Annotated in this window: 107 protein-coding genes (1 of these 107 running past the window's edge); 44 read left to right on the top strand and 63 right to left on the bottom strand. The window is 49.7% G+C overall.

Annotated features, from left to right (window positions below):
• Positions 1 to 578: 578 nt before the first annotated feature.
• From AAC007_RS06480 to AAC007_RS06495, 4 genes are all read right to left on the bottom strand, one after another.
• Entirely contained in the window at positions 579 to 1232 is a 654-nt protein-coding gene (locus tag AAC007_RS06480) for an FHA domain-containing protein (protein ID WP_339675391.1), read from the bottom strand.
• Between the two features lie 126 nt (positions 1233 to 1358).
• The gene (locus AAC007_RS06485; RefSeq protein WP_339675393.1) at positions 1359 to 2177 is read right to left on the bottom strand and encodes a Stp1/IreP family PP2C-type Ser/Thr phosphatase; all 819 of its coding nucleotides are present in this window, start codon (positions 2175 to 2177) and stop codon (positions 1359 to 1361) included.
• A gap of 143 nt (positions 2178 to 2320) precedes the next feature.
• Positions 2321 to 2488, bottom strand: a complete 168-nt coding sequence (locus AAC007_RS06490; RefSeq protein WP_339675395.1) for a hypothetical protein — start codon at positions 2486 to 2488, stop codon at positions 2321 to 2323.
• Positions 2489 to 2495: 7 nt separating this feature from the next.
• Complete coding sequence (locus AAC007_RS06495; RefSeq protein ID WP_339675397.1) at positions 2496 to 3803, bottom strand: sigma 54-interacting transcriptional regulator; 1308 nt, start codon at positions 3801 to 3803, stop codon at positions 2496 to 2498.
• A 251-nt stretch (positions 3804 to 4054) separates the two neighbouring features.
• Here AAC007_RS06495 and AAC007_RS06500 point away from each other — a divergent pair, with 251 nt between their 5' ends.
• The 6 genes from AAC007_RS06500 (at position 4055) to AAC007_RS06525 (ending at position 11967) form a co-directional block, all read left to right on the top strand.
• Positions 4055 to 5407, top strand: a complete 1353-nt coding sequence (locus AAC007_RS06500) for a cytochrome ubiquinol oxidase subunit I (RefSeq protein ID WP_339675398.1) — start codon at positions 4055 to 4057, stop codon at positions 5405 to 5407.
• 3 nt (positions 5408 to 5410) lie between these two features.
• On the top strand, positions 5411 to 6403 hold the full coding sequence (locus AAC007_RS06505; RefSeq protein ID WP_295873516.1) for a cytochrome d ubiquinol oxidase subunit II: 993 nt from the start codon (positions 5411 to 5413) through the stop codon (positions 6401 to 6403).
• A gap of 46 nt (positions 6404 to 6449) precedes the next feature.
• Entirely contained in the window at positions 6450 to 7316 is an 867-nt protein-coding gene (locus AAC007_RS06510) for an MBL fold metallo-hydrolase (RefSeq protein WP_295873825.1), read from the top strand.
• A gap of 30 nt (positions 7317 to 7346) precedes the next feature.
• The gene (locus tag AAC007_RS06515; RefSeq protein WP_339675404.1) at positions 7347 to 9011 is read left to right on the top strand and encodes a TIGR01244 family sulfur transferase; all 1665 of its coding nucleotides are present in this window, start codon (positions 7347 to 7349) and stop codon (positions 9009 to 9011) included.
• Positions 9012 to 9022: 11 nt separating this feature from the next.
• Positions 9023 to 10783 carry a sulfate permease gene (gene sulP / locus AAC007_RS06520; protein ID WP_339675407.1) on the top strand — a complete coding sequence of 587 codons (1761 nt, stop codon included), beginning with the start codon at positions 9023 to 9025 and terminating at the stop codon, positions 10781 to 10783.
• Between the two features lie 95 nt (positions 10784 to 10878).
• Positions 10879 to 11967, top strand: coding sequence for a CNNM domain-containing protein (locus AAC007_RS06525; protein WP_339675409.1), 1089 nt, complete (start codon positions 10879 to 10881; stop codon positions 11965 to 11967).
• 8 nt (positions 11968 to 11975) lie between these two features.
• Here AAC007_RS06525 and AAC007_RS06530 read toward each other — a convergent pair whose 3' ends face one another.
• The 8 genes from AAC007_RS06530 to AAC007_RS06565 all read right to left on the bottom strand — a co-directional run bounded on the left by AAC007_RS06530 (position 11976) and on the right by AAC007_RS06565 (position 22520).
• Positions 11976 to 12557 carry a hypothetical protein gene (locus AAC007_RS06530; protein ID WP_296435799.1) on the bottom strand — a complete coding sequence of 194 codons (582 nt, stop codon included), beginning with the start codon at positions 12555 to 12557 and terminating at the stop codon, positions 11976 to 11978.
• A 90-nt stretch (positions 12558 to 12647) separates the two neighbouring features.
• The gene (locus AAC007_RS06535; RefSeq protein ID WP_339675412.1) at positions 12648 to 16007 is read right to left on the bottom strand and encodes a UvrD-helicase domain-containing protein; all 3360 of its coding nucleotides are present in this window, start codon (positions 16005 to 16007) and stop codon (positions 12648 to 12650) included.
• Positions 16004 to 18673: a PD-(D/E)XK nuclease family protein gene (locus AAC007_RS06540; RefSeq protein WP_339675414.1), complete on the bottom strand. Its 2670-nt coding sequence runs from the start codon at positions 18671 to 18673 to the stop codon at positions 16004 to 16006. The genes AAC007_RS06535 and AAC007_RS06540 overlap by 4 nt, the downstream gene beginning before the upstream one ends.
• Positions 18674 to 18722: 49 nt before the next feature.
• Positions 18723 to 18977 carry a DUF2164 domain-containing protein gene (locus AAC007_RS06545; protein ID WP_219043395.1) on the bottom strand — a complete coding sequence of 85 codons (255 nt, stop codon included), beginning with the start codon at positions 18975 to 18977 and terminating at the stop codon, positions 18723 to 18725.
• 17 nt (positions 18978 to 18994) lie between these two features.
• Positions 18995 to 20233, bottom strand: coding sequence for a TIGR03862 family flavoprotein (locus AAC007_RS06550; RefSeq protein WP_339675415.1), 1239 nt, complete (start codon positions 20231 to 20233; stop codon positions 18995 to 18997).
• Positions 20234 to 20326: 93 nt separating this feature from the next.
• On the bottom strand, positions 20327 to 21172 hold the full coding sequence (locus AAC007_RS06555) for a MipA/OmpV family protein (protein ID WP_339675417.1): 846 nt from the start codon (positions 21170 to 21172) through the stop codon (positions 20327 to 20329).
• A gap of 127 nt (positions 21173 to 21299) precedes the next feature.
• A complete protein-coding gene (locus AAC007_RS06560) occupies positions 21300 to 21731 on the bottom strand; it encodes a thioesterase family protein (RefSeq protein WP_295873501.1) in 432 nt (143 codons plus the stop codon).
• A gap of 72 nt (positions 21732 to 21803) precedes the next feature.
• Complete coding sequence (locus AAC007_RS06565; RefSeq protein WP_339675421.1) at positions 21804 to 22520, bottom strand: Crp/Fnr family transcriptional regulator; 717 nt, start codon at positions 22518 to 22520, stop codon at positions 21804 to 21806.
• A 117-nt stretch (positions 22521 to 22637) separates the two neighbouring features.
• Here AAC007_RS06565 and AAC007_RS06570 point away from each other — a divergent pair, with 117 nt between their 5' ends.
• Positions 22638 to 23474, top strand: coding sequence for a sterol desaturase family protein (locus AAC007_RS06570; RefSeq protein WP_339675423.1), 837 nt, complete (start codon positions 22638 to 22640; stop codon positions 23472 to 23474).
• Positions 23475 to 23507: 33 nt separating this feature from the next.
• Here AAC007_RS06570 and AAC007_RS06575 read toward each other — a convergent pair whose 3' ends face one another.
• The 3 genes from AAC007_RS06575 to AAC007_RS06585 form a co-directional block, all read right to left on the bottom strand.
• Positions 23508 to 24917 carry a PepSY domain-containing protein gene (locus AAC007_RS06575; protein ID WP_339675426.1) on the bottom strand — a complete coding sequence of 470 codons (1410 nt, stop codon included), beginning with the start codon at positions 24915 to 24917 and terminating at the stop codon, positions 23508 to 23510.
• 184 nt (positions 24918 to 25101) lie between these two features.
• Entirely contained in the window at positions 25102 to 25338 is a 237-nt protein-coding gene (locus tag AAC007_RS06580; protein ID WP_339675428.1) for a hypothetical protein, read from the bottom strand.
• Positions 25322 to 25738, bottom strand: coding sequence for a GFA family protein (locus AAC007_RS06585; RefSeq protein ID WP_339675430.1), 417 nt, complete (start codon positions 25736 to 25738; stop codon positions 25322 to 25324). The genes AAC007_RS06580 and AAC007_RS06585 overlap by 17 nt, the downstream gene beginning before the upstream one ends.
• Positions 25739 to 26013: 275 nt before the next feature.
• On the opposite strand from AAC007_RS06585, the gene AAC007_RS06590 reads away from it, so the two are divergent.
• Positions 26014 to 29838 (top strand): CHASE domain-containing protein, encoded by a 3825-nt coding sequence (locus AAC007_RS06590; RefSeq protein WP_339675432.1) that lies wholly within the window; start codon positions 26014 to 26016, stop codon positions 29836 to 29838.
• A 41-nt stretch (positions 29839 to 29879) separates the two neighbouring features.
• Here the strand turns inward: AAC007_RS06590 and AAC007_RS06595 are convergent, their stop codons facing one another.
• The 7 genes from AAC007_RS06595 to AAC007_RS06625 form a co-directional block, all read right to left on the bottom strand.
• Complete coding sequence (locus tag AAC007_RS06595; protein WP_339675435.1) at positions 29880 to 30860, bottom strand: diguanylate cyclase; 981 nt, start codon at positions 30858 to 30860, stop codon at positions 29880 to 29882.
• A 270-nt stretch (positions 30861 to 31130) separates the two neighbouring features.
• Positions 31131 to 31934, bottom strand: coding sequence for an ethanolamine ammonia-lyase subunit EutC (gene eutC / locus AAC007_RS06600; RefSeq protein ID WP_339675436.1), 804 nt, complete (start codon positions 31932 to 31934; stop codon positions 31131 to 31133).
• Complete coding sequence (locus tag AAC007_RS06605; RefSeq protein ID WP_339675437.1) at positions 31931 to 33325, bottom strand: ethanolamine ammonia-lyase subunit EutB; 1395 nt, start codon at positions 33323 to 33325, stop codon at positions 31931 to 31933. The genes eutC and AAC007_RS06605 overlap by 4 nt, the downstream gene beginning before the upstream one ends.
• Before the next feature lie 79 nt (positions 33326 to 33404).
• A complete protein-coding gene (locus AAC007_RS06610; protein WP_339675439.1) occupies positions 33405 to 33953 on the bottom strand; it encodes a DUF1428 domain-containing protein in 549 nt (182 codons plus the stop codon).
• On the bottom strand, positions 33910 to 34032 hold the full coding sequence (locus AAC007_RS06615) for a DUF1428 family protein (protein WP_339675440.1): 123 nt from the start codon (positions 34030 to 34032) through the stop codon (positions 33910 to 33912). The genes AAC007_RS06610 and AAC007_RS06615 overlap by 44 nt, the downstream gene beginning before the upstream one ends.
• 19 nt (positions 34033 to 34051) lie before the next feature.
• Positions 34052 to 34483 carry a VOC family protein gene (locus AAC007_RS06620; RefSeq protein WP_296436663.1) on the bottom strand — a complete coding sequence of 144 codons (432 nt, stop codon included), beginning with the start codon at positions 34481 to 34483 and terminating at the stop codon, positions 34052 to 34054.
• 26 nt (positions 34484 to 34509) lie between these two features.
• Positions 34510 to 34938, bottom strand: a complete 429-nt coding sequence (locus AAC007_RS06625; RefSeq protein WP_296436664.1) for a YciI family protein — start codon at positions 34936 to 34938, stop codon at positions 34510 to 34512.
• A gap of 163 nt (positions 34939 to 35101) precedes the next feature.
• Between AAC007_RS06625 and AAC007_RS06630 the strand changes: the two genes are divergently transcribed.
• Entirely contained in the window at positions 35102 to 36043 is a 942-nt protein-coding gene (locus AAC007_RS06630) for an acyltransferase (protein ID WP_339675443.1), read from the top strand.
• Here AAC007_RS06630 and AAC007_RS06635 read toward each other — a convergent pair.
• Both AAC007_RS06635 and AAC007_RS06640 read right to left on the bottom strand, forming a co-directional pair.
• The gene (locus tag AAC007_RS06635; protein WP_219043378.1) at positions 36040 to 36375 is read right to left on the bottom strand and encodes a YciI family protein; all 336 of its coding nucleotides are present in this window, start codon (positions 36373 to 36375) and stop codon (positions 36040 to 36042) included. The genes AAC007_RS06630 and AAC007_RS06635 overlap by 4 nt on opposite strands.
• A gap of 74 nt (positions 36376 to 36449) precedes the next feature.
• Positions 36450 to 37718 (bottom strand): RNA polymerase sigma factor, encoded by a 1269-nt coding sequence (locus tag AAC007_RS06640; protein WP_339675446.1) that lies wholly within the window; start codon positions 37716 to 37718, stop codon positions 36450 to 36452.
• 831 nt (positions 37719 to 38549) lie between these two features.
• Between AAC007_RS06640 and AAC007_RS06645 the strand changes: the two genes are divergently transcribed.
• Entirely contained in the window at positions 38550 to 39326 is a 777-nt protein-coding gene (locus AAC007_RS06645; protein WP_339675448.1) for a sulfite exporter TauE/SafE family protein, read from the top strand.
• A gap of 3 nt (positions 39327 to 39329) precedes the next feature.
• On the opposite strand, the gene AAC007_RS06650 is transcribed toward AAC007_RS06645, so the two are convergent.
• The 4 genes from AAC007_RS06650 to AAC007_RS06665 all read right to left on the bottom strand — a co-directional run bounded on the left by AAC007_RS06650 (position 39330) and on the right by AAC007_RS06665 (position 44321).
• Entirely contained in the window at positions 39330 to 39806 is a 477-nt protein-coding gene (locus tag AAC007_RS06650) for a DUF3465 domain-containing protein (protein ID WP_339675449.1), read from the bottom strand.
• A 66-nt stretch (positions 39807 to 39872) separates the two neighbouring features.
• Positions 39873 to 40883 carry a TIGR03617 family F420-dependent LLM class oxidoreductase gene (locus tag AAC007_RS06655; RefSeq protein ID WP_339675451.1) on the bottom strand — a complete coding sequence of 337 codons (1011 nt, stop codon included), beginning with the start codon at positions 40881 to 40883 and terminating at the stop codon, positions 39873 to 39875.
• 27 nt (positions 40884 to 40910) lie between these two features.
• Positions 40911 to 41900, bottom strand: coding sequence for a hypothetical protein (locus AAC007_RS06660; protein ID WP_339675453.1), 990 nt, complete (start codon positions 41898 to 41900; stop codon positions 40911 to 40913).
• Positions 41901 to 41915: 15 nt separating this feature from the next.
• The gene (locus AAC007_RS06665; protein ID WP_339675456.1) at positions 41916 to 44321 is read right to left on the bottom strand and encodes a PEP/pyruvate-binding domain-containing protein; all 2406 of its coding nucleotides are present in this window, start codon (positions 44319 to 44321) and stop codon (positions 41916 to 41918) included.
• Between the two features lie 246 nt (positions 44322 to 44567).
• Between AAC007_RS06665 and AAC007_RS06670 the strand changes: the two genes are divergently transcribed.
• Complete coding sequence (locus tag AAC007_RS06670; RefSeq protein ID WP_296436673.1) at positions 44568 to 45146, top strand: TetR family transcriptional regulator; 579 nt, start codon at positions 44568 to 44570, stop codon at positions 45144 to 45146.
• A 23-nt stretch (positions 45147 to 45169) separates the two neighbouring features.
• On the opposite strand, the gene AAC007_RS06675 is transcribed toward AAC007_RS06670, so the two are convergent.
• From AAC007_RS06675 to ectA, 6 genes are all read right to left on the bottom strand, one after another.
• Positions 45170 to 46588: a sodium/proline symporter gene (locus tag AAC007_RS06675; RefSeq protein ID WP_296436674.1), complete on the bottom strand. Its 1419-nt coding sequence runs from the start codon at positions 46586 to 46588 to the stop codon at positions 45170 to 45172.
• 44 nt (positions 46589 to 46632) lie between these two features.
• Positions 46633 to 47526 carry a hypothetical protein gene (locus tag AAC007_RS06680; protein WP_339675459.1) on the bottom strand — a complete coding sequence of 298 codons (894 nt, stop codon included), beginning with the start codon at positions 47524 to 47526 and terminating at the stop codon, positions 46633 to 46635.
• Entirely contained in the window at positions 47514 to 48950 is a 1437-nt protein-coding gene (locus AAC007_RS06685; RefSeq protein ID WP_295873463.1) for an aspartate kinase, read from the bottom strand. Before AAC007_RS06685 ends, AAC007_RS06680 begins: the two co-directional genes overlap by 13 nt.
• A gap of 192 nt (positions 48951 to 49142) precedes the next feature.
• On the bottom strand, positions 49143 to 49526 hold the full coding sequence (locus AAC007_RS06690; protein ID WP_219043367.1) for an ectoine synthase: 384 nt from the start codon (positions 49524 to 49526) through the stop codon (positions 49143 to 49145).
• A gap of 128 nt (positions 49527 to 49654) precedes the next feature.
• A complete protein-coding gene (gene ectB, locus AAC007_RS06695) occupies positions 49655 to 50929 on the bottom strand; it encodes a diaminobutyrate--2-oxoglutarate transaminase (protein WP_295873460.1) in 1275 nt (424 codons plus the stop codon).
• A 62-nt stretch (positions 50930 to 50991) separates the two neighbouring features.
• Positions 50992 to 51519, bottom strand: a complete 528-nt coding sequence (gene ectA / locus AAC007_RS06700; RefSeq protein ID WP_295873458.1) for a diaminobutyrate acetyltransferase — start codon at positions 51517 to 51519, stop codon at positions 50992 to 50994.
• 249 nt (positions 51520 to 51768) lie between these two features.
• On the opposite strand from ectA, the gene AAC007_RS06705 reads away from it, so the two are divergent.
• The 7 genes from AAC007_RS06705 to AAC007_RS06735 all read left to right on the top strand — a co-directional run bounded on the left by AAC007_RS06705 (position 51769) and on the right by AAC007_RS06735 (position 58727).
• The gene (locus AAC007_RS06705) at positions 51769 to 52287 is read left to right on the top strand and encodes a MarR family transcriptional regulator (RefSeq protein WP_339675464.1); all 519 of its coding nucleotides are present in this window, start codon (positions 51769 to 51771) and stop codon (positions 52285 to 52287) included.
• Positions 52288 to 52630: 343 nt separating this feature from the next.
• Positions 52631 to 53029 carry a c-type cytochrome gene (locus tag AAC007_RS06710; protein ID WP_339675466.1) on the top strand — a complete coding sequence of 133 codons (399 nt, stop codon included), beginning with the start codon at positions 52631 to 52633 and terminating at the stop codon, positions 53027 to 53029.
• Positions 53030 to 53146: 117 nt separating this feature from the next.
• Entirely contained in the window at positions 53147 to 54097 is a 951-nt protein-coding gene (locus AAC007_RS06715) for a DUF523 and DUF1722 domain-containing protein (protein WP_339675468.1), read from the top strand.
• A gap of 3 nt (positions 54098 to 54100) precedes the next feature.
• Positions 54101 to 55480 carry a deoxyribodipyrimidine photo-lyase gene (gene phrB, locus AAC007_RS06720; RefSeq protein WP_339675470.1) on the top strand — a complete coding sequence of 460 codons (1380 nt, stop codon included), beginning with the start codon at positions 54101 to 54103 and terminating at the stop codon, positions 55478 to 55480.
• Between the two features lie 115 nt (positions 55481 to 55595).
• Positions 55596 to 56153: a RimK/LysX family protein gene (locus tag AAC007_RS06725; RefSeq protein WP_295873449.1), complete on the top strand. Its 558-nt coding sequence runs from the start codon at positions 55596 to 55598 to the stop codon at positions 56151 to 56153.
• Positions 56150 to 57682 carry an inactive transglutaminase family protein gene (locus AAC007_RS06730; protein WP_295873448.1) on the top strand — a complete coding sequence of 511 codons (1533 nt, stop codon included), beginning with the start codon at positions 56150 to 56152 and terminating at the stop codon, positions 57680 to 57682. Before AAC007_RS06725 ends, AAC007_RS06730 begins: the two co-directional genes overlap by 4 nt.
• 1 nt (position 57683) lies before the next feature.
• The gene (locus tag AAC007_RS06735) at positions 57684 to 58727 is read left to right on the top strand and encodes an alpha-L-glutamate ligase-like protein (protein ID WP_295873445.1); all 1044 of its coding nucleotides are present in this window, start codon (positions 57684 to 57686) and stop codon (positions 58725 to 58727) included.
• A 113-nt stretch (positions 58728 to 58840) separates the two neighbouring features.
• On the opposite strand, the gene AAC007_RS06740 is transcribed toward AAC007_RS06735, so the two are convergent.
• The 3 genes from AAC007_RS06740 to AAC007_RS06750 all read right to left on the bottom strand — a co-directional run bounded on the left by AAC007_RS06740 (position 58841) and on the right by AAC007_RS06750 (position 60731).
• Positions 58841 to 59545: a thiol:disulfide interchange protein DsbA/DsbL gene (locus AAC007_RS06740; RefSeq protein ID WP_295873443.1), complete on the bottom strand. Its 705-nt coding sequence runs from the start codon at positions 59543 to 59545 to the stop codon at positions 58841 to 58843.
• A 214-nt stretch (positions 59546 to 59759) separates the two neighbouring features.
• Positions 59760 to 60386, bottom strand: a complete 627-nt coding sequence (locus tag AAC007_RS06745; protein WP_295873441.1) for a cytochrome c4 — start codon at positions 60384 to 60386, stop codon at positions 59760 to 59762.
• A 42-nt stretch (positions 60387 to 60428) separates the two neighbouring features.
• The gene (locus tag AAC007_RS06750; protein ID WP_295873439.1) at positions 60429 to 60731 is read right to left on the bottom strand and encodes a c-type cytochrome; all 303 of its coding nucleotides are present in this window, start codon (positions 60729 to 60731) and stop codon (positions 60429 to 60431) included.
• A 177-nt stretch (positions 60732 to 60908) separates the two neighbouring features.
• On the opposite strand from AAC007_RS06750, the gene yihA reads away from it, so the two are divergent.
• Complete coding sequence (gene yihA / locus AAC007_RS06755; RefSeq protein ID WP_296436681.1) at positions 60909 to 61577, top strand: ribosome biogenesis GTP-binding protein YihA/YsxC; 669 nt, start codon at positions 60909 to 60911, stop codon at positions 61575 to 61577.
• A 162-nt stretch (positions 61578 to 61739) separates the two neighbouring features.
• Here yihA and polA read toward each other — a convergent pair whose 3' ends face one another.
• Positions 61740 to 64499: a DNA polymerase I gene (polA, locus tag AAC007_RS06760; RefSeq protein WP_339675476.1), complete on the bottom strand. Its 2760-nt coding sequence runs from the start codon at positions 64497 to 64499 to the stop codon at positions 61740 to 61742.
• A gap of 260 nt (positions 64500 to 64759) precedes the next feature.
• Between polA and AAC007_RS06765 the strand changes: the two genes are divergently transcribed.
• A complete protein-coding gene (locus AAC007_RS06765; RefSeq protein WP_295873434.1) occupies positions 64760 to 65026 on the top strand; it encodes a hypothetical protein in 267 nt (88 codons plus the stop codon).
• 33 nt (positions 65027 to 65059) lie between these two features.
• Here AAC007_RS06765 and AAC007_RS06770 read toward each other — a convergent pair whose 3' ends face one another.
• Positions 65060 to 65911, bottom strand: a complete 852-nt coding sequence (locus AAC007_RS06770; RefSeq protein WP_295873432.1) for a zinc ABC transporter substrate-binding protein — start codon at positions 65909 to 65911, stop codon at positions 65060 to 65062.
• Between the two features lie 74 nt (positions 65912 to 65985).
• Between AAC007_RS06770 and AAC007_RS06775 the strand changes: the two genes are divergently transcribed.
• From AAC007_RS06775 to AAC007_RS06785, 3 genes are read left to right on the top strand one after another with little or no spacing between them, the layout of a single operon-like run.
• The gene (locus AAC007_RS06775; protein WP_339675480.1) at positions 65986 to 66471 is read left to right on the top strand and encodes a Fur family transcriptional regulator; all 486 of its coding nucleotides are present in this window, start codon (positions 65986 to 65988) and stop codon (positions 66469 to 66471) included.
• Positions 66467 to 67219 (top strand): zinc ABC transporter ATP-binding protein ZnuC, encoded by a 753-nt coding sequence (gene znuC, locus AAC007_RS06780; RefSeq protein ID WP_339675646.1) that lies wholly within the window; start codon positions 66467 to 66469, stop codon positions 67217 to 67219. The genes AAC007_RS06775 and znuC overlap by 5 nt, the downstream gene beginning before the upstream one ends.
• Positions 67212 to 68003, top strand: a complete 792-nt coding sequence (locus tag AAC007_RS06785; protein WP_296436684.1) for a metal ABC transporter permease — start codon at positions 67212 to 67214, stop codon at positions 68001 to 68003. The genes znuC and AAC007_RS06785 overlap by 8 nt, the downstream gene beginning before the upstream one ends.
• A gap of 26 nt (positions 68004 to 68029) precedes the next feature.
• Here AAC007_RS06785 and AAC007_RS06790 read toward each other — a convergent pair whose 3' ends face one another.
• The 5 genes from AAC007_RS06790 to AAC007_RS06810 are packed head-to-tail and all read right to left on the bottom strand — an operon-like array spanning position 68030 to position 72055.
• Positions 68030 to 68698, bottom strand: coding sequence for an SCO family protein (locus tag AAC007_RS06790; protein WP_295873424.1), 669 nt, complete (start codon positions 68696 to 68698; stop codon positions 68030 to 68032).
• Positions 68698 to 69609, bottom strand: coding sequence for a heme o synthase (gene cyoE / locus AAC007_RS06795; protein ID WP_295873423.1), 912 nt, complete (start codon positions 69607 to 69609; stop codon positions 68698 to 68700). The genes AAC007_RS06790 and cyoE overlap by 1 nt, the downstream gene beginning before the upstream one ends.
• Positions 69606 to 70655 carry a COX15/CtaA family protein gene (locus AAC007_RS06800; protein WP_339675484.1) on the bottom strand — a complete coding sequence of 350 codons (1050 nt, stop codon included), beginning with the start codon at positions 70653 to 70655 and terminating at the stop codon, positions 69606 to 69608. The genes cyoE and AAC007_RS06800 overlap by 4 nt, the downstream gene beginning before the upstream one ends.
• Positions 70656 to 70691: 36 nt before the next feature.
• Positions 70692 to 71312: a hypothetical protein gene (locus tag AAC007_RS06805; protein WP_296436685.1), complete on the bottom strand. Its 621-nt coding sequence runs from the start codon at positions 71310 to 71312 to the stop codon at positions 70692 to 70694.
• Complete coding sequence (locus AAC007_RS06810; RefSeq protein ID WP_295873419.1) at positions 71309 to 72055, bottom strand: SURF1 family protein; 747 nt, start codon at positions 72053 to 72055, stop codon at positions 71309 to 71311. The genes AAC007_RS06805 and AAC007_RS06810 overlap by 4 nt, the downstream gene beginning before the upstream one ends.
• 53 nt (positions 72056 to 72108) lie before the next feature.
• Between AAC007_RS06810 and AAC007_RS06815 the strand changes: the two genes are divergently transcribed.
• Entirely contained in the window at positions 72109 to 72360 is a 252-nt protein-coding gene (locus tag AAC007_RS06815) for a DUF2909 domain-containing protein (RefSeq protein WP_295873418.1), read from the top strand.
• Positions 72361 to 72450: 90 nt separating this feature from the next.
• On the opposite strand, the gene AAC007_RS06820 is transcribed toward AAC007_RS06815, so the two are convergent.
• Genes AAC007_RS06820 through coxB form a run of 4 tightly spaced genes read right to left on the bottom strand, consistent with a single transcriptional unit; the run spans position 72451 to position 76786 of the window.
• Entirely contained in the window at positions 72451 to 73431 is a 981-nt protein-coding gene (locus AAC007_RS06820) for a cytochrome c oxidase subunit 3 (RefSeq protein ID WP_295873415.1), read from the bottom strand.
• Positions 73432 to 73471: 40 nt separating this feature from the next.
• A complete protein-coding gene (locus AAC007_RS06825; RefSeq protein ID WP_219043342.1) occupies positions 73472 to 74044 on the bottom strand; it encodes a cytochrome c oxidase assembly protein in 573 nt (190 codons plus the stop codon).
• A gap of 12 nt (positions 74045 to 74056) precedes the next feature.
• On the bottom strand, positions 74057 to 75616 hold the full coding sequence (ctaD, locus tag AAC007_RS06830; protein WP_219043341.1) for a cytochrome c oxidase subunit I: 1560 nt from the start codon (positions 75614 to 75616) through the stop codon (positions 74057 to 74059).
• A gap of 12 nt (positions 75617 to 75628) precedes the next feature.
• Positions 75629 to 76786: a cytochrome c oxidase subunit II gene (coxB, locus tag AAC007_RS06835; protein WP_295873410.1), complete on the bottom strand. Its 1158-nt coding sequence runs from the start codon at positions 76784 to 76786 to the stop codon at positions 75629 to 75631.
• Between the two features lie 447 nt (positions 76787 to 77233).
• Here coxB and AAC007_RS06840 point away from each other — a divergent pair, with 447 nt between their 5' ends.
• Both AAC007_RS06840 and AAC007_RS06845 read left to right on the top strand, forming a co-directional pair.
• Entirely contained in the window at positions 77234 to 78571 is a 1338-nt protein-coding gene (locus AAC007_RS06840; RefSeq protein WP_339675490.1) for an MATE family efflux transporter, read from the top strand.
• 169 nt (positions 78572 to 78740) lie between these two features.
• Positions 78741 to 79070 (top strand): hypothetical protein, encoded by a 330-nt coding sequence (locus AAC007_RS06845; RefSeq protein WP_295873406.1) that lies wholly within the window; start codon positions 78741 to 78743, stop codon positions 79068 to 79070.
• 1 nt (position 79071) lies between these two features.
• Here AAC007_RS06845 and AAC007_RS06850 read toward each other — a convergent pair whose 3' ends face one another.
• Positions 79072 to 79629: a DinB family protein gene (locus AAC007_RS06850; RefSeq protein ID WP_296435135.1), complete on the bottom strand. Its 558-nt coding sequence runs from the start codon at positions 79627 to 79629 to the stop codon at positions 79072 to 79074.
• A 65-nt stretch (positions 79630 to 79694) separates the two neighbouring features.
• Positions 79695 to 80591: a LysR family transcriptional regulator gene (locus AAC007_RS06855; RefSeq protein ID WP_295873401.1), complete on the bottom strand. Its 897-nt coding sequence runs from the start codon at positions 80589 to 80591 to the stop codon at positions 79695 to 79697.
• A gap of 116 nt (positions 80592 to 80707) precedes the next feature.
• Between AAC007_RS06855 and AAC007_RS06860 the strand changes: the two genes are divergently transcribed.
• The 6 genes from AAC007_RS06860 (at position 80708) to AAC007_RS06885 (ending at position 86133) form a co-directional block, all read left to right on the top strand.
• The gene (locus tag AAC007_RS06860; protein WP_339675492.1) at positions 80708 to 81310 is read left to right on the top strand and encodes an NAD(P)H-dependent oxidoreductase; all 603 of its coding nucleotides are present in this window, start codon (positions 80708 to 80710) and stop codon (positions 81308 to 81310) included.
• Positions 81311 to 81340: 30 nt separating this feature from the next.
• Complete coding sequence (locus AAC007_RS06865; RefSeq protein ID WP_339675495.1) at positions 81341 to 82207, top strand: pirin family protein; 867 nt, start codon at positions 81341 to 81343, stop codon at positions 82205 to 82207.
• Positions 82208 to 82427: 220 nt separating this feature from the next.
• Entirely contained in the window at positions 82428 to 82853 is a 426-nt protein-coding gene (locus AAC007_RS06870; RefSeq protein WP_296435132.1) for a CBS domain-containing protein, read from the top strand.
• A 55-nt stretch (positions 82854 to 82908) separates the two neighbouring features.
• Positions 82909 to 83769, top strand: a complete 861-nt coding sequence (locus AAC007_RS06875; RefSeq protein ID WP_339675497.1) for an alpha/beta hydrolase — start codon at positions 82909 to 82911, stop codon at positions 83767 to 83769.
• A gap of 16 nt (positions 83770 to 83785) precedes the next feature.
• A complete protein-coding gene (locus AAC007_RS06880) occupies positions 83786 to 84502 on the top strand; it encodes a divalent cation transporter (protein ID WP_339675498.1) in 717 nt (238 codons plus the stop codon).
• A gap of 413 nt (positions 84503 to 84915) precedes the next feature.
• Complete coding sequence (locus AAC007_RS06885; RefSeq protein WP_339675499.1) at positions 84916 to 86133, top strand: saccharopine dehydrogenase NADP-binding domain-containing protein; 1218 nt, start codon at positions 84916 to 84918, stop codon at positions 86131 to 86133.
• A gap of 77 nt (positions 86134 to 86210) precedes the next feature.
• Here the strand turns inward: AAC007_RS06885 and AAC007_RS06890 are convergent, their stop codons facing one another.
• From AAC007_RS06890 to AAC007_RS06900, 3 genes are all read right to left on the bottom strand, one after another.
• Positions 86211 to 86591, bottom strand: a complete 381-nt coding sequence (locus AAC007_RS06890) for an STAS/SEC14 domain-containing protein (protein WP_296435127.1) — start codon at positions 86589 to 86591, stop codon at positions 86211 to 86213.
• An 87-nt stretch (positions 86592 to 86678) separates the two neighbouring features.
• Positions 86679 to 86966 (bottom strand): YheV family putative zinc ribbon protein, encoded by a 288-nt coding sequence (locus tag AAC007_RS06895; protein ID WP_219043329.1) that lies wholly within the window; start codon positions 86964 to 86966, stop codon positions 86679 to 86681.
• Between the two features lie 2 nt (positions 86967 to 86968).
• Positions 86969 to 89002 carry a M3 family metallopeptidase gene (locus tag AAC007_RS06900; RefSeq protein ID WP_339675502.1) on the bottom strand — a complete coding sequence of 678 codons (2034 nt, stop codon included), beginning with the start codon at positions 89000 to 89002 and terminating at the stop codon, positions 86969 to 86971.
• 150 nt (positions 89003 to 89152) lie between these two features.
• Here AAC007_RS06900 and AAC007_RS06905 point away from each other — a divergent pair, with 150 nt between their 5' ends.
• Complete coding sequence (locus AAC007_RS06905) at positions 89153 to 89710, top strand: gamma carbonic anhydrase family protein (protein WP_339675505.1); 558 nt, start codon at positions 89153 to 89155, stop codon at positions 89708 to 89710.
• Positions 89711 to 89721: 11 nt separating this feature from the next.
• On the opposite strand, the gene AAC007_RS06910 is transcribed toward AAC007_RS06905, so the two are convergent.
• From AAC007_RS06910 to AAC007_RS06935, 6 genes are all read right to left on the bottom strand, one after another.
• Entirely contained in the window at positions 89722 to 90690 is a 969-nt protein-coding gene (locus AAC007_RS06910) for a calcium/sodium antiporter (protein WP_339675508.1), read from the bottom strand.
• Positions 90691 to 90724: 34 nt separating this feature from the next.
• Complete coding sequence (gene aroE, locus AAC007_RS06915; RefSeq protein ID WP_295873375.1) at positions 90725 to 91558, bottom strand: shikimate dehydrogenase; 834 nt, start codon at positions 91556 to 91558, stop codon at positions 90725 to 90727.
• 21 nt (positions 91559 to 91579) lie between these two features.
• Positions 91580 to 92482 (bottom strand): oxygen-dependent coproporphyrinogen oxidase, encoded by a 903-nt coding sequence (gene hemF / locus AAC007_RS06920; protein WP_339675511.1) that lies wholly within the window; start codon positions 92480 to 92482, stop codon positions 91580 to 91582.
• A gap of 39 nt (positions 92483 to 92521) precedes the next feature.
• Entirely contained in the window at positions 92522 to 93088 is a 567-nt protein-coding gene (locus AAC007_RS06925) for a Sua5/YciO/YrdC/YwlC family protein (RefSeq protein ID WP_339675513.1), read from the bottom strand.
• Between the two features lie 163 nt (positions 93089 to 93251).
• Positions 93252 to 94337 carry a DNA-processing protein DprA gene (gene dprA, locus AAC007_RS06930; protein WP_339675514.1) on the bottom strand — a complete coding sequence of 362 codons (1086 nt, stop codon included), beginning with the start codon at positions 94335 to 94337 and terminating at the stop codon, positions 93252 to 93254.
• Between the two features lie 54 nt (positions 94338 to 94391).
• Complete coding sequence (locus AAC007_RS06935) at positions 94392 to 95417, bottom strand: LysM domain-containing protein (RefSeq protein ID WP_339675516.1); 1026 nt, start codon at positions 95415 to 95417, stop codon at positions 94392 to 94394.
• 187 nt (positions 95418 to 95604) lie between these two features.
• On the opposite strand from AAC007_RS06935, the gene def reads away from it, so the two are divergent.
• The 7 genes from def to AAC007_RS06970 all read left to right on the top strand — a co-directional run bounded on the left by def (position 95605) and on the right by AAC007_RS06970 (position 103932).
• Entirely contained in the window at positions 95605 to 96114 is a 510-nt protein-coding gene (gene def, locus AAC007_RS06940) for a peptide deformylase (RefSeq protein ID WP_219043320.1), read from the top strand.
• Positions 96111 to 97097 (top strand): methionyl-tRNA formyltransferase, encoded by a 987-nt coding sequence (gene fmt / locus AAC007_RS06945; RefSeq protein ID WP_339675519.1) that lies wholly within the window; start codon positions 96111 to 96113, stop codon positions 97095 to 97097. The genes def and fmt overlap by 4 nt, the downstream gene beginning before the upstream one ends.
• Entirely contained in the window at positions 97094 to 98389 is a 1296-nt protein-coding gene (gene rsmB / locus AAC007_RS06950) for a 16S rRNA (cytosine(967)-C(5))-methyltransferase RsmB (protein WP_339675520.1), read from the top strand. The genes fmt and rsmB overlap by 4 nt, the downstream gene beginning before the upstream one ends.
• A 144-nt stretch (positions 98390 to 98533) precedes the next feature.
• A complete protein-coding gene (gene trkA, locus AAC007_RS06955; RefSeq protein ID WP_295873358.1) occupies positions 98534 to 99907 on the top strand; it encodes a Trk system potassium transporter TrkA in 1374 nt (457 codons plus the stop codon).
• 37 nt (positions 99908 to 99944) lie between these two features.
• The gene (locus AAC007_RS06960; protein WP_295873357.1) at positions 99945 to 101393 is read left to right on the top strand and encodes a TrkH family potassium uptake protein; all 1449 of its coding nucleotides are present in this window, start codon (positions 99945 to 99947) and stop codon (positions 101391 to 101393) included.
• 2 nt (positions 101394 to 101395) lie between these two features.
• Positions 101396 to 102004 (top strand): methyltransferase domain-containing protein, encoded by a 609-nt coding sequence (locus tag AAC007_RS06965; RefSeq protein WP_339675524.1) that lies wholly within the window; start codon positions 101396 to 101398, stop codon positions 102002 to 102004.
• A gap of 47 nt (positions 102005 to 102051) precedes the next feature.
• The gene (locus tag AAC007_RS06970) at positions 102052 to 103932 is read left to right on the top strand and encodes a bifunctional diguanylate cyclase/phosphodiesterase (RefSeq protein WP_339675525.1); all 1881 of its coding nucleotides are present in this window, start codon (positions 102052 to 102054) and stop codon (positions 103930 to 103932) included.
• Here the strand turns inward: AAC007_RS06970 and AAC007_RS06975 are convergent, their stop codons facing one another.
• Positions 103933 to 106710, bottom strand: a complete 2778-nt coding sequence (locus tag AAC007_RS06975; RefSeq protein ID WP_339675526.1) for a hypothetical protein — start codon at positions 106708 to 106710, stop codon at positions 103933 to 103935.
• 157 nt (positions 106711 to 106867) lie between these two features.
• Between AAC007_RS06975 and AAC007_RS06980 the strand changes: the two genes are divergently transcribed.
• Positions 106868 to 107155, top strand: coding sequence for a YebG family protein (locus AAC007_RS06980; RefSeq protein WP_295873351.1), 288 nt, complete (start codon positions 106868 to 106870; stop codon positions 107153 to 107155).
• A 30-nt stretch (positions 107156 to 107185) separates the two neighbouring features.
• On the opposite strand, the gene djlA is transcribed toward AAC007_RS06980, so the two are convergent.
• Positions 107186 to 107968 (bottom strand): co-chaperone DjlA, encoded by a 783-nt coding sequence (djlA, locus tag AAC007_RS06985; protein WP_295873349.1) that lies wholly within the window; start codon positions 107966 to 107968, stop codon positions 107186 to 107188.
• A gap of 137 nt (positions 107969 to 108105) precedes the next feature.
• On the opposite strand from djlA, the gene glyQ reads away from it, so the two are divergent.
• The 3 genes from glyQ (at position 108106) to AAC007_RS07000 (ending at position 111949) form a co-directional block, all read left to right on the top strand.
• Positions 108106 to 109044 (top strand): glycine--tRNA ligase subunit alpha, encoded by a 939-nt coding sequence (gene glyQ, locus AAC007_RS06990; RefSeq protein WP_296435108.1) that lies wholly within the window; start codon positions 108106 to 108108, stop codon positions 109042 to 109044.
• Positions 109044 to 111131 carry a glycine--tRNA ligase subunit beta gene (gene glyS / locus AAC007_RS06995; RefSeq protein WP_339675529.1) on the top strand — a complete coding sequence of 696 codons (2088 nt, stop codon included), beginning with the start codon at positions 109044 to 109046 and terminating at the stop codon, positions 111129 to 111131. Before glyQ ends, glyS begins: the two co-directional genes overlap by 1 nt.
• A 92-nt stretch (positions 111132 to 111223) precedes the next feature.
• Positions 111224 to 111949: a lysophospholipid acyltransferase family protein gene (locus tag AAC007_RS07000; protein ID WP_296435106.1), complete on the top strand. Its 726-nt coding sequence runs from the start codon at positions 111224 to 111226 to the stop codon at positions 111947 to 111949.
• 97 nt (positions 111950 to 112046) lie between these two features.
• Here AAC007_RS07000 and gyrB read toward each other — a convergent pair whose 3' ends face one another.
• Positions 112047 to 114464: a DNA topoisomerase (ATP-hydrolyzing) subunit B gene (gene gyrB / locus AAC007_RS07005; RefSeq protein ID WP_296435105.1), complete on the bottom strand. Its 2418-nt coding sequence runs from the start codon at positions 114462 to 114464 to the stop codon at positions 112047 to 112049.
• A gap of 137 nt (positions 114465 to 114601) precedes the next feature.
• Positions 114602 to 115343: the 3' portion of a DNA replication/repair protein RecF gene (gene recF, locus AAC007_RS07010; protein WP_339675531.1), read on the bottom strand. 377 nt of this gene lie beyond the right edge of the window; the window shows 742 of its 1119 coding nt (coding positions 378-1119); its start codon lies off the right edge, out of view; its stop codon occupies positions 114602 to 114604.

The following is a 115343-nucleotide window of genomic DNA, read 5'->3' on the forward strand; positions in this document are numbered from 1 at the left end:
TGGTAGAGCATCCCACCCCACCATGTTGGGTTTCGTTCCTCAACCCAACCTACGAGCTGAAAATGACGTGTGACGCTGTAGGTTGGGCGGAGCGGTAGCGACAAATTTGTATGGAACAAATTTGAGCAGCTCTGCTGGCCGTTAGGCCGAGGCGCGGTGCGCCGAGTCATACCCAACATGGTAGAGCATCCCACCCCACCATGTTGGGTTTCGTTCCTCAACCCAACCTACGAACTGTAAATGACGTGTGACGCTGTAGGTTGGGTGGAGCGGTAGCGACAAATTTGTATGGAACAAATTTGAGCAGCTCTGCTGGCCGTCAGGCCGAGGTGCGGTGCGCCGAGTCATACCCAACATGGTAGAGCATCCCACCCCGCCATGTTGGGTTTGATAAACCCCTTCGGGGCGCCCGAATCGGCGCCCAGCTTAAAAGCTTGTCGTTCCTCAACCCAAGCTACGAACTGCTTTCCCCGATCTGGATAGCGGTGCGATATTGCCAATCCCCCCACCTGCCACAAATGAAAAAGGCACGACGATTACGTCGTGCCTTTTGTAGTTAGGCCCTAGACAAGCGGCGCTTAAACTTCTGGCGGCGCCTCTACCAATACAAACTTTAATTGCGTACCGGCAATTTCAATCACATCGCCAGCGCTGAGTTGGCGAGGTTGTAGACCAATCTCGACACCATTCAACTTCGGCGTCCGGCCATCTACACCTTCAATATGCTCGAGATAATAGTCTTGCTGTCGACGACTAATTGCCGCTACCTGGAAACCCACCTTACCCAATTTGGTTAGCGGCTTATTCAAGGTCATCTCACGACCCGCCGAACCGCCATTCTGTACCTGCAGCTTAGCAATCATCGCTACCGGTGCTGGCTCGGCGCGCTTACTGCTTGGCCGCATCGCAATCGTCTTTTCGACCTCGGCTTCGCCGCCGCCAAAGGATTCGCTGTGAAAGGTAAGTGAATGCTTACCAATTGTGATGTAGTCACCATTGCGAAGCTGGTGGCGAGTGATCGCCGTACCGTTAACTAAGGTTCCGTTGGTACTGCCCAAATCAACTAGAAAGCAATCTTTAAGTACCGTTTCAACGGCGGCATGGCGGCCACTTACCGCCAAATTTTCTATACAAATATCATTGTCGGGGGCACGACCAAGAGAGATTCTCTCCTTATTTAAGGGAAAATCCTCAAGTACTCTACCCTGAAAGCTGAGAACCAGTTTAGCCATAATCCTTATCCGTCTTTGACCTGCGTTCCCTTAATGAGGCACGGCAGCGTATCGATCTAGGGCAACTCTAATTAATTCGGTAATGTCTCAGCGGATTAATCAGAGATGCCCTTGCCTATTAACCCTTTAATCAAACCAGTCTAGCTCTTCCTCTGAAGAGCTTTCCTGCCCAGCGACTACTTTATCTACACACACTACAATAATCGAAATATTATCATTGCCGCCGGAATTATTCGCCATTTTCAATAATTGCTTGGCGGCTGCTTCCGGATCAGCTTGGCAGCTAGCTAAAACATCTGCGATCTCAGCATCCTCAACCATGCCTGTCAGGCCATCGGAGCACAGCAAATACAGGTCACCAGCACGCAAGAGGGATTCCAAAAGATCGACCTCAACAATATCAGCAAGGCCCAAAGCGCGGGTAATCACATTTTTATTGCGGGAGTTTCGCGCGTCTTCTTCGGAATACACTTTGCGATCGATCATTTCTTGAACCAAGGTGTGGTCGGTCGTGAGCTGATCTAAAAAGCCGTCTCTGAATCGATACAGGCGGGAGTCTCCAACATGGGCTACCGCGAGACAGCTGCCGTTAAAACTCGCTGATACCAAGGTGGTGCCCATGCCTTGGCGCTCCGGATTGCGCTGAGCGTCTCCGAAAATGATGGCGTTTGCCGCCTGCACCGCATTTCGCAGGGCGATGGTTTGCCCGGAAAACTCAGATATTTCCGCAACCGAGTCGTCGCCGTCGTGATCCGCTGCTAAAAACTGGGTAAAGCCTTCTATTGCCAAGGCACTGGCCACTTCACCCGCGTTGTGGCCACCCATTCCGTCGGCCACTAATACATACCCTTGATCTTCGGCTACGCATATTGCGTCTTCGTTGTGACTGCGCACCCTGCCAATGTCGGTGACGCCAAAGCTGCGTATTACTGTTTTATCGTCCATTATTTTACGCTTATGCCGAGATGAGACCTGAGTATAGTCACCGGCTTTTAATATGGTCAATGTCGCGGCTCGATATAAACCGAACGCCGGCTAGGACTCAGGAAACCGGAATGACCACGATGACCCATGACCAACGAGTAAACTCAAATCCTATTTAGTCGGTTTAGCACACCACACCCACCGGCATCCGCGCTGCCAGGGGAGAAAAATAAAGCACTAGCCTGCGCATCTATTCGGCCCAAAGCTGGATCGGCCAGCACGGCATCACTAAAATTACCGCTATACCAAATATCGTCGACCGTCGCGCTCATTACCAAGCTACCTTACGACGCCGAACTTTCTGTAGAACGACCGCAGACTAATACCCGCTATATGCGCAGCCCGCGCTTTATCGCCATCGCAAAACGCTAATAGTTCATTCAAATACTGCAACTCTCTAGATTTTAAATCTTGCCACTTGTCTTCGTTCTTATCATTATGCGGACGAACATCTAGCATGCACCGCCCCAGTATTTTCACATCGATAATATTCGAATGCGCAAAAATAATTGCGCGCTCGAGCACATTACGAAGTTCGCGAACATTTCCCGCAAAATAGCATTTTTCTAGTAGTTTGATCGCCGACTCGGTCAGTCGATACATATCTTTTTTGCTGAATTTTTCGAGTATCGATTTTGCAATCAATGCGATGTCGTCGCCACGCTCGCGCAACGGGGGCAAGACAATTGGGAAAGCATTAATTCGATAGTAAAGGTCTTCACGAAATTCGCCACTGGCTACATTGTTAGATAAATTTTTATGAGTGGCGCATATCAAGCGAAAATTTGCGCGTTTAAGCTCGGTGCTACCCACCGCTCGGTAGCTACCCGTTTCAATTAAGCGCAGTAATTTCACCTGCATACCCAAGGGTACATCACCAATTTCGTCCAGAAATAAGGTGCCACCCTCGGCGCTTTCTAATAGTCCGCGCTTATTCGATGTTGCACCGGTAAACGCGCCTTTAACGTGGCCAAACAACTCACTTTCAAACAGGGTTTCCGTCAATCCCGCGCACTCAACGGTGATCATGGGTCTTGTACTGCGACTACTGGCCTCATGAATGGCTTTAGCCGCTAATTCTTTTCCCGTACCTGACTCCCCCATTAGTAGTACCGAAGTATCTCTGCTTGCCACCAAATTAATCATTTCAACCAGGGCGTTAAAAGCCGGACTGCGGCCAACCATATTTTGGGTGCTCAGCTCTGCACTGGCGATATGAACCGGCTTTAGAATTTCGACAAAATACTTCAGTTCGCCGTCTTCACCGTGAATTGGCAGCATTTCTACATCGACATGCTCCTTGCCTCGTGGCGTCGTGTGAACGTGTAGCACTCGCTCCTTGCTGCCAGAGCTTTTGCAGGCAAGTAAGGGACAACTTTCTCCCGCCTGATCACAGGGCACCTGATAGCCATGGGAGACTTGATAGCAGCGCGCCTCCTTGGCGACATCAATTTCACCAAATGTTGAACGGTATAGCTCATTCGTTGCCAGTATTCTGTAATCGGCAGACACCAATATGGCTGGGTAGTCGAAACCATCGAGCATATAGGCAACGTTTTTATCTGAGTCTTTTGCTATGAGCTGCATGGCATTGTCATTTCTGTCATTTATTGTTGTCAATAATGACAATTAAGCGAAGGTTTTACCAGCGCAAACGAGGCAAGGCTCTTCGGATTTATAAAATACTATATACAAACCAATGACTTACTGCACATAGCCACAAGTACTACATGCATGGCATGTGCATTGCTCTATGGTGGTAAGTACCACAGGCGAAGATTGCGACAGCCAGCGGATGAATCGAAAGCAAATGCGCAACTCACATTAGGATGATCAATATGGATTTCGACCCCTTCATTTTGGCCCGCATCCAATTTGCGACCAATATAAGCTTTCATATTTTATTCCCCGCCATCTCCATTGGCCTGGCCTGGGTTCTGTTGTTCTTTCGTTTGCGCTTCACCCAAACCGGCGACCAAGCGTGGGAGTACGCCTACCTGTTTTGGGTAAAGATCTTTGCCCTGACCTTCGCGATGGGGGTGGTATCTGGCATTACCATGAGCTTTCAGTTCGGCACCAACTGGCCAGGCTTTATGGAAAAAGCCGGCAATGTGGCCGGCCCCCTGCTGGGCTACGAAGTGCTCAGCGCGTTTTTCCTAGAAGCCTCATTCCTCGGCATTATGTTATTCGGCAAAGACCGCGTGTCTAACCGCATGCATTTAATCAGCTCATTTCTGGTCGCCTTTGGCACAACCTTGTCGGCATTCTGGATCCTCAGCCTTAACTCGTGGATGCAAACCCCCACTGGCTATTACCTAGAAAACGGAGTGGTAATGGTAGACAGCTGGATGGAGGTGATCTTCAACCCATCGTTTCCCTACCGCTTTTTCCACATGCTTATTGCCTGCCTGCTGACCTCTGCCTTTGTGATTGCAGGTGTGAGCGCTTGGCGGGCGCTGCGCAATGTCGACGGCCCCGCCACTTGGAAGGTAATGAAAACAGGCGTGATGATGGCCGCCGTACTCGCCCCTATTCAAATACTGGTCGGCGACTTTCACGGCTTGAATACCTTGGAGCATCAGCCCGCCAAAATCGCCGCTATGGAAGCGGTGTGGGAAACCGAGAAAGGCGCGCCCTTCACGATTTTTGCACTCCCCGATGAAAACACTCGCAGCAACCGCTACGCGATTGAAGTGCCCTACGCGGCAAGCTTCATTCTTACCCACGACCCCATGGGCGAAGTAAAAGGTCTCAACGAATTTGAAGGCGAGCATCCCCCCGTCGCCATCGTGTTTTGGTCGTTTCGCGTGATGCTGGCGGTAGGCGGCTTGATGCTGCTGGTGTCGTGGTGGGCGGCTTGGCAGCTGCGAAATAACAAAACCCCAACAAAACCGCTGCTATATGCCCTCTCAGCCATGACCTTTTCAGGCTGGGTCGCCGTTTTAGCAGGCTGGTATGTTACCGAGATTGGTCGCCAGCCCTGGATTGTGAGCGGCGTGCTCAAGGTGCAAGACGTGGTAGCAGACCACAGCAGCGCCACCGTCGGCGGCACCTTGATCGGCTATATCTTGCTGTATGGCTTTTTGCTGGCCTCTTATATTGGCGCCCTGCTCAACCTGTCACGCAAACCCGCTGCGTCTCTTAGCCTCACAGCAGTGAGCGCACCCCAAACTACAAACAAGGAGGCCTGAGCAATGGAATATTGGCTACCAATCATTTACATGGGCATCATGGGCCTCGCTCTGCTGATCTACGTCATCCTCGACGGCTACGATCTTGGCGTCGGTCTGCTTGTACCGCTGGCTGACGAAGCGGAAAAGGACATGATGATCGCCTCCATTGGGCCGTTCTGGGACGCCAACGAAACATGGATCGTACTGGGTATTGGCGTGCTACTGATCGCCTTCCCCGTTGCCCACGGCATTATTCTCACCAGCTTATATCTACCCGTGACCCTCATGTTAATGGGTTTAATTCTGCGCGGCGTCGCCTTTGATTTACGGGTAAAGGCGGGCGACCACCGTCGCGGCCTATGGAATAAGGCATTTTTCGGCGGCTCCCTGATTGCATCGGTCGCCCAAGGTTGGATGCTCGGCGCCTACATCACCGGTCTGCAAAGCTCCACCACCAGCCTATTATTCTCCGCCCTCATCGCCATGACCCTACCCGCCCTCTACCTAATCTTAGGCTGCGGCTGGCTACTGATGAAAACCGACGGCGATTTGCGCAATAAAGCCATCGGCTGGGCGCGCATGGCAATCTGGCCAATGGGTTTAGGGCTTTTTATGGTGTCTATCGCCACTCCGATGGTGAGCAGTAGCATTGCCGAGAAATGGTTTACCCTGCCTAACGCCCTGTACTTAATGCCGATCCCAATGGTCTGTGTATTTTGCTATGGCGTCATCGTAATGGCGTTAAACAAACCGACCGTGCTCAACCAAGGCTATAGCTGGCTGATCTTTGCCTGCACCGTCGCTATCTGCTTAATGGCGAGCTTAGGACTGGCCTACAGTATTTTCCCTGACATCGTTATTGGTGGCCTCACAATATGGGAGTCCGCCGCCTCAGTGAAATCGCTGCAATTTACCTTGGTCGGCGTAGTAATCACCCTACCCGTCATTTTGTTTTACACCTTTTTTGTCTATCGAATATTTCATGGCAAAGCGACCGCGCTGTCTTACGAATGAACTTAATAGGATATTTATAATGAACACACTACCTTTTAAAGCCGACATGAGCGTCACACCTGACGTGCTGGCCTTTTTTGACGAACCCACCAACACCTTTACCTACGTGGTAAAAGATCCGGCATCAAATGCGTGTGCGGTGGTCGATTCGGTAATGGAAATTGACTACGCCGCAGGCCGACTCAGCCTGAATGGCGCAGATAAAATAATTGAATATATCCGCAACCACGATCTTGAGCTGCAATGGATTATTGAAACTCATGTCCACGCCGACCACCTGTCTGCCGCGCCCTATATTCAAGAGAAATTGGGCGGCAAAATTGGCATTGGCGCCGAGATCACCACAGTGCAAACCACCTTTGGCAAAATCTTTAACGAGGGCACCGACTTCTGCCGCGACGGCTCCCAGTTCGATCAACTATTTAACGATGGCGACCAATACTTTGTTGGCAAAATGCGCTGCCACGCCCTGCACACCCCCGGCCATACACCGGCGTGTATGACCCACATCATGGGCGACGCGGGTTTTGTAGGCGATACCTTGTTTATGCCCGACGGCGGTAGCGCGCGCGCAGACTTTCCCGGTGGCAACGCCAAAACCTTATACCAGTCCATTCAACGCATTCTGTCCTTACCTGACGATCTTCGTCTCTTCATGTGTCACGACTACATGCCGAATGATCGTGACGTTGAGTACCAGACCACCGTCAAGCAAGAGCGCGAACATAATATTCATGTTCACCAGGGTATTAGCGAAAGTGACTTTGTTGCCATGCGTGAAAAGCGCGACGCAACCCTAGGTATGCCCAGACTGATTTTGCCATCCCTGCAGGTAAATATGCGCGCAGGCCATTTACCCAAGGCCGACACCAATGAGGTGGTCTACCTTAAGCTGCCGCTAAACCTGCTCTAAACCACCCACCCAAATGGTCAGGGAATTACGATGAACATTAAAGAATTAAATGCAAATATAAGCGTTTCCGATCAACTGCTTGCCAGTGATATTAGCGAGCTTGCCATACGGGGAGTTCGGACCATTATCTGCAATCGCCCAGACGGCGAAGGCCCGGATCAGCCGCTATTTTCTGAAATAGCAAAAGCCGCCGAGGAACACAATATTCAATGTCACTACCTACCAGTGGTCACCGGTAAGGTGAGCGATGATGACGCCACCGCCTTTGGCAAATTACTTCAGCAAGACGGTCCTATTCACGCCTACTGCCGCAGCGGTATGCGTTCCACTACCCTGTGGGCGCTGAACCAAGCCAAGCAGCTACCGCTGGCCGATATTGTTGCCACGGCCAAAGAAGCGGGTTACGACATGAGCGGAGTAGCCGCTCGAATTGCTGGCAAAAGCGGCGAAATGCAAGCGCTGAAAAGCTACGATGTGCTTATCGTTGGAGGCGGCGCAGCGGGTATCTCGACGGCTGCCAGCTTGCTAGCCAGAAACAAAGCACTATCAATAGCGATTATAGATCCGGCCGACAAACACTATTACCAACCCGGCTGGACCTTGGTTGGCGCTGGGATATTTACGCCTGAGCAAACCATGCGCGATATGGCATCGCTGATACCCAGAGGCGCCGATTGGATAAAGGCCGCGGTCGCTGCCTTCGACCCGGACAGTAACACCGTTATCCTTGAAGGCTGCCGACTCATTAAATATCAGCGCCTCGTGGTTGCCGCCGGTATAAAACTAAATTGGGCTGGAATCGAAGGTCTCAGCGAAACCCTGGGGCGTAATGGCGTCACCTCTAATTACCGCTATGACCTTGCGCCTTACACATGGGATTTGGTCCGCAACTTAAAAGGGGGGCGCGCCTTATTTACCCAGCCACCCATGCCGATTAAATGTGCGGGGGCGCCACAAAAAGCCATGTATTTGTCTGGCGACTACTGGTTCAAAAATCAAAACATAAAAAATATTAATATCGAATTTTATAACGCTGGCGCCGTGCTTTTTGGCGTGGCCGACTACGTCCCGGCATTGATGGAGTACGTCAAAAAATACCAGACCGAATTAAAATTTAATCACAAACTGGTGCGTATCGACGGCGACAAAAAAACCGCTTACTTTGAAACCACCACAGGCGATGGCAGCACCGAAATTATTAGCCGTGAATTTGATGTGATCCACGTGTGCCCGCCGCAAACGGCGCCCGACTTTATCCGCAACAGCCCACTGGTGGATGAGGCCGGCTGGGTAGATGTAGATCAATATACCCTTCGCCACAAGCGCTATAGCAATATTTGGTCGCTGGGCGACGTAGCCAATACCCCCAATGCCAAAACCGCTGCCGCAGCACGGGTACAAGCACCAATTGTGGCTGCTAATATTATTGCCGACATCAAAGGTGACCACCTCGTCGCGAAATACAATGGCTACGGCTCCTGCCCGCTAACGGTAGAGCGCGGCAAAATTGTATTGGCTGAATTCGGATACGGCGGCACACTTTTACCGAGTTTTCCGAAATGGATCATTGACGGCACCAAACCAACACGCGCGGCGTGGTTTTTAAAAGAAAAACTACTACCGCCCGTTTACTGGCGCGGTATGCTCAAAGGTAAAGAGTGGTTGGTAAACCCAGTAATGAGCGATGAAGCCTAGGAAATATAAACTTGAAAATAAAAACGATTAAATCCTACTTTCCGATTCTAACGTGGGTCGCGGACTATCAACGTGACACCTTGATTAGCGATCTGTTAGCGGCGGTTATCGTCACCATCATGCTCATTCCCCAATCTTTGGCCTATGCGCTGCTAGCGGGACTGCCTCCGGAAATGGGCTTGTATGCGAGTATGCTGCCCTTGCTAGCCTACGCAATTTTTGGCACCAGCCGCACCCTATCCGTCGGCCCCGTCGCGGTGGTGTCACTGATGACGGCCTCTGCGATAAGCCATATCGCGGCTCAGGGCAGCGTCAGCTATATTGAAGCCGCGCTATTATTAGCACTATTTTCCGGCCTATTCCTGCTGGGTATGGGTATCTTTCGTATGGGCTTTTTAGCAAATTTTTTATCCCACCCCGTCATCGCTGGCTTCATAACCGCATCGGGAATAATTATTGCCGTAAGTCAGTTAAAACATATTTTAGGTATAAGTGCATCGGGCGAGAATTTATTTCATTTAATAACGGCATTACTCAGTGAAATTGCAAATACCAATCTCTACACCCTTGCCGTTGGCCTGCCGGTATTGATATTTTTATTTTGGGTAAGAAGCGGTTTAAAGCCGCTGTTAATACGCACCGGGCTGAGCGACAAAGCGGCAGGAATGCTATCTAAAACTGGGCCAGTCATCGGTATTATTGCGACCAGCGCGGTAGCTTACACTTTTGATCTCGGCCAGCATGGCGTTAAGCTTGTTGGCGAAATACCAAGCGGTTTACCGACCTTACAGATACCCAATATCAACCACAGCGCGTGGCGAGAATTAATCGTCTCCGCTATTTTTATTTCAATCATTGGCTTCGTGGAATCTATATCTATTGGCCACACCCTCGCAGCCAAGCGTCGTCAAAAAATTTCACCAAACCAAGAGCTTATTGGCTTGGGCGCGGCCAATGTTACTGCGGCCTTTTCCGGTGGTTACCCTGTTACTGGCGGCTTTGCACGCTCAGTTGTTAACTATGATGCTGGCGCCGTGACCCCCGCCGCCGGCATATTTACCGCTGTCGGCATTGGCATGGCCGCCTTGTTTTTCACCCCTTATCTCGCCTATTTACCCACAGCAACCTTGGCCGCAACCATTATTGTTGCGGTGTTATCGCTGGTCGATTTTTCTATTTTAAAACGCAGCTGGGGCTACGCTCGCAGCGATTTTATAGCGGTACTCACAACCTTATTGGTCACCCTGCTTGCCGGCGTAGAAAGCGGCGTTGCCTGCGGTGTGTTTGCGTCTCTTGCCTTACATTTATATAAAACCTCGACACCACATATGGCGGTCGTGGGCGAAGTTCCCGGTACAGAACACTATCGCAATGTGAATCGCCACAAAGTAATCACCCACAGTGAAATTCTATCTCTGCGAGTTGATGAAAGTTTGTATTTCGCCAACGCCGGATTTATTGAAGATAAAATTTACGAACTTGTTGGAAAAAATCCTGCCATACACCATGTTATTTTAATGTGTACCGCAGTAAATGAAATTGACCTTAGCGCTTTAGACGCACTGGAATCCATCAACCAGCGATTAAGTGACAGTGGAATTAAGCTGCATTTATCTGAAGTAAAGGGGCCGGTAAGTGACATACTTTTAACAACAGATTTTATAAAGCATTTAAGTGGTGAAATTTTTCTATCTCACCACCTTGGCGTTAAAAAAATTCTTGCCCAAAATGCAAAATCGGAAGAGGGTGGCACACCGAACTGGACTATATAGGGAGATGCTCCGCTCGATGCCTATGCGCCAACAGTGCTTGACTTTATGCGCCGGCAATGCGGCAATCATCCCTACACTTTTAAACCGACTCCGCTATGCTCTTACTGCTGATTTATGTTGCCATCGCCTTAGGCGTTTCTTTTTTATGCTCTGTACTAGAAGCTGTCCTACTCAGCGTTACACCGTCGTATATTGCCGCAGAAGAGGAGCGCGGCCATCGCAACGGCAAACTGTGGCGCGTTTATAAAACCGACATAGACCGACCGCTCGCCGCCATTTTAAGTCTCAATACGATCGCCCACACAGTGGGCGCGGCAGGGGCAGGGGCGCAGGCAACAGCGCTGTTTGGCGAGGCCTATTTTGGGCTTATTTCGGCGGTGCTCACCCTATTAATTCTCTTCGTGTCTGAAATCATTCCAAAAACTCTTGGCGCCTTATTCTGGCGTCAATTGTCGCCGCCATGTGCGATTATTTTGCGATTTATCATGTGGGCAATGTCCCCATTGGTGGCAATGGCACAGGTGCTGACGCGCTTAATGTCGCGCGGGGCAGGGGCACACTCTATCAGTCGCGAAGAGTTTGTCGCCTTAGCAGAAGTTGCCGTCAGCGAAGGTATCTTGGACAAGGAAGAATCCTTAGCGGTCGCCAGTTTAATTCGTTTTCGATCGCTGCAAGCACGCGATGTAATGACGCCGCGATTAGTCATTTTTAGCGTCCCAGAAACCGCGAGTGTTAGAGAAGTGGTGGAGGGCAACGACGTCATTCTTTTTTCTAGAATCCCGGTTTACGCCGATGATCCCGACAATATCACCGGCTTCGTCCGCAAAGATGAGCTTATGCTTGCCATGTCCCGCTCCGCAGACGCGCCACTAAGCAGTTTGCGTCGCGAGCTATTCGTTGTTCCCGAAACACTGCCGACACCAGAGCTGCTTAAAAACCTCACCGAAATGCGCCTGCAAATTGCCTTGGTTGTAAATGAATACGGCAGTGTAATGGGCCTGGTGACGATGGAAGATTTAGTGGAAACCATGCTAGGCATGGAAATTGTAGACGAAACCGACACCGCTATTGATATGCAGGCGCTGGCCCGCGAGCTATGGGCGAAGAGGGCGCGCCGCCTTGGTGTATTTGACGATGATAAGATTAGCGCCGCCACCTCGTGGCAGGCGCCCAGAACGAGTTAACGAACTGATTAATAGCTAAAGGTAAGAGGCTCGGTTTCCTGGTTTTTAACCGTGATCGGCAAACGAAAATCACCTGGCATTTTCCTTACCGTGTACTGCTGGCCGCGCGACTTATGCACATAATTGAAGTAGCTATCGTCCAGGCCTTCGATTTTATATGCGTCGTAGTGCTCGGCCACGGTTGGATCGGCTGGTTTCATGCCTTCAACGGTAACCCAGCCACGGAAAATACGAAAATAGATATCGCCAGACACGCCCCAAAAACCAACCTCTGACTGCGAGCGCGCAGTGCCATCGGCCGCCACAAAGCGGAAATCAACACGGTATGTACCATCGGCTGAACGCTCAGTCAGCCATTCTTTTTGGCCACCGTCGGCGGTTTTGCGAATGCCATACCATTTGCCCAGTAACATCTTCCGCGACTCACTAGTCGCCAGCTTTTCTACATCGCTGGGTTCATCTAGCTGCTGGTCTTCTTCAAGCTGCACAGGTTTTTGTAAATTTACAGGTGCAATTACCTTGGTCGTCTTGAATTGCGAGCAGCCCATTAGCAGCATCGATATGAGTGTAAAGCCAAGCAGGTGTTTCATTTACAAAGTTATTCCTAAAATCGGCTCAAACAAGCCAAATATATTATATTGTTTCACGAGCAAGGCACCGCCATACCAAGTCTAGACAACTTAGGCTTCATCCAAAACCAATAAATGCTGGTGGGCGGGAAAATACAAGGCCGTCGCAATCGCGCATTCTACCCCAGTTGCGTACAAAGCTTGCTGATAAATACGCATTTTTGTTTGATATCGCTCAGCTTGCTCTTCGAAAAAGCGCTTTACATTGCCTTTTGCGGTGGCCGTCTTGTAATCGACGATCCAACAGCGGTTCTGATCAATAAAAACCCGATCCAAAATCAAGGTCTGCCACTGCCCACCTATCATGCGGCGAATGGTCTGCTCACTGGCCTGCCACTGATAGCTGGACAGAATCCACTGACCTTTCTCACAATTTAAGGTATTGCTGACCAAGCTCATTACCCGCGCAACACTCTCATCAAGACCGGGCTCAGGATGGCAGTGATGGCGCAGGCGCTGAGTCACACCACGCTGCAAACGATCGTGGTCTGCAACCCATTGGTCGCGGTCATTTCTCCGTCCCAGCCGCTCCATCAGCTCGTGAAACACAATACCCACGGCGCGATCTTCAATATTATCTTCTAATACCGCATTTTCAGTTTGACGCTGGGCGCGCTGCAAGGGCGACTCCGGCGGCATCGGCGGCTGCCAAACCGGCTCGCTTACACGCTGCAAATTCCGCAGACGAGGTGCCATTGGCACCCGCAGCGGCGCAATCGCGTCATCTGTCTCGATAATGTCGCAGCGTTCAAAATCGTCGCCGACACTATCCCACAGGCGATGCAAGACGCTGCCGGACGTTGCCGCCACATCTCCCTTGCTATTCATTTTCGCCTGCCCGAACACATGCAGCTCACTTTTGGCACGGGTGAGAGCCACATAGATTAAGCGGTCAATTTCTTCATCTAAGGCGCGGGCCTGACGCTCGCTCATATAGCTATATAGCTTTTCCGCCGCGGGATCCGCTCCCGAACTTTGCGGCTTGGGTGCAAATATCATGTGGCCGCGAATCCACTGCCAAGCGAGCAGCTCGCGGTCGGCATTGCGACCTGCGGCACCGGTGCCCGGCAAGATCACCACATCAAATTCCAAGCCCTTGGATTTGTGAATGGTCATCAACTCAATATTGCTAGTCGGCGGTGTCGCGTAAAGTCTTTCGAGGGCGCGCTCCAAAGCGCGAATATCCTCTAACAATCCCGCCGGAGCGTATTCGTCAAGCAAGGCCAATACCCGATCAATATCACCCTGCTGATGTGGCTCAATACAAGCTGGACCACCCAGTAAATGCCAGGCACTGCGCAGCGCCCAGCGCAAGTCACGGCTCTGCGGACAAGACTCCAACCAATTAATAGTATCCCGAAGATGGGTGAGTGCTCGCTTACCGTCCTCGCTTATTGGCGCGCAGGTCTCAAAATTCATCAGGGTATCGCGAAGCAAGCCACCGGCCTCGCGCAGCGAGAGAAGATCATCCCAACTCAAGCCCACAAACGGGGCGCGCAGCACCCGCGCCCACGCCACGCTGTCGGCCTCGTGCCACAAGGCGCGGAGCAGACCCATAAAATCCATGACCGCGGGGGTAGTGGTCAAGCTATCAATATCTTGACCAGAAAAGGTTATTCCAGCCGTTTTTAAGGCTGGGACAATATGTTTTAGGTGGCCGCGATTACGAACCAATATCGCTACCGACGAGGTGCTACCCGCAATGCTATCGCGGGTTTGAACCTGCTGTATTAATTCTACAATGTCTTGCGCTTCCGCCTGACCGGCAGTCAATTTGGCTTCTACTTTTTGACCCAGCACCTGCGGGTGAATGACAACCTTGCCGGCATTGTCTCGCTGGGGAAGTGCCGCCTCATAGTATCGGCCGCGGTCGGTGAACAATATTTTAAAGCAATCATTTACCCAATTAACCAGGTCGGGCGACGATCTAAAGTTTGCTTTCAACTGCAAGGGCAGCAAGGTCTTGCCAGCAAAACTACCGCGCTGCTGCAACTCATCAAACAGGCTGACCAAGCTTCCGCGAAACGCATAGATCGACTGTTGCAAATCACCACAGAAAAATACGCTGCGACCGTCGTCCTCTTCCCAGCCTTGGCAGAGTGCTTCTAGCAACTCAATTTGGCTGACTGAGGTGTCCTGCATTTCATCAACTAAAATATGCTGCACGCGATCTTCAATTAACAGGGCATCGCCCACCGCTTCTCCGTGCTCGGCACTGAGCGCAGTAATGGCTCGCTGGGCAATTTCGCCAAAATCGACACCGCCTTTGTGTTCAAAGCTCAGACGCAAATGCGCCAGTAAATAGGCGAGGGCGATTCTAAAATGGCCAACTAATTCGCGGCTGCTGTCAGGAAAATACGGTGGCGGCAAACTGGCTATCGCCGCCAAGGCCTGCGATGCCTCATCAAACAAGCCCTCGTCTTCCAAGCCCTTTAGCCAACTCTTGGCTTCCGCTGTACCCGGCTGGCCCGCTTTCAGTCCCGCGTAATTTAAGGAGCGGGGCTTATACAACTCCCCTTTACCGCTGAGCATGGCGCTGGCTAATTGCTGCACCAAATCAAAATCGGCAATATCCAATTCGCCGGCGCTGCGCAAATCTGCAGCCCAAGCGTGATCTTCGTTCGCCGACGACGACGCCATAAATGCGCTGATCAATTGTTGAATATTTAAGTCTTGCAGCGACGCCCACGCGGGTTCAAATTGCGATGTCACCTCGTCTGCCAAGGCGGCTTCCATCAAGTCGAGATCGCCGCTAATCACGTCTCGCAGCCACTGATCCCGCTTGGACAGTAATGCCGACAACAAGGGCAGCAAGGTTTCTATACGGTTACTTCCGTAGGCCAATAATTTTTGCAGCGCGGTAGCGAGGGCAGGGGGGCAGCTACTTTCGTCTAACTGGCGAAACAAACTCAGAATCGCCTCGCGATACAGCGCGTCGGCGTCGGTAAACGGCACTGCCGCCCCTAAGCCCGACAACAATGGTAAACGCCTAACCAAACTGCCACAAAAACTATCAAAGGTCGTGATGCGCAAGCGCGCACTGTTCTTTAACAAGTGCCAGTGATTCTTCTCATCTTTGGCCAGGACTTTACATACCGCTTCGCGAATATCGTGTTCAAAACCACTGCCGGCGGGCTCTATATCATCGCCATTCGCTGCGCTGACCAGAGCCTTGGTACCGTCTTGCAAAGCCGACATTACCCGCTCTTTTATTTCGCCAGCAGCCTTATTGGTAAACGTAATGGCAACCACTGTCTCTGGTTGCTCAACTGCCAACAGGCAGTGTAAATAGCGCAATAACAGCACGCCGGTTTTACCGGAGCCGGCCGGCGCTCTAACTAAAACTGAGTGGCGCGGATCAACTGCCTGCTGGCGCTGATCTTGATCTGGGGGACGAGGATACTGGCTCATTGCGCATCCTCCTCAATACTTAAATCTCGCAGCAGCGGCAGCAAGAAAGCGCTAAACCCGCGACTGTGATTCTGACTAAAGTCGTGCTCAATATTGCCCGCTAAAATACCCTCTGCCATTTCTTGTAAGGCGCTTGACCACGCCTCTAATTCTGCCTGCCATTTTTCTGCAGTATCGACATCGCTGGCATGAGGCTTTTTGGCTAAAACACTGTTCGCCCAGTTACTGCGCATATGGATTTTTAAATCATCGGGACTTTTAAGCTGCGCCAGCATCACACCGTCTAGCTGCTGTGCTGCATTATTTTGCGCCAAAACATAGATCGGCAACTGTGGCTCCGTTAAATTATCAACACTGAGAGAACGGCCATCGATGGTGCCGGTTTTATAGTCGATAACTAAGCGTTTGTCGCCTATTTGGTCGATGCGATCCATGCGGATTCGCAGCGGAATCCCCATTAATTCGCTTTCCGTTAATTGCTCGGTGGATAGCACCTTAAAATCCTGCAGGCGACGGCGTTCGTTTTTATTCATCCACGCGCACACCAAAGTGATAACACGCTCTTTTTCAATGCTTAACAAAGACTCGCCAAACCGCAGCGCGCTTAACTCAGGATTTTCAAGGGCGCGCTCACAGCTCGCCCTGACTAGTGCCTCTAACTGCAATGTACTGCAGGCGTCCAGTGCCGCTTTGGTTTTTAGGGTTTCCCACACATGCTGCATAGTGTCGTGAATGAGAATACCCTGCACGCGATGATCCAAGCCCTCGGCCGGTACAGGAAATTCTCGCAAGTTTAAGCGGTATTTTAGAAACGCGAAAAAAGGGCTGCTGGCATATTCTTTAAACAAACCTGTGCCGCCGCGCACCGTCGCTCGCTGCTCAGGCTTAATGCCGCGCACCGTATCTATGGCTGGCAGCGCGATATCGCCCCGCGCAACAAATTGACTTTCAGCAAGCCACGTTTCATCTTCATCGTAGCCGGCGAGTAAAGTACAAGGCCCAAGCGGGCTACCCACTTCGTTTTCACGGCAGTGACTTAGGTGCACCTCCGGCCCAGAGCGCAGAAGACTATCCAACAACCGCTGATCGCGTTGCAGACAAAGGCTGGGGTCACTGTCAGGATATTTAGCCTGCTGCTGTAGTTCCAAAGGTAAAAACGCCGAGGGCTCAACGCGACGCGGCAGAGCATTGTCATCCAAGCCCATTATCCACACCGCATCGAAACTCAAACCCAGTGCGTCATCGTATTCCATGATGCGTACCGGACAGGGCCAATCGCGGCTGACAGAAAAACGCTTGGTACTCAAAATATGCTGTAGCCAAGCGAGCGCCGTGTCGTGTTTTATGTCACCTAGCTGCCGGTCTAAGGCGCGGAACACATCCATCGCCTGACTAAAGCCACGCCGACATTGCTGCACGACAACATCGTCATCACTGGCATTGGGCCAGCCCGCCGTGAGCAACAATTGATCAAAAAATCTCACCCAGGCCGACGGTAGTTGACGGGCGGGCATGACATTGAGCATGGCCGCAAGATCATGCAAAAAATCACTGACACTGGGCTCATCCGCTTCCATTCTGCGGGCAAGACCTAGGGCATTGCGCAAAGTGGTTTCTGGGCTGAGATACTCTCGCCAGCGAATGTCTAAGCTCGCTCGAATACTGCGCGACTCCGGCCAGCCGCGCACAAAGCGTGAACGTAAAATTCGGCTGAGCTGCTCAAGCGGTAAGGCCCGCGAACTCAGCGATATTAAGTCCCAGGCAGACATGATCAGCGGATAGGATAGGAGAGTTTCACTGGACTCAAATAGCCAGGGTTCTCGCGCTTCTTTTTCTGCGTTAGGAAATAATCCATCGGCATAAAATTGCCGCTGCAAAACGCTATTCAAGACGCCGCGATAGCGTTTCATATCCGGCACTAATATCGCGAACAGTGCGTCCTGCAATGGCTTTTCTGGTTTAGCCTCTGCGGCAAACTTATCACGCAACCACGCGGCAACCGCCTGGCACTCCTGCTCTATTTGCTGGGCAGCGCTAAATCTCGGCGGAAGCTCGGCAGTAAGAATCTCAGCCAAGGTGGAGACCGAGGTTTTTTCAGCACAGCGATATATAAACGCGTGCACTGCTGGACTGAGATCCAAACCTTCATGCAACACTATGTGGTCCGGCAAATCTAAACCGGACTCATCGAGTAATTCACCTAAATGCGCAGGTAATTGCTGGCCACTCAATGCCGACTGCGTATCCAATTGTTGCTGCATCTGCTGACGCCAGCGATAAAACGCCTGATACTCTGTGGAGAAGCGATAGTAGTCTTCATCGTCGCTGAGCTGGTATTCGGCGTGCAATTGAAAAGCATCTACAAACTGGCGGGTAATTGCCATGCTATTCAGGCAATTTTCTGGATAAAAATCGCTGCTCTCAATGATGTCCCGCGCCAGGGCCAGCAGCTGAATAGGGCGCAGAACTTGTTTAGAAGGGAAGGTGGCATCCCACAATTCCGCTAGCCACTGATCTACTGGCACTACTGTGACAGTTTCGATAAACGCTTGATCGTGACTGCCGCGCAAGCGCGCTATGCGGTCGCGACACTGTCGCGCACTGGCGTCGCTGGGCATGAGTACAACACAGTGGCCGCTGAGACTTAATAGATCTTGTAATGCCATTGCCGCCACGGAATAGTCCCTTATTTAAAGTCTACAAAAAATTCAAAATTCATCTTACAAAATTAGTTGGCTTCTCAATGTCATAAAGTGCATCGCTGATATCCGCCAATTTATCTTCCAGCACCATTTTTGCGTCGTTTAAACCGCGGTTATAAAAGTAGGCCCCCACTTCTTCAGAGAAGAAGTCAGTTAAAAACTCTGCATCGAATTTGCCAATATCCTGATGTAACTCGTCTTCAAAATAGCGCTGTACTTTCGCAATAATGATGTCTTTTTCTTCTTTTGAAAATTCAATAATGGCCATGCCACCTCCGTAAATGTTTAAACCGTTTTGCGAGCGACTGCCGCCTTCGCCGCCCACGCTGCCGTCGCGAAACAAGCTGTCAGTAAATAGCCTCCCGTCGGCGCTTCCCAATCAAGCATTTCACCTACGCAATAGGTATTCGGCATTTGCTTTAACATCAGCTTATCATCTAAGGCCGTAAAGCAAATTCCGCCGTCGGTACTAATCGCCTCGTCTAAGGCACGAGTAGCACCAAAGGTTTGTGGAAGATGTTTGATAAGAGCGGGTAGCGCATCTATATCGGCCATTTGTTCCTTGCTGGTCAAGGCTTTAAACAGTGCCAGCTTGCTACCACTAAGCCCGCACTGCTTTCGCAGCACATTGGCGAGGGAGTCCTTGCTTCTGCGCTTTGCTATCGCCTGCTGTAATTTTTCCAGCGAGCGATCGGGATCGAGATCCCAGTGTATTGTGCATTCGCCTTTCTGTTCTATTGCGTCACGCATGGGGGCGGATACGGCGTAGACAGGACCACCCTCAATACCGTAATCGGCGATAACCGCGTCACCGCGCTGACGCCACTCAGCCCCGTTACGGTCTTTGATGCTAACGGCTATGGACTTTAGCGGGGTGCCACTAAAATTGCTTTTCATATCCGCCGACCAGGGGTATTCAAATCCGCAATTACTGGGTCTAAATTTCACACAGCTTATTCCACGCTCGGCGAACTTGGGTAGCCAGTGCCCATTCGAACCAAGCGCCGCCCAGCTACCGCCGCCGAGGGCGAAAAAAGTGAGCGCTGCGTTTATGGTTAGTATGCTACTTGGCCCTTGAATTAGTAGTTCATCTTGCTGGTTCCAGCCCAGCCAGCGATGCCGGCTGTGGATGCGTACTCTGTTTTCACGCAGACGGCTCAGCCAACGACGTAAAAGGGGAGCGGCCTTTTTCTCGACGGGGAAAACACGCCCCGAGCTGCCAACAAAGGTATCGACCCCTAGATCAGCCGCCCAACTACGTAAGTTGATGGCGTTAAAGGCGTCTAGCGCGGGCTTGAGCACGGCAGCTTTGTGGCCAAAGCGGCCAACAAAGTCATCCCAGCCTTCATTATGGGTAAGATTTAAGCCGCCAATACCGGCCCGCAGGAATTTGCGTCCCACTGTGTGCATCGCGTCGTATAGATCAACAGTTATTCCCGCTTTGCTTAGCTGTTCTGCGACCATCAGCCCTGCAGGACCACCACCGATGACGACGGCAGAAAGATGAATAGCAGAATCGGGCATGGGGCGGCTCAAGAATAGATGAAACGCAGATTGTACCGCAATCTGCTGAGCATTGAGACCGGCTGCGATGCTAGGGTTTAGCCTATGTTTTCGCTACAAGGCGATGTCATCAATACGTGCTGGGCCGACGGTGGATTCTGAGCGCCATAAGATCCGAGATAGAGAAATGCCGAAATATGCGCCACTATTTTTGCGAAATAGGGGGCTATCGTTGAATACCGCGTCTTGTAGATCGTAGTAGCCTAAACTGGCTGTCACCCGCCAATTCTGGTCGAGCTTCAAAGCCGCAAAACCGTTTACACCCAGGCTATTGTAGCCACGTTCCGAGCGATAGACTGGCCTGGTTGCGGTGGCAAATTGCGGTGCCACGCCGTAAAAGTAGTCGTGGTAGGCTTTGCTGCCGTAGCGCAATTGCATGCCCGCGCCAAGAATTAGGCTGTCACCGTAATGCTTGCGCCAGCGTAACTCGGGATTAAATAACCAGCCTTCATAATCGAGAGCGGGAAAATCATCGGCCGCCAACAGTGCGCGCACATTTAGGCGTAGCTGAAGTTTTTGATCGGGAGTGTCGATAAACTTCAATCGCAATGATGGCCCGAGTTCAAGGCTAACGCTCAGGTCGTTCATGCCTTCGCGGGCGCGATTGTCTTCGCTGTTCACCGGTAAACTACCGCCGGCCGAAATATCCAAATCCCAACGCTTGCTTTCGAACAACAGGCCCCGCAAACCTTCGCGTCCGGCCTTTAAGCGAGCGCCGCGATAAATAATATACGGGAAGGGCAATACGTAGCTTTGGCTCTGATCGGCTCCGGGGTAATCCGGCAAATTGACGGCAGCCAATCCCAAGCCCAACTCCCATTTCGGTAGACGCTCAAGCTCGTCCGCACCGACGCCAATTGAAAGTAAACTCAGCAGTAGTATTCTTATCATATTGCGCATAAACATTCCGTTCATCGGCTGAGTAATGCAGTGTTATTTGGCCAGCCAAAAGGGCTAGCCGTAATTTGTAGCATACGAAGCTTAAAAAGAAAGTAGATCAATTGGTCGCAAGATCCGTGACAAAAGCTTAGATTGCGGCCACTTTTTCTTTAAAGCTGGCCGGTACATCACACACGGATTTACTGGCGTAGTCAAAAAATAGCATGGTATTGCGCAGTCGCGCGGTTTCAATATTCTTAGTCAAATTGAACAAGCGAAAAACTAGGTCAAAACTCTTGGCCGTGAAATTGACCGCCGCCACATCAATCCGCAGCCGGTCACCGTAGTCGGTTTCAGAAATGTAGGAGATTTCTGAGTGCGCCATGATGAGACCGGCTTCCTCAAAGGCGGTGGCTTGCTCGTAACCCAAGGCAATAATAAAACGCAGCTGGCCTTCTATCGCAATAGCGGGGATGCGGTCCGCAGCAAGGTGATTAGCCACATTCACGTCGGAATACAACACCACATACTCGGTGCTGAATGGAAGCCTGTCAGGTAATTCTATGGTCTTTCTGGCCAAGGGAACTCGCTTTCAATTGTTGGAGAGGTACTGTAGCAAGCCTGATTTTACCGGGAAATCAGGGCATTCGCATCATTGCGATGTCGAATTTACACGCGACGCGCGGAGCGCAGAAACCGGGCAGCGCTGCTCTACCCAACGCCGCAATTGAGGGTGATCAGTGATCGCTATCTTACCGTAGCCGACCTCGATCAGCCCGGTCGCTTCTAATTTTTTTAGCGCCTTGCCAATCGAAATTCGCGACACGCCAAAATTAAATGCCAGCACTTCCTGATTGCATTGAATTTCTTTCTTATTACTCGCCGACTCAGACATAGATAGCAGGAACTTAGCGACGTGGACGGGTAATGACAGGCGTCGCAAGTCGTCAAGAAACTCCAGCAAACCATGGGTGCGATACACATTGATGGTAAGCAGCGCATGGGACAGACTCGGCTCCGCATTGAATAAGGCCAAAAACGGCTTGCCCTTAATTTGCAGCACCTGGGTTTCGCCGATAGCGCTAATATCATGTGTGCGCGGCAAACCAGCAAACAGTGTGAACTCCCCAAAGCACTGACCACGACCCATCACAGAACTTGTTAGAAACGTGCCCTCCGAACCCTGCAGGCCAATCATCACGCGCCCGTCAAGCACCACCGTAATTCCGGGTTTTTCATCGCCGCGCAAATGAATCATCTGGCCGTCTTGGTAGCGCTCAACTGTCCCAATGGCTTGAAGCTGACGCCATAACTCATCAGAAATCAGATCGATGAGGCTAGGCGATCCGTGTTGAAGTAAATCAATCATTCGCACCCAAATGTATAAAAGTTTGCATTCTAGCTTAGCACTTGCTGCTAATCTGTGCTTGCTCAAATATCACCAATAACGAGAACAGCGATAGCGAGGCTTGCCATGCAACCCGAAATGATGATCACGATAATTTTCCTTGGCTTTGTGCTTTTCGAGACCACACTCACCGGGATTTTGCACAAGCCCAATCAAAAACGCGGCGATGCCACTGTGGAAGCGGTTAGCACCCTGAGTCTTCTTTTTGTGACAAAGCCTCTGGCCTTCGGTGGCGGCATGGCTATTGGAGCACTGCTGATGCCGCAGTACAAAGACATTCTGGTGTCGCAACCCCTGTGGCTGGTACTCGGGCTGTTTTTAGTATTAGACGACTTGAGCCAATATTGGTGGCACCGGCTTTCTCATATGGTGCCCTGGCTGTACAAGCTGCATCGCCCTCACCACAACGCGGAATACATGTCGATTCGTATGGTATATCGCAACAATCTCTTTTATTACCTGCTAATGCCTGGGCTGTGGTTCTCTGGACTATTGGTTTATCTCGGTGGAGGCTGGGTCTACGTCGTTTATGTGGTTGTAAAAATGGCGGTTATTTTCGGAGCTCACTCCGATGTACGCTGGGATAAGAAGCTTTATACGATTCCAGTGATATCGCAATTGATGTGGCTGGTAGAACGCGTTATTTCCACACCCGCTACCCACTCGGCCCACCACGGTAAACACGCGGAAGACGGTGTCACCCACTACAAAGGCAACTACGGCAATCTACTATTTTTCTGGGATGTGCTATTCGGCAGCGCAAAAATAACCCGCCGCTATCCCGACGAAATAGGTGTAGAAAACCTGCCCGACACCACGGTCGCCGAGCAATTATTGTGGCCGCTGTGCCGAACTGGTGAGCAAATTGTCAAAATAGAGACTAAATCAGAGGCCGATGCCACTACCTCGATCTAACAAGAATCGCTTTGGCTGCTGACTACTATGCTATTACCGCCGCCTTGCGCGGCGCAAAAACAAGGTCATTCCGAGTATAAACGTGGCCGCAATGCCAGCCGCAAAGCAGGCTGCAATGATGTCTCGTACGGTGTGCCCAAGGCCATCAATAAAATTCCATTTATGCAGGAAGGCAAAGCTAAATCCTTCGTAGCGATCAGCGTCTCTCACCACGGTGGCCAAGGCGCCACTGCGGGGCTCAACATACACGCTGAGATGATCACTGCGCTCATAATCCACCGCGACAACAGGCAGACGTTTATTCACAAAACCATATTCGTCGTTAAAGGAATCTACCGCGCGTACCGCTTTGACCGGTGCGTTTGTTGGCATATATTGCGCCGCCAAGGCTAGTGCATGTAAGCGCTCACCATCAGCCAAGAGCTCGCCATCAAGTGCATTGCGATACTGTAAACCACCGCCGTACCAAGTTCGAAAATACGCTTCGTCACCAATCGCAACCATGTCTGCCTGCACGATCTCTGGATTCAATGTGGACCAGCCCACATTGATTTGCGCGGCGTCAAAGTACTTCGCCGCTACCATCTCAGGCTGCAGCACAAATTGCTTTTGCCATAAGTGATATAAACCGCTGCCGGTAAAGGTCACCGCCGTTAACGCGACGCTAACACCCAGTACACGATGAAATTTTAGCGTCGGCCGACCTTGTCGCCAGCCGCGACCAGCGCGCCACTGCAGGAAGTATTGCAGTATTCCCGCCAGCGCAATAATACCGCCGCCAACAAGACAAATAGTCATGAGGCTAAGGCGAAGACTGTCGTTTTTGATAAAAATCCACGAATGCACATTGCGAAAAAACACACTGCTTGCAGCCTTGGTGTTGTTTACAATTGTGCCGAGACGATCGCTGGCGGTGTCTACATACACCCGCATTCCATCATCGCGCTCAAACTCAACCCGCCACACCGGCAACAGGCGATTTACAAACACATAATCCTCATCGAACTCTGTTTGTAAGCTCATCGATTTTACGGCGCTATCTTGATCCCCCACATAATGCCGGGCGAGAAACTCCGCGTAATCTCGCTCGGCATACTCAGCCACGACACCGCTGCGGGCGTCTACCCAGATCACGTCCGCCGCCGTTTGTAAGCGGTAGTATGGCCGGCCCTGCCAAGCCAAAAGACGTACAGCACTTAGCGACTGGGTCAAACCCGCGCGCGCTGCAGCGTCGCTAACAGTTAATACACCCGCGCTAGAAAAGGGCTCAAGCTTGTAGACATACGCCGCCGCCGAGGGTTGAATGCGAGAGATAATCGGGTGCGCTAAGCCGCTTAGCCCCCAAGCAATAATGGCGAGCCCGACCACGCCACCGAGACGCGGATGCCAGCATAATAAGAAGCCAATAAGTGAAGAAGGACGACGCGGGGCTTTCTTAGACATATCACATTATCCGATCACAAACGGCAAAAGGCAGCAAAACTCATGGAGAGCAAAAGAGGTGTGGATCAAGGGTCACGCGCAGCTCTGAGTAGAGCGGGGTATATTATCAAGTTTTGAGTATTCAGCAATGCGACATGATGTCGCATCACCCTAGGCCCGCCTCCGATATTTATAAAGCCCACATTTACTTCTGCGACTGCTTTTCCACTTCTAAGCGACGGCGATACTCATCATAAGATTCGCTGTACTCTTCACGACACGATTGACGCTGTGAGGCAACTAACTTCTCGCACTCTTGCAGGCGATTTTGATGACTGGCTTCATAAAGTTGTTTATTGCTACAAGCAGCGACAGCCGCTATCAACAATATGAACACGGCAGGCTGCAGCGTGCGGGCTAAGCAATCAAGGCTGCTTGTCATACTGCGGCACCCCATCGGGAATGTGAAACCAATCCTGTTTTTGACTTACCCAAATATGTGCCTCGGGCTGCAAAATTCGCGTATCGGATAAATTAGCGGCTTTTAACTTAATAACGGCCGGCTGATCAGGATTAAAATGATAAATCCGATTTCCGCAGATTGGACAGAATTTGGCGTAGTTTTTATTGCCACTTTCCGCAAGACGCTCCCACTGCTTGAGCTCGCCCTCAAACACCACCGAATCGGCCGACACTAGCGCGGTAAGGCTAAAGGCGCTGGTTGATAATTTTTGGCACTCCTTGCAGTGGCAGGCCATCACCTTTATGGGTGGCGATAGTAATTGATAACGCACGCTGCCACATTGACACGACCCAAAAATAGGATATTGAACATCTGTCATACGTCCTCCCTTATCACGCGTACTTGTTATACCAAGTTCAAGTGAGCACAGTAGCTCTTCTTGATACAGCCGCAAACATCTGACCTCAGATTTTTCTAGCAATCTTTAATAAAGTAAGTATAGATACCTAAGGGTATCGAGAAAGTCATTGTATGCCTAATATTATAAGTGCTTGTACAATGACATAACTAACCGCTTCCATAAGAATGAAGTTTATACATAAGCTGCCAAAACCAGATGCGAATAAAAGTGGCTAATAAGTCGAGTAAAAACCATTGAATAAAACGCTACATCATATAGTTCGTCACATACCGTCCTGGGGACTATTCGTCAGCGGCCTAGCGATTTCTTCATTCCTCGCCTACGAGCAATCGCAGCATAATAAGCAACGCATTGTCGATGAAGTTGCCCGCTACGCGAAGGCGAGTAAGACCTACGTAGAAGAGCGAGTCGAACTATATCAATACGGCTTGCGTGGTGCGCGGGGAGTGGTGCTAGCCGCAGATATTGATAGAGACAAGTTTACTCGCTATAGCGCAACCCGCGACGTGCCAGACGAGTTTCCTGGTGCGCGAGGATTTGGTTTTATTCGCCGAGTTCCCGCCGATCAAGAGCAGACTTTTTTAGAAGCGGCGCGCGCAGATGGCTGGCCAAATTTTCAGATTAAGCAGCTTTCTACGAACGATGACGATCGTTTTGTCATTCAGTATATTGAGCCTGTCGAAAGAAACCGCGAGGCCGTTGGCCTCGACATCGCATCAGAAACAAATCGCAGAGTTGCCGCTATTGACTCAATGCAATCTGGCGAAGTTCGTCTGACAGGGCCGATAACCCTTGTCCAAGCATCGGGAAAAACCCAACGCTCGTTTCTTATTTTAATGCCAGCCTATGCGTCTTACAGCACGCCGGAAACAGAGGAACAGCGCATAGCAAATCTTGTGGGATGGAGCTACGCACCCCTGCTTATGGATGAAGTACTTGCCGACCTCAGATTAAAAGCGGAATACTTTACATTACAACTTTTTGATATTACCGACGCTGAAAGCCCTACTCGTTTCTTTGAAAGCGAACAGAGCGCCCCTGAGCCCAAATTAACAGACACACGCACCATACGCGTTTTTGGCCGCGTATGGCAGCAAGAGCTATTAGTTAAACCCGCATTTATTGACAGCTTAGCACTCTTCCCTGGATCTAAAGTACTCGGGCTAGGCGCAATTATTTCCTTTCTACTAGCCACCTTACTAGGCGTTTTAAGTGCTCAGCGGCAGATACGGCAGCAAGTTATTGAAGAACAAGAAAAGCTGGCTAAAATCGTAGAGTCATCAGCCGACACCATAATTGGTACCGACTTAAATGGCGTAATTAACAGTTGGAATTTTGGCGCAACAGAAAACTTAGGGTTTAGCCGCAGTGAAGCGATTGGGGCATCGCTCTTTGCATTAGTGAAAGAAAGCGGTGTTCAAAATATGGACACCCAATCCGAGGAGAGCACTGCGGAAAACAGCGCAATAAGCTACGACGCCCTGTGGTACTGCAAAACAGATACACCAATAGATGTTGCCGTTACCCGATCTCCCTTTGTCATTAGTGGTACAAACACCACAGGATATTCTTGGCTTGTTAAAAATATCACCGTCCAAAAGGCGCAGTCAGCAACGATAAATGCGCTGAATATTAAGTTAGACGAACAAGTTAAACGTAGAACCTCAGAGTTAACCGAGCTCAATAGTTTGCTGCAAAATATAATGGACTCCGCTTCGGGGGTAGCCATTATAACTACACATTTAGATGGTGTTATTCGCTTTTTTAATGCCGGTGCAGAAAACCTATTAGGCTATAGCTCGGAGGAGGTTGTAAACAAGGCTTCTATCCAGAGTTTTATTCTAAGAAAGGATCTAGAGTTAAGAAGCAAAGAGCTTGGCATCGACCTACACGATAGTAATGATGATATTCGCGTATTAACTCATCTCGCCACCGAAAAACTCCATGAGCGCAGGGAGTGGCGCTTCCGCAAAAACGGCGATGCCATATTTGTCGGTAATGTCGCTGTTAGTACAATGTTAAACGAAGCAAACAGCCCTTCTGGCTATTTGATCATCGCGACCGATGTCACAAAGGAAAGCCAGCATAGAAGGGATATTGAAGCGTCCAATAGTAAGATTTTGCAAGCCACTACCGTTGCAGAATTAGGGGTGTGGACGTGGACGCTTGAAGACAATTCCCTTGACTGGAATGACAAAATGTTTGCGCTGTATGAATGGCCCACAGCATTAAATCAAAATGGCTTGAATTACGAACATTGGCGTTCACGGGTACATCCTGAAGACGTAGAGGCAGCAGAAAAAAGTTTACACGACGCGATAGCAGAGCTCGGAGAGTATGACCCGATATTCCGTCTATCGCTACCTAGCGGTAACATCCGCTATATTCAAGCGCGAGGTGCTTTAGAAAGAGATGTTGATGGCAGTATTATTAAAGTAGCGGGATTCAATCGCGACATCACATCAGAAGTTGAGCTAGAGCGAAACTTGCGCCAAGCCAAGGAATTAGCGGAATCTGCAAGCTCAGCAAAATCGAGTTTTCTCGCCAATATGAGCCACGATATTAGAACACCGTTAAATGCCGTTCTCGGTATGCTTCAACTACTGCAGCAGTCAGAACTGAATGATCGCCAGAATAACTTTGTCAATCGCGCAGCTACTGCTGCAAATTCACTTCTGCTATTGCTAAACGATATCCTTGATTATTCCAAGATTGAAGCAAACAAAATAGATTTAGCGCCCCGCAATATAGACCTAGATTTACTAATGCAGGAAGTGATTGCAATTATTGCTGGCAGCGGTCGCGAAAAAAATATAGCCGTACTATTCGACATACCCTCTGTATTGCCAGGACTGTTTTTCTGCGACGATTTGCGCCTAAAGCAAGTGCTAATGAATCTTCTTAGCAACGCGATAAAGTTCACCAATGAAGGCCATGTCATACTCCGAGTTAAGGTATGCGACAAATCACTAACGCATAGCACTTTAGAATTTTCAGTTGAAGATTCCGGCATTGGCATTGAAAAGTCGATGCAAGGAAGAATATTTTCTAGTTTTCAACAAGCCGAAGATTCAACCAGTAGACGGTTTGGTGGCAGCGGCTTGGGTCTTTCAATCAGCCAGCGATTAATCAATATGATGGGTGGTGAGATATCTGTTAATAGCCAGCTTGGCCAAGGTAGCGTATTTAAATTTTCTCTCTCATTGCCCTATACCTCGTTCGATAATAAAACTTATACCTCGATGAGTTTATCCGGATATCGAATTTTGCTAGCTCAGAGCAATAGTTTGTATCGTAATAATCTGCAACAGATGCTCGATGACTTTGGCGCTACAGTGGTCACAGTGCACTCGGAAGCCGATTTTATTAATGAACTTGTCGAAATTAAGGAGGGAAATACCTTCTCAGCGGCGATTATTGATGCCGGTATGCTTGAATCAGATACCGTTCAGTACACAATCTCCTTGCTATTGCCAGGCAAAACAGCGCCGCGCTTAATTGCAACTAAACCGCACAAAAGCGGCGAAGTGACTGCGTGGGATTCGGATCATGGTCGCGGACTAATTTGCTTACCCGCTACGCCCAAACAAATTTGCAGCTTGCTGGAGGATATTGACGATAGCAATTTAGCGGAAAAGAAGCTCACACCGGGAGTGAACTCTGTATCTCAACTTAGAGATCTTACTATTTTAGTGGTTGATGACACCGAAATAAATCTAGTAATCGCCACTGAAATGTTAAAACAAAGTGGCGCCACGGTTACCGCAGTAAGCGGAGGAAAAGCGGCAATTAGAAAATTAAATGATGGCTTAGTTCCTGATCTTATTTTGATGGACATGGAAATGCCCGACATAAACGGCTTAGAAACTACACGGATAATTCGCAACATGCCACAGTACGATCGCGTACCGATACTGGCAATGACGGCGAATGTCTTTCCCACTGATATCGACGCCTGTCTTGAAGCTGGGATGAGCGATCATATTGCAAAGCCAATAAATTTTAGAGACGCAATTAGTAAAATTAAGTTTAATATCGCGCGGATATCACGAGCGTAACGATGATAGTTCGTATGAAAATGTCATGCTTAGAATAACAATTAATTTACAGCTTCGTTTGCTCTATCGGCATAACGCCTTTGCTTTTTATTATCGTACATCGCAATATCGGCATCGGTAATTAGCTTGTCGACCGTAGGATGTTTATTTGTATTGAATTCAGCTACGCCGTGACTAAACCGAAGTAAGTACTTCCAGTTTTCACGGATATGCAAGGCCTCAATAGCCGCCTTGAAATTGATCATCGCCAATTCAGCAGCAGCGGCGGAAGCGTCAATTAAAAGCGCAACAAACTGATTTTTCTCTACTCGAGCGACTAATGCTGAATGATCTAGATGGCAGTTCAAATACTCGCTGAACTGATACAGTATTCTATCTGTCTCTTTACTTTCCTTGTCGTCGTTGAGCCCATCTATTTCTATAAATACCATGGATGCTGGAGTCATTCGGCGAGCACAAAGATCTAAGCCCTTTTCAGCCAAAAGTGAAAAGCCATTGCGATTACAGATACTGGTTTTTTCATCCAGTATATTCGACTCTGGCCTTTGTAATTCGCGCTCAACCATTAGCGCTAAATCCCGCAGCGCATGTAAATCCGTCTCTGAAAGAACACGCGGTTTGGTATCGATCAAGCACAAACTTCCCAGCGCTGATCCGCATTCAGCATATATTGGACACCCGGCATAGAAGCGAATATAAGGCGCTCCTCGCACCAAAGGATTATCTGAAAAGCGACTATCAATTAGAGCATCTGGTGTAAGAAGAATTTTACGCGTGAGTATGGTGTGTCCACAAAAGGAAATTGCACGAGACGTCTCTCGGACATCTAGTCCCATAGCAGATTTAAACCACTGGCGATCTTGATCTATTAAACTTACCAAAGCGATTGGGACGTCAAACAACTGACTTGCAAAGCGGGTAATGCGGTCGAAACGCTCCTCCATCGGCGTATCTAAGACATCCAGGGCTCGCAAAGCCGCTATGCGCCTATCTTCACCGTCAGGAGTTCTTGGGGTTTCCACTAATGCACCTCTCACAAGCAATCTCTGGAGACGCATTTCTGCACCCAGTTAATCAAGCAATTTTACAACTTCTCTAGACTTGGCCTTCGCGCTGAAGAGCCACTAATTGGCAATGATAAAATTGCTGAGAACGCGTCAAGAGTGCAGCTATATCTCTGCAAAAGTTCATTGTGAAGGCGAAGTGTCTTAGCGCCCATACGGGCTTGTCCTTATGGTGCGTTTATCCTCAAGTTCCTAACTAATTTATTGCTCTATTTTGAAGCGAATCGATTAGGCACTGGTCTTGAAAAATGGAATGGCAGTAGCAGTCTGGCTGTCTAGTAGCATCGATTCGTCTTTCAAACTAACGCCAGTTTGAGCTTTTTTCATTGCCGTCGCTATTAGGTAAATCCCGGTATCGCAGGCCTGCTGATAACTAAGGCCTCCGTCGCGTATATTTGAAATACAGTTGCGCTGAGCATCTGTGCAAGCTCTCTGCGGCGCATAGGTTATATACATGCCAAGACTGTCTGGCGAACTCAAACCGGGTCGCTCGCCAATCAACATAACAAGTAATTTTGCCTTTATGGCCTCGCCAATATCATCACCCAGAGCGACCCTCGCCTGAGTTGCGATACACAGGGGCGCCAGACTAAAACCTTGAGTAGCTATAGCGGGAAGCAGCAAGGCAAGCAGGGGCAGGGCGTGACGTTGAACCGCCGCCGACGATAGCCCGTCAGCGACAACAACGGCAATATCACTGCCACATTCGCTCTTCAGCGATTGACGTAATTGTTGCCATTGTGCTTCGGGTAGTTGACGCCCCAAGTCTGGCCGCTGCAAATATTGGCCACGGCTCTCCGCCGCACTCGCCACACATAGCGGCGCAGCAGCGCTGGGATAGGCGGCTAAATATGAGTCTATAAATGAATGAATATTAAAAGCGGTATGCACCGCGTCACGGGCGCGAGCGTGATCTAGCTGGAACTTTAAATTCGCGGCAATTGGCAGTGAAACACCGCTTCGGCCCTGGGCGATGCGAGCCGATGTGTAAGCCTGCAAGTCATGCCAACTATCTTTTTTAGTGTCGCTCATGACGCCCCCGGCAGCGCTAATGCTTGGGCAAACCGCGGCGGTAGCGCTGCCCCTGAAAACAAAACACCGCGCTCATCCATAATCTCTGATGTCTGTAACCACTGAAAAAACTCGGGCGCCGGCGGCAAGTTTAGTAGCCGCCTAATATATAAAGCATCGTGAAAAGAGGTTGTTTGGTAATTGAGCATAATGTCGTCGGCACCGGGAATACCCATAATAAAACTGCCGCCCGCCGCCGCGAACTGGGTGAGTAGCATATCCATATCGTCTTGATCGGCTTCAGCGTGGTTGGTATAGCAAATATCGCAGCCCATCGGCAGGCCAAGTAATTTGCCGCAAAAATGATCCTCTAGGCCGGCGCGAATAATTTGCTTACCGTTGTATAAATATTCTGGGCCAATAAAACCGACCACGGTATTTACCAGCAGCGGCGAGAACGCGCGAGCAACCGCATAGGCGCGGACTTCGAGGGTTTGCTGATCAACACCGCAATGGGCATTGGCCGACAGCGCACTACCTTGGCCGGTTTCAAAATACATCACATTATTGCCTACGGTGCCGCGCTGTAATCCGTGAGCGGCAGATTGGGCTTCCGCCAATATCGCCAAGCTCACACCAAAGCTAGTATTCGCCGCCTGGCTGCCTGCAATCGATTGAAAGACCAGATCGACAGGCGCGCCCCGGTTGATTAATTCTAGCGTGGTGGTGACGTGGGTCAGCACGCAAGATTGGGTCGGTATGTCAAAACGTGTAATGACGTCATCTAATAAATGCAAAAGACGCGTGACGGTTTGGGTATTGTCTGAAGCGGGATTAATCCCAATGACTGCATCGCCGCTGGCGTATAACAGGCCATCAACAATACTTGCGGCAATGCCGGCGGCATCATCACTGGGATGATTGGGTTGCAGCCGTGTCGAAAAATGATTGGCCAAGCCAATGGTATTGCGAAATCGGGTAATCACTTCGCATTTTTTGGCGACGAGAATCAGATCTTGCACCCGCATTAATTTGCTCACCGCCGCGACCATTTCCGGCGTTAAGCCTGGCGCTAGGGCGCGCAGTGATTCAGTCGTTGCGACATCCGACAACAGCCAGTCGCGAAAACCACCAACGGTAAGATGGGACACCAGCTGAAAAGCCTGCGCACTGTGGCTATCTATGATGAGTCGAGTGACTTCGTCGTCTTCGTAGGGAATAACAACATCGTTGAGAAAATGGCGCAGAGGTAAATCAGCCAAGGTATATTGCGCCGCTACCCGCTCTTCATTACTAGTAGCGGCGATGCCCGCAAGGCTATCACCGGAGCGTGCGGGTGTAGCCTTGGCGAGCAAGGTTTTTAGATCGGCAAACACATAATGCTGATGACCGAGGTTGACGCTAAACGGCATTGATCACCTTCTGCATAGATAACAAAACAACTTGAAGCTATCAAGCTTTGTCATCTTGTGCAAAAGGAAATACTGTCGGCTACATCGCCACCCGCGTTTTGAAACCGCCGAAGATCATACGCTTGCCATCAAAGGGCATTGCATCTGGTCCCATCATTGCTTCCATGCGCGGGTCTTTCATCACTGCGTCGTTAATACGATCACGGTCTTCCCGCGAGGCATACACAATATAAGAAAACACCACCACTTCACCTTCCTCTAATTTTACGCTTTGCGGAAAGGAGGTGTGCACGCCGGTTTTTACATCGTCCGCCACACATTCAATATACTCCAGGGCACTCGGGAGACTCTGTGCAACTTGGTAATACTCCAGCGGAGTCTTTGGGGCACTCTGGCAAGGCGGCGCCCGAAGATCAAGGCTGGCTGTCCTTGATGAGGGCGGCAACGCTGCCCAGGGCGCCCCAAAGACCCGCCCTTCGGGGATTTGCCTTAGCACACTCAGCTGCGTTGACCTTACTAAAAAGGCAACCAGCCTTCTTACGTAACGCCGCCTTGCCGAGCGAGCTAAGGCAAAACCTGGAGTGTCACCAAGTTGCGCAGAGGCTCCCAAACTCCTTCCAAATTTCACCTGCTTTTCTGGCTATTTCAAAGTAGGCATCAAGGTTTTTCTCTGGCACCGGCAATACAAATCCATCAACGTAATTCATCGCTCTATCTCCTAAGGTGTTATGCGCAATCAGATTCTGCGCCGATGGGCGCGGGTCCATTTACCATCCACGAAATGCCAAACTGATCGACAAAAGCGCCAAAACGCTGTGACCAAAAAGTTTCTGCTATTGGCATCGTAATACTGCCCCCCTCTGACAGCGCCGCAAACACGCGCTCAGCCTCAGCGATCGTGTCGGCCTGAATGGCCACACTCGTACCCGCAGGTCGCTCGTACATTTCTGCGGGGGCGTCGCAGCCCATTAGGGTCAAGCCATTGCCGTTATCAATTTGGGCGTGCATGACATGATGCTGGCTATCTGCGGGAAAGTGCTCAGCGGCAGGCGTTTCCGCCACGGCCATAATTACGGGCTCAAGCCCCAAGCACGCAGCGTAAAATTCAAAGGCCTGCCGACAGTTACCGGCAAAATTCAAATAGGGATTAATTTTCATAGTTAGGGTCCTTAGATTTACTCAAATTATTGTTGCTGTTGCTGCATGGCGTCACGCAAGCGCGTCTCTTGTTGCTGCAGCTCGGGGGTAAATTCTTCACCAAAATCCTCTGCCTCAAATACCGGGCGAATTTCAACATTGCCATGCTCGCCGTCGGTATTGGGAATTCGCTTAGCCCAGGCTATCGCCTCTTCCATCGATGCGACCTGCCACATCCAAAACCCAGCTATCAGCTCCGTGCCTTCCAAGAAGGGGCCGCGCTCTGCGCGGGGTTCACCGTCGCCAAAGTGGACACGAACCCCCGCACTTGTCGGATGTAATCCTTCACCACTCAACATAATACCCGCCGCTACCAACTCTTGATTAAAGGCGCCCATGTCGGTGAGTAATTGCTCACTTGGCATCTCTCCTGCTTCGCTACTTGCGCTCGCTTTCATCAACACAATGCATTTCATAAATCACTCCACATTTAACAATATTCACCTATAGTCGAAGCCCACTGCGTTAATTCGACAGGTGGTGGGAATTATTTTTCTACCTAATTCTATTTATTCCTCACATCTGTCCGGTATCAGGCATGCGGCAAAGTTTTTACTCGCACCCGGTATTGGCATTACAATGGCCAACATCATAAATAGTTACAGACCTGAAACTATGCTGACATTTCTCCCCCAGTGCTTACGCGGCGGCCTGATTCTGCTGCTGATCATTTGTTCCACTTTAATCTTAGTCCCATTTTTATTACTTGCAGCGCTTCTTAAACTGCTTATTCCGCTAACAGCAACTCGGCGCTGGTTCACAATCATCTCCATTGAGATTGCTAATTTATGGGTGGGTTTTAACAATCTGCTGCTTCAAGTTGTAAATAACATTGAATGGGATATCGAAGGGACAGACGGACTCGATCCAAAGGACTGGTATTTCGTCACCTGTAATCACCAGTCGTGGGCGGATATTCTGGTTGCTCAGAAAGCCCTTTTCCGCAAAATTCCCATGCTCAAGTTCTTTCTTAAACAGCAACTTATATGGGTGCCGGTGATTGGTCTGGCGTGGTGGGCGCTGGACTTTCCATTTATGAAACGCTACTCGCCGGCGGAGATAGAGAAAAATCCGGCCTTAAAAGGCAAGGATTTGGAGACGACCCGCAAAGCCTGCGAGAAATTTAAATACACCCCCGTCACGGTGTTTAATTTCATGGAGGGCACGCGCTTTACCCCTGAAAAACAAGCACAACAGGAATCACCTTACCGGTATTTGCTCAAACCCAAGGCTGGCGGTGCCGCCTTTGTACTGGGCGCCATGGGCGAGCAATTGCACACCCTCTTAAATATTACGATTCACTACCCTAGCGACGACCGCAGTTTTTGGCACTTCTTGTCTGGCCAAATAAGCAAAGTGGTAGTTCGCGTAGAAAGGCAAACCATTCCACCGCGCTTTTTAAGCCGTGATTATATGAGCGATCAACAATTTAGGGCCGAGTTTCAGCAGTGGGTGTCGGAGTTGTGGGCGCACAAAGATCAGCTTTTAGGCGAGCTTCACAGCAAAACCGAGCTGGCTTAATCTGGCTGCAACTCACGTATTGGCCGAACTTCAATTGAACCGATACGGGCGGGCGGAATTTTCGCCGCCTTATCCAGCGCCTCGTTAAGGTCGCGGGCTTCCAGTAGATAAAACCCGGCTAGCTGTTCCTTGGTTTCGGCGAAGGGGCCATCGGTATAGGAGACTTTGCCATTGCGAATGCGCAGGGTAGTGGCAGTCTCTACAGGCTGCAGCGCTTCGCCGGCAATGAAATGACCGCTGTCTATGAGCCCCCCAACACAGGACATACACTCAGCATCATTCATTTCCGCCATTTTGGCTTCGTCGCCATAGACTAAACATAAGTACTTCATTTTCTTCACCCTCTAAAAGCTTGCTGTTTATCCTAGTCGATTAGGGAGACCTTAAATCGACACAGGCCGCCAAATTAGCTCGCTAATTTTGCCCGCATCTCGGCGATACGTTTTTCTAAAAACCGAATTTCCGGTAGTTGCTGGGCATAGCCAAGCGCCGTTTCATAGGCCGTCAGAGCAGCCTGATACAGCCCAAGCTGGCGCTGAAAATCGGCCCGTGCGGCATGCAAGAGGTGGTAGTCCGCCAACGCACCGCTATCGTATATCTCATCCACTGCCCGTGCCCCAGCGGCAGCGCCGTCTCTCATGCCGACGGCAACCGCACGGTTCAAGGCAATAACCGGATTGGCATTCACCCTTAACAGCACCTCATACAAACCCACAATCTCGTGCCAATCGGTGGTGTCCGGCGAGCTGGATTCGGCGTGAATCGCCGCTATAGCGGCCTGAATAGAATAGGAGCCATATCGACCATCGCCAAGTGCGCGGCGCACCAAGGCCACCCCCTTTTCGATGAAATCGCGGTTCCAGAGACGGCGATCCTGATCCACCATCAGCACCAATTCACCCTGCGCGTCACTGCGAGCAGCGCGGCGGGACTCCTGCAATAACATGAGTGCGAGCAGCCCCGCTATTTCCGTGTCAGCAGTGCTATCGCTATTTAAATCTAGCACTAACTCCGCCAAGCGAATCGCCTCTGCGGAAAGATCAGCCCGCGTGACATTTTCCCCCGACGACGCCGAATAGCCCTCGTTATACATTAGGTAGAGCACCTGCAGCACCGGGTTAATACGCTCCGGTAGTTCCGCCGCACCGGGTATTTGAAAGGGAATATTCGCGTCGCGAATTTTTGCCTTGGCGCGGACAATACGCTGGGCAATGGTGCTTGGCCGACTGAGAAACGCGCTGGCGATTTCTTCCGTCGTCAGTCCACAGACTTCGCGCAGCGTTAGAGCAACACGACTGTCTTCGGCAAGGGCGGGATGGCAGCAGGTGAAAATAAGGCGCAGACGATCATCTTCGATATCATCATCAGCAAAGGCGACAAAATCGGGGGTGTCCGCCTCCAACTGGTCGGCAAGCTCGTCGATACCGTGCACAAAGCGCGACTGTCGCCGCAGTCCATCAATCGCTTTAAATCGCCCGGTAGACACTAACCAGGCCCGAGGATTTGCGGGTACGCCGTCGCCAGGCCATTGTTTTAAAGCCGCAGTGAATGCATCTTGCAGAGCCTCTTCCGCTAATTGAAAGTCGCCGAGTAAACGTAGGAGTGTCGCCAGTACACGACGCGACTCCTTTCGATACACATCCTCAATTTGCTGATTTAGCAGCGCCGTCGTCATCGCCAAAACCACATCGATCTAGTATTGAATGCAGCCAATATTAACCTAGTGTAGTGTCTTGAATAGACTGCACATATAGATGAGTCGCGTTTTCAGTTCCGGCGCAAGGCCTGTTGCAGTGGGGTGACGCTCCTCACCCTGCGGGAAGCCCGCCAGGCGCCCACCACCGCGTTACGGTCCTTGACAAGAGAGCCCACTATTGCCTGCGGACTGCGCCTTGTGGTGATCGCCAGGAGAGCTTTCTATAAAGCGCATCTATTCAAGATACTACACTAGCTAGTCATGAAAGGCAGCCGCGTATCTTAGCGAACACTCGCGGAAGTCATCGCTTAAATCATGGTTAATAAAGGTTTAGGAAGTAGGTGTTACTGAGTGCAAGTACGAGGCATCAGGTGCGAGGCATTGGCTGCTACGCACCTGTGAGTTTTGGGATATCAATTGAACGGTGAACTTTTTGTAGTACTAGCCTTGTCTTTTTTGGCTAGCTTCTTCTCCTTTTGCGTTAACAAGGGCTTTTTCTTGGTTTCTTTATTACTTTTTTGTTCTTTACTCATAAACTGAACTCCATTCAGTGGGGCGTGGACGCCATATAGACATCTCACCGGCAATACAAAACACCACCACGCTAGTAGTGATGACTGTCAGAGTACGCCCTTTGTTGGTTTTAGCTATAGGCGATGACGATAAACACAAAATATAGTTTGGGGAGCAGCGATCGGCTGCCAAAATTATCCGGATTGCAGCGACAGACCCTAGCAACGGAATGGCTAGCACCTTACAATTTGCACCAGCAATTCCCGCCATGCGTTTACACAATGTCACCGGATACCAATGTCTGACCTTCACCTATATCAGTACCTACTGATCGGCTTGATCTTTGTCTGGAGCGGCTTTGTCCGTTCCGGTCTCGGCTTTGGCGGCGCGGTTCTATCACTGCCCTTTTTACTACTGGTATACAACCAGCCACTGGTCTTTCTACCGCTGATTTCCGTGCAGTTATTATTCTTCTCTTCCATCACGCTGGTCTTGAACAACCGTAAATCAGAGGCCGCCAATCGCGCTCACAAAAGCACCGTCGATTGGCCCTACCTAAGATATATGTTGGCAATCATGATCGTGCCAAAACTACTCGGGGTGTTTGGTTTGATTACCATGCCCGCCGACGTGCTAAGCATGATCATTTTCGTGATCGTGTCGGTGTACGCGGTGACCTACATTTTCAACAAACCCTTTAAGAGTAATAACAAGTTTGTCGACGCCATATTCCTAATGGCCGGTGGCTATATCAGCGGCACCTCATTAATTGGCGCGCCCTTAATTATCGCGGTGGCCGCCCAGCATGTTGCCCGCGAACGACTGCGCGATACCTTGTTTGCACTGTGGTTTATTTTAGTGAGTATAAAGCTGGCGGCATTTATCTATGCCGATGTTAGCCTGCAAATGATTCACCACCTGTGGCTATTACCCTGCGCCGCGATCGGCCACTTTATCGGCCTGCGCTTTCACGCAAAAATGCTGAAAGCAGAAACACCCATCTTCTTTAGGGTATTGGGCATAACGCTGCTATTGATAAGTGCACTGGGGCTTTGGAAGGCACTAGAAGGTTGAGCGCTACTGATAACGTCGACCACGGTGTTCTAACCAGCCGCCGACGTGTCGTGCTGCTGGATCACGGTGTGTCCAATGCAGTACGCCACCCAGCTTATTCCATTCGTACTCACCATAAAATTTAACTTTATCGCCGGCTTGTAAACCTTCGATACGCGGCGCTATATCGATATTATGCGCAACCAATAACGTTTGCCCAGAAGTGAGTTTAAGAATGAACTTCTGATGCCGGCTTCCCTTGGTATCGTCTGCCAAGACCTTAATAACCTGCCCACTACCACTCACTTGAACATCGCTAAGCTGGCGATTAAACGCGTCGGCTAATTGTTGTTCGCCACTAACTTCTTCACTAACACCCTGGAACCTAGACTCTGACGCTACTGGTAAAAAATCCTGAACGTGCTCGCCTAGCTGGGGGTTCCGTAAATAAATTTGATACAGAGCGAGCACCGCCAACGCTGTGTAAATCCATTTTTTCATAACAGCCAAAACTCAGTTCGGTTTAACATTGTGAGTGTATACCGAAAATTGCTAATTCATTGTAAATTACGACGATTTCAGCTCACTTATAATTTTTTTCCACATCTCATCCGGTGCAGCATAAGGGGCGTAAATCGCTAATCTATCTGCGTAAGCGCCATATTTGGCTTTTAGCTTACCAGCGATTTCTTCAGGCTTACCTCTAGTACAAAACGCGTCGACAAATTCATCATTAACGTAGCTACCGAGTTCATCCCATTTACCTTCTTTCGACAGCCGATTCATAATCGGCTGTAAATCACCCAATCCCACAGCGTCCATTGGTGGGATATACGCTGGTGTTGACGCGTAAAAGCCCAGTAAGCCTTTTACACTTTTCTCCGCTGCCAGATATTCGGCTTCGGTTTCGCCGGTAATAATGATGGCGTTCACTTGCAAGGTAAAATCATCAAAACCACGACCCGATTTTTCAAGTCCTCGCCGAACAGCGGGAAGCGCGTGGTTCGCAAGAAACGGCATACTATTGAATGGATGAACAATCAAACCGTCTGCTACTTCGCCCGCCACTTCGGTCATCTTTGGGCCAAGCGCACCTAATAAAATTGGCGGAACACCATAAGGGTTTGGGCCGGGGTTGAACATCGGCGTCATTAAAGTATGGCGATAAAACTTACCCTGAAAATCCAATGTAGACCCATTTTGCCAACAGTCGAAGAACGCTTTCACGGCGAGAATATATTCCCGCATTCTTGCCGCCGCGGGGTTAAATTCCAAACCGAAACGCTTTTCAATATGCGGTTTTATTTGCGAGCCTATGCCAAGGCTAAACTTCCCCTTCGAGAAAGTCTGCAAATCCCAAGCCTGATAGGCAATATGAGATGGGTTGCGCGGGAAGGCTACGGCAATACCCGTGGCAATATCGAGGCTCGGTTCGTGTTCAGAAGCGAGGGCCAGTGGAAAGAAGGGGTCCCAACTTCCCTCCAGGGAATAAACACCGTCGTAGCCTATCGCAGCCAAACGCTTTGCCTCTTCGGCTGCGCCACTCATTTGCGCATAAAAGGGTCCGTCAATTTTCATTTCATTACCTAATTATTTTTTAGTTTTTTAAATTTGGCGATTACATTCCAACCAGCCAATCACCGCGTCTTCACCTTCGATAAAGCAACGCACAAGTGAACGGCGATACTCTGTGCGCTTCGGTGTCGCGAAGGTGTGAGTAATATCAATTTCCATTCCGCTAATTGTTTCTATGCGCCCACTTATTTGTCTTCCGCTATCACAAACTAAACTAAAGCTGCCCTGCACCGCCTTAGTCGGATCAGCCGCATCAAATGCCAAATCGAACTCAACCTTGCTGAGATGCTCCATCTCTTTCTCTGCCGCTTGATAGTAGCCCATTTGAATAGTCGACCAATCGGGTATATTCACTACCGTAGATTGAAGACTGAAATGTTCGCTATTAACCACAAAAAATTGCCACTCCATATCCCAAGGCCGCGGCCCCCAGGAATGATCACGCTCACCGCGCACATCGATAAGGTATTTATCTGCATCAATCGCTAATTGCAGCTCCGCAGCAATTGGCTGCTCATACCGATTAGTACTGAAACCTTCAGCGCTGTGATTTTCTACGGTGCCAGCACCCCGCGAATGTGCGGGACCAAGCGCCTGAAATGCCAGGTTCAGACTCACGGGCAATACCAGTCCCTGTCGGTGGCCCGATACCACGCGGGCAAATCCAGATACCGTTAATTTGCCGGTATTGAGTGCGGCAGTGGCTACGTAATCGAACGCTAGGCCCCACCCGGAATAAGAGAACACCGACTTATCGGTATTTAACTTAAGCTCTGAAAATGGCAGGCGATACTCTTCAATAACCATCCATTCCGAGCCGTTAAATATATACAACCAAAAAAGCACACGCTTCTGAACTGGGTGCCAAGCAATACGGCAGTGACCGGCATTGTGCCCCTCACGATCATACCAATCGAAAAAATAAGATTCATTCCAGTCTTCATGGTCTTCACTAAAGACATGGGGAAACTCATCTTCTAATTTTATGCCAAACTGGCTGAGAGTCTTTTCGTCAATCATAGTCATTTGCTCTTTTCAGAGATTGTTATTAAGAGAATCGAAAGTTTGTAAAATTGTCACCACGCCAGTATCAGCGTCGAGGTGTATCTTGTCGCCGGTCTTAATTTGTTGAGTGGCAACGCGGGTATTAACAACGGCCGGTAATCCGTACTCTCTGGCAATCACTGCACCATGAGATACCGAGCTGCCGACATCGGTCACCAACCCTGCGATTAGACTAAAATACGGCGTCCAGCCAACGTCAGTAATTGGCGCAACAAGTATTTCACCTAGATTTAATCCGGCGGCCTCATCCACACTAAAAGCTACCCGAGCTATTCCCACCACACTGCCTGAGGAAACCGGGCGTCCAGTAATTTTTCCTTCATGGTTCACGTGTATGCGCGGGTCAATAGGGACCGGTTTTCCTACACATATTTCTTCAAATTTCAATTTGTCTTGGAAGTGCAATGCGGTTCGACGTGCTTTTGTTTTACTTTGCCATAAACCCAGATCGACCTTGCCATCGACAAAGTCAATTAATTCTCTATGAGTAAAAAAGAAGACTTGATCCGTATCGCTTAACTTTCCTTCGCTGAATAACTGCTCGCCCAAAGCTCGATAACTGCGCTTAAAGCGATTGGCAATATCCACCAGCAAGGATTTGGTTTTTTCCCGGCGACGAATAGCATTATGCGCTTTTGGCAAAATCCAACGCAGCCCGCGACTTAAATTATTGAGATCAACCTGCTGGGGCTTCATCACTTTTCTCGCACCGCCAAGCTGCCCTTTTACCGAAGCCTGCATGGTGGCAATTAGCGTTTCTGGTGCATCGGCCCAGCTTGCCTCGCGCATGCAAAGCTCGCGGTAACCGCGATGACCATGCCGTTTAAGAAAATCATTAAAGTCTGTGCTAATTTTTGAGTCAGCGCTGTACAAGTAAGTTACTGCATCGGCAGGCGTAGCATTTATAAATTGTTTCGCTTCTTCTTTATTTTCTGCAATTTTCGCAACGATGGCATCAAGCTGCTCTACCAGCACTGCGCTCTCCACATCATTGGCGCCCGCCATTAAACTGGCGGCCTCAGCTTGCTCTACTGCTGTACTCTCTTGCCCCCCGGAAATCATTCCCTGCAATATATTAGATGCAAAACCCGAGGTGGTTGATGATTGCAAATGAACAGCCATCGCCTCCGAATAAAAAGGTAAGGCTTGATCTAAAGCACTAGCGAGCTCGTGACTTGTGCCGGTCACGGGCAAAGAGAAGTGACTTGCCCTTTTTTCAAATTTTTCAATTACACCATCTGCTGTATACAAATATTTTAACATTCGCATGGTGCCCAACAAACGTATCCACCAGTAACTTTTCTTTGGCTCCTTTAACTCCTCGACTACACCGCCACACAAGCTATAGCCCATCGACTTTGCGTCTACGCCTAACACATTTGCCGCCGCGGCGATGGAACCACTCATGTTAAGAAAGAGTTTGCCGTGACTCATTGCGACTTGAGTCCATTCCTCATTCACAGCCGGCCGCCCCGCGTAACTGACATGCATGTGTTGCATGCCGTTTTCAATACAGCGACCTGTCGTTGAAAAGGTTAAGGGGCAACTTGCACCCGGCATCATTTCACCCACGTTGCAGCGGGTAAGCACATCACCAGGTTTTAATGGCGTATCTAATTCATTCAAATCAGAACCAATAGTGGTAATTGGCCGTGCTTGGAGCCAAAACAGTTCTCCTGTTTTATCAATAGCCCACTCTAAATCTAAGGGCGCGCCCGCCTCTTGCACTGCCTTTTTGGCATCACTGAAGAGCGCCGAGCACTGTTGTGGCGACAACATCGGGGGATCACCAAGCAAGTCGGAATGAACAATCTTACCCTCACCATCTAGCTCATAATGATCAGGCGTCGCTTCGCCACTGACCAGGGCCTCCCCTAGACCGGCGACAGCGTCAATAACTTGCCTGTCATGGCGCCCGGATACAGGATCAACCGTAAACATAACGCCGGCAAAGCTGGCGTCGACCATATTCTGAACCACAACATTCATTTGGCTACTTTGAATATGCTTGTCTCGCTGATATGAACTGGCGCGCTGACTAGTCAAGGAATCGACACAGCGATCTATAGCGTCTTTTAATTCGTCTAAACCGCTGACATTAAGGATACTTTCGTACTGACCTGCAAATGAGCTTTCAACGCCATCTTCGCCAAGAGCAGATGAACGTACCGCTACCTGTCCAGCTCCCAGTTGCCGATAGTAATCGGCGAGCTCCGCCGGGTGTTGGCCGCGCTGAGCATTTAAAATCACAAACCCCGCCGGCACCTTAAGGCCCCAGCCCATCAGTTGACTGAGCCCGGCGGCCTTTCCACCAGCGGCGTGAAGGCGCGCTTGATTAACTCCTAACTCTTCTAGGAAATATATTTCTGGCGTCACGCTATGCATTCCATAATTCCGTCTTATTGCTTTTATAGTTATATGAGCGTCTACACCTTTTTATGAGCAAGGTAGACTTTATCAAACAAACTATACGATCATATAGTTTTGGTGTAATGTCAAGCCAAATGCTAAGTTGCGCTAGCGTTAGACCTTATAATCACGCGCCATAAGAGAAGGGTAAATAAATTAGGCCTTATGAATATCAAGAAACTAGCAAGCAAATCGAATCAACGGCGAGAAAATGTGCTTCAAGCTGCCGCCAAGCTTTTTGGGCAAATGGGCTTTGATGGCACCTCATTTTCAATCGTTGCTGAGCACGCAGGAGAGCAAAAGACCTTCGTTCAGTACCATTTTGATAACAAGGAGGTTTTGTGGAAGGAGGCCGTTGCCTATGTGTGGCGTCAGCGAAACAATGCCTTGCCCCGCTATATTGAAGATATCTCTCTGCAAAGAAAAAATTCTGACGATAAATCGGAAATGATTCGGGATTTGTGCCGGCGTATTCTGCAATTTACCTTCGACAATCCGGAGTGGGTAAAAATTATGTTCCAAGAGTCGTCCATGCCCGGCCCGCGACTAGACTGGCTGGTTGAGGAGTTTCTCGGTACTGATTTTATCGAAGGTAGGGCCATGATAGAACTTGCTCAGCACCGAGGCCTATTACCCAAGGTAGACTCCATGGACCTACTCCACATCCTCTCAGGCGCATTAATTTACTTAGTGAATGTAGCGCCTATTACAGAGCGTATTCTCGGTGTTGAACCCAGCAGTACAGAATATATGGAGCACCATATCGATACGCTTATGCGTATTTTAAATTAAGCGAAAACAACAAACGTCATTTTCTAGTGTGCTGGCTCTTTGCTGCTGTTTGTAAATGGTTTAGCCAGCCAATACACCGAGACCCCGGCAACAATCCCCGGTAAGCCTTCGTAAACCATATTGTGCAGATCAAAATAGCGCCATGCTAGGGCGGTGGTAATACCTACGCAGCTCATAGCGATGGCTACTCCCTGACTTGGCCGGCCGCCAAAAATCAGCACGACTAACATAGGAACGAAGGCGCTAGCCAAACCCGACCACGCCATTACCACCATCGCAAATACACTCTGCGCGCTAAGCAGTGCCCAAGCCAAGGCCAAAATACAAACGCCTAAGGTAGAAACTTTAATCAGAAACGGGCGCTCTATATTTTTAGGTACTAGATCGTGGGTGAATGCCGCAGAAGAGCTAAGTATTAGGGAGTCTGCTGTGGATAATGTCGCGGCAAAAATACCGGCAAGAATCAAACCGACCAGCACAGGGGGCAACAAAGTTTGCGCCATGGTTGGCAGCGCTAGCTCGGCGTCGAAGCTGCCGACTTCCGGCAGATACAGGCGCGACAGCAAACCTACCGTTGTGGCCATTAAATAAAAGGCGGTAAACCACAGGTAGTACCACACCCTTGCGCGGTTCATATCATCACCGCTACTTAGGGTCATAAACCTCACCATAACATGAGGTTGACCGACAACTGAGAGGCCAGCAAAAAACCATCCCAAAGCAAACAAAAACGCACCGGGCACACCGGGAAAGGCGAGATCTTCAGGGAACCAGTCCATGTAGTTTGGCACGTCTTTTAAAGCCGTAAGGGTTGCAGAGACACCGCCCAGGTTAGCAACTGCCACCCACATGAGTATTCCCATGGCGCTGATCATCACCACTGACTGTGCCGCATCAGTCCAGATAGATGCGCGAATACCACCTGCAAGGCAGTAGGCAGCTACCAGCACCGCGCCGCACACGGCGCCAGCCCAAGTTGGCCAATCAAACAATACATGCAGCGCCTTGCTACCGGCTAATAACTGAGCGGCAGCATAGGCGGTAAGAAGCAATATGCAGATCAGCGCAGCAAGACGCTGGTAGTTTGGCAGTACAGCGCCATTCCAATTTGCCAACACACCGAGATAACTTACCTCGCCGGTTTTTTCTGTGGTGGCCCGCAATTTACGGTGCACGAAGTGTGAGGCAATATAGTCGCCGAAAATCCAGCCGACCATAACCCAAAACGCCGACAACCCAACGGTGTAGGTGTAACCAATTACACCTATAAACATATAACCACTGTTGTTGGTCGCCACTGCCGACAAACCCACCAACCAAGGTTTAATGGTGTTGCTGGCCAAATAATAATCTTTGCTTTGGTGGGTATTAAAAAATAACGACGATAGGCCAATAAGCACAAATACACTGAGAAAGGCGGCAAAACTCCAGGCTGTTATCATAGTTAATTCCGTGATGTTTGCTGTGTGTTGATTTGTATATGTGCTTATGCAGGCGCTGTATTCGGAGCCAATAACTCTATTAACAAGGGGTGCTCTCGCAATTCCGACAAAGCAGGATCTCGGTGCAACTCTTCTCGGTAAGATTCAGCCTGCGCGACCGCGTGGGTAAAATAGCGCGCGGCATCATCTAAATTTCCCTGACAGGTATGCGCACACGCTAACTGGTAAAAGGCGTGCGCATTGGCGTCGTCTAACACCAGCGCTTGATGACATAAGTTTATTGCCCATTGCGGCTCATTTTGATCTAGCGCGGCGTCGGCCTTGTAAGTTATCGCTTCGATATCATCTTTGCGCAGGGCGAGTATGTGATCGTAAATCGCAATTTTCCCCGCTGGGCTTGATTCCTGACTCGCCCGCAACCAAAGCGAATGTATTTCTTGGGTGAGGGTAATTTCTTCGCGATTCGATTCTATATGCGCGGTTTCTTGTTTTAGTTGTTTCTCGATTGTACGAAGCCGTTTCTCATATTCTTCAACTAATTCTGCCACCTGTTCGTTGGCGACTTTATGAACTTTATCTTTAATATCGCGAATCGAATTCCAGCCAATCAAGACCAACGCCGAACTCACTGCAGCAATTAAATAGAAAAAATAGGTAACGGTGTTGGTGGCGTAAGACACCGCCTTATCGGCAGCGCCCAATTCACGATCGACAACTTCCGCTGCCATTTCTCGATGCGATCGCTCCATATCGATCCGCAAGCTGCGGATTTCATCTAACATATAGCGTTCAATGAAAGGTGAGTAGAGTGGCTCGCTTAAATTATCAATTGAGGCGTCGACATTGCTGTCTTCCGGCGTTAATGCAGGCTCCGCTGACAGCAGCAGCGGAGCACATAGTGCGGCTAGAATTGCCAAGCGTTTAATTATGCTGCGCATATGGCTTCGCCGTGGTCATGCACTTCAACAAGACAACGGTGCAAGCTGGCTACGCCCATTTCATAATCATCTTCATTCACCACAAACTGCATATCTACCTGACGCATAGATTGGTGCATGGCCAACACGCTAATATTTGCAGACGCCAAGGCAGAAACGGTTTTGGCCAACATCCCCGGTACCTGCATATCACTGCCGATGGCCGAGATAATTGCTACTTTGCGCGTGCTTACTTCGGCACTAGGAAATAATTCCTTAACCGCGCTAACAATGCGCTTGACGGTTTTTAAATTAACACCGAGATAATTGGTAATAGTGTTGGCGTTAATATCTTTGGTGATCACCGTGCCTTTAAAGCGTTCGATCGCCGCTAATATTTTTTGCTCGTACTGCCACAGTGCGCCAACCATATCTTGGTCGAATACCTCTAAGGCATAGACTTGTTTGCGCCCCGCAATAATTTCTACGCAAGGTTTTTCACTGCGATAATCACAGTCGATTAAAGTACCCGCATGATCGGGTTCAAAGGTATTTTTTACTCGCAGAGCAATTTTCTGTTGGCGTAAGCCCTTCGCTGCACGGGGATGAATTGCCTCCATACCCAAATTCGCGAGCTGGTCGGCAACGTCATAATTGGTACGGCCAATGGGCACGACTTTATCGGCACCAACCAAACGAGGGTCGGCGCTACTTAAATGATATTCTTTATGAATAACCGCTTCGCGAGCGCCGCTGATGACCGCCATACGGCTGAAGGTCATTTCACTATAACCGCGATCAAAGCTGGCCATTAGTCCCTCTTGGCAATGCGCGTAGCCCGTCACAATAGGCAGCGTTGTCGTTAAATCGATGCCGGCAAGCGCTTCCCTTATATGATCGTCTAAAGGCAATGCCTCTTCGGCACGCCAACCTGAGAGATCAATATAGCGAGCATTAACACCGTCGCGCTTAAGCAGTGCGGCTGTATTCCACGCACTGTGTGCTTCGCCGATACTTGCCAACATTTCCCGCACCGTTAGCAGGTGGTCTTCTAAGCCAAAATGACCGTGCTGACAAAGGCGGTGCAAGTTGTCCATGCAGCGTTCGGCTTCGAACAAGCGGCTTTCAATGTATTTATTGGCTTCCGCCAGCTGCTCAATATCTGGAAACAAACCCGCATTAATTTCTTTAAGGGTGTTGCCAACGTTGCTAAGCGCATCTCGCCATAAGGTTTCAGCGCCATCGTCAGCAAACAGGGCGTAAACCCCCGGATGACTATTACGTTTATTTTCTAACAGCAAATCGGTTACGCCACCGTAGGCCGATACGACAAATATACGGCCGTAAACATTGCCATCCTCGCCACCGGCGAGCACGATATTGTCTCTCACCGCCTCGTAATTGGTCATCGAGGTGCCGCCGATTTTTTCTACACTATGTGTCATTTTTCTCTCCGTTGAATAGCTGAAAGAGACCTCTACACGATTACTATTTTGCCCTCTGGCAGCGTCAAAATCGTACTCAATCGGTCATTTATTATTATAAACTCCCTCATTCCGTGCGCTTTTTCCTTACCAAAGAACAAAATTCCGGCTCGTGCAAAGCTCTCCTAAATAAATTGTCGGTCTTCAGCAGATTCAGTCGATTGGGTAGACGCCATTTTCATCGTGTACTTCTTTGCCACTCAAGGGCGGGTTAAACACACAGGCCATTTGCATATCTTCGCTGCCGCCGCGCAATAGATGCTTGTCGTGTTTATCTAAGAGATAAATGGTGCCCGCTTCTAATTTATAAATTTTACCGTCATTCACGGTTTCGATTTCGCCGTTGCCTGATATGCAGTACACCGATTCAAGATGATTCTGGTAGTGAATTGGCGTTTCGGTATTGGCAAAAATAGTAGTGATATTGAATGAAAAGCCCATTTTGTCGTCTTTTAAAATCATGCGCACACTTTGCCAAGTGTCGGTGGCTACACAACGCTCTGAGTTTTCGCATTCTTTTAAGGTTCTAACAATCATTTCAAATTCCTTTATTTCTTAAAAATAAATGCCGCTCTTGCTGATACCCAGCGGCGACATAAATAGACCGTTAATAAAGGCCTCTTCCACAGAACAGTTTCCGCAGAAGAGACGCTTTACTCATTCATTCAAGAGGCTTTTTTTTCGACCGCTTTGCCCAATACATCGGCAATGGCATCGGTAAGAATATCCAGGCCGCGCACCAACTCCGCTTTGTCGATAGTGAGTGGGCAAAACACTTTAACGACCTGACCGCGATTACCGCAGGTTTCAATAACCAATCCGCGCTCAAAACAAGCTCGGCCGATTTCATCGGCGGTTTCGCCATCGCGACACGCGAGACCCTGCATCATGCCACGCCCCTTGGGCTGCATTTGGGTGACGCCGTAGCGGTCTGAAATTTTCTTGAAACGGTGACTCACAATCGCTGATTTCTCAACGATGTCTGCGGCAAACTTGTCATCCGTCCAGTAGTGACGAATCGCTGCAGCGGCGGTAATAAACGCATGGTTATTCCCACGGAAGGTGCCATTATGCTCGCCTGGCTCCCACACATCTAAGTCTGGACGCAACAACACAATAGCAAAGGGTAAACCATAGCCACTCAACGATTTAGACATAGTGATAATGTCTGGCTTTATACCGCTGGCTTCAAAACTGAAGAAGGTGCCAGTGCGACCACAGCCCGCTTGAATATCATCAACGATCAATAATATATCGTGCTTGCGACACAGTTTTTCCAAGCCGCGCAACCAATCGTTATTGGCAACGTTCAGGCCACCCTCGCCCTGCACAGGCTCAACAATCATGGCCGCAGGAAGGTCAACACCGGAAGATGGATCTGACAGTAATTTATCCATCATTTTTAAACTGTCGGCATCGCGACCGTAGTAGCCACAGTAGGGCATACGGTTTACATCGCCCAGTGCGACACCAGCGCCGCCGCGATGATGGCTGTTACCCGTTGCGGCAACTGCGCCAAGGGTCACGCCGTGAAAGCCGTTGGTGAACGACACGATTGAGGTACGGCCGGTCACTTTGCGCGCTAATTTTAGCGCCGCTTCTACCGCGTTGGTGCCGGTAGGACCCGTGAACTGGAAGGTGTACTCCATGTCACGGGGTGCCAAGATATGCTCATTAAACGCCTGCAAAAAATCACCTTTGGCGGCGGTGTGCATATCTAAGCCGTGGGTGATGCCATCGCGCATAATGTAGTCAACGAGCGCCTGCTTTAATACCGGATTGTTATGCCCGTAGTTAAGTGTGCCGGCACCCGCAAGAAAGTCGATGTACTGCTTGCCGTCGGTGTCGTACAAATGCTCGCCCTGTGCCTTGTCGAAGGTAACGGGGAAAGATCGGGCGTAGGATTGTACTTCTGATTCGAGCCTGTCAAAGATTGTCATAGTCTTCACTCCTCTTAGCATTCCTTACTGAATTCGTATTTGTTGCTGCCTAGCCTTGTGGCTTATTGCGGCGCGGAAAAAGGCCCAATACGGAGCAGCGCTTCGCTGTCGTGCTGGCCACCAAAATGGGCGTCTTTCTCAAACCAAATACTGTGATTTAATTCTGTGTTGAGGTCGCGGGCAAAGCTGCGAAACAGCGCCCAAGAGGCCTCGTTATCTGGTGTAATAGTCGTTTCTAAAAAGCTGACTCCTGCGCACGCAGGACGCTTTACGATTTCTTTCAGCATCCGTTTTGCCAAACCACGGCCGCGCTGAGACCCATCTACAACGACTTGCCATACAAACACCGTGTCACTTTTTTCCGGTGGACGGTGGGCTGATATAAAACCAACCAAGCGACCGTCCTCTTCTACCGCAACCGAGGTCGCGGCAAAGTGGGTGCACTGCAGCAAATTGCAGTAAACAGAATTGGTATCTAGTGGGGGGCTGGCCGCCACTAATTGATTTAGGGCATAGCCATCTTCCGCCGTTGGCTGGCGAAAACGAAGCGTGGCAGCGTCGGCTTGCATCGCGCTATTTGATTTCAACACAATTTATTTGTGTTCATACTAACTTAATAAACAAATGGTATACAAAGCGCCATTTTGGTGCGTTATATCGCATTTATTCACTAAATCGTGAACTCAACCTCCTGATTAATTGCTTAGTACACGAAGCATTATAAGTGATTTAAGTGTCTTTGTTCAAGCTGAGGTATTGACAACGACGTAGTTTGTCGGGTGCAAAATAGGCGGTAAGCCGCTACCATTGGGGCGCTAAAGGAATCGAAGAAAGTTAAAATGAATAGAATTGATGAAGTCCTTATCTCTCTGCGGCGGGTGACTCGCGCCATTGATTTGCACTCTAAGCACCTTATGAAGACAGCAGGTCTGACTGCACCACAAATGCTCATCCTTCAAACGCTGCGTGACCAGGGCGATGCCATCATCAGTGACGTGGCAAACCACATTAATCTCAGCCAAGCGACAGTGACTAGCATTCTCGATCGCCTAGAAAAACGCGGATTAGTGATGCGGGAGCGCTCGCAGCAGGACAAACGCAAGGTCTACGCCTGCCTGACCGATGCGGGCAGCGAGTTGATTCGCAACGCCCCCATGCCACTGCAGGATTACTTCATTCGCCAATTCAGTGATTTGCAGGATTGGGAGCAAACTCACATCATCAGCGCACTACAGCGTGTCGCCCATATGATGGATGCCCAGCATATCGATGCCGCACCACTACTGGACGTGGGAGCCATAGACCGCCAAAGTGAGGACGAGAACCGGACCTTTGGCTTTGAGCACAGCGAAGACTAGCCTCCGTTATATAAGCGCCACATCGCCGGTAAATGTTGGTCATGACAGATACATACCGAAATTTTACCTGCCGTGCCCTAGGAAATTCAGATGTATCACCCCTAGCATCGGGTATTTTCGACACAGGCGAACCTACTGATCTTGACGCCCCTGCGGCAACCGAAACATTTACTGTCCTTATCAAAACCTCCCTTACAGCAATTGCTAAAGCCCCACCACTTTACACATCTTAATTTTCGACCAAACTTAAAGCCAACGATCAACCGTCACTGCCTTTGCGAAGACAAAGTGCTCACATCATGGGTAAACTGCAGCCCTTAACACTAAACTGACGGGACACTTAATGATGTCGTTTAAAGTTATTCACCGTTTCGCTACTTTACTGCCGCTCGGTCTTGTCATCGCCCTCGTAGGCTGCGGCCCGAGCCCGAGTACAAGCGCGACGGCCACCACCGAGACAGCGAGCGCTGCCCCGTCTAGTCGCAGCCTCATGCCCAGCGACCCCGCGTTAAAGTCACTGTATATCCAAAGTTGCTATGGCTGTCACAGCTCGGGGGCTGCTGGAGCGCCGCGCAGCGGTAATCAGGCCGATTGGGCACCGAGACTTCAAAAGGGCATGGACGTGCTACTTAGCAATACCGTTAACGGGCTGAATAGCATGCCGCCAAAAGGGATGTGCATGGGCTGTAGTGAAGAGGATTTTCGCAATTTAATCGTATTCCTCTCTGGGCAAAGCGAATAATTTCAGGCCGGTCGAAAGCAACCTAGCGACGCGGGTTTTTAGCCTTAGGTTTGATCTGCTACCGAGATCAGTGCGTAATACCGACCTACTTACAAAGACTTAGGAAGCGCCATCACCATGTCTGACACGTCAGCTATCCGTATTGGTATTAGCGCCTGCTTGCTCGGCGAGCAAGTGCGTTACGACGGCGGCCACAAGCGTTTGCCCTTTGCTTCTGATGAGCTTGCTCGCCACTTCGATTTTGTCAAAATTTGCCCTGAGCAAGCCATCGGAATGGGTGTGCCGCGCCCGACAATTCGACTTGTTGGCGACCCTGACAGCCCGCGCTTAGTCGGAAGTTCAGACAGTAGCTTGGACGTGACCGAAAAAATGACGGTCTTCGCCCGCGACACGGTGGCGACACTCGATTACATCAGCGGCTATATTCTTTGCGCAAAATCGCCTAGCTGCGGAATGGAGCGGGTGCCTGTTTACTCAGACAGCGGAGTCGGACTAGGCAAAGTAGGCGTAGGACTGTTCGCCAAACAATTAATGGCCGCTCATCCGCTGCTGCCAGTGGAAGAAAACGGCCGCTTAAACGATGTACATCTGCGGGAAAATTTTGTTTTGCGCGTTGTTGCCTATGCTCGCTGGCAAGCCATGGCCGCCGAGGGGCTGAGTGCGAAACGATTGCAGGACTTTCACCGCCGCCACAAATTTTTGCTGCTAGCGCACAATCAACCTATATACCGCGAATTGGGGCCGATCGTCGCAGAGGCGGGCGACGTAAATGAAATTGGCGATCGCTACATTAGTAAATTTATGCAAGCAATTCGGCACCCCGCGAGCGTTAAAAACCACACCAATACGCTTATGCACATCCAAGGCTTCTTTAAAGAGCACCTCGATGCCAGTGACAAGGCGCAACTCAGTGAGGTTATTCGAGATTACTCGGAAGGACTGCTTCCATTATTAGTGCCACTGGAAATGCTCGGTATGTTTTTAAAGAAATACCAAGTTGACTATCTACTGGACCAGTATTACTTCACCCCATACCCTCGGGACCTGAAACTGCGTATGGGCTTGTAGCGTATGACGGCACTTATTTGGTTTCGCAATGATTTACGAAGTTTAGATAACCCAGCGCTCACCGCCGCCAGCAAGAACCATGAGCAAGTTCGCGCACTTTACTTTCTCTGCCCGCAGCAGCTTGATGAGCATGGCATTGCCCCCATTCGTCGACACTTTCTGCGCCGCGCCGTCGATGACTTAAGCGCACAGCTGGGTAAGCTAGGTATTCCCACCGACATCGTCGATGCCACCCACTTCAAACACGTGCCAAACCAGTTAAAAAACTATTGTCAGAAACACGGCATTGAGGCCGTGTATGCCAATCAAGAATGGCTGGTCGATGAAATACAGCGTGATAGTCTCTGCACCGCGCAATTAGACATCCCGCTACATTTACTCGATGACAGCCTGCTCAGCCCTCTGCACATTGCCAAGGGCGATGGTCAGCCCTACAAAGTGTTTACGCCGTACTCTCGACGCTGCCGCGAGGTCCTGGCAGCGCAGTTTCCCCGTGTTTTGCGGCGGCCTGCTGCCAAAAGCTCATCGGACACCACAACAACAGAGCAGTGTCCAAAATTTGGAGAGGAAAAAGACTCCTCAGCCTGGCCGGCCGACGAGGAGGGCGTGCTGCAACAATTGCGTCAATTTTGTGCCGAGCGGGCTGCTGACTATCAAAAGCATCGCGATTATCCTGCAATTGATGGCACTTCGCGACTCTCGGCCGCCTTAGCTTTGGGTCTCGTCAGCCCGCGTCAATGCCTAGCCCGCTTACAGCAGGAGTGTGGTGAGGAGATTTGGGACACCAAAAGTGATGCTGGCACATGGTTTAATGAGTTGCTATGGCGAGAGTTTTACCGCCATGTTGCCTACCATTTTCCGCGAGTCGTAAAAGGTCAGGCCTTTCAGAGCTATACCGACGCCATTCCGTGGCCAAATGACCAAGCACTATTCGACGCCTGGCGTGAAGGTCGCACCGGATACCCCATTGTGGATGCTGCCATGCGTCAACTCTCGGCAACTGGCTGGATGCACAATCGCTTGCGCATGATTACAGCGTCCTTCCTCTGCAAAGATCTGCATATAGATTGGCGCTGGGGTGAGCGCCATTTCTTAGAGACCCTCATTGATGCCGATTTTGCCTCAAATAACGGTGGCTGGCAGTGGGCCGCCTCGACGGGGACTGACGCAGCGCCTTATTTCCGTATTTTTAACCCGACGACTCAAGGCCAGCGCTTTGATGCCGACGGCGAATTTATTGTGCACTACGTACCCGAGCTAAAAGGCCTGCAGGGCAAGCAATTGCATCAACCACCAGCTATTTCGGATTATCCTTTGCCTATTGTCGATCACAATGAAAGGCGAAAAATTACCCTCGCACTTTTTAAAGAAATAAGAGACTAAGCACACTCAGACACATTTATTGCTCTCCAGTGATAGCCCGTGCTGGCTAACTGTACCCAGCCTGAACTATGCTATGCAGGCACTTGGGAGCACAATAAGATGAAAAGGAGTAACCGTGCGATTTGCTGTCTTTACGCTACTATTTACTAACGCCATTTTATTCACCGCTGCTAGCCACGCCGACGATGATTCCCATCAGATCTTCGGATTAAGCGAATACGTTTACATTGAGGAGCTGGGAGTTCGCTACAAGGCGAAAATTGATACCGGCGCTGAGAGCGCGTCAATCAATGCGATCAACGCCCAAGTCGAAAAGGGCAAGGGTAAAAAAGATGACATCGTCCATTTTGACTTGGTGTTGCCTGATGACTCGCTAAAATCAGTGAGTTTGCCGCTCAGCAAACATATCCGTATCAAGCGTCGTGCCGCTGACTACGATGAAGACGAAAAAGATTATAGTCGCCGCCCGGTGCTAGAACTAACACTCTGTATTGGCGGTAACTCACACAAGGTTGAGGTTAATCTAGCTGATCGCAGACAGTTTTCTAAACCTATGCTGGTTGGCTCTGAACCGTTGACTGCGTTTAACGCGCTGGTTGACCCAAGTAAAAAATACATGCAGGACAAAACGCTCTGCACTAAACAAGATAAGTCCGAGGAGCAAAACGAATGAAGGGCGTAAAACTGCATGTCAGGGTACTGGCACTGGCACTATTAATTATGGGTGCCGCCAGTACTGCATGGCAGATTTTTGTTCTAAATATTCCGATATCCTCTGAAACCACAGAGCCAGTGTGGGTAATCGATACCAAGCTCAGCTTTAACGCCCGCGACAATAGTCCGGTAAAAGTACAAATGTATTTGCCACCGGTGTGGAGCAAGTTCATTACCCTGAACGAGAGTTTCATTTCTAAAAATTACGGCGTGAATACCGATGTCGTCGGCGATAATCGCCAGGCGGTTTGGTCAGCGCGCCGCGCCGAGGGTAGTCAGCAGCTTTTTTATCGCTTAATGCTCACTAAACGCAGCAACTCAAGCTTCTCCGAATCAGAACCCGGCCCCCTGTTCAGCGAAAGCCCAGAACTGATAGGCGTAGAGAAAGTCGCCGTTGATGCTCTACTAAAACCAATTCGCGAGCACTCCGCTGATATCGAAACCTTCATTCGCGAAGCAATCAAACTTATTAACGAACCAAGTAACCACAATGCCCGCTTACTGCTGGGTAACGACTACACACAAGACAGTAAGTCGCGGGTGCTCGAATTATTATTGTCTTCTGCTCATATCCCTGTAGAGCGTGTCCACACCCTGCGACTAGTCAGCAGCGTGGCGCAAATCTCCGAGTTGTGGATGCGCAGCTACAATGGCAAGCGCTGGCTCTACTTCAACCCTGAAACTGGCGCCCTCGGCTTACCCAATGATCGAGTTGTATGGTGGACCGGTGATGAGCCAATGGCGGCCGTTGAAGGTGGCCGTAATCTAAAAATAGAAGTTACCGCCAATCAACGCATTATGAGTTCTATTATGCTCGCCCAATCCGTGGCAGAGCGCAAAGAGAATAAACTGTGGGCTCTGTCGCTTTACGACTTACCGCTGCAGTCACAGCAAACCTTTGAAATCATTCTTATGATTCCAATTGGGGTAATGCTAATTCTATTGTTGCGCAATGTTATCGGCCTGGAGACCTTGGGCACATTTACGCCCGTTCTAATCGGTCTGGCATTTCGTGAAACCCAGGTATTCTGGGGAGTCATTCTGTTCACCGTGATTACCGCGCTCGGCCTATCGCTGCGATCCTATCTCGAGCATTTGCACTTGCAATTACTATCGAGACTGTCTGTGGTGCTGACCTTTGTGGTGATTGTAATGGCTTTAATTAGTGTCCTTGGGCACCGTTTAGGGCTAGATCGCGGCTTGTCGATTGCGCTATTCCCCATGGTTATTTTGACCATGTCGATAGAGCGTATGTCGATTGTCTGGGAGGAGCGCGGTGGTGTTCACGCCGGCAAGGTGGGTGTCGGCACGCTAGTCGCCGCGACGCTGTCACATCTAATGATGACCTACGAGCCCTGGTCGTACTTCGTATTTACCTTCCCAGGTATGCTGCTGGTATTTATGTCATTCATGTTGGTACTAGGCCATTACCGAGGCTACCGTTTAACCGAGCTATTCCGTTTTAACGCCATGATTAAAGGCAAATAACATGTCCTTATTTAGTACGTGGAAAGAGCTGCGTGAAAAGGGCGTTATGGGTATCAACCAGCGCAATGCAGACTATGTATTGCGCTACAACCAACGCCATCTTTATCCCTTGGTTGATGACAAAATTAAAACCAAAGAACGCGCGGTACAGGCCGGTATTCACGTGCCGCCCATGTATGGTGTCATCGATTCAGATAAGCAGATCAGCAAACTTAAGGACATCGTTAAAGACCATCGCGACTTTGTTATTAAACCGGCACAAGGCGCCGGTGGTGACGGCATCATTGTTATTGCTGACCAATTTGAAGGCTACTATCGCACCACATCTGGAAAATTACTGAGCCACGAAGATATTGAATTCCACCTTTCGGGCATTTTATCGGGTATCTATTCACTGGGCGGGCATCGCGACCGCGCACTTATTGAATACCGAGTGACGCCAGACCCAATCTTTAGTGCCATAAGCTACGAAGGTGTGCCTGATATCCGCATTATTGTGCTGAAAGGCTACCCCTTACTCGCAATGTTGCGACTACCTACCCGCCAATCTGGCGGCAAGGCCAACCTCCATCAAGGCGCGATAGGAGTTGGAGTCGATCTAGCAACGGGGATTACGCTGGACGGTACATGGCTAAATAAACTCATCAACAGTCACCCAGACACAACCAACCCCGTAAGAGGGGTGCAGTTGCCGTTCTGGGACGGCTTTATGTCATTGGCAACCCGCTGCTATGAACTCACCGGCCTAGGCTACTTAGGCGTAGATATGGTGCTAGACAAAGATCGCGGCCCCTTGATGCTAGAGCTAAATGCCCGACCCGGACTCAATATCCAAATCGCCAACGATGCAGGCCTCGCGGCACGCTGTCGGAAAGTAGAGAATGAAATTGATCGACTTGCCGCCAAGGGTATAAAAAATCCAGCCCCCGCGAAGCGACTCGCGTTTTGCCAACGAGAATTTGCCCAGCAAATGCTGCCAAGCACTACGGAGCAAGAGGGCAATTCGTCGGCTGAGCTTAACAGTGAGCCCGGCACTCAAATATAAAGCCCAGCACAAAAATAAAAAGGCCGCTTAGCGTGTACGCTAAGCGGCCTTTTTATTTCTATCTTCTGAGCCCTCTATCGAGACAAGGGCTAACACGAAATTGCGACGATGATTTACTTGGCCGCCCGCTCTTTCGCTATCAATTCGTCAGCAACCTTCAGCATTTCTGCCTGACCACCCGCCGAACGGCCTGTGATGCGATATTTACCGTTGATAATTAACTCGGGCGTGCCTGCAATACCGTAGGAGCGAGCACGCGCATCCGCCTGCTTCACCTGGCTATTCACACCAAATGAATCAAAGGTTTTACGGAAAGTCGCGTCATCAATATCACTATGGCTAGTAAATAATGCGGCGAGAGCGTCGGCATCACGAAGGGTATTACGATCAACATTAATGGCTTTGAATATTGGCTCATGTACCTTATCCAGCACACCTAAGGTCAGCGCTGTATAGTACGCTTTTGCATGCACGACCATCAGCTCATTCCACATTGCCGGTGAACGGTGAAAATCAACATCCGCCGCGAGCTTTTTCTTCCACGCCTCAATCATGGGGTCAAAATGGAAGCAGTGACTGCAGCCGTACCAAAACACTTCAACGACTTCGATTTTATCAGGATTAGCCGTTCTCACTGGCTGAGGGATGCGAATAAAGCGCTCTCCCACATCAGCTTTGTCGCTTGGCTGAGTTTGGGCGGCGGCAGATGCTGCTGGCTGGGCTGCTTTTGAAGCAGCAGGCTCTGCACCATCGCTGCACGCCGACACTAATAATAAAAAGCTGAACACACTGAGCAGTGAAAGCATTTTCTTGAACATGAAGCCACCTCATTTAAAAGCGGTTTACCCATTAACTGCCGGGAAACGCAAATTAGAAAATTAAATTGTTATAAGTTGTCTGAGACCATGCTAATACACAATGATTCCTATTTAACAGAATCTTATACGCAACTTACCGGGATTTTGTTCATTTAAAATCTACGGTTGCAGAAATAAAAAAAGCGGCCGAAGCCGCTTGTTTGTCTGCTCGCACTCAGTGATGCAAACCTTGGATATAACTTGCTACCGCTTCAATTTCAGAATCGCTCATTTTAAATGCCACCGTCCGCATCGTTTTGGTGTCGCCATCATTGGTGCGACCTTCACGACCATCTGCCGCGGCGCGGAAAGCTTTCAATTGCGCAATCGTATAATCCGCGTGCTGACCGGCCAGTGCAGGGAAGCCAGCCGCCGCCATACCTTGGCCGGTTGGTGAATGACAGGCCGCACAAGCTGGCACACTGCGATCGGCAATACCACCGCGATAAATAGCGGCGCCTTTTTCCAGCAATGCAGGATCTGTTTGACCCGTGCTAGCCGTTTTACTAGCGTAATAGGCAGAGATATCTGCAATATCTTGGTCAGACAAATTATCAGTTTGGCCCGCCATCAATGGCGCAGAACGCTCGCCAGATTTAATGTCGTGAATCTGCTTAGCTAAATAGCGCTCACCTTGCCCCGCTAGATTAGGGAAGTTCGGCGCGGGACTATTACCGTCAGCACCGTGACAGGCAGCACATGGTGCAGATTTCGCCTTACCGGCCGAGGCATCGCCCTCTAATGCCACGGCAGAACCAGCGAACATCAATGAGGCAATCATTACTAATAGAGGTTTATTCATTGTCACACACTCTTTAATCAAGATAATTCTGTCACACACTGCTTAAGATTGTGGCGTCGCCATATACTCAATCAATGCTTTAAATTCGTCTGCGCTGCAATTGAAGCACAATCCTTTTGGCGGCATTGCATTAAATCCTTCATTAGTATGTTTCATTAATGTATCCATGCCTTTTTCTAAACGAGGCGACCAATCAGCCTCTACACCTGTTTTTGGCGCACCATTGGCACCAAAACCATGACAGGCATAGCAGGATGCCTTATAACGATCTACAATCGCCTGCTCGGCCGCAGTGGCAGTCAAGCTAGCTGCCAACAGAAGTAAAGCTACAAACCATTTATGCATGAGTTACATCTCCAAATATCAGCAGTTCGAACTCGTTTTTCGGAACGCTGGGGCTTACTCAGCACCTAAAGTGACCCCGCACAAAAACTGCGGCATTATACACAACTAGTCGGCGTGTGGGCCAGTTATTGCCCTAGAGCCTGTACACACTGCCTTAGTCATTTTCTCGGATATATTATGGATTCCTCCCCTGCTTTAAATTACCGCCGCGCCAGTTATCTAAAGAGCTCGCCAAACCTGATGCACTGCCCAGATGACACCGGAGCGGAGGTTGCCTTTGCCGGTCGCTCTAACGCAGGAAAATCTAGCGCAATCAATCGCTTAACCGAGAATAAGAAGCTAGCTAAAACCAGTAAAACACCGGGCCGAACGCAATTACTCAACTTTTTCATCTTAGATGAAAGCGGGCGCCAGCGACTTGTCGATCTTCCAGGCTACGGCTTTGCCAAAGTTCCGCTGGCAGTTAAAAATGAGTGGCAGCGCAACCTTGAAGCCTATTTGCAAAAACGCGAATCACTTAAAGGCATGGTGTTAATGATGGATATCCGTCACCCCCTCACGGAATTTGACAAGCAAATGGTAAGCTGGGCAACCAAAAGCGCTATGCCTATGCACATTTTACTTACCAAATCTGACAAATTGAAACGCGGCCCCGCCTCGGCAACCTTATTGGCAGTGCGTAAGGAGCTCGCCGAATACGGCGACTTAATTAGTGTGCAATTATTCTCCGCCCATAACGGCGACGGCCTGCAGGCGCTGCGCAGCCAGTTAGACCAGTGGTTAGATATTCCAAGACTTGATGAAGCTGGTATCGATGAGCTGGCAGCGCCCAATAGCGAGATTTGACGCTATTTGCTAGGTGCAAAAAAGCCCGGTGCGCTGAACTCACCGGGCAATCCTACTCCTAAGGAGTCAGGGGGAGACAAGTCTCCTAACGCGGGGCTGTTCTCACATACATTTAGGAGCAACAGCCTATTTAAAGTAGACGCAGATTTGCGATTACGCAAATTAATGCGCCTCATCCCAATTCGCACCCACACCCATCCCGACCTCCAAAGGTACAGATAAATCTGCTGCCGCCATCATCAGTTTTATCACTTCGGCCTTTACCGAATCCAGGGCCGCCGACGCTACTTCCAACACCAACTCGTCGTGAACTTGCATGATCATGCGGGCATCTACGCCACTTTCTGCCAAATAGCGATCTACTGCTATCATTGCTCGCTTGATGATATCGGCCGCCGTACCCTGCATTGGTGCGTTAATGGCCGTGCGTTCCGCTGCTTGTCGGCGCATTCCATTGCTGGCATTTATTTCCGGCAAATATAGGCGTCGACCAAACAAGGTTTCTACATAACCTTTTTCTGACGCCAATACCCGAGTTTCATCCATATAGCGCAACACGCCCGGGTAACGCTCAAAATAGAGGTCTATATATTCTTGAGCTTCTTTGCGGCCGATATGTAATTGCCGCGCAAGGCCAAAGGCCGACATGCCATAAATTAGACCAAAATTTATCGCCTTTGCATTGCGACGTTGCTCATCACTTACTTCGTCTAAAGCGACCCCGAACACCTCCGCAGCCGTGGCTTTATGGATGTCTTCACCCGCGGCAAAAGCGTCGATCAAGCCGCGATCGCCCGACAAGTGCGCCATAATGCGCAGCTCTATTTGAGAATAATCGGCCGCCAAAATGACATATCCCGGCGGCGCGATAAACGCCTGCCTAATCCGCCGCCCCTCAGCACTGCGAATTGGGATATTCTGCAAGTTAGGATCTGAAGAAGATAAGCGACCGGTTGCTGCCACCGCTTGGTGGTAAGAGGTGTGAATCCGACCGCTCGCCGGATCGATCAATAATGGTAATTTATCTGTATAAGTCGATTTAAGCTTGGCCATGCCGCGATGCTCGAGAAGCACCTTGGGAAGCGGGTAATCATGCGCTAGCTCAACCAAGACTTCCTCAGCAGTGGACGGCGCTCCCTTTGGGGTTTTCTTTATAACCGGAATGTTTAATCGCTCAAACAATATTTCACCCAACTGCTTTGGCGAGGCGAGATTAAATTCCCCTCCCGCCAAGTCATAAGCCTCTTTCTCCAGTGCCTGCATTTTCAAACCAAGCTCATGACTCTGCTTATTGAGCAAGTCACGGCTCACAAACGCACCGTTGCGCTCAATGCGCGACAAAACGGGCACCAGCGGTAGTTCGATATCACGGTAGACCGACATAAGCTCCGAGCACGCCTTTAACTGTGGAGACATCACTTGATGCAAGCGCAGGGTAATATCCGCATCTTCTGCTGCGTAGGGGCCGGCCTGTTCTAGAGCGACCTGATTAAAGGTCAGCTGCTTGGCGCCCTTGCCAGCAATATCTTCAAAATGGATAGTGCTGAGGCCCAAATGCTTCAGGGCGAGGGTGTCCATATCGTGACGACTACCAATAGAATCCAACACATAGGACTCAAGCATTGTGTCCTCGGTAATACCTCGAAGGGTAATACCGTGATTGAGCAGCACATTGGCATCGTATTTTAAGTTCTGACCCAGCTTAGCTTTGCTGGGGTCTTCTAAAATCGGTTTCAAGGCGGCCAAGACCATCTTCTCGTCGAGCTGATCTGGCGCGTCCAAATAATCGTGCCCAAAGGGGAGATAAGCCGCCTGACCAGCTTGCACCGCAAAGGACACACCGACTACCCGCGCCTGCATATAATTCAAACTGGTTGTTTCGGTATCAAAGGCAAACAATTGAGCCGCGCGCAATTTAGCGAGCCATTCATCAAACTGGCCCTGCGTTAAAATCAATTGGTAATCTGCTTCTCCTGAAAAAGCGGGCACAGCCTGCTCAGCGTCGCCGCCGCTTAGGAGATCTGCCTGCTCCACAGCTTCCGCACGCTCAGTGCGACTTAATTCTTGTATCCACGTTTTGAATTCAAACTCTGTAAACAGGCTCAACAAGCGCGCGTTATCTGGCTCAGTTGGCAAAAGCTCGGCCATAGACACCGCTAGCGGTACATCGCATTTAATTGTCGCCAAGGAGTAGGAAAGAAAAGCTTGCTCGCGACTATCTGCAAGTTTTTTAGCTATGCCTTTGGCGCCGCGGATTGGCAAGTCTGGCACCTTGTCGAGGTTTTGATAGATATCTTCCAAGCCACCCAGCGCTTGCAGTAGGGCGAGGGCCGTTTTCTCACCGACACCGGCAACACCGGGGATATTGTCGACTTTGTCGCCCATTAGCGCCAAAAAGTCGATGATTAGCTCCGGAGGAATACCAAACTTCTCATTGACCCCCGCAATATCCATCACGGTATCGGTCATGGTATTCACTAAAGTCACATGCTCATTCACCAGCTGCGCCATATCTTTATCGCCGGTTGATACCAGCACTGGACGCTCTATACCGGCCTGAGCCGCCAGAGTGCCAATAACGTCATCAGCTTCAACGCCATCAATTACCAACCGCGGCAATCCCATTGCATCAACGATGGCATTTATCGGCTCGACCTGACTGCGCAAGTCATCAGGCATAGGCGGGCGCTGCGCCTTGTACTGGGAATAAAGATCGTCGCGGAAAGTTTTGCCTTTGGCGTCAAATACCACAGCGATTGGGCTATCGGGGTAATCTTTCTGTAATCGGCGCAACATATTGATCACCCCCTTTATGGCGCCGGTGGGCTGGCCTGTTGAGGTGTTAAGCGGCGGCAGAGCGTGGAAAGCACGATACAAATAAGAGGAACCGTCAACTAAAACAAGGGGCTTTATGGCTGTCATGGGAGCGATTAGATACATCAATTATTGGAAAGAGGCAGTGTACCACGAGGCAGCCAAGCAACATTAGCTATGCAAAATAAGACGATGTGTTACCTATTTTCACAAATCGAGGTGGGTGACACCTTGGCAATTTGCCACATTACCGAGAAATTAACAAAAATTAAGAGGAGACCTTTTTATTATGTGTTACCTTACGTAACACAAGGTAACCTTTATCTTGTACAGGGCCAAACATGCCCAAATTGAAAGGAGTAATACAAATGAACAAAACTATCAGTGCAATCTTTATCCTGGTCGCCAGCACCATGGCAACTGCAGCAGAACCCAATATTGCAGACTCAGAGCCAATGGTCTTAGCCTACAATCAGGTCAATAGTGCCAAACTGCCTGATGCCAACATTGAGTACACCAGTCAGCGCTCAGCAGAACGCTTTCTAGAGCAAAACCTGGACGTTGTTGCCGCGAGCTTAAATGTCGAGCTTGAAGACAAAATTAGTAGCTTAATGACACCACGTATCGACGAATAAGCCCCCAGCTTAATGATTCGTCTTTACAGGCCACTAATGATCAAAACAGGTAAGAAACGCCTGCCCGAGCTGACGGTATAATCTCAAAAACCCGTCAGCACCTTCTTTGTTTCCGCTAGTATCAAACCGCGCCCCCAAGGGGTCTATTTCAATCACTCGTATGTCGAGATCTGCAATTAACGCATTCAGCATTGCCGGTGCATATTGCGGCTCCCTGAACACACAAGAAAACTCTCCCGCCTGCAATCGAGTACGCAAATCGACAATATGCCTTGCCCCCGGTAAACGGTCAGATCCCGCCATCACCATTTCACCTGCAGGTAAACCATGGTGGCGCTCAAAGCGACTAAAGCCATCATGCAGCAATAGATAAGGGCGACGCTCATGGCGAGCTATCTCTTCTTGCAACTGTTTATCGTACAGCCTGAATTCCGTACTAAACCGCGCCGCATTTGCATGAAAATAAGCGCCTCGCGACGGCAAACGATCTGATAACAAGCGCGCCACTCGCCGAGCAATGCTTTGGACCTCCTCTGCATCCATCCAAACATGAGGATCTTCGCTGTTCTTTAAATTTGGATAAAGAGCTACCGCGTTATCTTGTTTTTCCAATAACTTTTGTAAATAGGTTTCCAATACAGGCCCCACCCACAGCACTAAATCAGCGGAACGAATTCGCTGGGCATCTGAGGGCCGCAACTGGAAATCGTGAGGGGATACCGTCGCCGGCGCCAGCAGCTCTGCCGTAATTGCATCACCGCCAATATCCCGAACAATCATTTGCAAAGGCATAATACTGGACAGCACTACCGGCTTATCACTGCCTGCCCACGCCGCACCACTGAGCATCCAAGCCGTTAACACATACCACACTACAACTCTCAATTAATCGTCCCCATTGTTTATTACCGCCCAAATGCAATATTATAACATTTTATTTTATGCAGAACTTAAGCTCAATGCACAATATAGCTGAACATCACAACCATCAGCGTTGTATTGATGACGCCATGACCCGCGCAAGGGAGCTATGCCATAGCCGGCAAGTAAAGTTCACGCGTATTCGCGAACAGGTTTTAGCGTGTGTATGGGCTAACCATCAACCCGTAGGGGCTTATACCATTCTCGAGGAGTTAGCGAAAGATTCGAGCCGTCGCCCAGCCCCACCCACCGTGTACCGCGCACTAGATTTTTTGCTCGACAATGGCCTAGTGCATCGCATTACCTCATTGAATGCCTTCGTTGGCTGCAAAGACCCGAGCCACCGACATCAAGGACATTTTTTAATTTGCCGCCAGTGTCGAAATGCAACGGAACTAGACACCGATATTATCAATACCGCCATCAACACCGCGGCCAAACAACACGGTTTCTCTGTAGAAGTACCCTGTGTCGAAGTCGTTGGCTGCTGTGCCCACTGCAAGGAGAACCGCGACAATGATTGACTCTCCGCTGATCAAGCTGGATCACATCTCCTTAAAGCGTCAGCAACAAAGCCTGCTTAGCGATGTCAGCCTCAGCCTCATTCCACGCCAAATCATGACCATCATTGGCCCCAACGGGGCCGGTAAAAGCACCTTAATCAAAATTGCACTGGGATTAATAAAACCAGACAGCGGTAGTATATTTCGGCAGGCAAACCTCCGTATCGGGTATATGCCACAGCGCCTGACTCTTAACCCCTTAATGCCTTTGAGTGTAGAGCGCTTTTTATCAATGGCTAGCCCAAGCAAGCAAAATATCGCTAACGCGCTGGAGCGAACTGGTATTAGCCATCTGCGCAAACGCCCCTTGCACGACATTTCAGGTGGCGAAACCCAACGCGTGTTGCTAAGCCGCGCCTTATTAAGTGACCCCAAGTTACTGGTGCTAGACGAGCCCGCGCAAGGTGTCGATATCAGCGGACAAACTGAACTCTACGAACTGATCAATAATTTACGAGATACTTTGGGCTGCGCAGTATTAATGGTATCCCATGATTTACACTGGGTTATGGCACAAACCGATACGGTTATTTGCTTAAATCAGCACGTTTGCTGTCATGGCCACCCTGAACACGTTAGCAACGATCCGGCGTATTTATCACTATTTGGCCGACGCCACGCCGAAGCCGTCGCACTTTATCAACACGACCACGACCATCAGCACGACATTCACGGCGATGTTGTATGCGAGCACCGTCACCATGATTGATATTCTATTTAACGCCCTTATTGCCGGTTTACTGGTGGCCTCCTTATGCGGTCCCCTCGGCGCCCTGGTGACCTGGCAGCGCATGGCGTATTACGGCGACACTCTCGCCCATTCTGCGTTACTTGGTCTTGCGCTGGGTTTAACCTTACAAGCAAACTTGCAATATAGCGTGTTACTGACTTGTATGATTATCGCAATCGCTCTTTTCGCCCTGCAGTGGTGGCGCGATATTGCGCTAGATAGCCTGCTGGGTATTTTGTCCCACAGCAGTCTCGCGCTAGGTTTGGTGTGCTTGTCATTTTTAGACAATCAACAGTTAGATTTAAACGGTTTCTTATTCGGTGATTTACTAGCCATAGCCAAAGAAGATCTTATCAGTCTTGCTGTTATTTGCGGCATAGTTATGGCGCTATTGTTTCGCTACTGGCCAGCGCTTGTTGCCGTGACCGCGCACGCAGAACTTGCCGAGATAGAAGGGCTCCCCGTGAAGCGTTTACGGCTGCTATTAATGCTTATGGTAGCCGCGACAGTCGCAGTTGCGATGAAAATAGTTGGGGTGCTCTTGATCACCGCCATGCTGATCATCCCCGCTTCCGCGGTAGGTCGTTTTGCCCGCAGCCCGGAACAAGCGGCTGTACTGGCAATAATTTGTGGCGCCATCGCCGTTATGTCCGGCTTAGCAGGGGCGTGGTATTGGGATACTCCGGCAGGCCCTAGTATCGTACTAGGCGCCGGATGTTTATTTGTGCTGGGACAATTAGGACCGAGTTATCGGCGCGGCTAAATAACTCGGCGTCATTTACTAGAAACTTAGTAGTATTCTCTAATTGATAAATAGGCGCGCTTCATTTTACTAATCTCTAACGGCGCTCTAAAAAAACCGACGGAATGCCCTTTAGGGTTAACCAAAGCCACATTGGCACTATGTTCAACTTGATAATTGCTGCCGCCGCCAGGAACCTTGGTAAAGGGAATATTCAGCGATGTAGCAAAGCGATGAATTTCCAAAAAGTCACCCGTAATGCCGCGAAATGCCGGATGGAAGAAATCTAAATAACTGTGCAATTGCTCTGGAGTATCGCGGGCCGGATCAACACTAGCCAACCATATCTGAGTATCTGCTTGCACTTCAGGGTCCAGCTCCTGATAAAAGGATTTCAATTGCGCAAGCGTCGTTGGACAAATATCTGGACAGTAGGTAAAGCCAAAAAACACTAGACTCCATTGGCCCTGAAATGTCGTCGGTGTTACCTGCTCGCCACGATCATCCGACAAAGTAAAATTTGGCAGCAAGCGGGGATTTTCGTAGAGATAAGCACCTTGCGATTTTAGCTCTTCGGTTGTCATCACTCGCGCACGGGTGAAAGAATAGAAAAACCCGCCCACCAAAATTATCGCCACCGAGAAAATCGCTAAAACGGTTAAGCGAATACCGCGGTCTCGCTTTGCTGTGGCATTTTGCTGTTTTTCATCAGTCATTAGTAATCAACCTCAAAAATAGTGATCGCCGGCAACAAATAGTGATCCAATAACATAATCATAAACAATGCCATCAGATATATGATGGAGTATTTAAAGGTGGCCATCGGCGCCTTGGGGTTATTGCCCCGCATTAAAACAATCGCCCAGTAAATAAACCCGGCGCCAAGACACACGGCGCCCAATAAATACAGAGTGCCGCTCATGCCAGTTGCAAAGGGTAATAACGTCACCACAAACAATAAAATGGTGTAAAGCAAAGTATGCAATTTTGTATAGCCAATGCCATGGGTAACCGGCAACATCGGAATCTCTACCTTTGCATAATCGTCTCTGCGATGAATTGCCAAAGCCCAAAAATGTGGTGGCGTCCAAATGAAAATGATCAATACCAGTAATAAAGCGTGCCCTTCAACTTGGTTGGTTACTGCAGTCCACCCCAACAGTGGCGGTGCCGCACCGGCAATACCACCAATGACAATATTCTGTGGTGTCGCACGCTTGAGATACAGGGTGTAAACCACTGCATAACCAAGCAGTGAAGCTAAAGTAAGCCACGCAGTTAAGGCATTCACTTTAATCAGCAGAATCGCCATACCTAAGCCGCCAATTACCGCAGCAAAAATTGCTGCATCGCGGGTTTTTACACGCCCCTGAGCAATGGGGCGATTGTGGGTCCGCGCCATAACTAGATCAATACGACTGTCGACCAAATGATTCACCGCCGCCGCCGCACCGGCACAAAGTGCAATGCCTAGGTTGCCATAAACCAAGGGTTCCCACGGCACCATGCCCGGCACTGACATAAACATGCCGATCACCGAAGTTAGCAACATCAAGAGTACAACATTGGGTTTACACAGTTCGTAATAATCTCGCCAGTTTGCTGACTCGACCTTTGGCTGCGTCATACTCGAATTCCCCCGCGGTTTACCGCCGCTGTATATACAAAATAAGTGATGGTGACCTGCGTCAGTAAAAGTAGGGCGCCAACCAAATTGTGTGCTACCGCAACGTCGATAGGAAATTGGAACACAATATTACTAATACCCAAGCTAATCTGAACCACCAATACAAGCAGCGTAACAACCGCGAGTTTTTTCGCTGCGACCAAACCCAAACCACACAACTTGATCGCCAAAAATATTAAATACGCTGCGGTCACAATTGCGCCAACACGATGACTAAAATGAATTGCCACCCGCGCCGCGTTGTCCATTGTCCCGCCCAGGTAATTGGGACCAATATGCTGGCCAACGTTAAAGCCGTCGGTGAAATTCATTGGCGGCAACCAAGCACCCTGACATGTTGGAAAATCAGGACACGCTATATCTGCATAATTCGACGTCGTCCAACCGCCCAAGGCAATCTGTGTTACGACAATCAACAAGCCAATAACGGCTAATGGTCGAATCGACTTTAGTTTGTTTTCTGCGATCGCTGGAATTTGCCAGCGGGAATTATTGAGTCGAAGCGTGAGCAACCACAGCAAGCTAAGCGTGGTGAAGCCACCAAGCAAATGCGCTGTAACCACCTGTGGCCACAGTTTTAAGGTTACGGTCCACATGCCAAACATGCCTTGCAATATAATAAAGGCCAGCAAAAACATCGGCAGCTTTACAGGTTGCTCTGGTTCGCGACTACGCAGGGAAAATACCAAGATCCCAATCGTAAATAAGCCCAAGCTTGAAGCCAGATAGCGATGAATCATTTCCGGCCAAGTTTTATCGTGCTCAACAGGTGTTTCGGGAAATGCCTCATTGGCACGCGCCACCTCATGGTCTTCGCTGGGCCACAAAACATGACCATAGCACCCCGGCCAGTCAGGGCACCCTAAGCCCGCGTCAGCCAATCGAGTAAACACGCCCATGCCCAATACAATAACGGCAACAAAACAGGCAATCAGCGTCAGAAGAAAACCTGCTTTGCGTTGCTCTGGTGCATTAAATAAAGCCATAGTTAAATTCCGTGTTCGCTATTCTTTCCGCGCCGATTACTTAATCAAACGCCCCATATCTTTGAGGACGTCCTTGCCTAATGTAGTCAGCGTTTGCTGCTCCGTATCCCCCGCGCGGTAATACATCATTACCCAGCCCATCGGATCGACAACGTAAAAGGCACGGGAATCGAAAGGATTAATTTCTAGGTTTTTTAATTTGCTTAAAAACGGCGTACCGTCGGCATGTAAAACCGTAAGGTCGCTATGCTCTGCTTCAATAAAATCACGCAACGATGGCGACAAAGGCCCTTCCGTCGCAAGATAAATACGCTCAACTCGATCGACTTTTTTACCCAACGCAGTATGTGTTTGCCGTGTTAAATAAAGCATGCGCTCGCAGGCATCAATACAGTTTTGACCACCAACCACCATGAACACCCAGCGAGAATCCGCATGGTTAAAAAGGAATTCACCGCCATCAATGCGCTGGGGGTGTAAGTCACCAAGTTGTACCGGTGGATTGATCAAAGTGCCGCGATTAACGGTACGGAAATTAATGATATTTTCCTTGGCAAGATAATAAACTGCGCTAGACAATAAAATGACGACAATTGGAATACCTAATATCAAACTAAGAAGACGCTTACCGCGCTTGGGGTCTACAGTTGTTGTCATAGCTCTTTGTTCTCTTCGTCTTTGCGGCGCTTAAGTAGCTCAGCCAAATTTGTGTTAAGGAAAATAAAAATAATGCCTAAGGCCAAGGCCATCGCAAACCACTGCACGGCGTACCCGGTGTGTTTTGCCGGTGTAACATTCACTACCAGTCGCTCGGTCTGAAATGCCCCTGTACTGCTTTCATCAAGCCGCAGACTGACCGGCAGCATGTTTTGAAATTCCTGCTTAACAGTATCAATATCCAACCACTGTTGGCGGCGTGGCCAACCAGTCTGAACGTCGCTACCCAAACTAAAGTTTTTATCCTCACTGCGATAAAGCTCACCGCTAATGGTGACAAGACCTTTGGGAAACGTCACTACCGGAACAGTTCGACGGGAGGCGTCGCCCTCAATCCAACCGCGATCAACTAGTAACTGACTTCCATCCACTTGGATAAAAACCGCCATTATCTCATATCCGAATCGACCGTGAGAAATTCGATTATCGAGCAACCAATATTTCTCAGGATCAAACTCACCCACAGCATAAACGGGGCGGTAATTTGGATAGGCGTCAAGATCTGCGATATTCACGGCAGGTAGTAAACGACGCTCTTCAAAGTTGGCCAGCAATACTTGTTTTTCATCCGCTCTACGCAGCTGCCAGCATCCGAGGCTCACCAACACTGGCAAAATTAAAATTATCGCCAGTACCGACTTCCAATCGAGCTGCCACTGAAACCTTGTCCGCTGGCTAGCCATTTATGAAATCCTATTGTGTATACTGCGGCAAACAAAAGAGGAGGCTTACCGCTATGTGGTTAAAGATTGTCATAATCGTGCTATTTATCGCACTCGTCATCAGCCTATTTAGTGGGCTGTTCTTTTTAATGCAAGACCGCGGTACAACCATGCGAACTTGGCAGTCGCTTAAGGTACGCCTAATTATCGCAAGCTTGCTGATGGGCTTCCTGTTTTATGGCGTATTCACAGGGAAGCTAGGCTCTAACGCACCGTGGGATCAACGCTACTTAGATTCTGGTGAGGCGGTCCTGCAGACACCTTAGTTCTGGCAAGAAAAAACTTGGCCGGTACCACCCGCTTACTATGTAAGCAGATGTACCGGCCAAGTCCATTGAGCGACTAGTTGAGTGCGCTTACAAGATGTAAACGAACAAGAACAAGAATACCCAAACCACGTCTACAAAGTGCCAGTACCAAGACGATGCCTCAAAGCCAAACTGGTCTTCTGCCGAGAAGTGCCCTTTAGTTTTTGAACGCAACCACTGTACTAACAACATGAAGGTACCCATTGCCACGTGAAAGCCGTGGAAACCGGTCAACATGAAGAACGTCGTACCGTAAACACCGCTGTTCAAACGGATGCCGTACTCAAACAGAGCCTCATGGTATTCCATGTACTGTAGGTACAAGAAGATACAGCCCAGAGCAACGGTAATAAACAGCCAGATATTAAACTTTTTGCGGTCATTCTGCTTAATGCCCATATGAGCAATGTGGCAGGTGAAACTTGAAGCCAACAGAATTACCGTGTTGTAGAGCGGTAACCAGTGACCAATGTTTGCAAAACCTGGGAACGACAAGCTGCGCTCAGCACCAACGAATGCACCGTTGTTTGCCAAATGTCCAGCCGCTGCCTGAGCCTGTACGCCACCAATTGCGTCTTGCGGTGTTTCCAGCAGAGGCCACGTGTACTCAAAACCAGGCCACAACAGGGTATTCATTGCACCGGCACCTTCACCCGCCAACCATGGCGCAGAAAGGTTGCGGATGTAGAACAGCGCGCCGAAGAATGCGCCGAAGAACATCACTTCAGAGAAGATAAACCACTGCATACCAATCACATAGGATTGCTTAAGCTGTGCACTGTTCATGCCCGCACGGTTTTCACGAATCGTCGTGCTAAACCATACAAACAGAGTAGCCGCCAACCAAAATAAACCGGCATATAGAATAAAGCCGGAATTGGTATCTTCGCCTGCACGATAACTGCTGTCATTAATGACGCTGGCAGCGCCATAAACGATAGCTGTCATACCAATCGATGCGCTGACAGCAAGCTTGCTACTGTCGGGCACGTAGTAAGTTTCGTGCCCTGTATTGCTTTGACCCGCCATTGTTAAATCTCCATTTTCTCGGGAGAGAAAAATCTCTTTTCTATTTCGATGATGCCGCAACAGAATCCTGTTTCGCCGCCATCTCGGTTACATCAAAAATTGTGTACGACAAGGTAATTACGTGGATATCTTTGGGTAAATCGCGATCGATAATAAATTGTAGTGCCAAATCTGCGTTTTTTCCTGCCGCTAAGGGCTGCTGATTAAAACAGAAACATTCAGTTTTGTGGAAATACTCAGCAGCGCGGGACGGAACAATGCTGGGAATTGCCTGCGACACCATGAACTTATCTTGCGTATTCTTTGCGTAATAAGTGACTTGATTAGATTCACCTGGGTGAACCTCAATCTGACTGGTGTTTGGCGCAAACTCCCAAGGCATCATTTCATTGTTTTGCGCAACAAACTGTACCTTCACAATTCTATTCGTATCGATTTGACTATCTACAACCGTGTACTGCTGACCGTTAGTCTTCCCGTTAATGCCCAACGCTTCACACAACGCATTGTAAAGCGGGGGCATAACCCACATGGCGAACGCAAACATTACAACTACCAAACCCGCCAGCTTAACGCTGAGCACTTTGATATTTTTGTCTGCCTGAGTCGCCATAATTACTGCCTCTTACTTAAGCTGGGGCGGAGTCGTAAAGGTGTGGTATGGCGCAGGCGTAGGCACTGTCCATTCCAAAGTCGTTCCACCTTCCCATACTTTCGGATCGCTGACCGGCTTGCCGTGGGTAATTGTTCTAACAATATTGAATAAGAACAACAACTGGCTGGCACCGTAAATAAACGCCCCGATCGATGACATCATATTGAAGTCAGCAAACATCAGGTTGTAGTCAGGAATACGACGCGGCATACCTGCCAGACCCACAAAGTGCTGCGGGAAGAAAGTCAGGTTGAAACCAATGAACGAGATCCAGAAATGGGTTTTACCCATCGTCTCGTTGTACATTTTGCCGGTCCACTTTGGAATCCAGTAGTACACGGCAGAAGACAGCGCGAAGATCGCACCTGCAACCATTGTGTAGTGGAAGTGAGCAACAACAAAGTAACTGTCGTGATACTGGAAGTCAGCAGGCGCAATTGCCAGCATCAGACCAGAGAAACCACCGACGGTGAACAAGAACACCTTGGCGATCGCAAACAGCATTGGCGTTTCAAGCGTAATAGAACCCTTGAACATGGTGGTGATCCAGTTGAACACCTTCGCCGCCGTTGGTACCGCAATTAACATAGTGGCGTACATAAAGAACAGTTCGCCAGCAATCGGCATACCTACCGTGTACATATGGTGAGCCCATACGATGAACGACAAGAACGCGATTGATGATGTTGCGTAAACCATTGAGTCATAACCGAACAAAGGCTTGCGAGAGAAGGTTGGAATAACCTCTGACACGACACCAAATGCTGGCAGAATGATGATGTAAACTTCTGGGTGACCAAAGAACCAGAATACATGCTGGAACAAGACTGGGTCACCACCGCCGGCCGCACTAAAGAAGCTGGTACCGAAGTGAATATCCATCAACATCATGGTTACTGCACCGGCCAATACCGGCATTACAGCAACTAATAAGAACGCAGTGATCAACCAAGTCCATACAAACATCGGCATTTTCATGTAGGTCATGCCAGGCGCGCGCATATTAACTACAGTAGCGATGATGTTGATGGAACCCATGATCGACGATATACCCATGGCGTGAACCGCGAATATAAAGAAGGTCACGCTTGGTGGCGCATACGTCGTAGACAGTGGCGCGTAGAACGTCCAACCAAAGTTAGGACCACCCCCATCCATAAACAAGGTAGACGCCAGCAATAGGAACGTTGGTGGCAATATCCAGAACGACCAGTTGTTCATCCGTGGCAAAGCCATATCTGGCGCGCCGATCATCATCGGAATCATCCAGTTAGCCAAACCAACGAAGGCCGGCATAATGGCACCGAAAACCATGACCAAACCATGCATGGTGGTCATCTGGTTGAAAAACTCAGGCTGGACTATTTGCAAGCCTGGTTGAAAAAGCTCGGCGCGAATAATCATAGCGAACGAGCCGCCTAATAAAAACATCGCAAAGCTGAACCACAAGTACATCGTACCGATGTCTTTATGGTTGGTGGTAAATAACCACCGAGTCAAACCTTTAGCAGGTCCGTGATGAGCACCCATGGTGTAATCCCCCTACTGACCTTTCTTGAATTTGTAAATATCAACTGGCTGCAACATGTCACCCATGTTGTTACCAAAGGCGTTGCGCTGATATGTAATTACAGCAGCAAGATCCACCTCATTTAGCTGACTACCAAATGCTGGCATAGCTGTGCCAGGTACACCGTTCACAACGCGATCGGTGTGCTCTTTCATTGCGCCGGTCGCAATTGGGCTACCAGCGATTGCGTTACCAACACCGCCTTCGCCGTTTGCACCATGACACGCTGAACAGCTACTGGTGTACACAGACTTGCCGCGCTCGACCAACTCTTCCAAAGAAAAGTCTTTTGCCATTAACTCTTTAATCTCAGCAGCGGCGGCTTGCTTCTCGCCCAACCACGCCTGGTACTGAGGTTCTTCAACCACGTTAACCACAATTGGCATAAAGCCGTGGTTACGTCCACATAGCTCCGCACACTGGCCGCGGTAAACACCGGTTTCAGTCGCTTTAGTCCATGCTTCGTTGATGAAACCAGGAATCGCATCGCGTTTAACAGCCAGTGCAGGTACCCACCACGCGTGCAATACGTCGTTAGCCGTTACCAGAAAGCGCACCTTGGTGTTAACTGGAATAACTAATGGCTCATCAACTTCTAACAAGTAGTTGGAGCCTTTGGCTTCGGTGTTCGCAATTTCTGCGCCATCGGTCGACAGGTTCGAAAAGAAACTGATGTTGTCGCCATTCGGGTTGATGTATTCGTATTTCCACTTCCACTGGTAACCGGTGATCAAAATATCAAGATCAGCGTCATCAGTGTCGTAGATTTCGATAAGTGTTTTTGTGGCTGGAACAGCCATAAACAACAAAACCAGAAATGGAACTATTGTCCAAGCAATTTCCACGCGGGTATTTTCGTGAAAAGTTGCCGGCTCCTGATGACGCTCTTTGCGGTAGGCAAATACCGAGTAAAACATCACGCCAAAAACCACTATGCCTGTTACGACACAAATGTAGAAAACCCACATATGCAAATCGTAAATTTGATGACCAACCTCGGTAACACCGGGGGCCATATTGGTTTGCCAACGCTCGCCTGCTTCGGCCCATGCGCCGGCACTAAACAGACTTAGCAGCATTAGCACAGGACTAAGCGCCAGCTTAAGCAGCCGTTTCGCTTGTAAATACATTCCCGTGTCTCCATGTACAGTTAATAAAGACCCCTAAGCCGGTTTGGACAGGCGATGGACAAGTTTTTGATCTGCCGGGGGAACACAATCGTTAAATTGAACTCTTAAACAGACACAAACAAATCCCAGTGCGAATTTCGTAAAATCCGTATTGAGATTCATTCGTAATTTGTGCATCGCTTTACCCGTAAACACTACTTTGGGTGCGACAAAACGCCGCAATTATAAACCCGTTAAATGCACCAGCGCTACTCTGCATTAAAGGATTAAGCTGTGGCTTTCAACTTAGTCCCGTCACTTTCAGCCTATCCCCACCAATTAAAGGGTTAATGTGCGACTGTAACCACTAGATATAGGGTAAAATCTAATTTAATCCTGACCTCAAGTTCAGTTTGTTTCCGCCCTAATTTTGTGCGCTTAGGCCTAGTTAAGCGATATGCCTCACCCATGACCACTGCGAACCCTGTCAAGCTACGCATTCGAGCCCTAGCTGGGCCAATGATCCTTGCAAATTTATCTGTGCCACTTCTTGGTATCGTCGATACCGCCATCCTCGGCCATCTCAGCGACAGTCGCTACCTAAGTGCCGTTGCAATAAGCACCAGCCTGCTTGCCTTCATGTACTGGGGGTTCGGCTTTTTAAGAATGGGCACTACCGGCGCTAGCGCCCAAGCGCATAACGACAAGGAGGGCGCCGGCTTACTTATAAAAGCGCTCGCCTTTAGCTGGGCTATTGCCGCGCTTATACTTCTCGGCGGGAACTTACTCGGCCATATTGGCTTATCAATAATGAATGCTGACGAAGTTCTGCATCCCTTAGCCCAAAGCTACTTATCAATTCGCCTATACAGCGCACCCGCCGTTCTCGGCACCTATGTGGTGGTAGGCTGGCTCATAGGTCAACAACAAACTCGCTGGCCTCTGGCCATAGCAGTAGCAAGCAACATCCTTAATATTGGCCTAGATTACCTATTTATTATCAAATGGGGCTACCAAAGCGACGGCGCAGCCGCTGCCAGTGCTATCAGTGAATATTGCGGCTTTTGTCTAGCACTATGGTCAGTTCGGATGCCGCTAGCGCGAATGCTAAGACTTGGCATACCGCAAACTTGGTCATACGGGCCCAGTCTTAAGACGCTTTTTAGTAGCAATTTACAGCTTTTTATTCGCACTGCTGCACTGCTATTTAGCATTGCTTTCTTTACCGCCCAAAGCGCTGCCCTTGGTCAAAACCAGCTCGCGGCGAACGCTATACTACTGCAGCTTATGATGATTAGTGCATATGGCTTAGATGGTTTTGCCCATGCTGCTGAGGCACTTGTGGGGGAAGCTTACAAGCGTCGAGATCCTAACATCCTGATGGCTGTATGCCGCGCCTGTACTAATTATTGCGCGATAACAGCCATCGCCGTGAGCGCACTTTTATTTCTACTTAAACCCCTGATCATTAACGGAATGACTGATTTGCCAGCCGTGAACGGGCTGCTTAATGAGTATTATTTCTGGCTCGTTTGGCTTCCGCTGCTTTGCGCGCCCAGCTACCTGCTCGATGGCATTTACATTGGGGCGCTAAAAACCAGGGCCATGCAATGGTGCATGATATTTTGCGTATGTGCCGTATACCTGCCGCTCTGGGCTGCCACGCGACACTGGGGCAACCACGGGCTCTGGTTAACGTTCAGTGTATTTAATTTGGCCCGCGGTATAAGTTTAGCCACGCTATTTAAGCAAAGTGTGTTAAAAAATCTACCCGCGCGGAAATCCGAAGTTCGCTACCATCCGTAACACAAAAACAATATCACTCAACGCAAGATCCCGAAACTCACGCAAGATAGCCGTTAGCGGTTGATTAATCCGCAAACCTGCGTAACAATATTTGTGCATATAGGTATCACCCCTCCTGCCCAACGTCTTGAAACCATTTTGCGTCATTTTTTATTTAGAGGTATGACCAATGAGAAACACCGCCAATATACTGGCCCTATTGTTACTGAGTGTTATCAGTAATGGCGTTTTTGCCGACTGTGCGGCGCGCGCGGCTTATCGCGCACCTGAGATTCCCAGATTACAAGAAACGACGTTTGCGCAAGTTGTGAAACTTGAAAAAGAAGTCCGCAATTACATTGAGGATGCAGACCAACGATTAGAAGCCTGCGGCAAAAAGGTTTCGCCTGTCAGCTACAACGCGGCAATCAATCGCATGGAAAGAGTCACGAACGCATATAACGAGCTTGTCGTGTTCTACAAGCAAAACGACGTCCGCTCCACCTTCGCCGCCAACTAATCTACTTTTCAGCCGATTCAAACGGCAACTCCTCGATCCAAAGCAGTAAATCAGTTACGCCTACATCCACACCCTGCTGACTCAGCAGGGTGGTTACCTGACCGCGATGATGCGCCTGATGATTAAAGAAATGCTGTAACACCAATCCAAACGGCTTGCAGAAATCGTGGCCTTTACTGTTTTTATAAGCTAGCGGGCGATCAAAACTCACTTCTTGTAAATTCTCCGTCCACGCACAAATCGTTGTATCAAGCGCTCGTCGAACGCGAAACAACTCTTCAAAATCTTCATGCAATACTTGATTTAAGGCGGTAGGACGCGCCATGGCTGCCACATCTGAAAGGTGATTCGCAGCGGAAAAGTGATGCACCGCAAAGCGCTGCAACCACATGACATCTGCCACGTAGAGGTGATTTAAGGTGCCTAAAATTGAGTGAAAAAAGGCACCGACATTACTGGCTAACTGATCCTCATCCATGGCCGCCGCTGCCGCGTATAGACGCTGATTCATATCTCGGTTATATCGGCCCATCAATTCAAACTGTTGTTGACGCCCCATTTTAAAACTCCATCAACTCAATATACGGCCAAATCCGGCCCTAACTTATTTGCCCAAGCTCATGATTAACAAACTAAATTTTCGGTAGCCGCTTTTAGCAATGTTTCGCAGCGCAAAGCCGCGGCGCCAGCTAGGTCTCGATTCGGTAAAATCAAAAATAAATCGGCATAGCGCTCGCCACCTTCAATCATGGGCAAAGGCATAATTTCGCCACTCTCTAATTCTTTTTCCATCGCTATTTCGGGTAGCCACGCAAAACCTAATCCGCGCGCGACTGCACTTATAGACAACTCCATACGACTAACAGTTAAGCGCTGCGCGGCCTCCAACCACCCCGCATCGCGCTGCCGACGCACGCCGGAATCTCGAACCACCACCTGTCGAAACGGCCGTAAATCCCGATAATCTAACTGACGATCTAATTTATGAAGGGCATGGTCTCGGTGTGCGACCGCAATAAACTTCACTCTAAGAATGTGATCTCCCAAAAATCCCGGCGGCACAATACCCGTAATCGCCACATCGCAGCGCCGCTCAAGCAGAGCTTCTTCCGCGCCGCTTAAGACTGTTTCAACACATTCAATGCGCGTATCTGGACAGCTTTCACTGAGATCAGCCAAACAATCTAACATCGTGTGACTAGGAAACAGGGTGTCGCAAACAATTCGCAATTGCGGCTCCCAGCCCGCTGCGACTGACTTAGCCGATTTTTCCAAACGCAAAGCTTCATCTATCAACGCGCGGCCTCGGCGGTACAACATTTGCCCCACCTCGGTCAGCTGCGACTTTCTACCCTGGATTTCGAACACCTTTACACCAAGCTGTTCTTCCATCTTTTGAATGGTATAGGTCACGGCTGACTGACTTTTGTGCAATACCTCCGCCGCGCGGGCATAGCTGCCCTCATCCACAACTGCCAAAAAACAGTACCACTGCTCTAAATTTGTCCTAGGCCCCGCCATAAACATCAACTTTCCTGATAATTAATGTCAATAAATTGCGCTTTTTAAACAAATTTATCAATAGTTTAATAGGTCATCGGCAGTGACAAGCCAACATTTATTTTAAGGAGCACACCATGACGAATATCCTTCACATTAATAGCAGCTTATTTGGCGAAGACGGTAAATCCAGCCAGATGGCAAATCAATTTATTCAGGCCTTGCGAAGCAAGCTTGATGATTCTGCACTGATGTCTCGCGACTTACATGCAAACCCAATCCCGCACTTGGACGGCAAGCGATTCACCGCCTTTGTCACGCCCGCCGAACAAAGAACAGAAGAGCAAAAACTTATCGTGGCGGAATCAGATGTGTTAATAAATGAATTGCGCGACGCGGATATTATTGTGCTTGGCATTCCGCTTTATAACTTAGGCGTGCCATCAACATTCAAGGCCTATATAGACCACGTCGCCCGCGCAGGGGAAACCTTCCGCTATACCGCGAATGGCCCAGAAGGCTTGCTTAGCAATAAAAAGGTTTACGTTTTCGCTGCCCGCGGCGGCAAGTACGTTGAGACTCCGATGGACACCCAAACCCCTTACTTGCGCCACATATTGGGCTTGATGGGGATCAGTGATATTGAATTTGTTTACGCCGAAGGTCTGAATATGGGGCCCGATATAGCAGACAAAGCGCTTGCCGATGCCCGCACGCAATTACTTGAAAAAGCAGCCTAAGCCAAGCAAGAACTCGAAGGAGAAAACCTCATGACGACTCGCACAGTGACACAGATAATCTCGGCGCTAGCCACCTCTGATGGCGCGGGCGTTAAACTCAAACGCAGTCTCGGACAGTCCAACACCGCTCGTCATGACCCGTTTTTGATGCTCGATGAGTTTTTTTCCGACGAGCCTGCGGATTATCTGGCGGGATTTCCCTCGCATCCGCATAGAGGCTTTGAAACAGTCACCTATATGCTTGAAGGTCATATGCTTCACGAAGACCATCTGGGTAACAAAGGGCATCTCAAAGACGGCGGTGTGCAGTGGATGACTGCTGGACGCGGCGTTATCCACTCCGAAATGCCACAACAGGAAGCGGGGCGCATGCGCGGCTTTCAGTTGTGGATCAACCTGCCCGCCAACGAGAAAATGCAAGCTGCGAGCTACCGAGATATTTCGGCCGAGCACATCCCCCATTTAAGGTTGAGCCAACATAGTGAGGCCGTGCTCATTGCCGGCCGCTCTGAAATAAATGGCGCAGCGGCGACCGGATATATCAATGGCTTAGATGGGCAAAGACTGAGTACTGACCCTGTCTATATCGATTTGCGCATTGGCGCGGGCGAAAACGCGACCGTCACCCTAAAGCCTGAGCATAATGCACTGGTATATATTTATGAGGGAACTGCAGAGATTGGCGACCAACAGCTTAGTAATAACGCAGCGGCGATACTCAGCGACGGCGAATCACTCACAGTAAGCACCGCTGACGGAGCCAAGCTATTAATTCTGGCCGGGAAGGCAATAGGCGAAGCCGTAGTGCAATACGGCCCCTTTGTGATGAATACCCGCGACGAAATTGAGCAGGCAATGCGAGACTACCGCGACGGCGTACTTACCACGGCTTCATAATTGGGTAGCCAATCTGGCTACCCAAAACACTCATCATCGCAATAACCGGTGCCTCGGCAAATCCAGTTAACAACAAAATTGGGTTAAACTCAGCAATAGCAGTAATTCACCGAACAAGCATTTTCGATAGCCAAAACCTTTATTGGTGATCGGTAACATTATATTTACGCTATCGACTCAAGCGCGATATAGTAAGCATACAGCTCTAGCGGAGTAATTTATGACTACATCAATGCTGGTACGGGACGTGATGACCTCACCATCACCCTTCGTGAAACAAGGCTGTGACCTTGGCGAAGTGGTGCAAACATTGCTAAAGCATGGCGTATTCGGCCTCCCGGTTATCAACGAGCAACATGAATTAGTGGGTTTTGTGTCAGAACAAGACTGTATCCACTCCGTGCTGGTCAGCAGCTACCACTGTGAAGGCGCTCCGATTGTTGATGATGTAATGAGTCGGGAAGTATTAGCGGTAGAAGCTGACTCGTCTATTATCGATCTCGCCCAAAAAATGGGGAAAAACAAACCCAAGTCCTACCCGGTAGCCAACGAAGGCAAACTGATCGGCCTAATTACGCGAAGTGCGATATTAGAATCACTATGGACCAACCGCACCACCTGTGATCTACCCAACGTCAAATCGTAGCCCTAGCCAAAAGGCGGCGCGAATGCTTCGCCAATTGATCAATAGGGAAGGGCGAATGAAAAATTTATCACTGGCTTCATTCATTTTTCCTCTATTTTTCTTGTCTCTTTGCGCGGGAACGACGGCACATGCCAAGACTCTTAAAGACATTTCCTACGGCGACGCCAAAAAACAGAAACTCGATGTCTACCTGCCCGACAACACAGCAAATAGCCCCATCATGTTTATGGTTCACGGTGGCGCTTGGCGCATTGGGGACAAGCAAAATCACCAGGTAGTAAAGGCAAAAGTCGAGCGCTGGCGACAACGTGGCTGGGTATTCATCTCTATCAATTATCGAATGTTACCAAAAACCGATCCCTACCAGCAGGCAAGGGATGTCGCGAAAGCCTTAGAACACGTGCAAGCGCACGCTAGCGACTGGCACGCAGACAGCTCAAAAATCATCGTCATGGGCCACTCCGCCGGCGCGCACTTAGTTTCTCTAGTGATGACGGACCCCACACTTACAGACACACGAACTCTGACTAGCATTCAAGCGGCCATTCTATTAGACAGTGCCGCACTAGATATCAATCGCCTTATGACCCAAGATCATCCGCGGCTATACGATCGTGCCTTTGGCAACGACCCTAACTATTGGCGCAAAAATTCTGCTATTCAACATCTTCACAAAAATGTACAGCCAATACTGTTGGTTTGCTCAACACGGCGTGAACATAGCTGTACACAAGCCAATGCCTTTGCCAAAAAGGCCCAGGAGCTTGGTGTCAATGCACGGCAAATAAGGCTTGATTTATCCCACGGCGATATCAATGGCAAGCTCGGGACAGACTCTGACTACACACGACAAGTAGAAGATTTCATTCGCAGTGTAGATGCGCGTTTCAGCACCTACTTACCCAGTACAAATTAATGTAGCTAACACTTTTATGCACGGCATGCTCAATATTATTCTACTCACTGCCGCAGCCGGCGCCTGCATCCCTATCGGCGGGTTTATTGCCAGCCAAACTCGCATTCAGCGGCAGTGGCTCGATGAAGAATTTCGTCATAGCGTTATTGCCTTAGGCGCTGGTATTTTACTCGGCGCCGTCGCCATTGTTTTAGTACCCGACGCCCTTGAGCACCTCAATCATTCACCGTGGGCGATTGCACTTATGCTTAGCGGCGGGGTATTTTTCTATTGCTTGGAAAAATACTTGGATATTCATCGTCGCTCGGCACCACAACTCACCGGAATGTTACTAGATTATGTGCCCGAATCACTGGCACTCGGTGGTATCGCCGCGAGCGGTGCAGACAGTACCATGCTGCTAGCCGTGCTCATTGGCCTGCAAAATTTACCCGAAGGCTTTAATGCCTATAAAGAGCTTACTGACGCAGGGCACTCTTCCAAAAAAGTGCTACTTATGATGCTGGCACTGCTTCCCCTGGGGCCACTATTTGGCGTGGCGGGCTTCAGCGTACTTGGAGATCAACACGAAATATTAGGTGGCATCATGCTGATCGCCAGTGGTGGCATTCTCTATCTCATATTCCAAGATATTGCCCCGCAAATACCAATACGCAAACACCGTAGCCCGCCACTCGGCGCCGTTATCGGATTTAGCATTGCTATGCTGGGTGTCGTTCTAAGTCAATATTAGTTGACCGCATACCACAGCCCTGTCGCCTCAGGTACACTTGATCAGCCACACATTATTTAACGAGCTATTATGCGAATCCTAGTTATCCTTTCACTTGCATGCCTGCTCTGTGCATGCGGAAGCTCATCCTTCGATCAATCACGCGAGTGGCGTCTGCAAGAATGCGAGAAAATTCTAGACGATAATGACCGCGGCAAATGCAAGTCAAATACCCCGCACTACAAATAGGCTTATTGACCTCGGTAATTTAAATTTTGCTCGTGGCCGAATAGACAAAGCCGAACAAACTCAACGCTATTGTCCTCGATAATATTCTGCATTCTCACAATCAATGTTGACAGTGAACAAATAGTGCTAAGCTCCTGCCCTAAGAACGCTTAGTCATTTTAAATTGGCCCAACAGGGGAAGACCTATGACACAGAACAAATACGATATTGTCGTTTTCGGTGCGAGCAGCTTTGTCGGCGAAATACTGTGTCAGTACTTGAGTAAAAATCGCGAAGAACCCGCGCTACGCTGGGCAATAGCCGGGCGCTCTGCCAGCAAGCTTGAGGCGGTAAAAGCCAAACTTAACAAAGCCGATTTAGACATCATTATTGCCGACGCCGCCGACGAAGACGCACTGCGTGCCCTGTGCGCACAAACCAGCGTAGTTACCACCACGGTGGGGCCCTACGCCTTATACGGCGAGCCTCTAGTCAAAATATGCGCGGAAACCGGCACCGACTACTGCGATCTGACCGGCGAAGTACAGTGGATAAGTAAAATGATTGCACGCTACGATGCCGTCGCCAAAGCCTCTGGGGCACGAATAGTAAATTGCTGCGGTTTTGACTCTATCCCCTCCGATCTCGGCGTATTCTATACCCAGCAACAAAGCAAAGAGCTGTTTGACGAAAACTGCACGTCCGTCAGTATGCGGGTAAAAGCCGCCAAAGGTGGATTATCCGGCGGCACCTTTGCCAGCCTAATCAATGTTATGAAAGAAGCCTCAAACAATCCCGCGCTTCGCAAAGAAATGGCAGACCCGTATTCGCTGTGCCCCAATGAAACCGCAAAAGCACGCCAAATTAATACGGGCTTGGCGCAGTTTGATAGTAGCTGTGGAAGCTGGACCACGCCCTTTATTATGGCGGCAATAAATACGCGAATTGTGCAGCGTTCGAATTCAATACTAAAAGATAATTACGCGAAGCCATTTCTCTACGACGAGGCCATGATGGTCGGCAAAGGCTTCAGCGGCAGAGTCAAAGCAGGCGCTATTGGCGGAGGCCTAGCTGGATTTATGTTAACGGCCAGTCTCAGCCCCGGCCGCTGGCTTCTTTCTCGCTTGCTGCCATCACCCGGCGAAGGCCCCAGCCCACAAGAGCAGGAAACCGGCTTTTACGATATGCTTTTTTACGGCAAAACTGCATCGGGCAAAAAGCTGGAATGCCGAGTTACTGGCGACCGCGATCCGGGCTATGGCTCAACCGCGAAAATGCTGGGGCAGGCAAGTATATGTCTAGCGCGGGATATCGATAAAACTCAAGTAGCAGGTGGCTTACTTACCCCCGCAAGCTGCTTTGGTAACACCTTAATCGAGCGCCTAAAAGCTTACTCGGGCCTGACTTTCAGCCTTATCAAGTAACACAAAATGCAGAAAACACCGAGTGCTGGCGGCATATGAATTAACATAGCCGCCGTACTCAGTAATCACGCAGCTACTTATCCAAGCGCTCCAACATCGCGCTCACTCACCCAAATTAATGCTTCATCTTTTTGTATGGGAATAAAGTGATCAATTTCAATATTGGGAAAGGCTCGTGTAATAAGTGCTGAACCCCGATTAAACCAACGCGGCTCACCTAGGATGGCAGTGCGCGTAAAGCGATTTATATACTTGGCTAAAAAACGCATTTCTTTTAGCCAACCGCGCACTGTAAAGCCTTCAAAATGTTCGAGTTCAATAAAGATATTTAAATTATCTTCCTCGATCAATTTGCGCTCAACTTCACGCAAAATAATCTCGATGTCGTTGTGATTAATCTTGCCAGAAACCCTAACACCTACAACGTGGGGGAAAGGAAGGGTCAATAACTCCAGCATGGAATTTCCTCCGCAAATGCTTTGTATAAAGTATAGGCAAGATCACCGTATTTGCGTTCCCCATAAACTGCAAATGGGTATTATTACTCAATGATCGCTTCGATTTCGCCCATCTCGGGGATCAATTAGAGACACAATATGTATCTCATCTTCATGGGCTAACACTTCTTCACCCGGACGAGGTTGATTTACTCGCGTGGTCGGCTCTTCAATTTTTCCGGTATCGTCGCGAATAGATTCCTTAAACCCGCAGCGAACGCATTCACGAATTTGCTCAACATCCGACGTTCGATACAGCACCGTCTTATCCATTTCGGCACACTTTGGGCACACCGCACCCGCGATAAAACGTCGTTGGTTAAATACAGTGGCCACGTTTAAGCTCCCTTCGCGATAGCAATACCGGAGTGCCGCAGTAAGGCGTCATTCCCAGGCGCGCGCCCGCGGAAATTTTTAAATAGTACCGCTGCATCTTCCGAGCCACCGCGTTCAAGAATCTCTGCGCGGAATTTTTCACCGACGTCAACATTCATCACGCCCAGTTCCTCGAACAGTGAGAACGCATCCGCCGACAGTACTTCCGCCCATTTATAACTGTAGTATCCAGCGGCGTATCCACCGGCAAAAATATGCGAAAAGCTATTTTGGAATCGATTAAAACTCGGCGGTTGAAATACCGCGACTTGATCGCGTACCGCATTAAGCACCGAATCAATATCGGCCTCATCGCGAATAGCCGATTGCATGTGCAATTTAAAATCAAACAGCGAAAACTCAATTTGCCTGAGCATCTGCATGCCAGACTGAAAGTTCTTAGCGGCCAGTAATTTCTCAAGCATATCCGTCGGCAAGGGCTCACCGCTTTGGTAGTGCGCCGAGATATCTGGAATGGCCGATTTTTCCCAGCACCAGTTTTCTAAAAACTGGCTGGGTAGTTCCACCGCGTCCCAAGCAACACCGCTAATGCCCGACACACTTAAGCAATCAATTTTAGTCAGCATGTGATGCAGACCGTGGCCAAACTCGTGGAAGAGGGTAGTAACTTCATTATGGGTTAACAGCGAAGGGCGATCGCTGGTTGGCGGCGAGAAATTACACACTAAAAACGCCACCGGCTGCTGGATATCGCCATCCGCCAAAACGCGACGCCCGCGCGCATTGGCCATCCATGCGCCACCGCGTTTGTTACTGCGCGCATAGAGGTCTAAGTAGAAATGCGCGAGGACATCTCCGCCGCGTGAAATGCGGTAGCACTGTGCATCTTTATGCCAAAAATCCACATCGTCTAGAGCGGAGATCTCAATATCAAATAATTGCCCCGTAATTTTAAACAGCCCACTTATCACTTTTTCAGCCGGAAAATAGGGACGCAAGGCTTCTTGAGAAAGAGTGAACGAGGCTTCTTTTAATTTTTCACTAAAATACGCGACATCCCATGCCTGTAATTCCGCAACACCGTGCTGCGCGGCAAAGGCACTTAAGTCTGCAAAATCTTGCTCGGCGACGGGCTTGCTCGCCGCTGCCAACTCCTCTAGAAATGCAATCACTTGCTGACTCGACTCTGCCATTTTGCTAGCCAGTGAATAATCAGAATAATGAGCAAAGCCAAGTAACTGAGCCATTTCTTGCCTCAGCTGGGAAATCTCAACCATCAATGGCCCATTGTCCCATTTGCCACCCTGCGGCCCCACCGCCGACGCCCGGGTTACATAGGCAGAGTACATCCCTTCACGCAGTTCACGATTATCGGCGTACTGCATAATCGGCAAATAACTGGGGATATCCAAACTCAAGCGGTAACCTTGCAAATCTTTGGCCTTAGCGGACTCCCTTAAATTATCCAGCACCGTGGCGGGCACACCAGCTAAGTCATTCGCGTCGTCAATGATCTTTTCCCAGCCATCGGTCGCGTCCAGGACGTTGTTTGAGAATCCGGTAGAAAGTTCGCTTAAGCGCTGTTGAATCGCTGCGAAGCGGCGCGCATTTTCACCGTCTAGAGCCACACCCGACAGGGTAAAATCACGCAGCATATTGGCGACCGCCTTCTGACGCGGAACAGGTAAAGCTTGACATTCACCGCTGTCAGCAAAGGCTTGGACCCGATCAAACAGGGGCCGATTTTGCCCCATTTCACTATTGTATGCGGTCAGCAAAGGCAGACAGTTGCTGTACGCTTCGCGCCAGGCCTCACCACTAAGCACGCTGTGCAAATGACTCATCGGCGCCCAAAAACGACCAATCTTGTCATCAATCTCTTCAAGCGGCGCCATTAAATTATCCCAATCCGGACTGCGCACGTCCGCAACCACCGCCGCCACCTGCTGTCGAGAATCCGCGAGCAATGTCTCACACTCTTTAGCCATTGCCTTTGGGTCAAGCGTAGAGAATATCGGTAAACTATTAGCCGTCATGGTGCAAAAGACCTTATAAACTATTGAAAACAATGTCGCCCAGTGTAACAAATCTACAGGCCGCTCGAAGCCTGTTAACATCGTTTTAGCGACGACTATGTAGATTTCCAACTGAATAAATGCCAGTCGTATCAATTATGGAGACAAGTAATGAGTTACCGAGCCGAGCAATTTGTAAGGTCGTTTGAAGAGCACAGCCCGATCTTGGGAGAGCGTGTTTTTATCGACCCCAGTGCGGTAGTCATCGGCGACGTCGGTATTGGCGACGACAGCTCAATTTGGCCTAACACCACGGTGCGCGGCGATATGCATCGTATCCGTATTGGTGCCCGCAGCAGTATTCAAGACAATAGCGTGCTGCATATTACCCACGCTGGGCCGTACAACCCTGAAGGCTATCCGCTTACAATTGGTGACGAAGTGACGGTAGCACACAGCGTTACCTTACACGGCTGTAGTATTGGCAACCGTGTACTTATTGGTATGGGCACGATTGTCATGGATGGCGCCGTAATTGAAGACAATGTGGTTGTGGGTGCCAATTCGCTGGTACCACCCGGCAAACACTTGCAGAGCGGGTGGCTATACGTAGGCAGCCCAGCGAAACCCATTAGAGAACTTACCGAAGGCGAGTACAGCTACTTTAGCTACAGCGCAACTAACTACGCCAAACTAAAAGATCGTCACATTGCTGCGCTCGATACTTAACTAAAGGTGAATTAATAAACACCAGCGTCATGCAGCAGGTAGACGACATAGGCGACGTAAATTAGCAATAAACCACCACCCTCTATTCTCGATATGCGGCGGGCTCTGCGCGGCCCGCGAGCGACCAAAAAGAATAACCCGGTTAGCAATAACATCACCGGATAATCTCTGCTCATCACTTTTTCATCAATCGCGCCGGGGGCAATCACACCCGGTAGCGCCATGACACCCAGCAAATTGAATAGATTCGACCCCACCACGTTGCCGATGGCGATATCGTGTTCGTTCTTGCGCGCCGCAGCTACCGAAGCCGCCAACTCAGGCAAGCTTGTTCCCACTGCAACCACCGTCAGACCAATCACCAAATCGCTAAGGCCGAAGAACTGCGCGATGTCTACCGCCGACCACACCAACACCCGCGCCGATGCGATCAGTAATATAAAGCCAAGTAACAACCAGCCCAGGGCAACCGACAGGGACATATCGCGAGGAATTTCAGCGGCGAACTCCGCCTCGATGCTATCGCCTTTGCTGTGTTTGGCTTCCCATAATTGCCTCAGTACCACCAGCAAAAAGCCCACCAGTAGGATTGTGCCGTCCATTACCCCGAGATCATTGTCAGACAGCAGAAAAAAGCCCACCAACATCACCAAAATTAACAGCGGGATTTCGCGGCTAATCAGCTTGGATTGCACATTTAGCGGAATGAGCAGGGCTGTAAAGCCCAAGATCAAGGCAATATTGGTGATATTAGAACCCAGCGCATTACCCACTGCCAAGCCGGGCTGACCATCCACCGCGGCAATGGCAGAGACCAGCATTTCCGGCGCAGAGGTGCCAATACCCACCACCAAAATACCCACTACCAAGGGCGAGACACCCAATATTGACGCCGTCGCAGATGCACCAATAACAAAACGATCGGCACTCCACACAAGCAAAACTAAGCCCACAATCAAGGCGACAACAGTTAACAACATACTATAATTTCCAACTAGAACGCCGGCATCGTTTTTACGCCGACAAAGATTGACGAACTAATTCAATAACCGGTTTGGTATCTGGCCGTACACCGCGCCAAATACAAAATGACTCTGCGGCCTGCTCGACTAACATCCCCAAACCATCGGACACCGCCCAAGCGGCTTCACCGGCAGCCCAGCGCATAAACGGGGTTGGCTCGGCGCCGTACATCATATCGTAGGCGCAGCCATCATTACTCAATATATGGTGGGGAAGCGGCGGTAAATCTCCGCTCATACTCGCACTAGTGCCATTTATAATTAGGTCAAACTGACCGCTAGCCAGCCCTTCATAACTGCAACCCGCCACATGTCCCAGCCCATCAAAGTGCTTAGCCACACTTTGTGCTTTAGTCACTGTGCGGTTCGCCACCAGCACATGGGCAGGACCCTGCTTTAGTAGCGGACCTAAAATGCCGCGCACCGCACCTCCGGCACCCAACACCAAAATTCGGCGGCCACTTAATTGCCAGCCAAGATTGTCGTGAATATCCCGCACCAAACCAACGCCATCGGTATTGTCACCATAGACGGTGCCGTCATCTTGCAAAGCAAGGGTATTTACCGCGCCAGCTCGACGCGCGCGACCACTCAATTGACCCGCAAACTCAAAGGCATCTAACTTAAATGGCACAGTTATATTTAAGCCCTTGCCACCGTGGCGAAAGAACTGCCCAGCCGCATCTGCAAACCGACCTAGCTCTACTTTGTGCGCGCGATAGTGCAATTGCTGCCCAGTCTGCTCAGCAAATGCCGCGTGAATCTGCGGCGATTTGCTGTGTTTAACGGGGTTTCCGTACACTGCGTACTGATCTTTATTTTCCATAACTCAGAATCACTGCCTTTATTATTCCGCTGAAAGCCAATCTCTAACCGGCAGAAAATCGGATGTTAAAGCGGCTTCGGGGCTACCTGCCTCGGGCTGCCAATTGTACTCCCATCTCACCAAGGGCGGCAGCGACATAAGAATAGATTCGGTGCGACCGCCGCTTTGCAAGCCAAATAAGGTGCCGCGATCATGGACTAAATTAAATTCCACATAGCGGCCGCGGCGGTAGAGTTGAAACTGACGCTGCCGATCTTCCCACGTCATGGTTTTGCGACGCTCGACAATCGGTATATAAGCCTCGGTGTAGGAGTTACCAACCGCCTGCATAAATTCAAAACAGCGCTCAAATCCGCCTTCGTTCAGATCGTCAAAAAACAAGCCACCCACGCCGCGAGCTTCATCGCGATGCCCCATATAAAAATAGTCATCGCACCATTTTTTGTACTTTGGATACACCTCCGCGCCGAAGGGTTCGCAGGCATTTTTTGCCACTTGATGCCAATGTCGACAATCATCCTCAAAACCGTAGTAGGGGGTGAGATCATAGCCTCCGCCAAACCACCAAACCGGTTCTTCACCGGGCTTTTCGGCGACGAAAAACCGTACATTGGCATGACTGGTTGGAATGTAGGGGTTCTGCGGGTGCATCACCAATGACACCCCCATTGCCTGATAACTGCGACCAGCTAATTCTGGCCGGTGTGCGCTGGCGCTGCCAGGCATCGCGTCGCCCTGAACGTGAGAGAAGTTCACCCCACCTTTTTCAAACACCGCGCCATCAGTTATCACGCGGCTGCGACCGCGACCCCAGTCGTCTTCGACAAAGTCAGCCTTGCCATCAACGGCGCTAAGCTCATCGCAAATTCGATCTTGTAAGGACAGTAAAAACTGCTTTACGGCGGCGATATCAATGTTTTTCATATTCTCTCCACGGCTGCCCACACAGACACCGTTATCGTCTCAAGCCCCACGCAAAACCTCACCGCTCAGTGCATCGCGAATATCTGTAGGCTGAGCCAAGGCGCCGGTACGACCGGGCACGTAGCAATCAATTTGTGAACGGAAATAGTGTTGAGCTTCAAACTGTGTTCTTGCGGGCTCTCGCCCTGCGGGATTAGCCGACGTAGAGACTAAACAGGTATTCGCCGCACGACAGAGCGCCGACGTAAGTGGGTGGTCACTAACACGAATAGCCACGCTATGATGACGGCCGCGAATCCACCCTGGCGCCCAGCCAAAATCCGGCACTACCCATGTGTGAGGGCCGGGCCAACTCGCTTCGACAGTTTCACGAATGGTATCAGGTAGATTTACTAGTATTGACTCGAACCGCGCAGTGCAATCCGCCACCAATACTAAGCCTTTGGCGGGGTCGCGCTTTTTCATTTGCAGGATTTGCGTGACCGCCGCGCGATCCCAAGGCACGCAGGCTAAACCCCACACCGCTTCGGTTGGGTGGCTGACAACAGCACCTGCTCGCAGCAAGGCGGCGGCGCGGCGCAGCCGATAGGAATCAGGCAAGGCCATAACAATAGATCCGCATAGTGATTGGCGAAAGCGACAAAATGCGGCCAAAGTATACCCGTTTTTATAGATCAATGAGCTGTAAATTACAGAAGTAACACCGGATAAAAGAGACTGAAATAATACTCACTATGAAAACTCGGTGTCCATAGCGACACGTCTCGCGCTATCGACATCGCTGCCAACCTCCGTGAAGCTGCTCCACCCAGCCCTCCACCTCTAAATCACTTAAGTCGGCAAGTAGCTCAGTTACACCAAGACCAGAATGCTGAACGAGCTCGTCTAATGATAAGGGTTCATAGCCCAATGCGTCGTAGACTTGAGAATGTAAACTAGGCCCAGGGTGTTTGCCTGCTGCCGGCTCAGCGGCAGCCACACTAGTCCAAGCTGAAAATTCCTCGACGATATCCGCGAGGGTTTCCACTAATTTAGCGCCTTGTTTGATCAGGGCATTGCAACCGCGGCTAGCGGGATTATGAATTGAACCCGGAATGGCAAACACCTCGCGGTTCTGCTCCAGGGCTTGCCGAGCGGTGATTAGCGAACCGCTATGCCTTGCCGCTTCGACGACCAAAACGCCTAAGCTCATTCCGCTAATTAGCCGGTTTCGACGGGGAAATTGATGACGCAGAGGCGGACTGCCCAAGGGCAGCTCGCTCAATAACAAGCCCTCGCTACCTATTTGCTGATAGAGCGCCGCATTGCTGCGGGGATAACAATGATCCACTCCGGTTCCCAATACCGCGACTGTAGAGGCCGGGGTCGCAATCGCGCCCATATGAGCGGCAGCATCGACACCCAAAGCCAAACCGCTAACAACCGTAAAACCGGCCTGACCCAGCGCCCCAGCAAACGCCTGCGCGTCTGCTCTGCCCATGCGGCTGGGACGGCGACTGCCGACTACCGCAAACAAAACCTGACTCAGCAATTCACGACGACCTCGGTAGTAGAGCAGTGGCGGCGGATCGTGAATTTCCTTGAGCAGGGCGGGGTAGTCATCGTCATGCATGCACATGACGTCGGCATTGGCGCTATTTAAGGCGTCATCGACGGCGCCATGATCGGGCGCCAGCAACTGCTTTTGTAAGCGTTGCCGTCGGTTCGAACGGATGCCCAAATGCTCGTGCATAGCCTTAGGCAATTCAAAGATTGATTGGGGTGTTTCGCAGATTGTCATCACATGGCGAAAATTCGCCGGTGTTAACGCTAATATTTGCTGGGCCTGAAGCCAGCGACGAGCAAGTATTTCCACATTCGCATCCTTGCGTACAGTGGTGGGGCTGCTTTCAGCAGCCCAAGGATTTCATCAAGGGTTTTTAACTAAATCACCCACTTTTAACGGCTGTTCAGCTTTCAACACCAGGGCATAGCTCACACGATCAAAGGTGCGGAACACCATTAGAATACCGGAGCGCACATCTGGCGCTTTTACTCGCTCGTTAGTAATGGGGTCGGTAACGACCACCCCCGTCGAGTAAATTGCCAACACATCACCAGCCTCAAGCTGACTCTGGTCGCCCAAATTTAAGGTCACCACATCTAAACTGCCTATCTGGGTTAAACCACCCTCGACGGCGATAATAAAACCTTCGCTGTTTTGCGCTGGGGCCTTGGGCTCAAAGCGAGCGTGCAGGTGGCGCACTTCCATCGGCAGGAATCGATCGGCGCGGCGAATTTCTTGAGTGCTGCGGTTAAGCGTCAAGGTCGCAACGTCTTTTTCGGTCGCCAGCAAATTTGCCGTACCAATATCGGTTGCCTCAACGCCTAAGATTTCACCTGTTTGTGGATCTTGATATACCTGACCGCGGCGATAAACACCGTAGGTTTCGTCCTTACTGAAGTCACCACGGCCTAGAATTTGATCCCCCGCACCGGCAACGATATTGCCCCGTTTGCCGGCGAGCACATAAGGCGCTTGCTCTAACTCTGCGTCGGTCACGACACGGCTGCGCGTTAGAAAGGGCGCAATCACATCTAAGGGAATCGCGGGAATCGCGTCAGTGATGTCTGAAATACGCATCTCTGGTGTCAGCTTAACCACACTGTTATTTGGCATCGAATCTCGCACCAGCACAGGCTTGCCATCCACCCACATCAGCTTCAACACGTCGCCGGGATAAATTAAATGCGGGTTCTTTACCTGCGGGTTGTAATACCAAAGCTCTGGCCAAAACCAAGGGTCGTTCAGGAACATGCCCGAAATATCCCACAGCGTATCGCCTTTTTTAACCACATAGGTTTGCGGATGACCAGCTTTCAACGTGAGCACGTCACCGGCTTGGACAAACGCCATCATCAGCCCCAGACAAAGCCCCAATACCGTGTTCTTCATAATTTAATCCTATTACTCTCTAAACTGGCCGCCAGCAAATGGCAAGAATCAGGCATTTCTTATTCGCTCTCTGTATAATATAGAGGATACGCTGCAACAGGCGAATAATTTGTAGGCGAAAATGTCTACTCAATCATTATCTTAGCAATAGTTACACAACTTACACGATAAATGGTTAAGAACTACTATGGCTGTACTTGAAATTCTTGAATTTCCCGACTCAAGACTCCGAACAGTGGCAAAACCGGTAAAGAATGTCGATGATCGCATCCGCACCCTCATCGATGACATGTTCGAGACAATGTACGATGCACCGGGTATCGGCCTCGCTGCAAGTCAAATCGACGTCCACGAACAAATTGTTGTTATCGATGTAAGCGAAGACCGCAGTGAACCACTGGTGTTTATCAACCCAGAGATTAGCGTGCTCGATCAAGAAATTTTTGAATACGATGAAGGCTGCCTATCGGTACCAGGCTTCTACGAAACGGTGGCGCGACCGCAACATATCCGCGTAAAAGCCTTAGATCGCAACGGCGAGTCTTTTGTGATGGAGCCAGAGGGCTTATTGGCCGTTTGCATTCAACATGAGAACGACCACCTCTTAGGCAAGCTTTTTGTCGATTACATCTCACCGCTTAAACGCAATCGTATCCGCGGCAAAATGGAAAAACTCCACAAGCAAAAATCGTCATGAGCACACCCTCACTGCGACTGATATTTGCAGGCACCCCTGATTTTGCCGCCCAGCATTTACAGGCTCTTATCGACGACGGTAGCCACCAAATCGTCGCCGTGTACAGCCAACCAGACCGCCCCGCTGGGCGCGGCAAAAAGACGCTGCCCAGCGCAGTGAAAGTATGTGCCGAAGCGGCGGGCATCCCCGTATATCAACCAATAAATTTCAAGGACAGCGCAGATCGCGACACCCTTGCCAGTCTTCAAGCAGACTTAATGATTGTGGTCGCCTATGGTCTGTTGCTACCGCAAAGTGTATTGGATATACCGCGCCTGGGCTGTGTGAATGTGCACGGTTCATTGCTGCCACGCTGGCGCGGTGCGGCGCCTATCCAGCGCGCAATTGAAGCCGGCGACCAAACAACGGGTATCACCATCATGCAAATGGATGTCGGGCTCGATACCGGCGCCATGCTAAGCAAAGTTGAATGCGCCATTCACCCGACCGACTCCGCCGCAGATGTGTTTGCGCGCCTAGCAGACATTGGTGGCCCCGCTTTATTAAACAGCGTAAAGGATCTCGCACTGGGCAAAGCGCAGCCAGAAAGCCAGGACGATAGTCTTAGCAATTACGCAGCTAAGATTGGCAAAGCGGAGGCTGAAATCGACTGGCGGCAAGATGCCAATGTACTAGATCGAAAAATCAGGGCGTTCAATCCCTTCCCGATATGTTTTACCCGATTCGCCGACAGCAAAAATGATGAGCGTATAAAAATTTGGCGCGCCGAAGCCCTTGCGACGCATCAACACTCGGCCGCGACAGGCGAAATTCTCAACGCCGATAAATCAGGCATCACCATCGCCTGCGGTATTGGTGCACTGCGTATTCTCGATTTACAGATGCCCGGCGGCAAAGTGCTGGCAGCGCGCGATATTCTCAATGCCCGCGCCGCGCAATTTAGCCCAGGCACTTTAATGGCATCGCCAACAGGCACACTATGAAATGTCCACGGGTTGCCGCCGCGCGCTGCTTGGCAAATATCGAGCAAGAAGGCAGCTCACTGTCCCGTGTTTTAACTCGGGTAGAACAAGACCTAGACCCATCGCAACGCTCACTTTACCGGGAACTCTGTTACGGTACTCTGCGGTTTTACTGGAAGCTAGACGCTGCGCTCAAACCATTTTTTAGCAAAGCCCTAAAAGCGAAAGACAGCGACGTAAAAATGCTCATTTACGTTGGCGCCTACCAACTTTTTTACACACGTATACCGCCCCACGCCGCCATTAATAGCAGCGTTGAAGGTTGTCGTACCTTAGGTAAGAAGTGGGCATCAGGTATGGCAAATGCGATCTTGCGTCGCTGCCAGCGCGAACACGACAGCTTATTCACGACACTGAACCCCGCTGCAGAGGCGGCATTTCCAAGGTGGTTATTCGACTCACTGCAATCCGCCTGGCCGGAACAGCTTCAGGCCATCGTGGACGCCAGCAATGCCCATCCGCCATTTTGCCTGCGGGTAAACGCCCTGCATCAAAGCCGCGACAGTTATTTAAACATCCTCGCGAACGCCGACATCGCAGCGACAGCCTGCGACTTTTCTGGCAGCGGTATCCGCCTTGAACACGCCGTCAGTGTTGATAGCTTGCCGGGCTTCCGCGATGGCCATGCTAGCGTGCAGGACGAAGCGGCCCAATTATGCACCGACTTGCTTGAACTAAGCCCAGGCTTACGAGTCCTCGACGCCTGTGCAGCACCGGGTGGCAAAACCGGAGCAATCCTAGAATGCCAACCCCAATTAGCAGAGCTCGTCGCCTTAGAAATAGACGAGCAACGACTAAGCCGTATTCAAGATAATCTTGATCGCCTACAACTAAACGCGACCATGGTATGCGCAGATGCGGTCGATACTGACGCATGGTGGGACGGCAAACACTTTGACCGCATATTACTCGACGCCCCCTGTTCCGCAACCGGTGTTATTCGTCGCAATCCTGATATCAAGCTGAATCGGCTCGCAACAGATATAGCGCCCTTAGTAGAGCTACAGGCAACGCTGTTAGATACGCTATGGACGTGCTTAAAGCCAGAGGGCGCTTTTGTTTACGCTACCTGCTCTTTGCTGCCAGCAGAAAACATCGAGCAAGTAAGTAGGTTTCTGAACCGCCACGAAGACGCCGAATTAGTACCGATCACGGCAAAGTGGGGGGTAGATCAAGGGGGATGCCGACAGCTATTTCCGCAAATTAAAGGGCACGATGGCTTCTTTTACGCAAAGTTTCGTAAAAAACCCTGATCGCGGCTATTGAGTGCGGCACCCCTGCGCCGCACAATGACAGCCTAAACACTATTAGCTATTTCCACCGCAAGCGCATTACCATCGCGGCGGTATTTTTATCAGGTAGAAACCGATAACAGGCAGCGCAGGCGACTTCGAACAATGAAAATCATTATCCTCGGCGCGGGGCAGGTAGGTGGCACATTAGCCGCGAACCTCGCCAGTGAACACAATGACATCACCGTTGTTGATAAAGACCCCGATCGCCTAAGGGAGCTGCAAGATCGTCTCGACATCGGCACAGTAACAGGCCAAGCTTCCCACCCCGATGTGCTAGCCAAAGCTGGTGCGGCAGACGCCGACTTACTGATCGCGGTGACCAATAGCGACGAAATTAATATGGTCGCCTGTCAGGTGGCCTACACCCTGTTCCGCACACCCACAAAAATTTCTCGAATCCGCTCAAACGCTTACACAAATGTGGAAAAACTGTTCGGCAACGACGCCATACCCATCGACGTTTTTATCAGCCCAGAAGAACTGGTGACTCGCTATATTAAGCGCCTATTACAGTACCCCGGTTCACTGCAGGTTCTCGATTTCGCCGACGGTAAAGTTCAGCTAGTTGGCGTAAAAGCCTACTACGGTGGGCCATTGGTCGGTAACGAGCTCGCCGCTATTCGCGATCACATGCCCACCATCGACACCCGCGTCGCCGCTATTTTCCGGCGCGGAACAGCGATTCTACCCAGTGGCGACACCGTGGTTGAAGCCGGCGACGAGGTATTTTTTATTGCCGCCAAAAAGAACGTGATGCCGGTAATGAGCGAACTTCGCCGTTTAGATACGCCCTATAAGCGCTTGGTTATTGCCGGCGGCGGCAATATTGGCGAGCGCCTTGCCAGAGCGGTAGAGAGCCGCTATCACGTGAAAATTATTGAGCGCAGTTATGATCGCTGCCGCGCCTTGTCAGAGCAATTATCAAAAGCCATCGTTCTACATGGCAGCGCCTCTGATCACGACTTACTCGCGCAGGAAAACATAGAAGAAACCGATGTGTTTCTGGCACTTACCAATGACGACGAAGCCAATATCATGTCGTCACTCCTCGCCAAGCGCATGGGTGCCAAAAAAGTAATTACCCTGATTACCAACCCGGCTTACGTCGACTTGGTACAGGGAGGCGACATTGACATCGCGCTGTCTCCACAGCAAATTACCATCGGCAGCCTACTCACCCACGTCCGCCGCGGCGATATTTACAATGTTCACTCATTGCGGCGTGGCGCGGCAGAAGCATTGGAGATTATCGCCCACGGCGACAATCGCTCCTCTAAAGTAGTGGGCCGCAGACTCGATGAAATTGTGCTGCCAGACGGCGTAAGCATTGGTGCGCTGGTACGCGGTGATGATGTGATGATCGCCCACAGCCATTTATTAGTAGAGTCTGAAGACCACTTGATTTTATTCCTCGTTGATAAAAGCAAAATCAAAATGGTAGAGAAGCTATTCCAAGTCGGATTTACCTTCTTCTAATGACAAAGAAATTCCCCACTAGCTGGGGCACGAATCTATGCATCTAAGAATCATTTGTCGAATTATCGGCGTGCTGCTGATGATATTCAGCCTGACGATGGCAGTTCCAGCCATCCTCTCTCTCTGGCTGAGCGACGGCGCGCTGAATGCCTTTGTCACCGCCTTTGCCGTGACATTCAGCAGTGGCTTGGCGCTCTGGATAGGGAACCTCAAACAACAGAGTGAACTAAGCATTCGCGATGGTTTCCTCGTAGTGTCGCTGTTCTGGACCGTACTCGGCCTGTTCGGTGCGCTGCCATTTTATCTCGCTGACAACCCAGGTCTATCAATTAGCAATGCGGTGTTTGAGTCTATATCGGGCCTTACAACAACCGGCGCCACGGTAATAACCGGCTTAGATGAGCTACCCATATCTATCTTATTTTACAGGCAGTTTTTGCAGTGGCTGGGGGGCATAGGGATCATCGTTATCGCGGTCGCGATTCTACCCATACTGGGTATCGGCGGCATGCAGCTGTATCGCGCCGAAACGCCAGGGCCGGTGAAGGACAATAAGCTCACACCGCGGATTACCGGCACCGCGAAAGCGCTATTCCTAATGTACGTGTCACTCACCTTGGTGTGTACGCTGGCCTATTGGCTGGCCGGTATGAGCTTTTTCGACGCGTTAACGCACTCATTTTCCACGGTCGCCATCGGCGGTTTTTCGACCCACGACGCCAGCATGGGTTATTTTCAAAGCCCCTTGATACTAATGATTTGCAGCGGATTTATGCTTTTCGCGGCGCTAAGTTTTACCATCCACTTTCACGCGTGGCGATCACGCTCAATACGCCACTACTTAAATGACGCTGAAACCCGCTTTTATCTGGCCATAATTGGCATATCCACGCTCACCATCTCGGTCTATCTATTTTACAGCGGCACCTACGAGCTTCAGGACAGCTTTATTCACGGCATTTTCCATACGATTTCCGTTATCACCACCTCGGGCTTCGGCGCTGAAGACTTTTCAATATGGCCAAGCTTTTTGCCCGTAGCCATCATTATGCTGTCTTTTATCGGGGGTTGTGCAGGATCAACCGGCGGCGGTATGAAGGCCGTTCGCGTTATGCTCGTTGCCAAGCAAGGAATTCGGGAGATGAAGCAGCTCATTCACCCCAACGCCGTTATTCCCTTAAAAATAGGCAGTCACCGTGTAGAGGCCAAAATTGTCAGCGCGATATGGAGTTTCGTTGGCGTTTACATGATCTCCTTTATCATTATCACCCTCGCGATGATGGCCTGCGGCCTCGACTCCATCAGCGCATTTTCGGCTACTGCAGCCGCGATTAACAATATGGGCCCTGGACTAGGTGAAGTTGCAGCCAGTTACCGCAGCGTGAGCGATACCGGCAAATGGATTCTGTGTTACGCCATGCTGTTAGGACGTTTAGAGATCTTCACCCTCTTAGTACTACTCATGCCTTCTTTCTGGCGCCGCTAGACATGCCGAACGCAAATAGCGAAGCCAGCCGACTGAAGTGGAATGAACGCCACAGTGACCGCGAAATTTCTGGCGCCGCCTGCGAGGTGTTACAGCAACATATTTCCTTAGCGCCTCAAACGGGCAGCGCCCTCGATCTGGCGTGTGGGTTAGGGCGAAACGCCCTTTTGCTTGCTCGTCACGGACTAGAGTGCGAGGCAGTAGACATATCAGATATCGCGATCTCCAAGCTAAATGACTACGCCAACGAGCACAAATTGGCGGTAACAGGGCGCTGTGCAGACATTGAAAATGATGGTTTCGGTAACAAGCGCTACGACGTGATTGTGGTGAGTTATTTCTTGTACCGACCACTATTCCAAGCGATCGAAAAAGCACTAAAGCCCGGTGGTTTGCTATTTTATCAAACCTTTGTGCAGACTAAGGCCACAGGATCGGAGGTAATAGATACTGGGCCTAGAAATTCGAATTACTATCTTGAGGAAAATGAACTTCGCGCACAGTTCAAAGATTTAGAAATACGCTATTATCAAGAAACAAGGCTTCTGCAAAACAACAAGCCGGTAGCAATGCTAGTTGCAAGAAAAATAACAGACCGCAATACTAACTAATCTAGCTGCCGAGTATTTGTACTTAGGCAATCTTAAAAGAGCAAATAATGCCGTATCTTGTTCTCGCCATAGCATTCATCGTATCCGCCGCCCTATCAGCAGTGGCGTATTTTGTCGTGGAAACACCATACAACCCTGCTCTACTCATGCTGGCAACGCTTATCGCTTGCACAAGCACCATCTCCTTACTTTTTTGCCGTACTTTAGATCGTCAATACAAACTGCGCGATCAACTACGTCTAAAAAACGAACAACAGCGCTTGCTCATTGCACATAGCTCTTCAGCGCTGCTGCTCTTAGACGACAAACTTAATATTGAGTTTATCAATACCCATCACGCCTCATTTCAAAAAATGAAAACGAGCAATTACGATGAAGCTTCGCTGACAAAAATTTGGCAGGATACTATTCCAGAAGAGACACGCCTACTTGTGCAGCAAGCAATTTCTGACAACCGCGAATGGCGCGGTGAACTGCGCTTTGGGAGCTCGCAAAATAACGAATACCTCGCGACGACCATAACCCCTATTTTAGATGAACGCGGACAGCTGACCCGGGTTGCTATTCGCGCAGAAGATATTTCTGAACACAAAGCCATCGAAGATAGATTATTTATACGCGAAAACTACAATGTACTTACCGGTCTCCCAAATCGACATTTCGCCCTGCGTGCCTTGCAGACATCTATCCATGACCAAAGCGATATCGATAAAGGCTTTATTCTTATTCATATCGATCTGGATCGTATTCGCTTTATCAATGACTCTCTGGGCCACCAAGTGGTTGATAAAATCTTTATTGAAACCACAGAGAGACTTAGGCGCAGCGTTAGTGACGATCAGGTCCTTACGCATTTGGGCGCCGACGAATTCTTAATTATTTTAAATCCAGAATGCTGTACAAATGAGGCGGAAATTCTTGCAGAAACCTTGCTTGATCGCTGTCGAGAACCGTTTTATATCAATCACAACGAAATTAATCTTTCCGCCAGTATTGGTCTGTGCAAATACCCCGAAGATGGCTCAGACGCCCCCCTGTTAATGCGGCGGGCGGAGGCGGCCATGTTCAGTGCCAAAGAAAAAGGCGGCGATCGTTTTAGTTTTTATGAAGAGGGTATGAGCAGCGAAACCGAACTTCGACTAGAGATGGAAAATCAACTGCGTCATGCCATCGACCGCAATGAACTTAATCTTTACTTTCAACCCGTCATCCATTTACAGAGCAACACGCTAAGGGGGGTTGAAGTCCTACTTAGATGGCAAAATGCTAATTTGAACAACCCAGGCCCGGATCAATTTATTCCCGTTGCCGAACAAAGTGGTTTAATTGTCGGCATTGGTAAATGGGTACTCGAAAATGCCTGCAAGCAAATTGTGTCATGGTCTAAATCCGGTTTGCCGCAGTTAACTGTTGCAATTAATATTTCTGCAAAACAATTTACTGATGGCGACATTGTTGAAAACGTTCGCTATGCCTTGCAACAAAGCGGTCTTCCCGCCGCGCAGTTAGAGCTAGAAATTACCGAAGGTTTGCTCATAAATGACACGCCGGAAATTCGCGATACATTTGCGCAACTTAAAAATTTAGGGGTTCATTTATCGCTCGATGATTTTGGTACCGGCTACGCCTCGCTAAGCTATCTAAAACGCTATCCATTCGACACATTAAAAATTGACCGCAGCTTTGTTCACGACATCGACAGCTGCAATGACAGTGTGACCCTTACCAATGCGATCATTGCCATGGGCCACAGTTTTAATATGACGGTAATTGCGGAGGGCGTGGAAAACCTAAATCAGCGCCGCATCCTGCGTGAGCGGCACTGCGATATGATTCAGGGCTTCCTCTATTCGCCGCCGCTGCCCGCGGAGCAATTTGTGTCTTGGGCAACACGCTACGCCGAAATACAACGCACGCAACACGTCTAATTATAGCGATGGAAGTAGCGCAGGCTGGTCCTTCCAGACTTCCGGTACCTCACATATGGGCAAGGCTTTCTCGCCTTCTTGTATCCAAATTGGTGCTGAGACCGCTACCGGTCTCTCACCGTCAAACACCCGAATAAATGCATATTTTAAGTCCGAGCTATATTTTAAATTCATTCGCCACTCTGTACCTGTAGAGCTAGCCAGTACGGTATTGCGTGGCCCCACCAACTCAAACCGCGGCGCGCTTACATCACTACTGTTTATGTTAAGGGTAATACTGACGGCAAGTTCACTAGCAAGTACTCGGCGCAGCCGTGACCCCATTGGCTGCCCATCAATACTGTAATCTAGACGAAGCGTATTGTAGTTCTGCGCTACCGCATAAAAGCGCCGAGCTAACATAGCCTCGCGAAGATCATCACGATGTCGAGATCGCGCAATCAATACCGTTTTTGGAAGATCGGCGTCGCCCCAGCGCGTGTCATGATGATCTTCGGAACCCACCGGAGCCAAGTACCAACCTTTATCCAAAGCGTAACTCAACCAACTACCCGCTGGCCCATCGCTATCGTACTCACTCCCTTTGCCAAACACTTCAATACCCACCGTGCGAAAGTCTGCGGCTTTAACATAGCGGAAATCATTAAAGGCAAAGCCCGGATCGCCACCCAAGTTTTCCGCGATACTTTCTATCGCGTCTTCCCGTCCAGGGTGATTAAAACTAATCAATCCGTCAGAGCCGCCACCAAACTGAGCAGGATAGCTAAACCATTCCCAGAACCTCGCCATAGTAAGCAAGTACCCTGGTCCTGTTTTAGCGTTAATAATATTCCGCGAAAAAAACACATTGGCATGGCCAAACCTATCGGATGTCCACTCAAACCCACGGAAGGCGGTAAACTGATCATCGCTAGCGGCCAAAGCTTGCTCTTGGGTGGCTCGCCACTTTACAAAAGCATCACCGCGGTTATTCGCATCTACAAAAATTAAGCAATCCAAAATTCGTTCCGGTGGGCAATCACCACGGCCAGTCGTCAGTGGAAGCCCGATATTGTCTGAATGGTCTGAACTACCGGCAAAATCTAAGTCCTTTGCTTTAACGCGTGCAAATACATCTGCGGGACGCGTGAAATAGGTTCCATCTGAATACGCCGTGTGCTCATGCAAGGCCCCGATATAGTGCTCATAACTGCGCCCGTCAAATGCGGGATTGCAACTTCCTGCCGAGTCTTCCTCGCCGAGCTGTTCTAAAACATAGCTAGGATCCGCTAGGCTCGCGAATGCTTTACCGCAGGTTTCTGGACTAGGTGTATCAATACACGCCAAAACAGCGGGACCGGCAATCTTAGTGAAAATACATTCGCTGCTGGTGGGGTCAATAGCACAGGCACTGAAGGAATCTGGGTTCAACACAGGCGCCAACGGTGACAGGGGACAGCCAATTTGAAACGGCGCGGACAGACAAGATACAAGGTTAGCTTGCGGCTTTTGAGTAGCAACGCCCTGAAAACTGACTTCACGCCTTACCGTCTCGCGACCATCACTTACGGCGAGCTCCAGCTTGAAAATATAGGGGTCGGAAAAGCTTGGTAAAATTGCGCTGGCGCGACCATTCACCCCCTGTGTAATGGAGATTAACGGCCGCTCCGCCTCGACAAGCTGGCGCCAGTGATAACTTAAGTTATTACCATCCACATCTTGCGCGCTAGCTACCAAAGCAACGGACTCGCCACTGTAGGCAACACCAGGGTCAACATAGGCCTCAGCTATTTCTGGCGCGGTATTTACAACCGCGCGAACAGAGATAAATACGCTATCGCTGCTACTTCCGTTTTTATCATCCGTCGCCGTCAGGCGTATTTCTAGCGCGCTATCCTCACTTACATTTGGAGTCCGCAGTGATGGCGTAAGCGTATCCGCCATATCGATAATAAGATGATCATACGGCGCTAAAGCTTGCCACCGAACACGGCTAATCTCGCCGTCGCCATCGCTTGCACTACCCGTAAGAACAACGACGGTGTTCGCGTCAACGCCAATATCCACGCCGGCATCAACCACCGGCAACGCGTTTACAATGGTGTCGAATACCGTAATTTTAATGTCATCAAACCCAATGAACCCCGCACTATCTTTAGCGGAAACACGAAATACAAATGTGAGAGTCGAGTCGGTCTGTGGCAGCAGTATTTTTAAAGTATCCTGATCTGCAGCCCCAATGATATCGACGGAAGGTCCAGACTGCTGCTGCCATTGAATTGACCGAATACTTCGTCCTCCTTGAGCGGATGTCACAACGCCCAAGGTAAGGACGGCTCCTTCGTCAGTATTTAGATCTACCCCAGCATCGACAAATGGCCTTTTACGTTCGTCACCCGCGGGATAAACCACTACCAATTTCGTTGCCGCTTGAGCCTCTTGCCCGTCCAAATGACGCTCTAAACTAAAGTTCAGCTCTATAGGCTGGTCAGCCTCCGGCGCACGATAAGTTAAGCGATCTCGGCTCACGGTCACATCGTCATCGCTTAATTGACTGCGATCAAATTGCCAATGCCAACTACCCGATTGACTACCTGCGCCTGGTTCAGCCCGCAGAGTATTGATAGCACCAGATGCAACTTCACTAGCACTTGCTATAGATAAACTCGGACTTGGGTTCTCATTGTTTGAGTCAACGGCAACGGGGCTCGCAACTCGAGAAACACTATCACCACCACAAGCACTTATTAACAGGCTTGGCAGCAGTATGAATAAAACCCCTACATAATACTTAGACATGACACGTAGCTCCCTCGGACTTCCGCGTGAGGGTATAGAAACGCTGTGACAATATTATTAATTCCTCGTACTTATGTATTGAGCCTTGCAAGAAAAGCTGTATTTATATACAGTGCACAGCAGAGTTAATATCTTAAAAAATCAAACGAGGTGAAATATGGCGGTAGTAGCCAAGTGGATGTGCGATAGGGACAACAGTATGTTTGACAACAAAAAAGATGCCGACGCCTACGACAAAATGTTGGAGTTAGCAGAGGGTTTCAGTGCATTACTGCAACAACATATTCCCGACGTTGATGAAACCAAAGCTGAAGAATTTGGCATTTTCCTCGCCAAAAACAAAGAAGCTATTATGCAAGCCTGCAAGGGTAGGGTAGAGGCACTCGAGGAAATAGACTCGCAAACCGTCGATAATGTGCGCCCTTTGTCAGCCCAAGCCAGCTAATTGTAAGCTGACCAGAAAGGCTGAATCTCATCAGGAGCCGCGACTTTTCTTAATTAAGTCGTAGGCTGCCTGAATTTCCTGTGCCTTCTCCGTTGCAATTTTTAACATATCTTCAGGAACACCTTTAGCAATTAGCTTATCTGGGTGGTGCTGACTCATTAGCTTGCGATAGGCGCGCTTTAGCTCCGCATCGGATATGGACTCCTCAACACCGATAGCTTGATATGCCTTCTTAAGCTCTAAACCGCTGTTACTTTGAGCGGAACCGCCGCTATGAAACTGACGCTGCGCCATAACCATATCTATTAGGCGCTGAAACTCGGCAGCCGGCATACCCAAGTACTTTGCCACTAAGGTAACGATATCCCGCTCAGCGCTTGCCATCTCGCCGTCTGCCAGCGCCATGGTCAACAACGCCTCGAGCAACATTTGGCGAAGCAAGGTCTGACTTTTTGCCACCTGCATAAAATCAGACATCTGCGGCTCTAATTTAAAACTACTGTCACTGCCCTCTTTGAACTTATTAATTGCATCCTGGCGACGAGCACCTGTTAAACCCAGCTGGCTGATAATTGCTTCAGCCTGCGCAACCTCCGATTCGCACACTCGGCCATCGGCCTTTGCTATATGACCCATGACACGAAACACGGTGTCGAAAAAAACGCCTTGTACACGCTCGCGCTCGGCACCGTAATTAAAGCGCATCGCCTGACCTAAGCCACGGTCAAAAAATGTCCCTACGACAAATCCTAGGAGTGCTAGCAGAGGGCCACCGACCATAAAACCCAAAATCGCACCGATTATTTTCGCCATTCCACCCTGTCTCCCGCATATATGAACGCCGATAATAGCAAGTCCACCGCTACTACGACCAGAAACCACCTAAGTCTTAACGCAGCCGCTATCAAATCTGTATAATTCACCTCTTTATTTATTTCGTGGGGAAGGCCGTGAGTAAGGCAGACGTCAGCACCTTTCAGGGGCTAATTTTGGCATTGCAACAATATTGGGCGGAGCAGGGCTGTGTGCTACTTCAACCGCTCGACATGGAGGTTGGTGCAGGCACCTTCCACCCAGCCACGTTTTTGCGCGCTATTGGCCCAGAGACTTGGAATGCCGCCTACGTCCAGCCTTGCCGCAGACCCACCGACGGTCGCTACGGCACCAACCCCAATCGTCTGCAACACTATTATCAGTTTCAGGTCATCATGAAACCGTCGCCCAGCAATATCCAGGATCTATATTTAGAATCCTTAAAAATGCTTGGTATCGACCCAGAAGTTCACGACATCCGTTTTGTAGAAGACAACTGGGAGTCGCCAACCTTGGGCGCCTGGGGCCTAGGCTGGGAGGTCTGGCTAAACGGCATGGAAGTTACCCAGTTCACATACTTCCAACAAGTCGGTGGCTTAGAGTGCTACCCAGTTAGCGGCGAAATCACCTATGGCCTGGAACGAATTGCAATGTATCTGCAGGGCGTTGACAGTATTTACGATTTGGTCTGGACAAAGGGGCCTGCTGGCAACGTCAGCTACGGTGACGTGTTTCATCAGAACGAAGTTGAAATGTCGCACTTTAATTTTGAAGAGGCCGACGTCAGCCAGCTGTTCGCCCAATTTGATCATTGCGAAAAGGAAAGTGAGCGCCTTATCGAAAAGGGACTGCCGCTACCCGCTTACGAAATGGTGATGAAGGCGTCGCACGCATTTAATTTACTCGATGCGAGGCACGCCATTTCTGTAACGGAGCGACAACGCTTCATCCTGCGCGTTAGAAGCTTAGCTCGCGCGGTAGCACAAGCTTATTTCAACGCTCGCGAAGCCCTCGGTTTTCCCTTGGCGCCGGAAAATTTACGCGCAGAATTCGCCGCCGCAAAGGAGAGTAAATAATGACTGCCCATCGCGATTTACTCATTGAAGTCGGCACCGAAGAATTACCACCAAAAGCCTTAAAGACTTTGTCGGCTGCATTCACCAATAGCATCAGTTCGCAGCTTTCGAATCAGGCAATAAATTTTTCTGCCGCAAAAAGTTATGCCAGTCCGCGCCGACTTGCCGTACTACTATCTGATGTAGCTGAGACCTCCCCAGATAAAGAATTAGAAATTTGGGGCCCGCCGGTGAAGGTCGCTTTTGACGATGCAGGCAATGCAACCAATGCCGCGATAGCATTTGCAAAGAAGAATGCCATCGACATTGATGAACTCAGCAAGCACGTCGCTAACGACGGCAAGCAAGAAAAGCTGTGCTACCGCGTTACCGCAAAAGGCGCGAACACCGCAGACCTTATTGCGAGTGTTATCGATACCGCCTTAAACTCGCTGCCGATAGCAAAACGCATGCGCTGGGGCTCATCGCGCACAGAATTCGTGCGGCCAATACAGTGGCTCGCTATCGTTTTTGGTGAAGAGCCCTTAGAGAAAGATATTTTTAATTTAATATCCTCAAATATTACCCGTGGCCACCGTTTCCACTGCAACAAAGAATTACGCATAAGCTCTGCAAATCAGTATGAAACCATTCTGAAAGAGCAGGGCAGTGTTATCGCCGACTTCCAGGTTCGCCAAGATATTATTCGCAGTCAAATTACTGAGCTGGGAAAAACACTCGGCGGTAACACAGTGATTAGCGATGATCTTCTCGATGAAGTAAGTGCGTTAGTAGAATGGCCGGTAGCATTGGCTGGTAGTTTTGAAGAACGCTTTCTTAAAGTACCCGCTGAAGCGTTAATTTCCTCAATGAAAGAGCATCAGAAATACTTTCATGTTGTCGATTCTAACAGCAAGCTTATGCCGCACTTTATCACAGTGTCCAACATCGAAAGTCGCGAGCCTCAAAAGGTGATTGATGGCAACGAACGAGTTATACGCCCACGGCTAAGCGATGCCGCTTTTTTCTTTGAGACCGACTGCAAAACGAGTTTAGAAAAGCAGCGCGAAAAACTGCGCGCGATCGTGTTCCAAGATAAGTTGGGCACCATCTATGACAAAACCTGCCGCGTCGCTGAATTGAGCGTCGATATAGCAAAACTCATTGGCGCCAATCCAGAAGCGGCAAAGCGCGCAGCAGAGCTATCGAAAAGTGATCTCGTGACCGACATGGTACTCGAGTTCGATGATATGCAGGGTATTGCCGGATATTACTATGCGCAAAACGACGGTGAAGCAGAGGATGTGTCACTGAGCATGAACGAGCAATATATGCCGCGTTTTGCCGGTGATAGCCTGCCAACAACTGTCACCGGAACCGTCCTCGCACTAGCTGATCGACTTGACACAATATCTGGCATTTTTGGTATTGGGCAAATACCGAGCGGATCAAAAGATCCCTTTGCATTGCGTCGCGCCTCACTAGGTGTACTGCGTATCATTGTTGAAAAAGGTCTCAACTTGGATCTTGCTCATTTAGTTGATCTAGCCATCGCAAAGCACGGTAAGTTCGCCAGTGATTCAAAGTTAAAGGCCACTGTTGTTACTTACATTATTGATCGCTTACGCGCCGGCTACGAAGACCAGGGCATATCGGCAGAAGTGTTCTTGTCAGTGAGTGCTAAGCAACTAAGTCAACCGCTCGACATAGACAAACGTATTAATGCGGTACACACCTTTAATCAACTGCCAGAGGCCGCTGCGCTTGCTGCTGCCAACAAGCGGGTATCTAATATACTCGCTAAAGCCGATGGTGAAATCGCAGACACTATAAACTCTGATTTACTAGTCGAGGCTGCGGAGTCGACACTTGCGGCGCAATTGCTACTGCAACAAAACAAGGTTTTACCTTTGTTTGCTGCAGGCGACTACGAAGGTGGCTTGAAGTCTTTGGCGTCGCTACAGACTAGTGTGGATGCCTTCTTTGACCAGGTCATGGTCAACGCAGACGATGATGGATTGCGTAAGAACCGCCTCGCCTTACTCAAGCAACTTCAGGGGCTATTCCTAGAAGTGGCGGATATTTCTTTATTAGTTGTAGGTAAATGATTTTCCTCCCTCACTAAAAATGGGGGAGGGGTGGTAAATAGTTATCTTGCGGTGGGCATAAAACTCACCGCAACACCAAACGAGAATCGGGAATGGCCTTTATTGTAAACAGCATATTAACAATCCGCTCTGTGCTTTTTTTTACGGGCTACGCCTTAATCACCGTTTTTATTTGCACTACTGGCTTGCTGTTCACCTCATTCCTGCCCTTTCATGTTCGCGGACGTTATTTTGTTTTAGGCAACGCAGCAATTATTCTTTGGCTGAGAATATGCTGCGGCGTGAAAACGGAGGTGCGAGGCAAGCTACCATCAACAGTGCCTTACGTGGCCATGGCAAAGCATCAAAGCCAGTGGGAAACATTCTACTTACAGTGGTTTTTATTCCCTGTTGCTACTGTGGTAAAACGCGAACTCTTTAGCATTCCTTTCTTCGGTTGGGCCTTAAGAATGATGAATGCAATTGGTATCGATCGCAGTAATCCGCGCGCAGCGATTAGACAGACTATGGAGCAAGGTCTATCGAGGCTGCGAAATAACTATAACGTGCTTATCTTTCCCGAGGGAACACGGACGCCTGTTGGCGTTCGGGGAAAATATGCCCGCAGTGGTGCTGGCATAGCTATAGAGGCAGGGGTTCCGGTATTGCCAATCGCCCACAACGGCGGGAAATTATGGCCGGCGAGGGGACTTAGAATAAAACCTGGTACGGTGATACTTGTGATCGGAGATGCAATACCTACTGCCGGTCGAGAAAGTAAAGAATTAAGCTTAGAGGTAGAAAACTGGATAGAGGCTCAATGCGAACTAATTCAGTAATTCACTAAACCCCGCCCCCTATTAGAATACGTTTACCGGATTGCGTTTAACTACTTGAGAGCGGAGTGGCCTCCGCCTCAAGAGTTAATAGCGGTTTCTAGACGTCTAAGTTTGCAACTTTAAGCGCATTGGTTTCAATAAATTCACGACGGGGTTCAACATGATCACCCATTAATGTTGTGAATATTTGATCCGCTGCGACCGCATCTTCAATCGTTACCCTCAGCATACGGCGCGCTTCGGGGTCCATTGTCGTTTCCCATAGCTGCTCTGGGTTCATTTCACCCAAGCCTTTATAGCGCTGTACATTAAATCCGCGTTCTGCCTGTTGCATAAGCCACGTAATTACCTCCGAGAAATCACTGACTTCTTGAACCCTCTCACCGCGCTTAATATATGCACCATCCTCTAGCAAACCTTGTAGGCTTTGCCCAAGCGCCACTATCGTTTGGTAGTCAACAGACTTAAAGAAATCACGCCCGAACTGATAGTGATCACTCACTCCGTGGGAAATAATATCAATAGCCGGGAGGAATAAATGCAGCTCAGGATCTTCAACAATACGCACATCGTAACGATGCTGGGCATCACGCTGCTCAAGCTCAACGGTGACTTCAGCCAAGCGCTCAGCCCATTTTGCAACCGCAGCCTTATCTGCTAACTCGTCTGCACTTAATACCGGCATATACGTTAGTTCGCGTAAAACGCCTGCGGGATATAGACGAGATAGGCGAGTAATAATACTTTCCACACGACGATATTGAACTATCAGCTCTTCTAAACCCGCACCGCCAATGGGCGCGGCATCAGGATTAACATATAGCGCTGCGCCGTCTAACGCCGATTGGGTTAGGTAATTGGCAAGCGCCGGCTCATCCTTTAAATACTGATGCTGTTTACCGCGGCCTATTTTGTAAAGTGGTGGTTGGGCAATAAATATATGGCCGTTTTCGATAAGCTCTGGCATCTGCCGGAAAAAAAATGTGAGCAGCAGGGTACGGATATGCGACCCATCGACGTCCGCATCCGTCATGATGATAATACTGTGATAGCGCAGTTTTTCTACGTTGAACTCATCCTTACCAATACCGCAACCCAAGGCGGTTACAATGGTTCCTACTTCGACCGACGAAATCATTTTATCGAAGCGGGCTTTCTCAACATTCAGAATTTTACCTTTTAGAGGCAATATTGCTTGGGTCCGACGATCTCGACCCTGTTTGGCCGAGCCACCCGCAGAATCACCCTCGACGAGGTATATTTCGGAAAGAGCGGGGTCTTTTTCTTGGCAATCTGCCAACTTACCTGGCAAACCAGCAATATCCAAGGCACCCTTACGACGAGTCATTTCCCGCGCTTTTCGGGCAGCTTCACGGGCGCGGGCGGCATCGAGCATTTTTTGGACAATTTGTTTCGCCTCATTTGGGCTTTCCATAAGGAAGTCGCCAAACTTCGCGCTCATTGCCTGCTCAACAATCGCTTTCACTTCACTAGAAACCAGCTTATCTTTGGTCTGCGAGGAAAACTTAGGATCCGGTACCTTCACAGACACCACGGCGGTCAAACCTTCACGCGCATCATCACCGGTGGTCGATATTTTGGCCTTTTTCGCCAAACCTTCCTTTTCGATGTAGTTGTTTAGATTCCGCGTTAAGCCAGCTCGGAACCCTGCCAAATGGGTACCGCCATCCCGCTGCGGAATATTGTTGGTGTAGCAGTATAGATTCTCTTGGAAACCATCATTCCACTGCAATGCCACTTCAACAACCACACCTTCACTCTCCGTGGTGAAGTGGAACACCTTGTTAACTGGCGTCTTGTTGGTATTCAAGTACTCAACGAATGCACTTAAACCACCTTCATAGCAGTAGTTCTCTTTCTCGCCGTTGCGCTCGTCAAGAAGCTCGATCTTAATACCCGAGTTTAAGAAAGCCAGTTCGCGGATACGCTTAGCCAAGTAATCAAAGTGAAATTCAATATTAGTAAAGGTTTCAGCCGAAGGCTTAAAGCGAATCTCGGTGCCCGTACGCTCGGTATCACCGATTATTGCCAGGGGCGCTTGCGGTACGCCGTGCTTGTAGATTTGTTCATGGACTTTACCCCCACGTCTTATAGTCAGGCATAGCTCCTCAGATAGCGCATTAACCACAGAAACCCCCACACCGTGGAGACCACCGGACACTTTGTAGGTGTTGTCATCAAACTTGCCGCCCGCGTGCAATACAGTCATGATGACTTCCGCAGCGGTAACGCCTTCATCATGCATTTCCGTTGGTATACCACGGCCGTCATCTGACACAGAGACAGACTCATCTGCGTGAATAACTACCTGTATCTTGCTGCAGTGACCGGCGAGTGCTTCATCTATAGAGTTATCGACTACCTCAAACACCATGTGGTGCAGGCCTGAGCCATCATCAGTATCACCAATATACATACCGGGTCTTTTCCGGACGGCATCTAGTCCCTTCAAAACCTTAATACTTGAGGAATCGTAAGCTCTATTTTCTGTCATTTCTTTCCAACCTTTGTATCCGAAGAATGGATAACCGATTTATTTTATATCCTGCAGCAGAATACTGCCTTACCACATACCAAACCGACCTAAAAAACTCTAAAACCTGGAACAAAAACCTTTCTTATCTAGAATGCCTAGCATTCCGTCAGCACCCCATGTTCCACGTGAAACCTTTTTAAACCCTTACCTAAACACCAGCTGTCATGAAGATCTGAACGCTTTACAGCACTAGCGAACACCTGGACATCAAGCGCTACCAACTCACTAAAAACCGCCTGGCATCGACCTTCATCAAGCTCTGCCGCCAAGTCATCTATTAGAAAAACAGTCGCTATACCCTGCTCCAAAAGAACCTTTGATTGGGCCAGTTTAAGCGCACAAACTAGAGTCTTTATCTGCCCTCTTGAGAGAACATCTCCAGCCATCATCTTTCCAACTCGAAATTCTATATCTGCACGATGTGGACCGCTCCGTGTAAACCCTGCACGCAGGTCTCCCGCCAAACCAGACCGTAATGCCTCAGCAAAACCCATATCACTGTCACGCCACCCCGAATTCATAGAAACATTTAGCGACGGGGTATTACTTTCCGAAGCGCCAACCAAATTGAGTAGACGCTGATAAATGTCACTAAACGCGCTTATCAGTAACTCAAAGTGTGCTGAGCGTGCATCGTGTATTAATGCGCCCATTGTCGCCATTTCTCTATCCCAAGGGGCAAGCAGCGCAACGTCTATATTACCACGTCTGAGCAAGGAATTACGCTGCTGAAGCGCTTTACGATAACGAGGCCAATACTCAAAAAAGCCGGAATGTTTCACGTGGAACACTCCCCAGTCAACATACTGCCGTCTCACCCCTGGAGAGCCCTCTAAC

Source organism: uncultured Zhongshania sp., from assembly GCF_963975605.1.
Taxonomy (GTDB): Bacteria; Pseudomonadota; Gammaproteobacteria; order Pseudomonadales; family Spongiibacteraceae; genus Spongiibacter; species Spongiibacter aquimaris.

Bases quoted from the DNA above. Each gene is read 5' to 3' on its own strand.
- AAC007_RS06480 (WP_339675391.1), bottom strand. From the start codon at position 1,232: ATGGCTAAACTGGTTCTCAGCTTTCAGGGTAGAGTACTTGAGGATTTT.
- AAC007_RS06485 (WP_339675393.1), bottom strand. From the start codon at position 2,177: ATGGACGATAAAACAGTAATACGCAGCTTTGGCGTCACCGACATTGGC.
- AAC007_RS06490 (WP_339675395.1), bottom strand. From the start codon at position 2,488: ATGAGCGCGACGGTCGACGATATTTGGTATAGCGGTAATTTTAGTGAT.
- AAC007_RS06495 (WP_339675397.1), bottom strand. From the start codon at position 3,803: ATGCAGCTCATAGCAAAAGACTCAGATAAAAACGTTGCCTATATGCTC.
- AAC007_RS06500 (WP_339675398.1), top strand. From the start codon at position 4,055: ATGGATTTCGACCCCTTCATTTTGGCCCGCATCCAATTTGCGACCAAT.
- AAC007_RS06505 (WP_295873516.1), top strand. From the start codon at position 5,411: ATGGAATATTGGCTACCAATCATTTACATGGGCATCATGGGCCTCGCT.
- AAC007_RS06510 (WP_295873825.1), top strand. From the start codon at position 6,450: ATGAGCGTCACACCTGACGTGCTGGCCTTTTTTGACGAACCCACCAAC.
- AAC007_RS06515 (WP_339675404.1), top strand. From the start codon at position 7,347: ATGAACATTAAAGAATTAAATGCAAATATAAGCGTTTCCGATCAACTG.
- AAC007_RS06525 (WP_339675409.1), top strand. From the start codon at position 10,879: ATGCTCTTACTGCTGATTTATGTTGCCATCGCCTTAGGCGTTTCTTTT.
- AAC007_RS06530 (WP_296435799.1), bottom strand. From the start codon at position 12,557: ATGAAACACCTGCTTGGCTTTACACTCATATCGATGCTGCTAATGGGC.
- AAC007_RS06535 (WP_339675412.1), bottom strand. From the start codon at position 16,007: ATGAGCCAGTATCCTCGTCCCCCAGATCAAGATCAGCGCCAGCAGGCA.
- AAC007_RS06540 (WP_339675414.1), bottom strand. From the start codon at position 18,673: ATGGCATTACAAGATCTATTAAGTCTCAGCGGCCACTGTGTTGTACTC.
- AAC007_RS06545 (WP_219043395.1), bottom strand. From the start codon at position 18,977: ATGGCCATTATTGAATTTTCAAAAGAAGAAAAAGACATCATTATTGCG.
- AAC007_RS06550 (WP_339675415.1), bottom strand. From the start codon at position 20,233: ATGCCCGATTCTGCTATTCATCTTTCTGCCGTCGTCATCGGTGGTGGT.
- AAC007_RS06555 (WP_339675417.1), bottom strand. From the start codon at position 21,172: ATGCGCAATATGATAAGAATACTACTGCTGAGTTTACTTTCAATTGGC.
- AAC007_RS06565 (WP_339675421.1), bottom strand. From the start codon at position 22,520: ATGATTGATTTACTTCAACACGGATCGCCTAGCCTCATCGATCTGATT.
- AAC007_RS06570 (WP_339675423.1), top strand. From the start codon at position 22,638: ATGATGATCACGATAATTTTCCTTGGCTTTGTGCTTTTCGAGACCACA.
- AAC007_RS06575 (WP_339675426.1), bottom strand. From the start codon at position 24,917: ATGTCTAAGAAAGCCCCGCGTCGTCCTTCTTCACTTATTGGCTTCTTA.
- AAC007_RS06580 (WP_339675428.1), bottom strand. From the start codon at position 25,338: ATGACAAGCAGCCTTGATTGCTTAGCCCGCACGCTGCAGCCTGCCGTG.
- AAC007_RS06585 (WP_339675430.1), bottom strand. From the start codon at position 25,738: ATGACAGATGTTCAATATCCTATTTTTGGGTCGTGTCAATGTGGCAGC.
- eutC (WP_339675436.1), bottom strand. From the start codon at position 31,934: ATGAGCGACACTAAAAAAGATAGTTGGCATGACTTGCAGGCTTACACA.
- AAC007_RS06605 (WP_339675437.1), bottom strand. From the start codon at position 33,325: ATGCCGTTTAGCGTCAACCTCGGTCATCAGCATTATGTGTTTGCCGAT.
- AAC007_RS06615 (WP_339675440.1), bottom strand. From the start codon at position 34,032: ATGAATTACGTTGATGGATTTGTATTGCCGGTGCCAGAGAAAAACCTT.
- AAC007_RS06620 (WP_296436663.1), bottom strand. From the start codon at position 34,483: ATGAAAATTAATCCCTATTTGAATTTTGCCGGTAACTGTCGGCAGGCC.
- AAC007_RS06625 (WP_296436664.1), bottom strand. From the start codon at position 34,938: ATGAAATGCATTGTGTTGATGAAAGCGAGCGCAAGTAGCGAAGCAGGA.
- AAC007_RS06630 (WP_339675443.1), top strand. From the start codon at position 35,102: ATGGCCAACATCATAAATAGTTACAGACCTGAAACTATGCTGACATTT.
- AAC007_RS06635 (WP_219043378.1), bottom strand. From the start codon at position 36,375: ATGAAGTACTTATGTTTAGTCTATGGCGACGAAGCCAAAATGGCGGAA.
- AAC007_RS06640 (WP_339675446.1), bottom strand. From the start codon at position 37,718: ATGACGACGGCGCTGCTAAATCAGCAAATTGAGGATGTGTATCGAAAG.
- AAC007_RS06645 (WP_339675448.1), top strand. From the start codon at position 38,550: ATGTCTGACCTTCACCTATATCAGTACCTACTGATCGGCTTGATCTTT.
- AAC007_RS06650 (WP_339675449.1), bottom strand. From the start codon at position 39,806: ATGAAAAAATGGATTTACACAGCGTTGGCGGTGCTCGCTCTGTATCAA.
- AAC007_RS06655 (WP_339675451.1), bottom strand. From the start codon at position 40,883: ATGAAAATTGACGGACCCTTTTATGCGCAAATGAGTGGCGCAGCCGAA.
- AAC007_RS06660 (WP_339675453.1), bottom strand. From the start codon at position 41,900: ATGATTGACGAAAAGACTCTCAGCCAGTTTGGCATAAAATTAGAAGAT.
- AAC007_RS06675 (WP_296436674.1), bottom strand. From the start codon at position 46,588: ATGATAACAGCCTGGAGTTTTGCCGCCTTTCTCAGTGTATTTGTGCTT.
- AAC007_RS06680 (WP_339675459.1), bottom strand. From the start codon at position 47,526: ATGCGCAGCATAATTAAACGCTTGGCAATTCTAGCCGCACTATGTGCT.
- AAC007_RS06685 (WP_295873463.1), bottom strand. From the start codon at position 48,950: ATGACACATAGTGTAGAAAAAATCGGCGGCACCTCGATGACCAATTAC.
- AAC007_RS06690 (WP_219043367.1), bottom strand. From the start codon at position 49,526: ATGATTGTTAGAACCTTAAAAGAATGCGAAAACTCAGAGCGTTGTGTA.
- ectB (WP_295873460.1), bottom strand. From the start codon at position 50,929: ATGACAATCTTTGACAGGCTCGAATCAGAAGTACAATCCTACGCCCGA.
- AAC007_RS06705 (WP_339675464.1), top strand. From the start codon at position 51,769: ATGAATAGAATTGATGAAGTCCTTATCTCTCTGCGGCGGGTGACTCGC.
- AAC007_RS06710 (WP_339675466.1), top strand. From the start codon at position 52,631: ATGATGTCGTTTAAAGTTATTCACCGTTTCGCTACTTTACTGCCGCTC.
- AAC007_RS06715 (WP_339675468.1), top strand. From the start codon at position 53,147: ATGTCTGACACGTCAGCTATCCGTATTGGTATTAGCGCCTGCTTGCTC.
- phrB (WP_339675470.1), top strand. From the start codon at position 54,101: ATGACGGCACTTATTTGGTTTCGCAATGATTTACGAAGTTTAGATAAC.
- AAC007_RS06730 (WP_295873448.1), top strand. From the start codon at position 56,150: ATGAAGGGCGTAAAACTGCATGTCAGGGTACTGGCACTGGCACTATTA.
- AAC007_RS06735 (WP_295873445.1), top strand. From the start codon at position 57,684: ATGTCCTTATTTAGTACGTGGAAAGAGCTGCGTGAAAAGGGCGTTATG.
- AAC007_RS06740 (WP_295873443.1), bottom strand. From the start codon at position 59,545: ATGTTCAAGAAAATGCTTTCACTGCTCAGTGTGTTCAGCTTTTTATTA.
- AAC007_RS06745 (WP_295873441.1), bottom strand. From the start codon at position 60,386: ATGAATAAACCTCTATTAGTAATGATTGCCTCATTGATGTTCGCTGGT.
- AAC007_RS06750 (WP_295873439.1), bottom strand. From the start codon at position 60,731: ATGCATAAATGGTTTGTAGCTTTACTTCTGTTGGCAGCTAGCTTGACT.
- yihA (WP_296436681.1), top strand. From the start codon at position 60,909: ATGGATTCCTCCCCTGCTTTAAATTACCGCCGCGCCAGTTATCTAAAG.
- polA (WP_339675476.1), bottom strand. From the start codon at position 64,499: ATGACAGCCATAAAGCCCCTTGTTTTAGTTGACGGTTCCTCTTATTTG.
- AAC007_RS06765 (WP_295873434.1), top strand. From the start codon at position 64,760: ATGAACAAAACTATCAGTGCAATCTTTATCCTGGTCGCCAGCACCATG.
- AAC007_RS06775 (WP_339675480.1), top strand. From the start codon at position 65,986: ATGCACAATATAGCTGAACATCACAACCATCAGCGTTGTATTGATGAC.
- AAC007_RS06785 (WP_296436684.1), top strand. From the start codon at position 67,212: ATGATTGATATTCTATTTAACGCCCTTATTGCCGGTTTACTGGTGGCC.
- AAC007_RS06790 (WP_295873424.1), bottom strand. From the start codon at position 68,698: ATGACTGATGAAAAACAGCAAAATGCCACAGCAAAGCGAGACCGCGGT.
- cyoE (WP_295873423.1), bottom strand. From the start codon at position 69,609: ATGACGCAGCCAAAGGTCGAGTCAGCAAACTGGCGAGATTATTACGAA.
- AAC007_RS06800 (WP_339675484.1), bottom strand. From the start codon at position 70,655: ATGGCTTTATTTAATGCACCAGAGCAACGCAAAGCAGGTTTTCTTCTG.
- AAC007_RS06805 (WP_296436685.1), bottom strand. From the start codon at position 71,312: ATGACAACAACTGTAGACCCCAAGCGCGGTAAGCGTCTTCTTAGTTTG.
- AAC007_RS06810 (WP_295873419.1), bottom strand. From the start codon at position 72,055: ATGGCTAGCCAGCGGACAAGGTTTCAGTGGCAGCTCGATTGGAAGTCG.
- AAC007_RS06815 (WP_295873418.1), top strand. From the start codon at position 72,109: ATGTGGTTAAAGATTGTCATAATCGTGCTATTTATCGCACTCGTCATC.
- AAC007_RS06820 (WP_295873415.1), bottom strand. From the start codon at position 73,431: ATGGCGGGTCAAAGCAATACAGGGCACGAAACTTACTACGTGCCCGAC.
- AAC007_RS06825 (WP_219043342.1), bottom strand. From the start codon at position 74,044: ATGGCGACTCAGGCAGACAAAAATATCAAAGTGCTCAGCGTTAAGCTG.
- ctaD (WP_219043341.1), bottom strand. From the start codon at position 75,616: ATGGGTGCTCATCACGGACCTGCTAAAGGTTTGACTCGGTGGTTATTT.
- coxB (WP_295873410.1), bottom strand. From the start codon at position 76,786: ATGTATTTACAAGCGAAACGGCTGCTTAAGCTGGCGCTTAGTCCTGTG.
- AAC007_RS06840 (WP_339675490.1), top strand. From the start codon at position 77,234: ATGACCACTGCGAACCCTGTCAAGCTACGCATTCGAGCCCTAGCTGGG.
- AAC007_RS06845 (WP_295873406.1), top strand. From the start codon at position 78,741: ATGAGAAACACCGCCAATATACTGGCCCTATTGTTACTGAGTGTTATC.
- AAC007_RS06850 (WP_296435135.1), bottom strand. From the start codon at position 79,629: ATGGGGCGTCAACAACAGTTTGAATTGATGGGCCGATATAACCGAGAT.
- AAC007_RS06855 (WP_295873401.1), bottom strand. From the start codon at position 80,591: ATGGCGGGGCCTAGGACAAATTTAGAGCAGTGGTACTGTTTTTTGGCA.
- AAC007_RS06860 (WP_339675492.1), top strand. From the start codon at position 80,708: ATGACGAATATCCTTCACATTAATAGCAGCTTATTTGGCGAAGACGGT.
- AAC007_RS06865 (WP_339675495.1), top strand. From the start codon at position 81,341: ATGACGACTCGCACAGTGACACAGATAATCTCGGCGCTAGCCACCTCT.
- AAC007_RS06870 (WP_296435132.1), top strand. From the start codon at position 82,428: ATGACTACATCAATGCTGGTACGGGACGTGATGACCTCACCATCACCC.
- AAC007_RS06875 (WP_339675497.1), top strand. From the start codon at position 82,909: ATGAAAAATTTATCACTGGCTTCATTCATTTTTCCTCTATTTTTCTTG.
- AAC007_RS06880 (WP_339675498.1), top strand. From the start codon at position 83,786: ATGCACGGCATGCTCAATATTATTCTACTCACTGCCGCAGCCGGCGCC.
- AAC007_RS06885 (WP_339675499.1), top strand. From the start codon at position 84,916: ATGACACAGAACAAATACGATATTGTCGTTTTCGGTGCGAGCAGCTTT.
- AAC007_RS06890 (WP_296435127.1), bottom strand. From the start codon at position 86,591: ATGCTGGAGTTATTGACCCTTCCTTTCCCCCACGTTGTAGGTGTTAGG.
- AAC007_RS06900 (WP_339675502.1), bottom strand. From the start codon at position 89,002: ATGACGGCTAATAGTTTACCGATATTCTCTACGCTTGACCCAAAGGCA.
- AAC007_RS06905 (WP_339675505.1), top strand. From the start codon at position 89,153: ATGAGTTACCGAGCCGAGCAATTTGTAAGGTCGTTTGAAGAGCACAGC.
- AAC007_RS06910 (WP_339675508.1), bottom strand. From the start codon at position 90,690: ATGTTGTTAACTGTTGTCGCCTTGATTGTGGGCTTAGTTTTGCTTGTG.
- aroE (WP_295873375.1), bottom strand. From the start codon at position 91,558: ATGGAAAATAAAGATCAGTACGCAGTGTACGGAAACCCCGTTAAACAC.
- hemF (WP_339675511.1), bottom strand. From the start codon at position 92,482: ATGAAAAACATTGATATCGCCGCCGTAAAGCAGTTTTTACTGTCCTTA.
- AAC007_RS06925 (WP_339675513.1), bottom strand. From the start codon at position 93,088: ATGGCCTTGCCTGATTCCTATCGGCTGCGCCGCGCCGCCGCCTTGCTG.
- AAC007_RS06935 (WP_339675516.1), bottom strand. From the start codon at position 95,417: ATGAAGAACACGGTATTGGGGCTTTGTCTGGGGCTGATGATGGCGTTT.
- def (WP_219043320.1), top strand. From the start codon at position 95,605: ATGGCTGTACTTGAAATTCTTGAATTTCCCGACTCAAGACTCCGAACA.
- fmt (WP_339675519.1), top strand. From the start codon at position 96,111: ATGAGCACACCCTCACTGCGACTGATATTTGCAGGCACCCCTGATTTT.
- rsmB (WP_339675520.1), top strand. From the start codon at position 97,094: ATGAAATGTCCACGGGTTGCCGCCGCGCGCTGCTTGGCAAATATCGAG.
- trkA (WP_295873358.1), top strand. From the start codon at position 98,534: ATGAAAATCATTATCCTCGGCGCGGGGCAGGTAGGTGGCACATTAGCC.
- AAC007_RS06960 (WP_295873357.1), top strand. From the start codon at position 99,945: ATGCATCTAAGAATCATTTGTCGAATTATCGGCGTGCTGCTGATGATA.
- AAC007_RS06965 (WP_339675524.1), top strand. From the start codon at position 101,396: ATGCCGAACGCAAATAGCGAAGCCAGCCGACTGAAGTGGAATGAACGC.
- AAC007_RS06970 (WP_339675525.1), top strand. From the start codon at position 102,052: ATGCCGTATCTTGTTCTCGCCATAGCATTCATCGTATCCGCCGCCCTA.
- AAC007_RS06975 (WP_339675526.1), bottom strand. From the start codon at position 106,710: ATGTCTAAGTATTATGTAGGGGTTTTATTCATACTGCTGCCAAGCCTG.
- AAC007_RS06980 (WP_295873351.1), top strand. From the start codon at position 106,868: ATGGCGGTAGTAGCCAAGTGGATGTGCGATAGGGACAACAGTATGTTT.
- djlA (WP_295873349.1), bottom strand. From the start codon at position 107,968: ATGGCGAAAATAATCGGTGCGATTTTGGGTTTTATGGTCGGTGGCCCT.
- glyS (WP_339675529.1), top strand. From the start codon at position 109,044: ATGACTGCCCATCGCGATTTACTCATTGAAGTCGGCACCGAAGAATTA.
- AAC007_RS07000 (WP_296435106.1), top strand. From the start codon at position 111,224: ATGGCCTTTATTGTAAACAGCATATTAACAATCCGCTCTGTGCTTTTT.
- gyrB (WP_296435105.1), bottom strand. From the start codon at position 114,464: ATGACAGAAAATAGAGCTTACGATTCCTCAAGTATTAAGGTTTTGAAG.